This window comes from Serratia sp. ME47, assembly GCF_903970925.1.
Taxonomy (GTDB): domain Bacteria; phylum Pseudomonadota; class Gammaproteobacteria; order Enterobacterales; family Enterobacteriaceae; genus Serratia; species Serratia ureilytica.
This window is the reverse complement of the sequence record NZ_CAJCKE010000003.1, coordinates 54,893-170,235: the sequence shown is the minus strand read 5'-3', so window position 1 is coordinate 170,235 and position 115,343 is coordinate 54,893. Positions and strand designations below refer to the sequence as shown.

General features: G+C 57.4%; 102 protein-coding genes (2 of these 102 running past the window's edge). 41 read left to right on the top strand and 61 right to left on the bottom strand.

Annotated features, from left to right (window positions below; genetic code table 11):
- The 22 genes from H7A77_RS04745 to galU (H7A77_RS04640) form a co-directional block, all read right to left on the bottom strand.
- On the bottom strand, positions 1 to 705 hold the 5' portion of the coding sequence (locus H7A77_RS04745) for an ABC transporter ATP-binding protein (protein WP_072628001.1). Its footprint begins 36 nt before the window's first position; the window shows 705 of its 741 coding nt (coding positions 1-705); the start codon lies at positions 703 to 705; the stop codon falls past the left edge of the window.
- Positions 705 to 1,472 carry an ABC transporter permease gene (locus H7A77_RS04740; protein ID WP_072628003.1) on the bottom strand — a complete coding sequence of 256 codons (768 nt, stop codon included), beginning with the start codon at positions 1,470 to 1,472 and terminating at the stop codon, positions 705 to 707. Before H7A77_RS04740 ends, H7A77_RS04745 begins: the two co-directional genes overlap by 1 nt.
- Before the next feature lie 313 nt (positions 1,473 to 1,785).
- Positions 1,786 to 2,673 carry a UTP--glucose-1-phosphate uridylyltransferase GalU gene (galU, locus tag H7A77_RS04735; RefSeq protein ID WP_033650619.1) on the bottom strand — a complete coding sequence of 296 codons (888 nt, stop codon included), beginning with the start codon at positions 2,671 to 2,673 and terminating at the stop codon, positions 1,786 to 1,788.
- Positions 2,674 to 3,160: 487 nt separating this feature from the next.
- Positions 3,161 to 4,174 carry a UDP-glucose 4-epimerase GalE gene (galE, locus tag H7A77_RS04730; protein ID WP_182073878.1) on the bottom strand — a complete coding sequence of 338 codons (1,014 nt, stop codon included), beginning with the start codon at positions 4,172 to 4,174 and terminating at the stop codon, positions 3,161 to 3,163.
- Positions 4,175 to 4,629: 455 nt separating this feature from the next.
- A complete protein-coding gene (locus tag H7A77_RS04725; protein ID WP_033650617.1) occupies positions 4,630 to 6,006 on the bottom strand; it encodes a TolC family outer membrane protein in 1,377 nt (458 codons plus the stop codon).
- A 2-nt stretch (positions 6,007 to 6,008) separates the two neighbouring features.
- On the bottom strand, positions 6,009 to 7,340 hold the full coding sequence (locus tag H7A77_RS04720) for an HlyD family type I secretion periplasmic adaptor subunit (RefSeq protein WP_042784051.1): 1,332 nt from the start codon (positions 7,338 to 7,340) through the stop codon (positions 6,009 to 6,011).
- 54 nt (positions 7,341 to 7,394) lie between these two features.
- Complete coding sequence (locus tag H7A77_RS04715; protein WP_033650615.1) at positions 7,395 to 9,161, bottom strand: type I secretion system permease/ATPase; 1,767 nt, start codon at positions 9,159 to 9,161, stop codon at positions 7,395 to 7,397.
- Between the two features lie 380 nt (positions 9,162 to 9,541).
- Complete coding sequence (locus H7A77_RS04710; RefSeq protein WP_182073877.1) at positions 9,542 to 12,535, bottom strand: DUF4214 domain-containing protein; 2,994 nt, start codon at positions 12,533 to 12,535, stop codon at positions 9,542 to 9,544.
- Positions 12,536 to 13,180: 645 nt separating this feature from the next.
- Positions 13,181 to 14,251, bottom strand: a complete 1,071-nt coding sequence (locus tag H7A77_RS04705) for an acyltransferase (protein ID WP_182073876.1) — start codon at positions 14,249 to 14,251, stop codon at positions 13,181 to 13,183.
- Positions 14,252 to 14,331: 80 nt separating this feature from the next.
- Positions 14,332 to 15,678: a cellulase family glycosylhydrolase gene (locus tag H7A77_RS04700; RefSeq protein ID WP_223524052.1), complete on the bottom strand. Its 1,347-nt coding sequence runs from the start codon at positions 15,676 to 15,678 to the stop codon at positions 14,332 to 14,334.
- A gap of 72 nt (positions 15,679 to 15,750) precedes the next feature.
- Positions 15,751 to 17,145 (bottom strand): undecaprenyl-phosphate glucose phosphotransferase, encoded by a 1,395-nt coding sequence (gene wcaJ, locus H7A77_RS04695; protein WP_072628010.1) that lies wholly within the window; start codon positions 17,143 to 17,145, stop codon positions 15,751 to 15,753.
- A gap of 119 nt (positions 17,146 to 17,264) precedes the next feature.
- Positions 17,265 to 18,638: a phosphomannomutase CpsG gene (cpsG, locus tag H7A77_RS04690; protein ID WP_042784047.1), complete on the bottom strand. Its 1,374-nt coding sequence runs from the start codon at positions 18,636 to 18,638 to the stop codon at positions 17,265 to 17,267.
- A 58-nt stretch (positions 18,639 to 18,696) separates the two neighbouring features.
- A complete protein-coding gene (locus H7A77_RS04685; RefSeq protein ID WP_042785671.1) occupies positions 18,697 to 20,112 on the bottom strand; it encodes a mannose-1-phosphate guanylyltransferase/mannose-6-phosphate isomerase in 1,416 nt (471 codons plus the stop codon).
- Positions 20,113 to 20,127: 15 nt separating this feature from the next.
- Entirely contained in the window at positions 20,128 to 21,288 is a 1,161-nt protein-coding gene (locus H7A77_RS04680) for a glycosyltransferase family 4 protein (protein WP_033650610.1), read from the bottom strand.
- Positions 21,289 to 21,461: 173 nt separating this feature from the next.
- Positions 21,462 to 22,526, bottom strand: a complete 1,065-nt coding sequence (locus H7A77_RS04675; RefSeq protein WP_033650762.1) for a glycosyltransferase family 1 protein — start codon at positions 22,524 to 22,526, stop codon at positions 21,462 to 21,464.
- A gap of 37 nt (positions 22,527 to 22,563) precedes the next feature.
- A complete protein-coding gene (locus H7A77_RS04670) occupies positions 22,564 to 23,886 on the bottom strand; it encodes a hypothetical protein (protein WP_033650609.1) in 1,323 nt (440 codons plus the stop codon).
- A gap of 1 nt (position 23,887) precedes the next feature.
- A complete protein-coding gene (locus H7A77_RS04665; protein WP_182073875.1) occupies positions 23,888 to 25,024 on the bottom strand; it encodes a glycosyltransferase family 4 protein in 1,137 nt (378 codons plus the stop codon).
- 104 nt (positions 25,025 to 25,128) lie between these two features.
- Complete coding sequence (wzc, locus tag H7A77_RS04660) at positions 25,129 to 27,306, bottom strand: tyrosine-protein kinase Wzc (RefSeq protein ID WP_033650607.1); 2,178 nt, start codon at positions 27,304 to 27,306, stop codon at positions 25,129 to 25,131.
- Between the two features lie 12 nt (positions 27,307 to 27,318).
- Positions 27,319 to 27,753, bottom strand: coding sequence for a protein tyrosine phosphatase (locus H7A77_RS04655; protein ID WP_182073874.1), 435 nt, complete (start codon positions 27,751 to 27,753; stop codon positions 27,319 to 27,321).
- Between the two features lie 10 nt (positions 27,754 to 27,763).
- Positions 27,764 to 28,900: a polysaccharide export protein gene (locus H7A77_RS04650; protein WP_033650761.1), complete on the bottom strand. Its 1,137-nt coding sequence runs from the start codon at positions 28,898 to 28,900 to the stop codon at positions 27,764 to 27,766.
- A 436-nt stretch (positions 28,901 to 29,336) separates the two neighbouring features.
- Complete coding sequence (gene galU, locus H7A77_RS04645) at positions 29,337 to 30,230, bottom strand: UTP--glucose-1-phosphate uridylyltransferase GalU (RefSeq protein WP_072628009.1); 894 nt, start codon at positions 30,228 to 30,230, stop codon at positions 29,337 to 29,339.
- A 53-nt stretch (positions 30,231 to 30,283) separates the two neighbouring features.
- A complete protein-coding gene (galU, locus tag H7A77_RS04640) occupies positions 30,284 to 31,180 on the bottom strand; it encodes a UTP--glucose-1-phosphate uridylyltransferase GalU (protein WP_033650760.1) in 897 nt (298 codons plus the stop codon).
- A 618-nt stretch (positions 31,181 to 31,798) separates the two neighbouring features.
- Between galU (H7A77_RS04640) and H7A77_RS04635 the strand changes: the two genes are divergently transcribed.
- A complete protein-coding gene (locus tag H7A77_RS04635) occupies positions 31,799 to 33,382 on the top strand; it encodes a TerC family protein (RefSeq protein ID WP_033642457.1) in 1,584 nt (527 codons plus the stop codon).
- A gap of 31 nt (positions 33,383 to 33,413) precedes the next feature.
- Here H7A77_RS04635 and dcuC read toward each other — a convergent pair whose 3' ends face one another.
- From dcuC to udk, 4 genes are all read right to left on the bottom strand, one after another.
- Positions 33,414 to 34,766 (bottom strand): anaerobic C4-dicarboxylate transporter DcuC, encoded by a 1,353-nt coding sequence (dcuC, locus tag H7A77_RS04630; RefSeq protein ID WP_108680368.1) that lies wholly within the window; start codon positions 34,764 to 34,766, stop codon positions 33,414 to 33,416.
- A 173-nt stretch (positions 34,767 to 34,939) separates the two neighbouring features.
- Positions 34,940 to 36,772: an outer membrane assembly protein AsmA gene (gene asmA, locus H7A77_RS04625; protein WP_182073873.1), complete on the bottom strand. Its 1,833-nt coding sequence runs from the start codon at positions 36,770 to 36,772 to the stop codon at positions 34,940 to 34,942.
- Between the two features lie 44 nt (positions 36,773 to 36,816).
- Positions 36,817 to 37,398, bottom strand: a complete 582-nt coding sequence (gene dcd / locus H7A77_RS04620; RefSeq protein WP_019454407.1) for a dCTP deaminase — start codon at positions 37,396 to 37,398, stop codon at positions 36,817 to 36,819.
- A 125-nt stretch (positions 37,399 to 37,523) separates the two neighbouring features.
- Positions 37,524 to 38,165: a uridine kinase gene (udk, locus tag H7A77_RS04615; protein WP_033642454.1), complete on the bottom strand. Its 642-nt coding sequence runs from the start codon at positions 38,163 to 38,165 to the stop codon at positions 37,524 to 37,526.
- A 232-nt stretch (positions 38,166 to 38,397) separates the two neighbouring features.
- Here udk and H7A77_RS04610 point away from each other — a divergent pair, with 232 nt between their 5' ends.
- A complete protein-coding gene (locus H7A77_RS04610; protein WP_033650603.1) occupies positions 38,398 to 39,027 on the top strand; it encodes a phosphatase PAP2 family protein in 630 nt (209 codons plus the stop codon).
- A gap of 46 nt (positions 39,028 to 39,073) precedes the next feature.
- Here H7A77_RS04610 and apbC read toward each other — a convergent pair whose 3' ends face one another.
- On the bottom strand, positions 39,074 to 40,186 hold the full coding sequence (gene apbC / locus H7A77_RS04605; protein ID WP_033650602.1) for an iron-sulfur cluster carrier protein ApbC: 1,113 nt from the start codon (positions 40,184 to 40,186) through the stop codon (positions 39,074 to 39,076).
- 159 nt (positions 40,187 to 40,345) lie between these two features.
- Between apbC and metG the strand changes: the two genes are divergently transcribed.
- From metG to sanA, 8 genes are all read left to right on the top strand, one after another.
- Positions 40,346 to 42,373: a methionine--tRNA ligase gene (metG, locus tag H7A77_RS04600; RefSeq protein WP_182073872.1), complete on the top strand. Its 2,028-nt coding sequence runs from the start codon at positions 40,346 to 40,348 to the stop codon at positions 42,371 to 42,373.
- A gap of 224 nt (positions 42,374 to 42,597) precedes the next feature.
- Entirely contained in the window at positions 42,598 to 43,665 is a 1,068-nt protein-coding gene (locus tag H7A77_RS04595) for a sugar ABC transporter substrate-binding protein (RefSeq protein WP_072628015.1), read from the top strand.
- A gap of 131 nt (positions 43,666 to 43,796) precedes the next feature.
- Entirely contained in the window at positions 43,797 to 45,011 is a 1,215-nt protein-coding gene (locus H7A77_RS04590; RefSeq protein ID WP_072628016.1) for an MFS transporter, read from the top strand.
- Positions 45,012 to 45,149: 138 nt separating this feature from the next.
- Positions 45,150 to 45,557, top strand: a complete 408-nt coding sequence (locus H7A77_RS04585) for a CidA/LrgA family protein (RefSeq protein WP_033642448.1) — start codon at positions 45,150 to 45,152, stop codon at positions 45,555 to 45,557.
- Positions 45,554 to 46,249 (top strand): CidB/LrgB family autolysis modulator, encoded by a 696-nt coding sequence (locus H7A77_RS04580; RefSeq protein ID WP_072628018.1) that lies wholly within the window; start codon positions 45,554 to 45,556, stop codon positions 46,247 to 46,249. Before H7A77_RS04585 ends, H7A77_RS04580 begins: the two co-directional genes overlap by 4 nt.
- Before the next feature lie 137 nt (positions 46,250 to 46,386).
- A complete protein-coding gene (cdd, locus tag H7A77_RS04575) occupies positions 46,387 to 47,271 on the top strand; it encodes a cytidine deaminase (RefSeq protein WP_042784041.1) in 885 nt (294 codons plus the stop codon).
- A gap of 221 nt (positions 47,272 to 47,492) precedes the next feature.
- Positions 47,493 to 49,190 carry an NAD-dependent malic enzyme gene (locus H7A77_RS04570; protein ID WP_004938945.1) on the top strand — a complete coding sequence of 566 codons (1,698 nt, stop codon included), beginning with the start codon at positions 47,493 to 47,495 and terminating at the stop codon, positions 49,188 to 49,190.
- A gap of 169 nt (positions 49,191 to 49,359) precedes the next feature.
- Positions 49,360 to 50,103, top strand: a complete 744-nt coding sequence (gene sanA, locus H7A77_RS04565; protein WP_004938948.1) for an outer membrane permeability protein SanA — start codon at positions 49,360 to 49,362, stop codon at positions 50,101 to 50,103.
- A 919-nt stretch (positions 50,104 to 51,022) separates the two neighbouring features.
- Here the strand turns inward: sanA and mglC are convergent.
- The 7 genes from mglC to H7A77_RS04530 form a co-directional block, all read right to left on the bottom strand.
- On the bottom strand, positions 51,023 to 52,033 hold the full coding sequence (gene mglC, locus H7A77_RS04560) for a galactose/methyl galactoside ABC transporter permease MglC (RefSeq protein WP_033642445.1): 1,011 nt from the start codon (positions 52,031 to 52,033) through the stop codon (positions 51,023 to 51,025).
- Between the two features lie 11 nt (positions 52,034 to 52,044).
- Positions 52,045 to 53,553 (bottom strand): galactose/methyl galactoside ABC transporter ATP-binding protein MglA, encoded by a 1,509-nt coding sequence (gene mglA, locus H7A77_RS04555; RefSeq protein ID WP_004938959.1) that lies wholly within the window; start codon positions 53,551 to 53,553, stop codon positions 52,045 to 52,047.
- A gap of 99 nt (positions 53,554 to 53,652) precedes the next feature.
- The gene (gene mglB / locus H7A77_RS04550) at positions 53,653 to 54,645 is read right to left on the bottom strand and encodes a galactose/glucose ABC transporter substrate-binding protein MglB (RefSeq protein WP_033650594.1); all 993 of its coding nucleotides are present in this window, start codon (positions 54,643 to 54,645) and stop codon (positions 53,653 to 53,655) included.
- A gap of 265 nt (positions 54,646 to 54,910) precedes the next feature.
- Complete coding sequence (galS, locus tag H7A77_RS04545; RefSeq protein WP_042784038.1) at positions 54,911 to 55,948, bottom strand: HTH-type transcriptional regulator GalS; 1,038 nt, start codon at positions 55,946 to 55,948, stop codon at positions 54,911 to 54,913.
- Between the two features lie 127 nt (positions 55,949 to 56,075).
- Positions 56,076 to 57,248 (bottom strand): DUF418 domain-containing protein YeiB, encoded by a 1,173-nt coding sequence (gene yeiB / locus H7A77_RS04540; RefSeq protein ID WP_042784037.1) that lies wholly within the window; start codon positions 57,246 to 57,248, stop codon positions 56,076 to 56,078.
- A 79-nt stretch (positions 57,249 to 57,327) separates the two neighbouring features.
- Positions 57,328 to 57,993, bottom strand: a complete 666-nt coding sequence (gene folE / locus H7A77_RS04535) for a GTP cyclohydrolase I FolE (protein ID WP_004938969.1) — start codon at positions 57,991 to 57,993, stop codon at positions 57,328 to 57,330.
- Positions 57,994 to 58,237: 244 nt separating this feature from the next.
- Positions 58,238 to 59,395: a YbfB/YjiJ family MFS transporter gene (locus H7A77_RS04530; protein WP_147837794.1), complete on the bottom strand. Its 1,158-nt coding sequence runs from the start codon at positions 59,393 to 59,395 to the stop codon at positions 58,238 to 58,240.
- Positions 59,396 to 59,500: 105 nt separating this feature from the next.
- On the opposite strand from H7A77_RS04530, the gene H7A77_RS04525 reads away from it, so the two are divergent.
- The 3 genes from H7A77_RS04525 to fghA are packed head-to-tail and all read left to right on the top strand — an operon-like array spanning position 59,501 to position 62,433.
- Complete coding sequence (locus H7A77_RS04525; RefSeq protein WP_047572137.1) at positions 59,501 to 60,421, top strand: LysR family transcriptional regulator; 921 nt, start codon at positions 59,501 to 59,503, stop codon at positions 60,419 to 60,421.
- A 30-nt stretch (positions 60,422 to 60,451) separates the two neighbouring features.
- Entirely contained in the window at positions 60,452 to 61,576 is a 1,125-nt protein-coding gene (locus H7A77_RS04520) for an S-(hydroxymethyl)glutathione dehydrogenase/class III alcohol dehydrogenase (protein ID WP_038880962.1), read from the top strand.
- 14 nt (positions 61,577 to 61,590) lie between these two features.
- Positions 61,591 to 62,433 carry an S-formylglutathione hydrolase gene (fghA, locus tag H7A77_RS04515; RefSeq protein ID WP_015377214.1) on the top strand — a complete coding sequence of 281 codons (843 nt, stop codon included), beginning with the start codon at positions 61,591 to 61,593 and terminating at the stop codon, positions 62,431 to 62,433.
- Between the two features lie 36 nt (positions 62,434 to 62,469).
- Here fghA and H7A77_RS04510 read toward each other — a convergent pair whose 3' ends face one another.
- The 8 genes from H7A77_RS04510 to H7A77_RS04475 form a co-directional block, all read right to left on the bottom strand.
- Complete coding sequence (locus H7A77_RS04510; protein WP_089191399.1) at positions 62,470 to 62,778, bottom strand: CcdB family protein; 309 nt, start codon at positions 62,776 to 62,778, stop codon at positions 62,470 to 62,472.
- Positions 62,779 to 62,780: 2 nt separating this feature from the next.
- On the bottom strand, positions 62,781 to 63,023 hold the full coding sequence (locus tag H7A77_RS04505; protein WP_078061989.1) for a type II toxin-antitoxin system CcdA family antitoxin: 243 nt from the start codon (positions 63,021 to 63,023) through the stop codon (positions 62,781 to 62,783).
- 81 nt (positions 63,024 to 63,104) lie between these two features.
- Complete coding sequence (gsiD, locus tag H7A77_RS04500) at positions 63,105 to 64,013, bottom strand: glutathione ABC transporter permease GsiD (RefSeq protein ID WP_015377211.1); 909 nt, start codon at positions 64,011 to 64,013, stop codon at positions 63,105 to 63,107.
- A gap of 9 nt (positions 64,014 to 64,022) precedes the next feature.
- The gene (gene gsiC / locus H7A77_RS04495) at positions 64,023 to 64,943 is read right to left on the bottom strand and encodes a glutathione ABC transporter permease GsiC (RefSeq protein ID WP_025302141.1); all 921 of its coding nucleotides are present in this window, start codon (positions 64,941 to 64,943) and stop codon (positions 64,023 to 64,025) included.
- A 52-nt stretch (positions 64,944 to 64,995) separates the two neighbouring features.
- Positions 64,996 to 66,531: a glutathione ABC transporter substrate-binding protein GsiB gene (gene gsiB, locus H7A77_RS04490; protein ID WP_182073871.1), complete on the bottom strand. Its 1,536-nt coding sequence runs from the start codon at positions 66,529 to 66,531 to the stop codon at positions 64,996 to 64,998.
- 23 nt (positions 66,532 to 66,554) lie between these two features.
- Complete coding sequence (locus H7A77_RS04485; protein WP_182073870.1) at positions 66,555 to 68,429, bottom strand: dipeptide ABC transporter ATP-binding protein; 1,875 nt, start codon at positions 68,427 to 68,429, stop codon at positions 66,555 to 66,557.
- A gap of 19 nt (positions 68,430 to 68,448) precedes the next feature.
- The gene (locus H7A77_RS04480; RefSeq protein WP_072628027.1) at positions 68,449 to 69,405 is read right to left on the bottom strand and encodes an isoaspartyl peptidase/L-asparaginase family protein; all 957 of its coding nucleotides are present in this window, start codon (positions 69,403 to 69,405) and stop codon (positions 68,449 to 68,451) included.
- 358 nt (positions 69,406 to 69,763) lie between these two features.
- Positions 69,764 to 70,300 (bottom strand): DUF924 family protein, encoded by a 537-nt coding sequence (locus H7A77_RS04475; protein WP_033650589.1) that lies wholly within the window; start codon positions 70,298 to 70,300, stop codon positions 69,764 to 69,766.
- Between the two features lie 157 nt (positions 70,301 to 70,457).
- Here H7A77_RS04475 and moeA point away from each other — a divergent pair, with 157 nt between their 5' ends.
- Together moeA and moeB are read left to right on the top strand one after the other, a co-directional pair.
- On the top strand, positions 70,458 to 71,696 hold the full coding sequence (gene moeA / locus H7A77_RS04470; RefSeq protein WP_089191395.1) for a molybdopterin molybdotransferase MoeA: 1,239 nt from the start codon (positions 70,458 to 70,460) through the stop codon (positions 71,694 to 71,696).
- 2 nt (positions 71,697 to 71,698) lie between these two features.
- A complete protein-coding gene (gene moeB / locus H7A77_RS04465) occupies positions 71,699 to 72,454 on the top strand; it encodes a molybdopterin-synthase adenylyltransferase MoeB (RefSeq protein WP_089191394.1) in 756 nt (251 codons plus the stop codon).
- A gap of 51 nt (positions 72,455 to 72,505) precedes the next feature.
- Here the strand turns inward: moeB and H7A77_RS04460 are convergent, their stop codons facing one another.
- Together H7A77_RS04460 and H7A77_RS04455 are read right to left on the bottom strand one after the other, a co-directional pair.
- Positions 72,506 to 74,098 carry an ABC-F family ATPase gene (locus H7A77_RS04460; RefSeq protein ID WP_033642430.1) on the bottom strand — a complete coding sequence of 531 codons (1,593 nt, stop codon included), beginning with the start codon at positions 74,096 to 74,098 and terminating at the stop codon, positions 72,506 to 72,508.
- A gap of 139 nt (positions 74,099 to 74,237) precedes the next feature.
- Positions 74,238 to 74,465, bottom strand: a complete 228-nt coding sequence (locus H7A77_RS04455; RefSeq protein WP_033650586.1) for a tautomerase family protein — start codon at positions 74,463 to 74,465, stop codon at positions 74,238 to 74,240.
- Positions 74,466 to 74,528: 63 nt separating this feature from the next.
- Between H7A77_RS04455 and H7A77_RS04450 the strand changes: the two genes are divergently transcribed.
- The gene (locus H7A77_RS04450) at positions 74,529 to 74,996 is read left to right on the top strand and encodes a helix-turn-helix domain-containing protein (RefSeq protein WP_182073869.1); all 468 of its coding nucleotides are present in this window, start codon (positions 74,529 to 74,531) and stop codon (positions 74,994 to 74,996) included.
- 58 nt (positions 74,997 to 75,054) lie between these two features.
- Positions 75,055 to 75,486, top strand: a complete 432-nt coding sequence (locus tag H7A77_RS04445; protein WP_019454439.1) for a hypothetical protein — start codon at positions 75,055 to 75,057, stop codon at positions 75,484 to 75,486.
- Here H7A77_RS04445 and cynR read toward each other — a convergent pair.
- Complete coding sequence (cynR, locus tag H7A77_RS04440) at positions 75,410 to 76,360, bottom strand: transcriptional regulator CynR (RefSeq protein WP_182073868.1); 951 nt, start codon at positions 76,358 to 76,360, stop codon at positions 75,410 to 75,412. The two genes, H7A77_RS04445 and cynR, sit on opposite strands and share 77 nt — an antisense overlap.
- Before the next feature lie 111 nt (positions 76,361 to 76,471).
- Here cynR and H7A77_RS04435 point away from each other — a divergent pair, with 111 nt between their 5' ends.
- From H7A77_RS04435 to H7A77_RS04420, 4 genes are all read left to right on the top strand, one after another.
- Positions 76,472 to 77,125, top strand: a complete 654-nt coding sequence (locus H7A77_RS04435; protein ID WP_033642426.1) for a carbonic anhydrase — start codon at positions 76,472 to 76,474, stop codon at positions 77,123 to 77,125.
- 19 nt (positions 77,126 to 77,144) lie between these two features.
- On the top strand, positions 77,145 to 77,615 hold the full coding sequence (cynS, locus tag H7A77_RS04430) for a cyanase (protein WP_072628039.1): 471 nt from the start codon (positions 77,145 to 77,147) through the stop codon (positions 77,613 to 77,615).
- Between the two features lie 233 nt (positions 77,616 to 77,848).
- Positions 77,849 to 78,106 (top strand): YjhX family toxin, encoded by a 258-nt coding sequence (locus tag H7A77_RS04425; RefSeq protein ID WP_004939031.1) that lies wholly within the window; start codon positions 77,849 to 77,851, stop codon positions 78,104 to 78,106.
- A 62-nt stretch (positions 78,107 to 78,168) separates the two neighbouring features.
- Positions 78,169 to 78,675, top strand: a complete 507-nt coding sequence (locus H7A77_RS04420) for a GNAT family N-acetyltransferase (protein WP_182073867.1) — start codon at positions 78,169 to 78,171, stop codon at positions 78,673 to 78,675.
- Between the two features lie 32 nt (positions 78,676 to 78,707).
- Here H7A77_RS04420 and H7A77_RS04415 read toward each other — a convergent pair whose 3' ends face one another.
- Together H7A77_RS04415 and H7A77_RS04410 are read right to left on the bottom strand one after the other, a co-directional pair.
- Positions 78,708 to 79,205, bottom strand: a complete 498-nt coding sequence (locus H7A77_RS04415) for an ATP-binding protein (RefSeq protein ID WP_033650581.1) — start codon at positions 79,203 to 79,205, stop codon at positions 78,708 to 78,710.
- A 168-nt stretch (positions 79,206 to 79,373) separates the two neighbouring features.
- A complete protein-coding gene (locus H7A77_RS04410; protein WP_149542603.1) occupies positions 79,374 to 79,745 on the bottom strand; it encodes an antibiotic biosynthesis monooxygenase in 372 nt (123 codons plus the stop codon).
- A gap of 175 nt (positions 79,746 to 79,920) precedes the next feature.
- On the opposite strand from H7A77_RS04410, the gene H7A77_RS04405 reads away from it, so the two are divergent.
- The 5 genes from H7A77_RS04405 to H7A77_RS04385 all read left to right on the top strand — a co-directional run bounded on the left by H7A77_RS04405 (position 79,921) and on the right by H7A77_RS04385 (position 85,650).
- Positions 79,921 to 80,604 (top strand): helix-turn-helix transcriptional regulator, encoded by a 684-nt coding sequence (locus tag H7A77_RS04405; protein WP_117187710.1) that lies wholly within the window; start codon positions 79,921 to 79,923, stop codon positions 80,602 to 80,604.
- 74 nt (positions 80,605 to 80,678) lie between these two features.
- Positions 80,679 to 81,386: a glutathione S-transferase N-terminal domain-containing protein gene (locus H7A77_RS04400; RefSeq protein WP_033642416.1), complete on the top strand. Its 708-nt coding sequence runs from the start codon at positions 80,679 to 80,681 to the stop codon at positions 81,384 to 81,386.
- A 131-nt stretch (positions 81,387 to 81,517) separates the two neighbouring features.
- The gene (phoA, locus tag H7A77_RS04395; protein ID WP_047025020.1) at positions 81,518 to 82,945 is read left to right on the top strand and encodes an alkaline phosphatase; all 1,428 of its coding nucleotides are present in this window, start codon (positions 81,518 to 81,520) and stop codon (positions 82,943 to 82,945) included.
- 460 nt (positions 82,946 to 83,405) lie between these two features.
- Complete coding sequence (locus tag H7A77_RS04390) at positions 83,406 to 84,986, top strand: malate:quinone oxidoreductase (RefSeq protein ID WP_072628043.1); 1,581 nt, start codon at positions 83,406 to 83,408, stop codon at positions 84,984 to 84,986.
- Between the two features lie 205 nt (positions 84,987 to 85,191).
- Positions 85,192 to 85,650, top strand: a complete 459-nt coding sequence (locus H7A77_RS04385) for a helix-turn-helix domain-containing protein (RefSeq protein ID WP_033642413.1) — start codon at positions 85,192 to 85,194, stop codon at positions 85,648 to 85,650.
- Positions 85,651 to 85,727: 77 nt separating this feature from the next.
- Here H7A77_RS04385 and H7A77_RS04380 read toward each other — a convergent pair whose 3' ends face one another.
- The 4 genes from H7A77_RS04380 to H7A77_RS04365 are packed head-to-tail and all read right to left on the bottom strand — an operon-like array spanning position 85,728 to position 90,694.
- Complete coding sequence (locus H7A77_RS04380) at positions 85,728 to 86,795, bottom strand: fimbrial protein (RefSeq protein WP_042785668.1); 1,068 nt, start codon at positions 86,793 to 86,795, stop codon at positions 85,728 to 85,730.
- A 14-nt stretch (positions 86,796 to 86,809) separates the two neighbouring features.
- Positions 86,810 to 89,404, bottom strand: coding sequence for a fimbria/pilus outer membrane usher protein (locus tag H7A77_RS04375; RefSeq protein WP_182073866.1), 2,595 nt, complete (start codon positions 89,402 to 89,404; stop codon positions 86,810 to 86,812).
- 12 nt (positions 89,405 to 89,416) lie between these two features.
- Positions 89,417 to 90,103, bottom strand: a complete 687-nt coding sequence (locus H7A77_RS04370; RefSeq protein WP_033650575.1) for a molecular chaperone — start codon at positions 90,101 to 90,103, stop codon at positions 89,417 to 89,419.
- A 48-nt stretch (positions 90,104 to 90,151) separates the two neighbouring features.
- A complete protein-coding gene (locus H7A77_RS04365) occupies positions 90,152 to 90,694 on the bottom strand; it encodes a fimbrial protein (RefSeq protein ID WP_033647475.1) in 543 nt (180 codons plus the stop codon).
- A gap of 514 nt (positions 90,695 to 91,208) precedes the next feature.
- On the opposite strand from H7A77_RS04365, the gene H7A77_RS04360 reads away from it, so the two are divergent.
- From H7A77_RS04360 to H7A77_RS04350, 3 genes are all read left to right on the top strand, one after another.
- Positions 91,209 to 91,925, top strand: a complete 717-nt coding sequence (locus H7A77_RS04360) for an EAL domain-containing protein (RefSeq protein ID WP_016928483.1) — start codon at positions 91,209 to 91,211, stop codon at positions 91,923 to 91,925.
- 21 nt (positions 91,926 to 91,946) lie between these two features.
- The gene (locus H7A77_RS04355) at positions 91,947 to 92,537 is read left to right on the top strand and encodes a LuxR family transcriptional regulator (protein WP_004939094.1); all 591 of its coding nucleotides are present in this window, start codon (positions 91,947 to 91,949) and stop codon (positions 92,535 to 92,537) included.
- A 184-nt stretch (positions 92,538 to 92,721) separates the two neighbouring features.
- Positions 92,722 to 94,347, top strand: coding sequence for an FMN-binding glutamate synthase family protein (locus tag H7A77_RS04350; RefSeq protein WP_182073865.1), 1,626 nt, complete (start codon positions 92,722 to 92,724; stop codon positions 94,345 to 94,347).
- 109 nt (positions 94,348 to 94,456) lie between these two features.
- Here the strand turns inward: H7A77_RS04350 and betA are convergent, their stop codons facing one another.
- The 3 genes from betA to betI all read right to left on the bottom strand — a co-directional run bounded on the left by betA (position 94,457) and on the right by betI (position 98,438).
- Entirely contained in the window at positions 94,457 to 96,124 is a 1,668-nt protein-coding gene (gene betA, locus H7A77_RS04345) for a choline dehydrogenase (RefSeq protein WP_033633737.1), read from the bottom strand.
- A 224-nt stretch (positions 96,125 to 96,348) separates the two neighbouring features.
- Entirely contained in the window at positions 96,349 to 97,821 is a 1,473-nt protein-coding gene (gene betB, locus H7A77_RS04340; RefSeq protein ID WP_046896960.1) for a betaine-aldehyde dehydrogenase, read from the bottom strand.
- Positions 97,822 to 97,835: 14 nt separating this feature from the next.
- Entirely contained in the window at positions 97,836 to 98,438 is a 603-nt protein-coding gene (betI, locus tag H7A77_RS04335) for a transcriptional regulator BetI (RefSeq protein WP_033642409.1), read from the bottom strand.
- Between the two features lie 400 nt (positions 98,439 to 98,838).
- Between betI and H7A77_RS04330 the strand changes: the two genes are divergently transcribed.
- Positions 98,839 to 100,878: a choline transporter gene (locus H7A77_RS04330; RefSeq protein ID WP_004939112.1), complete on the top strand. Its 2,040-nt coding sequence runs from the start codon at positions 98,839 to 98,841 to the stop codon at positions 100,876 to 100,878.
- Positions 100,879 to 100,922: 44 nt separating this feature from the next.
- On the opposite strand, the gene H7A77_RS04325 is transcribed toward H7A77_RS04330, so the two are convergent.
- The 4 genes from H7A77_RS04325 to H7A77_RS04310 all read right to left on the bottom strand — a co-directional run bounded on the left by H7A77_RS04325 (position 100,923) and on the right by H7A77_RS04310 (position 103,206).
- Positions 100,923 to 101,393 carry a YkgB family protein gene (locus H7A77_RS04325; RefSeq protein ID WP_004939115.1) on the bottom strand — a complete coding sequence of 157 codons (471 nt, stop codon included), beginning with the start codon at positions 101,391 to 101,393 and terminating at the stop codon, positions 100,923 to 100,925.
- A 64-nt stretch (positions 101,394 to 101,457) separates the two neighbouring features.
- Positions 101,458 to 101,748, bottom strand: coding sequence for a pentapeptide MXKDX repeat protein (locus H7A77_RS04320; protein ID WP_089191386.1), 291 nt, complete (start codon positions 101,746 to 101,748; stop codon positions 101,458 to 101,460).
- 59 nt (positions 101,749 to 101,807) lie between these two features.
- Complete coding sequence (locus tag H7A77_RS04315) at positions 101,808 to 102,584, bottom strand: molybdopterin-dependent oxidoreductase (protein WP_089191385.1); 777 nt, start codon at positions 102,582 to 102,584, stop codon at positions 101,808 to 101,810.
- Between the two features lie 10 nt (positions 102,585 to 102,594).
- Complete coding sequence (locus H7A77_RS04310; RefSeq protein WP_033650571.1) at positions 102,595 to 103,206, bottom strand: cytochrome b/b6 domain-containing protein; 612 nt, start codon at positions 103,204 to 103,206, stop codon at positions 102,595 to 102,597.
- Positions 103,207 to 103,357: 151 nt separating this feature from the next.
- Between H7A77_RS04310 and H7A77_RS04305 the strand changes: the two genes are divergently transcribed.
- Together H7A77_RS04305 and H7A77_RS04300 are read left to right on the top strand one after the other, a co-directional pair.
- Positions 103,358 to 104,071, top strand: a complete 714-nt coding sequence (locus tag H7A77_RS04305) for a response regulator transcription factor (RefSeq protein ID WP_016928494.1) — start codon at positions 103,358 to 103,360, stop codon at positions 104,069 to 104,071.
- Positions 104,072 to 104,074: 3 nt separating this feature from the next.
- The gene (locus H7A77_RS04300; RefSeq protein ID WP_033650570.1) at positions 104,075 to 105,541 is read left to right on the top strand and encodes an ATP-binding protein; all 1,467 of its coding nucleotides are present in this window, start codon (positions 104,075 to 104,077) and stop codon (positions 105,539 to 105,541) included.
- Between the two features lie 13 nt (positions 105,542 to 105,554).
- Here the strand turns inward: H7A77_RS04300 and H7A77_RS04295 are convergent, their stop codons facing one another.
- Together H7A77_RS04295 and H7A77_RS04290 are read right to left on the bottom strand one after the other, a co-directional pair.
- Positions 105,555 to 106,973: a heavy metal sensor histidine kinase gene (locus H7A77_RS04295; RefSeq protein ID WP_182073864.1), complete on the bottom strand. Its 1,419-nt coding sequence runs from the start codon at positions 106,971 to 106,973 to the stop codon at positions 105,555 to 105,557.
- Positions 106,970 to 107,641 carry a heavy metal response regulator transcription factor gene (locus H7A77_RS04290; RefSeq protein ID WP_033650568.1) on the bottom strand — a complete coding sequence of 224 codons (672 nt, stop codon included), beginning with the start codon at positions 107,639 to 107,641 and terminating at the stop codon, positions 106,970 to 106,972. The genes H7A77_RS04295 and H7A77_RS04290 overlap by 4 nt, the downstream gene beginning before the upstream one ends.
- A 140-nt stretch (positions 107,642 to 107,781) precedes the next feature.
- On the opposite strand from H7A77_RS04290, the gene H7A77_RS04285 reads away from it, so the two are divergent.
- The 4 genes from H7A77_RS04285 (at position 107,782) to H7A77_RS04270 (ending at position 110,437) form a co-directional block, all read left to right on the top strand.
- Positions 107,782 to 108,408, top strand: coding sequence for a hypothetical protein (locus H7A77_RS04285; RefSeq protein WP_116286517.1), 627 nt, complete (start codon positions 107,782 to 107,784; stop codon positions 108,406 to 108,408).
- Between the two features lie 13 nt (positions 108,409 to 108,421).
- On the top strand, positions 108,422 to 109,027 hold the full coding sequence (locus tag H7A77_RS04280) for a cytochrome b/b6 domain-containing protein (protein WP_042783999.1): 606 nt from the start codon (positions 108,422 to 108,424) through the stop codon (positions 109,025 to 109,027).
- On the top strand, positions 109,020 to 109,787 hold the full coding sequence (locus H7A77_RS04275; protein WP_033650565.1) for a molybdopterin-dependent oxidoreductase: 768 nt from the start codon (positions 109,020 to 109,022) through the stop codon (positions 109,785 to 109,787). Before H7A77_RS04280 ends, H7A77_RS04275 begins: the two co-directional genes overlap by 8 nt.
- Positions 109,788 to 109,909: 122 nt before the next feature.
- Positions 109,910 to 110,437: a hypothetical protein gene (locus H7A77_RS04270; RefSeq protein WP_046896946.1), complete on the top strand. Its 528-nt coding sequence runs from the start codon at positions 109,910 to 109,912 to the stop codon at positions 110,435 to 110,437.
- A 149-nt stretch (positions 110,438 to 110,586) separates the two neighbouring features.
- Here H7A77_RS04270 and ygbI read toward each other — a convergent pair whose 3' ends face one another.
- A complete protein-coding gene (gene ygbI / locus H7A77_RS04265; RefSeq protein WP_042783995.1) occupies positions 110,587 to 111,357 on the bottom strand; it encodes a DNA-binding transcriptional repressor YgbI in 771 nt (256 codons plus the stop codon).
- A gap of 283 nt (positions 111,358 to 111,640) precedes the next feature.
- Between ygbI and ltnD the strand changes: the two genes are divergently transcribed.
- From ltnD to H7A77_RS04240, 5 genes are all read left to right on the top strand, one after another.
- Positions 111,641 to 112,555, top strand: coding sequence for an L-threonate dehydrogenase (gene ltnD / locus H7A77_RS04260; RefSeq protein WP_182073863.1), 915 nt, complete (start codon positions 111,641 to 111,643; stop codon positions 112,553 to 112,555).
- Positions 112,555 to 113,814: a 3-oxo-tetronate kinase gene (gene otnK / locus H7A77_RS04255; protein ID WP_304621528.1), complete on the top strand. Its 1,260-nt coding sequence runs from the start codon at positions 112,555 to 112,557 to the stop codon at positions 113,812 to 113,814. The genes ltnD and otnK overlap by 1 nt, the downstream gene beginning before the upstream one ends.
- Positions 113,811 to 114,443 carry an aldolase gene (locus tag H7A77_RS04250; protein WP_089191378.1) on the top strand — a complete coding sequence of 211 codons (633 nt, stop codon included), beginning with the start codon at positions 113,811 to 113,813 and terminating at the stop codon, positions 114,441 to 114,443. The genes otnK and H7A77_RS04250 overlap by 4 nt, the downstream gene beginning before the upstream one ends.
- Before the next feature lie 3 nt (positions 114,444 to 114,446).
- Positions 114,447 to 115,223, top strand: a complete 777-nt coding sequence (gene otnI, locus H7A77_RS04245) for a 2-oxo-tetronate isomerase (protein WP_046686680.1) — start codon at positions 114,447 to 114,449, stop codon at positions 115,221 to 115,223.
- Between the two features lie 106 nt (positions 115,224 to 115,329).
- Positions 115,330 to 115,343 carry the start of a GntP family transporter gene (locus tag H7A77_RS04240; RefSeq protein ID WP_033642396.1) on the top strand. The gene runs 1,357 nt beyond the window's last position, so the window shows 14 of its 1,371 coding nt (coding positions 1-14); its start codon is at positions 115,330 to 115,332; its stop codon lies off the right edge, out of view.

Sequence of the window (115,343 nt, the reverse complement as noted above, 5' to 3'; positions counted from 1 at the left end):
GTGTGCGTCACCGATACTTTTCATTTTGTGGTTCTCGATCCAAATAACCTTGTCACAGATTTTTTCCACATCCTCTAAATTATGACTAACAAAAAGAATTGTCACGCCTTTTCTTTTAAACTCATTGATCGTATTAATGCATTTACGTTGGAAGGCAATATCACCCACTGCCAACACCTCGTCAATGATGAGAATGTCCGGATCAACCTGCGTAATAACAGAGAAACCCAGCTTCGCTAACATACCGCTGGAGTAAACTCGGATGGGCTCGTCAATAAATTCACCCAGCTCGGAAAACTCGATGATTTTATCCAAACGCTGCTTTAACTCCTTACGACGAAGGCCTAACAGCGTCGCATTCAGTCGAATATTCTCACGGCCAGTCAGCTCGGGGTGAAATCCTCCGCCTAACTCCAGCATCGAAGCCACCCGGCCAACTACATGAACCGAACCGGATGATGGTTTCATCACACCGGCGACCAAACCAAGCGACGTACTCTTCCCCGCACCGTTGCGGCCAATAAGTGCAACCGACTCGCCTTTTTGCACCTGGAAGCTGATATCCTCTATCGCCAGATAACTACGACCGCTCAGTAAGCTTAGTGCCCGACGCGGGTTAAAAATCAGCTCTTTAATGCCAGATCCAATATGATGGTATAATGGATAGCGCTTAGTGACGTTTTTAAATTCTATTGCTACGCTCATTATAATATCTCTGCAAATCTGTACTTCAACTTATTGAAAATGCTGACACCAATGATAATGAACAGCAACGCATATCCGTAGAGCATGCCTATTTGATGATAATCAATTACGCCATTCATAAAAAGATCACGCCAACTCAGTATCATGTTAGCCAGTGGGTTAAAATCAATCAGGAAGCGATATTGCTCAGGAATCATATCGCCGGAGTACAAAATCGGCGTGCAGTAGAACATCAGCATGATGCCCAGCGTGATGAAACGTTCCAGATCGCGGAAGAAAAGGTTCAGCGTCGATAACATCATCGCGATCCCGAAGGTCATCATCATCTGCGCAATGCCGATAAGCGGAACCCCCCAAAGCCAGTCAATCGATGGACGCATGTCATAGACATAGAGAAAAACAATAATAACCGGAATGGTGCAAAGGAAATGCAGGCATTCCATCAGGACATTACTAAAAGGAATGACCGAACGCGGAAATACGGTTTTTTTTATAATTTGCGCATTAGCAATAAAGGAATGCAAAGAGTTCGACGTAGAACTTGCAAACCACTGCCAAGGAAACAGGCCTGTGATAATGAAAATAGTATAGTTTGGTATTTGAACCCGCATGACCAATTTAAAAATGAAATAGTAGATCATAGCAAAGAGTAATGGATTAGCAATTGACCATAAATAGCCAAAGAAGCTGCTTTTATATCTTACTTTTAATTCTTTCTCTGTGATGACCGAAGCCAAATCCCACAGATAACCTAAGCTATACTTCATATAAAAACTCGATTTAAGATTGAAATTCCCTGACAGATGAAACATGGCCGTACGTCTTCAGGTCCAGCATAGCCAGATGGCATGACGGGTAGAATGTGTTGCTGTACTAATCGCAACCACGCTACCGCCCCTGGCATTGTGGCAACCAGAGCACACTTAAAACAACCTGTTGATTTTACTTCATAACTGGGAAAACTTCCTGCGCCCAGTTCGCTACACATCGCGATGAGCGCGTGTAACCTGCCCTCAAGCTACATCCAGCCAATTCATTTTACTTTAGGAATCGGCTGGATTCGTCAGGTATAGCAGACGCTTAAGCCTGCAACATCCCCTTTAACCACTCAGAAAATGCTTCACCCTGCGTCGGATGACGAAGACCATACTCAACAAAGGCCTTCATATAACCTAATTTATCACCGCAGTCATGCGAACGCCCAACCATGGCGAAAGCCTCAACCGGTTTTTGCTCCATCAGCATGGCGATAGCATCGGTAAGCTGGATCTCACCGCCAGCGCCATAAGGCGTTTTTTCCAGCAGCGGCCAGATATCAGCAGCCAAAACATAGCGGCCAACGACAGCCAAATTTGAAGGCGCCTCTTCTTGGGAAGGTTTTTCGACGATCGCATGCATCGGCACGCTTTGGCCTGGTGCCACGGCCACGCCGCGACAATCAACCACACCGTATTTGGACACGTCTTTTTCTGGCACAGGTTCTACCATGATCTGGCTGCGACCGTGTGCTTCAAATTCAGCGATCATGCTGGCGAGGTTATCTTTCGTCAGATCAGAGGCGATGTCGTCCATCAGCACATCCGGCAGCAACACGGCAAACGGCGCATCACCGATCAGGGGTCTGGCACAGAGTACCGCATGGCCCAACCCTTTGGATTGCCCCTGCCGCACATGCATCAGGGTCACGCCTTTCGGACAAATAGACTGAACTTCTTCCAGCAGTTGGCGCTTAACGCGTGACTCCAGCATGCTTTCCAATTCAAACGAGGTGTCAAAATGGTTTTCAATAGCATTTTTTGACGAGTGTGTAACCAGAATAATCTCTTTAATACCGGCGGCGACGCACTCATTTACGATGTATTGGATAAGAGGTTTGTCGACAACCGGTAGCATTTCCTTAGGAATCGCCTTAGTGGCCGGTAACATGCGGGTACCAAGACCGGCAACGGGAATGACAGCTTTCAGCATATCTGTGGGGGCTCCCAACGACTTCAGTTTCATTAATGCAACATGTCAAAATTATCGCGATAACATTTCGACGTTATCGCCGTCCTCGGTTATGCAACCAAGAGACCGCTATTTTCTTCGGGCTGAATTATACACCCATGTGGGAAGTTAATACATTAACGCTACATAGACAAAACGTCATTTGTCTATGCAGTAACCGCCAGCCACCAAGAAAAAACCTAATACACTGAATAATAATAAAAAATAAACCATTCATGCTTTCAAACTTGTCCTAAAAGCCTCCTGACACCTGGCGCTGTTTTTGCTACCGCAGGGTAAGAGTGGCCAAAAAAGGCAAAATTTAATAAGCACGCTAATAAAAACACCAGATAATTGAGAATGATTGCTAATTGCGAGAGAGGTACTCCCCGGCATCTTCATGACCAACAACGAAAAAGCCCACATCAAGATGTGGGCTTTTTCGTCGCTTAAGTTTATATCAGTTTTCTTACTTATACCCTTGCGGATTTTTCTTCTGCCAGTTCCAAGTGTCGCGCATCATATCATCAATATTCCGACGGACTTTCCACCCTAGCTCTTGATATGCCAGATCCGCGTTCGCCCAGAAGGCAGGTAGATCGCCGTCGCGGCGAGGCAAGATTTGGTAAGGGATCGTTACGCCGGAAGCCTTTTCAAATGCCTGAACCATTGCCAACACCGAGTGCCCTACACCAGCCCCCAGGTTATAAGCCTTAAATCCGCTGATCTTCGCCAGACGATCCATCGCTTTGAGATGACCGTCGGCCAAGTCCATAACGTGAATGTAGTCGCGCTCGCCCGTGCCGTCTTTTGTTGGATAGTCACCACCGAAAATACCCAACTTCTCCAGTTTGCCGATAGCCACCTGCGAAATATAAGGCAGCAGGTTATTGGGAATACCGTTAGGATCTTCGCCGATCAAACCCGACTCATGAGCACCGACCGGGTTGAAGTAACGCAAGGCAATAATCGAAAACTGCGGTTCTGCCTTAGCGAAATCCTGCAGGATCTGCTCCACCATCAGCTTAGACGTGCCATAAGGGCTGGTCGTGCCGCCGATCGGTGTCGTTTCAACATAAGGCACCGGCGAATTGGCACCATAGACAGTGGCGGAGGAACTGAAGATGAAATCATGTACGCCGGCACGGCGCATAGCATCCAACAGAACCAGCGTGCCGGTGACGTTATTCTGATAATACTCAAGCGGTTTGCGCGTTGACTCCCCAACAGCCTTGAGGCCGGCGAAGTGGATCACGGCAGTGATATCATGCGCGCCAAAGATACGATGCAGGCATTCAGCATCCTGAACATCGCCTTGATAGAACACCGCGGCTTTCCCCGTCAGTTTCTCCACGCGCTGCAATGACTCCGCAGATGAGTTGGACAAATTATCCAGCACCACAACGTCCTCGCCACGCTCCAGAAGCGATAGCACGGTGTGCGATCCGATGTAACCAGCACCACCGGTAACTAAAATTGCCATATCAACCCCTTACGCTTCGATAGCATCGAAGCATAGTTACTCGTTCTATAAGAAGACCGTTTGTTTCATGAGACGTTCACGCAAACCATCCATTGATGGCAAAACGCATAATACAGCTCAATGGTTCACGCATGAAGCGAAAACGATATGTGCGTCCCTTGAGCGATGAAGGGTTAATGCAGCAGCATCTTTTCCTGGGGGTGAGCGTGGCATCGCACGTGGGTGGCTTCTCGTTATCTTTCAGCAGAATTCGATGCCCTCTCAGGAGCATGACCGCATACCAAGCCCAAGCCCAAGCCCAAGCCCAAGCCCAAGCCCAAGCCCAAGCCCAAGCAGACATTCTTTATGAATCAAATAAAAAACAAGTAAACACAACCTGAGAAATACACGCATGAAATTGAAAAAGAGCAGCTTAACGCTGCTCTTTCAGAGTCATGCTTATAGTGGAATAACCTCTAGCGATTGCGGGCAAAATACTGCGCCACGCGCAGCACATCCTTCTCGTCCAAGGTGCCGGAATCGCTCAACAGGGTAATCCAAGACTTGATATAGGTGTATTTGGCGGAGGCCAAGTCACGCTGGGCGCTGTAGAGCTGCTGTTCGGCGTTGAGCACATCAACGTTGACGCGCTGCCCCGCCAACACGCTCTGCCGGGTCGCCGTCACCTGCGTAGTCGCCGACTTCACCGCCAATTCGTAGGCCGCCAGTTTGGCACGACTGCTGATGCACAGATTGAACTGCTTGCGCAGATCGTTCAGCGTCGTGCCGACTTGCGTGTCCATTTCGGCCATCGCCTGGCCGTAGCGCGCCGCGGCCTGCCGGGTGGAGGCCGCCACACCGCCGCCGGAGTAAATCGGCAGGCTCACCTGCACGCCGATGCTGTCGGTACGATATTTCTGGTTAACCGTGTTATCGCTACTGGAGTCGTTTTCCGAATGCGAAGCGTAAAGTTGCACGTTCGGCATAAAGCCGGCGCGGTTTCTCTCCACTTCGTATTTCGCCGCATCGACGCCATGGCGCGAGGCGGCCAGCACTGGGTTGTTTTCCAGGGCGATCTTTTGCCACTCTTCAAACTTCGACGGGATCAGCGGCGCCACCTTGAATTGCCCTGGCCGTAAGCTCTGCAGCTCATCCAATTGATTCAACGGCACGCCGATGATCACCTCCAGCTCACGCTGCGCAGCGTCCAGCGCGTCGCGCGCTTCTATCACCTGCGCCTCTGCCAGGCTGTAGCGCGCCTGCGTTTCGGAGACGTCGGTCAGGGTCCCCTCACCCGCGCTCATCAGACGATCGTTCAACGCCAACTGTTCTTTATAGGCTGCTTTCTGCGCCTCGGCCAAGGCGATTTGATCTTTGGCATAGGCCACTTCGACATACGCGCTGATCACCCTCACCGCCAGATCGAGCAGTTTGCCGCGATAGCGCTCATCCGACATCATCGTCTGCGCCACGCCGCCTTTATAACGCGCATAGGCCTCATAATCGAACAGCGGCTGCGTCAGCGTCACCGAGCTGGAGTAGCTGCGGTACTGCTGGCGCCGCGTCGCTTCCGTAATGTTGCCAAAGAAGTCGCTTTGTGGATATTTCTGGGTTTGCCAGTTACGCGGCGAATTCTGGTAATTCAGCGATACCTTCGGCAGCAGCCCCGCCCTGCCGATATTTTCGTTTTCATCTCCCGCTTCTTTCTCTTTTATAGCCGCCCGGAAGGTCGGGTCCTTTTCTAATGCCAGCGAATATGCGTCTAAAATCCCTATCGAATAAACCGGCGCAGACATCGCAAACAAAAGGGTGCCGATAACCAGACCGGCAGCCTGTCGTTTTGAATGAATCAAAATTATTCCTCGGTTAATGAAGTATGAGCGCGATCCAAAATAGGTTTAAACAGATAGCTCAGCAGCGAGCGCGACCCCGTTTTCACGAACACCTCCACCGGCATCCCCGGCTTGATGTCCTCGCCACTGAGCATTTTCATGCCTTCCGGCGAGACCGTGACCTGCATCTGGTAGTAGGGTTCGCCATTGGTTTTGTCGACCAGACGGTCGGCGGAAACCAACGTGACCGTTCCCGGAATTTTCGGGGTTTTGTTTTGGTTGAAGGCGGTAAACATCAGATCCACCGGCAACCCGTTGTACACCTTATCGATCAGGTCGACTTTGAGGCGAGAATCCACCACCAAAGTCGCCTGGCTGGGCACAACGTCCATCAGGTGGTCACCCGCTCCCACGACGCCCCCCTGAGTGAAGATATTCAATCCGACCACGGTGCCGTCCACCGGTGAGGTGATGGCGGTGTTGCCCAGATCGAAATCGGCCATTTGCAGCTTGTTGCGGAACTCGCTGGCGTCCATTTGGGTTTGCGCCAGCTGCGTTCTGACCTCACGCTGATAATCAGCAAAGCGCTGATCGATGCGTTGCTGAGATTCCTGCAGTTGCTTTTGCAATTGGCCAATCCGCCCGACGGTTTCGTCGATACTGCTGTTCACCTCGGCGAACTGGCGTTGAATTTCCAGGTAGCGGTTGCGCGGCAGGTATCCATCCGCGGCCAACTGCTTCATGCTGTTCATCTGTTCACGCAAACTGGAAAGCTGGATCTGTTTATTGGCACGCGAATCCTGCAGGCCTTTCAACTGGAAGCGGATCCCGTCCATCGACTGCTTATAGCCGTCGATTTCACTTTGCAGCCCCTGGCGGCGGGAAGCGAACAGCTGCGTTTGCAGCGCAATAATCTCCGCGACGCGCGGCTGATCCTTGATCTTGGCGAAGATCGGGGAAAACGTGACATTGCCCAGCCCGTCCCGTTCAGCAAGCAGGCGCCCTTCGGTAGCCAAGGTGGTGTAGTACTGATCGCGCAGCGAATCGACCTGCGCTTGCGCCTGCACCTGGCTCAGTTGCACCAGCACCTCGCCGGCTTTCACCTTATCGCCGTCTTTCACCGCGATATTTTTGATGATGCCACTGGCCGGAGCCTGCACCGTTTTACGATTGCCGGAAACGGTTACCGAGCCCGGCGACGCCACCCCTTTATCCAGAGGCGCAAACGCCGCCCAGGCCAAGAAGCCGAACACGCCCACTCCCAGCGCCAACCACCCCAGGCGGGTATAACGACGCTCATCCAACGGGATCTGTTCTGAGTACGAGTCATGCGGCTCGCCAATATGCGTAGACATACCAACTCCTTTGACTGCCGGCGACGCAACGGCGCCGCCAGGCGAGTTCACGGCTTAATTAGTTTGAGTTTTAGGGATATCGCCTTCATCCGGCTCGGAGTTCACCGCACGCACCGCCTGCGGAGGCACCTGCGCTTTTTGCGCATTCGCCAGGGCCTGCAATACCTGCTGCGTTGGGCCAAATGCATTGACGTTCCCGTTAACCAGCAGCAACAGCTTGTTGGTCATCGCCAGCAGATTGGTACGGTGAGTAATCAGGATCACCGTTTTATTGCGCTGTTTAAGGAACGTAATGGCCTGGTTCAACGCCCGCTCACCGGCATCGTCCAGATTGGAGTTGGGTTCATCCAGCACGATAAGAGACGGATCGCCATACAGCGCACGCGCCAAACCGATACGCTGTTTCTGGCCGCCGGAAAGCCCGGCGCCACCGCTGCCGATCACCGAATCATAGCCATTGGGGAAGCGCAGAATCAGCTCATGCACGCCGGCCAACTTGGCGGCCTCAATCACTTTCTCCGAGTCCAGCTCGTTGAAGCGGGCGATGTTCTCCGCGATGCTGCCGGCGAACAGTTCAATATCCTGCGGCAGATAACCGATATAGGGCCCCAACTCGTCCTTGTTCCACTGGTAGATGTCGGCATTGTCCAGTCGCACGATGCCTTCACTGACCGGCCAGATGCCGACCAATAGACGCGCCAGTGTCGATTTGCCGGAGGCGCTTGGCCCAATAATCCCCAGCACGTCTCCCGGCTGAACGGCGAAACTGACGTTATGCAATACCGCGCTCCCCTTCGAGCCCGGCGGCGTAGCGGTCACCCCTTCAACGGAAACCACCCCTTCCGGACGCGGCAACGACATGCCGGTACCGCGAGGCGGATGCTGTTCCAGCAGGCGCACCAGACGCTGATAAGCCAGCTTGGCGGAGCTCCAGCTTTTCCATACGTTAATCACTTGCTCGATCGGCGCCAGCGTGCGCCCCATCAAGATGGAACCGGCGATCATCATGCCCGGCGTGATGTGCCCATCGATCGCCAGCCAACCCCCCAGCCCCAAAACCAGCGACTGAAGCGACAAACGCACAAACTTGGTGATCGATGTCACCCGCGATGCCCGTTCGCTGGCGATACGCTGACTATTCAGGAAGCGCTGGTGTAAACCGAACCAGCGTCCCTTCAGGTTAGGCAGCATCCCCAGTGCTTCGATCACTTCGGCATTGCGCAAATTCGTGCTGGCCAGATTGCCTGACATGATTGAAAGCCGGCTGGCATCCGCCAGCGGCTTCTTCGACACCACTTCGTTGATCACCGCCAGGGCGATCAACAGCAAGGAGCCCACCAGGGCGAACAACCCCAACCAAGGGTTAAACAGGAAAATCACCAACAGATAGATCGGGAACCAGGGCGCATCGAAGAAGGCAAACAGCGCACTACCGGTCAGGAATTGGCGCACGTTGGTCAAATCGCTCAGCATCTGGCCGGCATCGGACGAGCCGTTCTTTAAATTCGCCTCGTAAGCCGCCGTATAAATGCGCGTATTGAGGCGCATGTCCAGCTGGCTGCCGATGCGGATCACCACCATGCTGCGCACGTATTCCAGCAAGGACATCATGCCGAACATCCCCAGCATGATCAGCGTCAGCATTAACAGCGTGATTTCATTGCGCGAAGGCAGCACCCGGTCGTAAACCTGGAGCATGTAAATGGAAGGAACCAGCATTAACAGGTTAATAAACGCAGTAAATATACCAACGGTCCAGAAGACTTTGCTGCGTGTACGTATAACATCCGCAATTTCGTTGCGCGGGATAAATTGATTCACGTTCTGCCCTTACATCATGTGCACTGTCAGTCCAATCCGCATTGACCCCCTACCTAAAGAAATTCCTAAAAAAAGAATTATCCCGAGAAGGCTCACCCCAAAGAAATGCCCGAGACTGCAGATACTTTCGTTAACTATAGGTAGAGAAAGTGAAAACCGGCAAGGTGGGTCATAAAAAAAAAGCCGGTCAACGCGCCTGACAAAAGCCCAACAAAACAATGCGATATGAGAAAATAAAAGCAGGGAGGGAAGAGAACGAAATGGAATAACTTAGAGAGGATGACGCCGCTCACAAAATTAAACATGCGGGGGATTACGCCCCCGCATTATTTAACCCCAAATAGTTCCACATGGAATTATTTGTTATTGCAACTTTACCCTTAGGCGTAGTGCAGAGTATCCACCAATTGCTGGTGGTTCTGGCCAGTCAGGTAAATGACCGTATCGTTGGCATCCAGCGTGTGGTTATTGTTATTGTCAATAATCACATAGGAGTCAGCATTGTTACCTGTCCCGCTGAACACCACAGAGGCCACACCCACTTTCCCGGTCAGCGAGTTTGGATTGCTCAGCCCCAGGATGCCGCCCAACAGGCCGACGACGCCGGTAGTCAGACCGCCAACCAACGATCCCAACAGCGCATCCAGCGTATCTGCAGCGCGGGTACCGTAGTCTGATACCGCAGTGCCGGTATTGGACAAGGTCAGGCCGGAAGCGGCATCGACGATCTTGTCTTTCGCGGTGCTGAAGTCGGTGATGGTGACCCCCGCCTGCGAGTTACTGGATTTCAGATCGTAAGTATTCGCTCCGTTACCGCCAGTCAGCGTAGTATTACCCAGCACGTTGAAGCTGTCGGTCGTCGACGTCCCTTCCACCGTCAATTGGTAACCGTTCAGACCCAGCGTGTTCAGCAGCGGAGTCAGCAGCGCCGTGGTAGCCGCACTCAACGGCAAGGCTTTCAGCAGTTGCACGATAATACCGTCACCGGTACCCGCATGGCTTGAATCCAGGTTCAAACCACCGGTATTAGCAGAGGCATTGATGTCGCGCACGTTGCTGTAACCCGCGCCCACGGTCAGGTTCAACGCATGGTCGCCGGTCACGTTGATATTCTGAACCTGCGCGTTGGTGCCTGCCAGAGACAGAATATTGCTGAACGCACCGGTCCCGCCGGAAGCCACGTTCACCGCCGTCAATGCCGTCCCCAACAGAACGCTGCTGCTGCTGTTCAGGCTGATGGCGCCAGCATTCACGTTGGCAGAGCTCACCGCATCAAAGTTGATGTTGAAGTGATCGGTAGCATTCTGCACGAAGGTGAAGTTCAGCGTACTGGCGGAGGTCGCGTCCCCTTTCACTTCCAGCTGCGCGGCGTTGCCGCCGGCGGCGTTGATGACGTTGACGTTAGCCAGGCCGGAGATCACAAACCCTTGCGCACCCAGGTTGGTCGCCGCCGCGTTCTGGGTGACAGTGCCCCCCGTGGTGCCTTCCACCGTGGACGTGCCGTTGGTCAGGCCAAAGTCGAAGGTGTTGGTCGGTGTTGTGACGGTAGTGGTAGTCGGTGAACCAACCAGCGGTGTCGTAATCAGCGTACCGACAGACTTGCCGATATAGCCGGTCAGATCAATCTGCTCGAAGTTCGAGAAGTTGTTGGCGTTACTGGTTACGGTGCTGGTACGAACGCCCAGGGCGTTCTGGTTGGTCACCACGGTTTTGGTGATGAAGTTGGCGGAGATGGAGTCCGTCCCTGCGCCGCCGTCAGCCTTGACGGTATTGGCGACGGTGTTCGCCGCGCCGGCGACGGCGTTACCCGCCCAGTGCAGGCTGTCGTTGCCGGCGCCAAGGTTAAACTGCGCGGTACCTGTCGCGATGTTTGCCGTCGAAGTGACGACCACGTTATCTGCGCCGGAGCTGGCATTCAGGATCACGTTGCCGTTGTTGACGGTGACAGCAACCCCAGAACTGGCGCCGTTGTCAGACAGATTCACCGTTGCCGCGCTGGTGCCGTTGATGGTCAGGTTGGCTAAGTGATCGGCGAACTTCAGGTTGACCAGGCTGGCGGCGTTGGCGTTCAACACCACGTTGGTCAACACCGCGGTCTCCGCATTGCTCAACGCATGGCTGGCGCCGGTATTGACGGTGCCGGTGCCGTTGCCGCCCCCCGCCGTAACAGACAGATTGGCATTAGTTTTATACAACAAGCTGGTGCCGATATCGAATTCGAAAGCATGCTGTTGAGTTACGGTTGCCGCATCCGTTGCGGTCGAAGAGCGCAGATCATTAATAATCGCTTGGGTAATGATCCCTTTGTCTGAGCCCAATGCGCTGTAAATAGCCAATTGGGCCGTCGTGGCGGCAACGCCGTGCACCGCGGTGAAAACATGCTGGATAAAATCAGTGCCGGTTAACTGCCCGCCCTTACGTTGGAACTCGGAAGAACTAACCAGGTTACCGATCAATGAGTTATATGACATGCCGGCGGCTAACGCTTTGCTCCAGGTGTCTAAACCGGATGCATCAACGCCGCGTTCCGGAACGCCCAGGTAGACAGCCGCGATTTGTTCCTGGAACGCCAATCCTGGGAGATGGCCTGGTTGGTACACGGTCGTAGCGCTATTGAAATGTTGCTGCGCCGTCAGATCGCCGGCCGCGACGGTGCCACGCAATGCCTGGATAATATCAACCACCAGATCGGCACGAGTCGCGCCCCCCTGCAGCAATGACAGGAAGCTGGCAGATTCGGCAGAGGATGGCGCACGCTCGTAACCAAATTGGAATAGACGGGCGATAAATGCGTCATCACTCAGCGAAGTCAGGTAAGAACGCCCCGCAATGTTGGCGGCCGCGGCCTGAGTGATCGTCATCCCGGCATTGATTTTAGCGCCAAAATAGTTGACGGCATCGGCAGTCACGGTCGAACCGATAACATGCAAAATAGCTTGAATATCCGATGCACCCTGCCCTAAGGCAGCGGAGGCCGTCGAAGGATATAGCAACGTGTTAACCGTGTTTTGGAATGCGGTCTGTTGAGCCAATATCGTGGCGTCGCTACCGCTGTAGTTCAGCAACCCGCTGACGACATTGGAAACCGCCGAACTCAGGGTGTTGCCATTCAGGAAATCAGTCAGTTGTTGAGATGTGGCGGCAGAGCCGTACTCACGGGTATAGATAATCTGCAGAATTTCCGAGTCGGTTTTCCCAGAATAGAGCGCATTCCCGCCGGAAGAGCTGATGAAGAACTGTGCCAGTTGCGCTGCGGTTTGTGTGCCACCCTCGAGCTGCTGCCCATAGGTGTTGATCTCGGTCAGAGACGGAGTACGTCCCAAAACCGAATAGTAGATCGCCGCCGCCTGCTGCTGAGATGCTAGAGAAGCCATAAAAAACTCCTAATCTAAGTGAGATAAGGTAAAAAGAACGTTCCACACAACTTTCGATGTTCAGCAACATAAGCTTAGCTGCTGAATTTAAAGAAGTTTGGTCTTGCCTGTAAACTCAACATCAAATTAATAGCAATAAAATCAATTCCAGCTAAATAACTCTCCTAAACGCGCCCATAGTTATTTACTGAGTAAAGTATCTGATGACCGGATCTGTCAAGGAACGCAATGAGATTATTGTTATGTCAATTAAAGGCAGCACATCTAACGGTAAGGCGATGGTTAATAAGATGATTTGTTTAAACTTCGAATAAAATGGCAATGATATTGTCATTTTCATATAAAGATCGCTTCAGTGGTGGCTCAAACCTAAGTTAGACAGAGAAAAACCATACTAAATAGAGAGGATTTTTTCAGACGTGCAATGCCGGTTAGTCGCCGCGAAGGGATGGGGGATAGGGCATAAGTGATATAAAGATAAAAACTATCTCATTGAAGAATAAGTACATTACATGAACATTGAAAAGTTGGAGCACGGTGATGAAGGCGGGAAACAGGCATAAAAAAGGCATCTTCATCGATGGTGATGAAGATGCCCATAGATAATACCTGTAGAAATGAATCAGGTAATCGCAGCAAACATGCTCAGAGAGGCATCGCTTTGACCAAGCTGGACTTAACTCGTCTGCCAAAGTGGATCGATGGCAACTCGATATATTTGTATACCAAATATGAAACCGGCAAAGTTAAAGTCGCCCCGACGCTCCCCCAAAGATAGCGAGTGCCATTGTCGAGATTAGCTGTCAGATGTTCGAATACAATCAATAGGCTAGGATGAATCAGATAAATAGAGTAGCTAATAACACCCATAAGCACCATGAATTTGTTATGAATTTTGAGCCGCGTTGTCAACAGGATGAACAGCAGCATGCTGAAATAATACGTCAAAGTATATCTCATCGTATGCCCAGGCTCCGAACCATAGGAATAGAAACTGACTAGCGGAATGACACAAGCAAAAATCGCGATATAGTAAATCGCCTGTTTTTTAGCGAATAGATCGCCTTCCAACAAATATGAACGCCATAAACCGCCAAACATCATGAGTGACAATGCAAGCGGCAGAGCGACAGGAAACGCAGCATCCAGTTTATGCCTGGCAACTCCCATCGCCAGAGCAACACCTAACATGACAAGCGCAGAAATAAAATTGAATCTTACCTTGTTGAGTAACCCCAGAATGAAGGCAAATACACACATGATGTAAAAGACCAGTTCAATAAACAGCGTCCAATATACGCCGACAATATCTTTCACGTGCAAAGCCGTTTGAAACATGGTGATGTTGGCCAAAATTTGCCGCAAGGGGAACTGCTCACCAAAGCAAAAAGAAACAAAAAGATACAAAAACAACGAGAACCAATACCCAGGGTAAAGCCTGAAAAAGCGCGAGATAAAGAAGGCTTGAACACCGCCGTTTTCACGACGAAAACTAAAGGGAATGATAAACCCGCTGATAATAAAAAATAATACGACACCTATTTTACCGATATCAAAAACATGGGAAAAAATATACTTATCGTAACCGTAAATCGGCACCAGGAAATGGGCAATAACTACACTTATCGCCGCAATTCCTCGTATCGAGTCTACATAATCCAAACGAACAGGAGTTTTATTGTCAGCGGTGGTTTTCGCCTGTTTATCTATTTGCATAGAAACCACCTGATGTTGAGAAAAATATTTATCAGTCATAATCCAGGAAAAATAAAAGCCCAAAATAGTAAAAAAGAATATTAACGCGTCGGCGATGAGATAGGCTTATCGGATAACATCAACACGGGAGTATCTCCTTGCAACACAGTTTTCTGGCTGTTTAACTCAATCAACGGTTGGGCGGCAGACTCTTTCGTCTTCTGTACTGGCGCGCTGCTGATTAATGATCTCAAACCATTTGCCTGAGCTGAAGGTTGCACCACTTGCGGTTTTTGCCAATAGAGCATCGCATACTGATTACCGCTGCCCTTCAACGCAATACTTATCACGCCGTCAGACGATGCTTTGTAGTCACTTACGGTGAAATCGCGCGCTACCTTGGCAATTTTTTCGTAAGCCAATGCGGCAGCTTTTGGCTGTTCCTGTCGATTTAGCAAGCCAAACCGATGTTCATTGATTGCCGGGTTGTCACCATCATCAATGAGATCATACCACCAAATACCTTTGATATACGGTCGCGATTTAGCCAACATCGTATACTTAACAACGTATTGCGCCGCAGCAGCATCACTTAATCCACCGGGGCCATTGTAAGTCGGCACCCCCATCTCTGTAATGTAAACAGGGACGCTTTTCTTGGCGAAGGCTTTCACCCTTTGCTCAAATTTATCGATAGCGTTGAGGTTATCCTCTGGCGTTCTTAACGCTAAGTCCGGCAAACGGTAGGAATAAGGATGCAACGAGATACCGTCAATATCATTAAGTATGCCTAGCTTCATCAATTGGTCGAACCAACTGAGCCCCGCCGGCCCCAGAGGATTAAGCGAACCGGCGAGAACGATGGCATCAGGGTCTGCGCGTTTTACGGCGGCGGATGTCTTCCTAACCAGCTCTGCAAACACTTCAGGCGGAGGAATGGCCGTTTTTTTACTCATACCGGTTCCCACCGTCCACTCATTCCAAACTTCGTAATATTTTACCTTTCCTTTAAAGCGCTTTGCGGTCCAGTATGCATAATTGGCAAATCCATCGATAGCCGCAGGCGTTGTGGGGTAATCAGGTGCGTTATAGGCGGTATTCCCGTAGGCGAGAATGAGTAAAGAATTCAACCCATACTGAGAGAGACCGTGTTGATAAGCATCATCTTCCTTAGTCAACGGATCTGCGACGTTCATCGTACCAGGTGTTCGCTCTACCAATCCCCACAAATAGCCGGCTCGGAAAGAAGTAAAGCCATACTCCTTGATTAACGACAGATAGTTGTCTGTCGGTTTAGGGTAGTGACGTAAATGTACGTTCACACCCACCTCAAACGCATTCGCGTATCCGTATGAACCGAACAATAACGCGCCCGCAACCGCGCATGCTTTTACTATTTTCGCATAGCCGTTTACGGGGCTACGTGTGGTACCAGGCTGGATTTTCAACGCGACCTCCTGTACGCCCCCGGGCAACCTGTTGAACAGGAAGCCCGATGAGGCAATTTACCATCAGAGTAATTAATAGGCTGTTTTACTGACGAACCCTTTAAATATCGTCAAGAAAACAATCTTTACATCCAACCAAACGCTCCAGTTCCGAATGTAGTCAAGGTCAAATTCAACACGCTTTTCCATTTTATCCAGCGTGTCGGTTTCACCCCGCCAGCCATTTATCTGGGCCCAACCTGTGATGCCAGGCTTCATTTTATGCCGCAGCATATAACCCTTGATCAACTTACGATACTGCTCATTATGCGCAACGGCGTGAGGGCGTGGCCCTACAATCGACATGTCGCCTTTCAGCACATTGATAAATTGAGGCAGCTCATCGAGTGAAGTACGGCGAAGAAATGCCCCCACCGGTGTCACCCGCGAATCGCCCTTTGTCGCCTGAACGACTTTATCGCCATTCTCCATTACCTTCATGGAGCGGAACTTCCACACTTCAATCGCCTTGCCATCCATGCCGTATCGGCGCTGTTTGAAAATCACCGGGCCAGGAGAAGTAAACTTCACTGCGGCTGAAATCAACACCAGTACCGGTGAAATAAAGAGCAGGATAAAAATGGAGAGAACAATATCTTCCACCCGCTTTATCACCTGGTTAATACCACTCATTGGTGTATCAAACAACGAGACAACGGATACGCCGTTAATTTCTTCCGAGCGCGACTGCAACATATTAAAGGTGAATATGTCTGGAATCAGCATCACGGAACACGTGGTATCGGAAAGTTCAGTCACCGTATCCTTGATCAGTTTTTCTTGCTCCATAGGCATCGCGATATAAATCCGATCAATTCGACCACACTTAGCGTCCTCAATTAGTTGCGCTAAATCGCCACGGCGTTCGATCACACTATCCAATGGCTCTGCACTGTCATCATAGATACCCAGTACCCGGAATCCCATCCAATGCGCATCACTCAACGTTTCCGCGAGCCGAAGACCAACCGGCATCGATCCCATGATGGCGATATTACGGGTGTTAAATCCTAAATTCCGCATATATCCCAGCATCAAACGGATAGTGCTGCGTGTAATGACTAAACCGCAGCAAACAAATAAGTACCATTGAATATATACTATATATTCATTATTAAAATCATTGACAAATGCAACAGCACCCGAAGTCATCACCAAGCTTATCGTCCAGTTTTGGATAATAAGCCGAATCTCTAACCCTGCTCGCACACCGCGCCAGGAACGATAAAAATCCGTAATGCCGCCGATCATTTGAAATATCACAATCGACGTTAATACCATAACCCAGTGTTGTATGGCGAAGCGCGTTCCTGAAATCAGACAGGATAAGTAGAGCCCGCAAAAAACGATAAAAATATCGGAAAATCGTTGCAACATTGATGTCAGGGACGCATTGGTATGCAAACTCCCACGACGGAAACCATTCATAGATAACGGCCTATTCGCTAGCATAGTATAGATGCCTTTTGTTAGTTTTCTCTGGTACCTATATTCCTAAAGCCGGGGCAATACAGCCCCGAACTTCCAATATAGCGTAAGTGCAGAGTTTAACTGCGGAGCAAGGCAAGAATTTCCTCTGTTTTCTGCTGCATCAATGACGGATTCGCCCGCGACTCAACGTTTAAGCGAACCACCGGCTCCGTGTTCGAGCTGCGTAAGTTGAATCGCCAGTCAGAAAACTCCAAACTGATACCATCGGTGTGATCGAACAGCAGCGCATCAGACCGATAGCATTCCAGGACTTTATCAATCGATGCCTGAGGATCTTGCAGATGGCTGTTAATCTCCCCGGAAGCCGGGTAGGCAGCCATGCGATCGGCCACCAATTGTCCGAGGGACATATTCTTCAGACAAAGCAATTCGGCAACCAAGAGCCATGGGATCATGCCGCTATCGCAATAAGAAAACTCGCGGAAATAGTGGTGAGCACTCATCTCACCGCCATAGACAGCATCTTCCTTACGCATGCGTTCCTTGATAAAGGCATGGCCGGTTTTCGACATGACAGGCACGCCACCGCTGGCGTTGACCACATCAATCGTGTTCCAGCTTAAGCGCGGATCGTGAATGATTTTGGCACCGGTTTCTTTCTCCAGAAACGCCGCAGCCAGAAGGCCAACAATATAGTAACCTTCAATAAAGCCGCCCTTCTCGTCAAACAGGAAGCAACGATCGAAGTCGCCATCAAACGCAATGCCCATATCGGCACCATGCGCGCGAACCGCTTGCGCCGTATCTTCACGACACTCAGGCAACAGAGGATTAGGAATACCGTTAGGGAAATTACCATCCGGCTGATGGTGAACCTTGATAAATTCGACCGGAACTTGCAGTTGCTTGAAACGTGCTTCAATGGCATCGATCACATGCCCTGCTGCACCATTGCCGGAATTGACCACCAGTTTAAGCGGCTTCAGATTTTTGACATCGATATAGCCTAGCAGGTGCTCAATATAGGCATCCTCTACGGAAATCTTACGGTAGCTGCCACGCGCAGAGGGATCCACTTCGGCAAACGCGTTCCCTTCGGCCAATCGCTGAATATCGCGTAAGCCGGTATCACCGCTGATCGGTTTGGCCTGGCTTCTCACCAGCTTCATGCCATTGTAATCCATAGGATTGTGGCTGGCGGTCACTTCAATGCCACCATCAATACCCAAATGGAAAGTCGCGAAATAAATCTCCTCGGTACCGCTGAGCCCGATATCCAGTACGTCAACGCCGGCATCACGCAAACCTTCAGCCAGCGCCAATTTTAGCTCTTCACTGGTCAAACGAACATCGCCACCAACCACAACTTCGCGTGGTTGCAAAAACTCACCGTAAGCCCGACCGATACGATAGGCAATATCCGTATTTAACTCCTCACCTAACCGGCCACGAATGTCGTATGCTTTGAAACAAGTTAAAGTTTGAGTCATCTAAAAATCCTTACCAAAAAAATTTACGAAAACATGTCACGCTTAAGACACATCACCGTTATTTGTATTTTCCATTATCATCAATGCGAATAATATCGTCTTCACCCAAATAAGAGCCGGATTGAATTTCAATCAAATCCAATGCAATTTTTCCTGGGTTCTCTAATGAGTGTTCAGTACCTAATGGAATATAAATAGATTCGTTTTCAGTTACAAACTTCGTCTCACCGCCTTTTATAACTTTGGCGGTACCCGAAACGACCACCCAATGCTCTGAACGATGATGGTGCATCTGCAATGAGAGTTTCTCGCCAGGTTTAACCGTTATCTTACGTACCTGAAAACGCTCGCCTTGCGCAATGGCGTCATGCTTGCCCCATGGGCGGTAGACCTCACGATGCTGCTTGCATTCCGAACGCTGTCCACGTTTCAGATGATTGACGATCTCTTTAACATCTTGCACTTTATCTTTATTCGAGATCAACACAGCATCTTTGGTTTCAACGATAACCAAGTTATCTACACCTACCGTTGCGACCAATTTATGTTCGGCACGAATATAGTTATTTGAACAATCATGCTGCAACACATCACCAAAGGTGCTGTTGCCGTTTGCATCTTTCGCACTGATGTCCCAAAGCGCCGACCAGGAACCGACATCGCTCCACCCCGCATCCAACGGCACCACGATGGCATCCGCTGTCTGCTCCATCACCGCATAGTCTATGGACTCATCCGGGCAGACAATAAAGGCTTCGCGATCGACACGGACAAAATCCAGATCCGGCGCCGTATGCAGCAAGGCCTGACGACACGCAGCCAAAATATCCGGCCGAAATTTATTCAACTCCTCGAGATAACGGCTGGCTTTAAACAGGAACATCCCGCTGTTCCATAAGTATTCTCCGCTGGCAAGATACTCTTTAGCCGTCGACAGATTCGGTTTTTCAACAAAGCGAGACACCCGAGAGGCAAGCGCCCCATCAATACTTTCACCTTTATGGATATAACCATACCCTGTTTCCGGACCGGTCGGCACAATCCCGAAGGTCGCCAGTTTTCCTGCTTCAGCATAAGGCACCGCTTGCAATACAGCCGTACGGAATGCTTCCTCATTCTGGATAACATGATCTGCTGCCAAAACCAGCAATAAGGGATCTTCGCCGCCTGCGGTCGCCTGCAACGCGGCCAGTGCAATGGCCGGTGCCGTATTGCGCCCAACCGGCTCCAAAATAATGTTGTGGGATAAACGAGTAATCTGTCGCAGCTGTTCTGCAACAATAAAACGGTGCTCTTCATTGCAGATCACCAGCGGGTTTGATATCTCCAACCCATCAAGTCTGTTGACCGTGGTTTGCAACATGGAAAATTCACTGCACAACGCTAAAAACTGTTTCGGAAATAATTCTCTTGAGAGAGGCCATAAACGGCTTCCGGTACCGCCAGCCATAATTACAGGATAAATATTACTCATAATAAATCTCACCGATCAGTATTTTATGGTTTTCGCGGTATTGAACTCATGCCATTTGGCATTAATGTATTCGGTCAGCTCACTGCGAAAACGTTCCGCAGAGAATTTGCAGGCTTGAGTACGACAGTCAACAGGGCTGATTTGGTCCTGTATTTTCTCAAATTGCTCTACGGCAGCGACCAACGAAGGGACCGTTTGTTCCGAGAAGAAAAGCCCGGTAGGATTGCTGACGCCAAACGGACGCACGGTTTCCAACGCGCCACCTTTACCGAAGGTGATAACGGGTGTTCCGCATGCCTGCGCCTCTACCGGCGTAATGCCGAAGTCTTCTTCAGCAGCGAAAACAAACGCTTTGGCTCTGGACATGTGATCCTGCAATACCTCATTGCTCTGGTATCCCAAGATCTCAACGTTTTTGCCCGCTTTGGCTTTGATCTTCGCCATCTCCGAGCCGTCGCCGATCACGATCAGCTTCTTGTCAGGCATCGCACTGAAAGCTTCAACGATCAAGTCCATACGCTTATAAGGGACCATTCGCGACGCCGTAAAATAGAAATCATCCTTGTTTTCATTAAGTAAGAATCGATCCACATCAACAGGTGGATAAATAACGTCGGCTTCACGGCCATACACTTTCTTAATACGACGCGCAATAAACTGTGAATTAGCGATAAAATGGTCAACGCCATTAGCGGTACGATAGTCCCACATGCGAATTTTGTGCAGCAACCATTTAGCCAACCGCCCTTTCATGCCCTTCATCAAGTTAGCTTCGCGCAGGTATTGATGCTGCAGATCCCAGGCATAACGGATGGGCGAATGCACATAGCTGATATGCAGCTGATCGGGTCCAGTCAGAACGCCTTTGGCCACAGCATGACTGCTGGATAGCACGACATCATGAGAGGAGACATCAAGCTGCTCAATAGCCAACGGCATCAGAGGCAAATACTTTTGATAGCTGGTCTTGGCTTTCGGTAGATTTTGTATGAATGTGGTTGTGGCATGCTTGTTGTGAATCTGTTGTCGAGCGGCATCCGACAAAAAATCGACCACGGAATAGAGAGTAGAATCGGGATATATGTCAATAAACTCTTTTATTACGCGCTCAGCCCCTGCGTAGGTCACCAACCAATCGGCTACGACCCCGACATTTAACGACTTCTGTTCAGACATACCTCTCCCCAACTCACCTTAAATTTGAAATCCCAATACAAGAATACTCTTCACTAATGATTCGGCTTTTCTGAATCGCTGAATGATATCTTCTCAACGTCTCTTCAGATATGCCAGGCATCCGTAATTTCATAATAACGTTCTACAATTACCGAATGCCTAATACCCTAGCGCTATCTCAACTGAGTGATAATATTTTCCAACTTCTTGGCCGATTCAAGCCAGGAATAATGACCGATGTTGTTGTACCCTTTCTCTTTGAGCTGTTCGCGCAACGATTCATCGTTGATAATTCTATTCAGTGCATCAACCATTTCCTGATGCTTATACGGGTTAAAATACAGGGCGCTATCCGCCAATACTTCGGGTAAGGAGGCCTGGTTCGACGAAACGACGGGACATCCGCAAGCCTGGGCTTCCAATGGAGGAATACCAAAGCCTTCATAGAACGAAGGAAAAACAAACGCTAAAGCGCGTTGGTAAATCGCCACCAACTCTTCATCGGTGACTCGCCCTAAGAATTCAACATTCTTCATGGCGTTCTCATCATTGCCAGAGAAATCCATGCCTGAAAAATTCTTATTCTTTCCACCGATAATCTTAAGTTTAACATCCGTATTTTGACATGCGGCAGAAAAAGCGGCCAGTAAACCATGAAAGTTCTTATGATAGTTAGGCGAAGAAACCGCCAACAGAAAACGCTCATCAGTATTGCTGGCACTCTCGACACTTCTGCGAGAAAAAAGATCGGATACAGCATTGGCGATCACAAAGGTATTTTTCGGATTGTAACCATAAGCCGTCGTAATTTCTTTTTTAGAAAATTCACTAACGGTCAATAGTGCACGGCTGTTTTTTAGCATGATGGGAATCAGCAGGTTATACATCAACCGAAACTTTCTAGAATAGCTCTGCGGGAATTTCTTATAAGTCACGTCATGATGAGTCACGACCTTATTCTTATACCACAGCGGCGCAGTATTCCCTAAATTGATCAACAATGGATTGCCATTGGCTTTCAGATATTTTGGCAGGTCTCGTTGTTCCCATTGATGCCCGGTTCGATGTCCAACCACCTTTACATTGAGCGACTCAGCAGCCTTCGTATTCTTTATGTCACCAGGTGAAACAAAAACGATATCGTCGCGTAGTTCCCGTAGCGCCAGGCTAATCTGTTCGGCAAAGCGCTGCACCCCTGTTAACTCTTGTGTGAGAAATCGTGCATTAACAACAATCATATATACCTCTATGACGACGCCACTATACAATTCAAGCTTATCGTGTCTGCGCTTGGAGCCTTTGGGCATCAGCCATCTTAGAAAACTCATCTTGTCTAAATGACAAAAGCAAAGCAGAAATAATAATCGAGAAAACATACCCTGGATAATTAGTAATCGGGTTGTTATAAACTAAGTTGATAGATAGCGAAATCATCCAATACAGGAACACGCCCGTGTAGAACTGTCCATAACGGACTTTATTATACAGTTTCAGCAAAATAATTGACGCAGCAAGTAAGAAGATGAAAATTCCCACTCCGCCATAGTTGGAAAGCAAGAAAATATAGATACTGTCCAACGGCAGCGCAGCATCATCACCGACCGCGGCATTACCGTTAACGCCGTAACCTGCTCCGGTAAAAATTGAATAGGTGTCACTATTTCTCACTTCTTCAATCAGTAAGATCCTTTCCAGAATACTTTGCTCTGCATAATTATTATCGCTTGAATAGATAGATTTATAGATCCCCATGTCCGTCATGGTTGCGTAGAAGAATGATGACAATGCCACGCATACAAGCACCACACTGGCTAAACTGGCTTTCAACGATAGGAATCGACGAACAAACAGATAGCCAAAATAAATACCGGCCATAATTATAGCTGTTTTCGATGTGGAACAGACAATACCGGCCGAGACAATCAATATATATCTCAAGCGATTTTTCTTACTAACAAATGGACTTAATATGAGACCGAAGAATAAAAACTCAGATAGTGTAAAAGGACTACTAAAAAGACCTATCGCCCTAAAGAATCCGCTTGCGGTACGTAAAATCAGCCCATTATCTTTTCCCACTTGCGTAAATTGCAATCCAGGACTTACCCCGGTCAGCGCATAAAGCAAACCTGAAAACACGCTTTCCAGTATGGCGAAAATAGCATTGACAACGGTGACTATGACGTAAACTTTAATCAGCCTCATCAGCAATTTCATGCGATGTTCAGGCTCTAGACACACCAAGAGTGCGGCAACCAGCAACGACGAATAGGTAAACAATTCGAAGCGGAATTGCGTAACGACGTTACCAATTTTAAAATTGCTGTTAAGAATAGAAATAAGAACATATGACAGGGAAAGCATAACCATGCCAATAAACAGCAGTAGGTAGCTTCTAAAACCCGGGCCGGTTCTACTCTTATTGGCCGCCAGATAAAGCAGCAAAAACGCCGGTAATGCCAATGAATAGACATCTTTATAAAGCAGTATCAGGCGCGTCGTATTGTGAGCGACGATATTGATAACCCCACTGATTGAAATTACTACCAGATAGGTGATAACAAAATAGTCTGCGAATTTTTTCGATGAGAATCCCATATCAGCTCTTATAAACCTCTTGATAACCCGCAGCCAACCGCCCGGCGTCAAAGGGATTCACATCAACAAACTCGACGCGCTCATTTTTTAAGATTCGCAGTTTTTCCAACGTAAATTCACTTAGCTGATATACATTGGGGTAATGTTCAGCGATTTCAGCAACGCCACCGGCGAAAGAAGTGAAGACGTGCTTGCCGGCAGCAGCCGTTTCCGCTACTGCTCGGCCAAACGGTTCATTCCAGAGTGTAGGCAAATAAACCATATCAATCTGAGCCAGGAAGGATTCTACCGGCACAAACCCCAACAGATGGACGCCAGCCTCCTCCGCCCTGAGTTGCAAGGCGCGGCCTTCATCGGAGGAGGAAAAACGCCCGGCAGCGTAAAACTCCACCTCACCCGGTATCGTCATTTCCAACGCTTTGGCGCAGAACGCCTTGAACCCTTTATCTGCGGTCAAACGGCCAATAAAGCCAATCCGGATAACCGACGACGATTGGTCGGCAACATGACTTTTTTTTATCGGATTGTAGATGTGACTATGTCGGGCATTAATGGCAAAGCCATTATCTTGATGCAATGCAGAGATGTACTTGCTGATGCCGACAAACCTATCGACATTCTTGCTTTTTCGTTTTTTCACCATAGATGTCAACTGGACCGCTGCAGAAGCTACATCCATATTTTCCCCATGTTGAAACAGCGTACAGTTATGGTGAAAGAGATAATAGTCACGAGCCGTATGGACGAGTTTTATATTCCTTTTTTTGACACAGCCCCAAATCGCAACAGAAAAGCCACTGATGTTATTGGTATGTACCACATCGGGATTAAAATCATCCAACTCTCTGGAGAAAGCCTTTCCCATCATTGGATTGAAATTGTCAACCAAATGCCAGACGACTTTTGACAACTTCCCTTTTTGCTCATTACTGAAAGGCCAGTACAGATTTTTCAGCGGTAAATAAACCACCTCAACGCCATTTATTTTCGTCTGTTTTCTGAACTTTTCATCGTGTAAACAAACTACGCGAACTCTATCGCCTTTTGAAACCAGCTCTTCCGCCAAAAGTTGCACAGACACTTCCGCGCCGCCAACCTTGAATGGTGCATATAATTTATTAACAATTAATATATTCATAATAGCCGGTTTTTATCAGGTATTTCGGCGCCGTAAGACTAGGCGCTTTAGATAAAGCGAGGTTATAAAGACACTTATAACCTCTTGAAGGGAGATTTGCTTTATTACGCGTCTTTACCGCCAGATTTGTATTCGTACTGGTAGTAACCGTAATTGCCATAATAGCTGCTTGCGCGACGTTCAACGGCGTTCAGAATAATGCCTTTGATCTCGATACCGTTTTGATCGAATCTACGCACGCTGATCTCGAGTTCTTTAACCGTGTTCATACCGAAGCGCGCGATCATCAGCGCCGTACCGACATGGTGGCCAATAATTGCCGCATCGGTGACAGCCAGGATAGGCGGGGTATCGATCAGAACCAGATCATAATGCTTGTCCGCCCATTCGACCAAATCGGCAAAACGGCTGTGCATCAGCAACTCAGAAGGATTCGGTGGAATCTGGCCGCGAGGAATGAAGTCCATACCGTTGATTTGCGTAGGACGAACCGCGCTGGCCGCATCGATTTTGCCTGACAAAATATCAGACAGACCATTTTGCCAATCGGCATCCAGCAGTGTGTGTGAATACCCTTTTCGCATGTCGGCGTCGATAACCAACACACGCTGCCCCGCCTGAGCGATAACCGCCGCCAGGTTGATACTGACAAACGTCTTACCGATGTTTGGACTGGCGCCGGAAATCATCAGCACATTATTCTTCGCTTCCATCATCGCAAAATGCAGGCTGGTGCGCAGACTGCGAACGGCTTCGATGGCAAGGTCAGCCGGGTTGCCGACGGCAAGCAACGAGTTGGCGCGCGTATTGGACTTGCGATGAGTGCGCAGCAACATTTCGCGGTCTTTTTTCTGCTGCCATTCAGACAATGGAATGCTGGCATAGACGTTGATACCGCGTTGCTCCAACTCGTCAGGACTCTCGATTCCGTGGTGCAGCATGGTTTTAAGCACCACGATGCCGATGGAGAACATCCCGCCCAACACCACACACAGCAGAACAATCAAGGTTTTACGTGGCTGAACCGGTTTTGGCTGAGTCACCGCCGGATCGACAATACGCACATTACCCACGGTACTGGCTTTGGTGATCCCAAGCTCTTGTTGCTTATTCAGCAGCTGCATGTAGATTTCTTTACCCGCATCAACATCTCGGGTTAGCCGCAAGATTTCCTGCTGCGTCTTAGGCATTACGCTAATACGTTTATTCAGCTTCGCGCGTTCCCCTTCCAGGGTCCCACGCTTCTCCATCAAAGCACGATATGCCGGGTGCTCTTTAGTATACAGCTTCGATATCTCAGCTTCTTTGAAGGTCAACTCATTCAGTTGTGCCTCGACAGAAACCACGCTGTCCAACATAGACTTGGCTTCAAGCGACAGATCGACGGAATCATTGTCCTGACGGAACTTATTCAGCTTATCTTCGGCGATGTCCAGAGAGGTTCTCACCTGCGGCAACTGCTCTTTCAGAAATTCGAGGCTCTTGGCCGCTTCTTCCGACTTACGTTCAACGTTCTGCAGCAAATAATTTTTCGAAATGCTGTCGAGCGTTTTACCCACCAGCTCAGGATCTTCCCCTTGCAGGGTCAACGCCAACACGCCGGTGTCCTTGGCTTTATCTTCAACCGTCAACGCCGCGAGCAACGCGTTAATAGCCATCAGATCGCTGCGCTTGGTCACTTTGAAGACCGTACCAGGCGCCGCGTCAATTTCGCTGACCAGCATGGTCACGCCTTTTTGATTGACCAGCTCACCCGTTTTGCCTTTGAGGAATTCATCACCATCAACGCTGAGAGCGAAACTGTTTTTATCAATCACTTCCAGCTCAAGGTCTTTCTCATTCCATGAATAAGGAATAGACAAACGCGACAAGGCTATCTTGCCGGGTTCGTTCCCCATCAAACGATTCCAACCCTGCCCAAAGATCGGGAAGTATTTTTGTTCAACGACCGTATTCAGGTTCAAATCTGCGACGGTTTTGCCAAGCACCATGCGGGATTTGATCAGCTCAATCTCCGCCGCAGAACCAGGCTGTGCCGTAGGCAACATTTCGGAAAGGTTGTTGAGGATCGAGTTACCCGAACTTTGTTCAACTTGAATCAATGCATCCGACTGGTATACAGGCGTTGCGAACAGAGAATAGACGATGCCGATCACAGCAAAGAATGTCGTAATCCCTATAATCAGCCACCGATGATCCAGCAGCGTTCCCAGCAACCGACCTAAATCAATCTCATCATTACTTGCGCCCGCAGCCGGACCCAGTTTGCTATTATCAATCATTGTCATCTCTGGTTAACGATTTAATGCTTTTGCCCATTTCTGCGCAGCTTCAGCCAGAAGGTTATATACAAACTCAAACGCTTCTTGACTCTTCTTATACGGATCAGGAACTTCAGCCTGCCCCATCCAGTGAGCGAACAGCATGGTTTTCCCCCTGACTTCGGGGGCTAAACGGCAAACGGCCTCAATGTGACTTTTTTCCATCACCAGTATCAGCGAATATTCACGACACATTTCCTTGGTCAACTGCTGTGCAACATGGTTATCCAAAGAAAGACCATGCTCTTCCGCCACCGCCACCGCAGCCTCATCCGCCGGCTTACCGACGAGTGCGCCGATACCGGCCGACGCGATTTTTTTTTGTGGCAGATGTTTTTTCAACAGCCGCTCCCCCGTCGGAGAACGGCAGATATTTCCAACACAGACAACCAAAACAGAATCAAACATAGCGTATCCTCTACGGCCAGTTACGAATACGCAGCGTACCTTCCGTCAGGTTGTTGAAGCCGTCGATGGTTGGCACCAACTGCGTGACCAGACGATTCCAACGAGCGACCGGCGCCGCAGTGACATAGACAATGTCATAAGGCTGAAGGTGGAATTCCGTCCCCATCACCATGGCTGTCGCATCCGACATATTCAACTGATAGATGTTTGCCAGTTTATTGCCCTGAGTGCCATGCAGAGGTCGAATAACGAAAATGCCTGTCGCGTCAGCACTCGATTGTACAAGCCCTTGACTGCTACCCAACGCCTCCGTCAACGTCATACCGCTGCGATCCATTTTGAGCGTGGATGGAGTTTTTACTTCCCCCATCACGAACACCTTGAGATCGTCATTACGAGGAATGTACAGAATGTCCCCAGGATAGAGCAGGCGGTTCTGGGTCAAATCCCCATTTTGCATCAGTTGCTGCAATGAAAGGCGCTGCTCTTTGCCGTTGTGAGTCAAAATGATATTGCGCCAATCGGCATCTTCCGTCAGCCCGCCGGCGGCGTTGATGGCATCCATCACCGTCAATGGCACGTTGGTGATCGGTTGTTGACCCGACTTGGCGACTTCCCCCGTCACATACGCTTTCTGTGAACGGAAAGCGGCGATATTGACGTCAACCTGTGGACTTTCAATGTATTGCGCCAGTCTCCTGGCGATTTGATCGCGGATCTCGGTGACCGTTTTACCTACCACGCTCACCTTACCGATATAAGGATAGAAAATAGTACCGTCGGCATGCACCCAGTTACCGGTGTCGCTGGCGCTGCGGTATTGGCCCGCAGGCGTAGTCAGTTCAGGATGGTCCCAAACCGTTACGTTAAGGACATCACCCACACCAATCCGGTATTCATACGTGCGCAGCGATGCGTCCAATTGCGCATTCGACTGAGCAACCACCTTTGCGGGACGCATCGAATCCAGCAGCTTAGGCGTCATAGGGTAAATATTGACCAGCTTATCAATATCGAAGTCAGCATCTTCTTGTTTTACGACATCTTTTCCACTGGTCGATAAATGGGTTCCAGGAAACACCGTGCATCCACTGATTACGCTAATTGATATCAATAGCGATATCACTTTCAATTGTCGTTTTGCCATCAAATTATCATCACTTTCAAGTAAATGTATCTGCAAAGCTACAATGCTAGCCAACCGTGGCTGCCTCGCTGTAACCTTATCAAAATGCCTGACACTTGCTGCGCCGTCTCTCAATAAGCGCCCTGTTGCAATTTTCAATAACGTTTATCTGCCGTTGATAAGAGCAAAGCTATTATTGGCAAGATAAATAAGCTGAGAAGCCTCGCATTGGCGAAAATCGATACCGGGGCCGATTCGGGCTTTAATTTGTATTAATAACAGTATATTGCAGAGCAGCCTGGCAAGTTCGTGCAAAAATCACTCGCCAAGGCAACTCAGCAACCCGCTATTGAATGTATACTAATATAAAAATTGAGACAGTGAAATTCCCCAAAATTCAACCACTCTCCTGATTTCCTTACAGTGATCGGGCCGATGGGAAACCATCCAGTCTAGTTCAAAACGTCAGCTGTTCGGCCCATTCCCGGAAAGCCTTGCCCTGAGTAGGATGACGCAAACCGTAGGTGACAAACGCCCGCAGGTACCCCAGTTTTTCACCACAGTTGAACGACTCCCCAACCAACTCTGTTGCCTCTACCGGTTTGTGTTTCAACAATTCGGCAATCGCATCGGTCAGTTGAATACGGCCCCAGGCCCCCGGTTTGGTCGTCTCCAGAAGAGGCCAAATATCCGCTGACAACACATAACGTCCCACCGCCGAATAGTTGGATTCCAACTTGGTTTCCGGCGCCGGTTTTTCGATAATCGACGTGATACGAGCGCTTTCGCCAGGAGCCAGGCTGCTGGCTTCACACTGCACCACAGAATAGTCATGCAGGACGTGTTCATCCGCCGTCTGAACCAACACCTGGCTCAGACCGGTTTGTTCAAAGCGCGCAATCATGTGTGACAGATTGTCTTTCTTCAAATCGGCTTTTGCGTCATCCAGCAAGATATCCGGCAACAGAACGACAAACGGCGAATCACCGACCAAAGGTTTGGCACAGAGCACCGCGTGGCCCAACCCCTTTGGCTGCCCCTGCCGGATATGCATCAGCGTGACGCCTTTTGGCGTTATCGACTGCACCTCATCCAACAGCTGCCGTTTCACACGAGCCTCCAGCATCGCCTCCAATTCGAATGAGGTATCAAAGTGGTTTTCGATGGCGTTCTTAGAAGAATGCGTCACCAAGATGATCTCTTTGATCCCGGCAGCAACACATTCATTGACAATGTATTGAATCAGCGGTTTATCTACGATCGGCAACATTTCTTTCGGAATCGCCTTGGTCGCCGGAAGCATACGCATACCCAGCCCTGCCACAGGAATAACCGCTTTCAACTTCGTCATAGTAGCCCTCATTCAATCTGGTGATCGCTTTCAGCCGCAGTGGCGACAGCCTGTTACTTATTCAACGTCTGCTTCAACCAGCGACTGAAGTTTTCGCCTTCGGAGCCGTGACGCAATCCATACTGCACAAATGCCTTCATGTAGCCAAGCTTGTCACCACAATCATGGGATTTACCGCTCATGTGGAACGCTTCCACCGTTTGTTCATCCATCAACATCGCGATCGCATCGGTCAGTTGGATCTCATCGCCCGCGCCGGGTGGCGTCTTTTCAAGCAACGGCCAAATATCGGCGGCAAGCACATAACGGCCAACAACCGCCAGATTGGAAGGCGCATCCTCGCGAGCCGGCTTCTCTACCACGGCCGTCATCGGCGCGCTTTCACCCACAGCGATCGTCGCGCCGGCGCAGTCAACGACGCCATATTTGGACACATCCTGTTCCGGCACCGGTTCAACCATAATCTGGCTGAATCCCGTCTCGTCGAAACGCTGGAGCATTCTGGCCAGATTCTCTGTGCGCAGATCCGCGGTTGCATCATCCAGCAAAACATCCGGAAGCAGCACCACGAAAGGAGAATCGCCTATCATCGGCTTGGCGCACAATACGGCATGTCCCAGCCCTTTCGCCTGGCCCTGGCGCACTTGCATCACGGTCACATCCGGTGGACAAATGCTTTTTACTTCGGCCAACAACTGACGCTTCACGCGCGCTTCGAGCATCGCCTCAAGCTCAAAGGAGGTATCGAAATGGTTTTCAATCGCATTTTTTGATGAATGGGTAACCAAAACGATATCTTTGATGCCCGCCGCTACGCACTCACTGACGATGTACTGAATTAAGGGCTTATCGACCACCGGCAACATTTCTTTAGGGATGGCTTTGGTTGCCGGCAACATTCGGGTTCCCAAGCCCGCTACAGGGATCACTGCCTTGAGTCTTTTCTGCATTTTCATTCCAATTCATCGTGGCGCTGCATCCCCGCGGCAAGTAAAAAGGGAACATTCATCAAGCATGCTACCGCCCTTGGCTTGCAGCTACCAAAGTACTGTTATTGACGTTTTCACTCACGTCACCCCGTGAGCCAAATCACTTTTTGTAAAGCGGCATTTGCTCTTAATCTGGATTGCCGCACCGCTCACAAAACAATAAAAAAACTGGAGCCTTTATAACCAAACAATGTTAGTTACTGACGTTTATATGGCTAGGATTCTTATACTAATGTCCAAGTGATACAAGCCTTAGATCCCCCCAGCCAGCCGTTTTCAGAATAAGACTACTCATGCCACATACCGTAACGAGTCCCTGACGTGGAGAGAGATTTTAATATTTTGATTTAAATAGATTTATAGAGACGTTCTTTTTATGAGCGAGGCGTATTCCGGCAAAAACAGCCTGATACCGCACGCCGCTTTCATGCCCAGCATCGGCGAACAATATTTGTTGCGCAAAGTCTTGCAACGCCCGTTTTTGTCGACATGTCCCGGATTAGAGTTGAATTTTGCCGCCTCAGCGCCCATCATTCCCGTGCGGCATAAGCCGTAGAACTTACAGGTGAAATTGGGCGTATGGAATGGATCGCTGATCCAACAATTTGGGCCGGCCTGGCCACATTGGTCGTGCTGGAAATCGTTCTGGGTATAGACAACCTTGTCTTCATCGCCATTCTGGCGGATAAACTACCAAAACAACAAAGAGATAAGGCTCGTGTCGTCGGTCTGTTGCTGGCGCTGGTGATGCGTCTGGCGTTGCTCGCCTCCATCTCGTGGCTGGCGACGCTGACCAAACCGATGTTCATCGTCGCAGAACACCCCTTCAGCGGCCGCGATCTGATCATGCTGGTCGGCGGCATATTCCTGCTGTTCAAAGCCACCATGGAGCTGAACGAGCGGCTGGAGGGCAAGGATGAAGAGCAGCATGGCACACGCAAAGGCGCGCGCTTCTGGCCGGTGGTGGCGCAGATCGTGGTGCTGGATGCCGTCTTCTCGCTCGACTCGGTGATCACCGCGGTCGGCATGGTCGACCACCTGGCGGTGATGATGATCGCGGTCTGTATCGCCATCGGCCTGATGCTGCTGGCCAGCAAACCACTGACGCGCTTCGTCAACGCTCACCCGACTATCGTCATTCTGTGCCTGAGCTTCCTGCTGATGATCGGTTTCAGCCTGGTGGCGGAGGGCTTCGGCTACCACATTCCGAAAGGCTATCTCTACGCGGCGATCGGCTTCTCGGTGATGATCGAAGCATTGAACCAACTGGCGCAATTCAACCGCCGTCGTTTCCTGTCGAAGGTGCGGCCGCTGCGCGAGCGTACCGCCGAGGCGGTGCTGCGCATGCTGAGCGGCAAACATGAAGAAGCCGAGGTCGACAGTCATTCCGCCAATCTGCTGGCCGACAGCGACAGCGAAAACGGCGAGATCTTCAATCAGCAAGAGCGGCGCATGATCGAACGCGTGCTGGGTATGGCGCAGCGCACGGTCAGCAGCATCATGACCTCACGTCACGACGTCGAATACCTTGAGCTGAACGATCCGCAGGAGAAGCTGACGCAATTGCTGGAGCGCAATCAACACACGCGCATCGTGGTGGTAGAAAGCAGCGCCAGCGATGAGCCGTTGGGCGTTATCCACACTATCGACGTCCTCAAACAGCAGCTGGCGCAGGCGCCGCTGGATCTGCGCGCGCTGATACGCCAACCGTTGATCTTCCCGGAACAGCTCACGCTGTTGAGCGCCCTTGAGCAATTCCGCCAGGCACAGACGCACTTTGCCTTTGTGGTCGATGAGTTCGGTTCCGTCGAAGGCATCGTCACCCTGACGGACGTGATGGAAACCATCGCCGGCAACCTGCCGGAGGCCGGCGAAGAGGTGGATGCACGCCACGACATTCAGCAAAACGAGGACGGCAGTTGGACCGCCAACGGCTATATGCCGCTGGAAGATCTGGTGTTGTACCTGCCGATGCCGCTGGAAGAAAAGCGCGAATACCACACGCTGGCGGGGCTGCTGATGGAACACAGCCAGCGCGTGCCGCAAGAAGGCGAACAAATCACGATCGGTGACTACCTGTTCGAGCCGTTGGAGGTCAACAGCCACCGTATCCTGAAAGTGAAGATCACCCCGCCTCCCCCACCGGAGGACTACGAGGTTTAACATTGAGGCCGGGCATTGCCCGGCCTTGGTTTTACTGGGGAACCAGCAACTCCGTCGCCACGATCACCACCACCAGCCCGACAATCACCGGCACCGAAGTGCGCTTCACCACGTCGAACGGTGAGATTTTCGCCATGCCGGAGACCGCCACCACCACGCCGGAGACCGGCGACAGCGTGCGGCCGAGGTTAGACGCCTGCAGCATCGGGATCACCAGATAAGCCGGGTTAACGCCCATTTGCGCCGCCAGTTTCGGGATCAGTTCGACAAACGCATAGAACGGCGCATTGCCGGAGCCGGTGGTCATGGCCGCCAGCATGGTGATCACCACCAGCACCAACATCATGATCAAACCGCCGGTGCCGAACGACTGCGCCAGCCCGATCAACCCGCTGATAAAGCCGACGGTGCTCAACCCTTGCGCGAAGACCCCGGCGGCCACCAACAGCATGACCACGCTGGCGAATGCGTCCGCCATGCCGCGATAGGCTACCTCCAGGCCGCTGAACACCTGTTTCGCGCTGAAACTGCGCACGAACTCAATCAATGCCGCCAACAGTATGCAACCCACCAACACGGTAATGATGTGCAGCTCCGGTCCCCATTTGCCGTCGAAAATCAGCACGCCGAGGATCGGTGTAAACGGCAATATCGCGTAAAATCCCGGCGCATGGGTTTTGATTTCGCTGACGTCCATGATGTGATGCTGTTCATCGCTCTTTCTGTCGAGATAACGCTGCCAGAAAAAATGCGCCACAGCCATGCAGACAATGGCGGCAATCGAGATAGGCAGCGTGGTTTTGAACGCGAAGTCCACCAGCGGCATCTCCGCCGCTTTGGCCGCCAGCACCACATCGCCGGACGTCGGCGCCAGAATAATCGCCGCCGGCGAAGCGCAAATGGCAGCCGCCGCGCCGCGGCTGATGCCCACGTTCACCATCAACGGGAACAGCGTCGCCATCAGCAGCACGCCGAGACCAGTGGCGGAAGAGACCGCCAGCGACATCAGGCAAGCGACAAAATACGCCGCCACCATCAGCAGATAAGGCGAATTGATCATCTGCAGCGGACGCGAAGCCAGCTTGACGACCACGTCGTTGGCGCCGATATGCGTCATGTAGGCGGCAAAGCCGCACAGCATCATGATCATCATGCCGAGATCGCCGCCGCGGCTCATCAGCAAAATCTTGACGTACTCGATCATGTCGGTCGCGCGCCAGCCGGTTGAGGCGGCGCCGGACGGCAACAGCGTTTTCCCCATCAGCGCGCTGATGCCGAGCAGCAGCAGCCCCCCCACCAACAAGACGCCGGTAGCGGAATATCCCTTGATAATGTAACGGCCCACGCCCGCCGCGACTGCGGCGCCAATAAGGAGCTCTATCATGTTTCCTCAACTCGTCATTTTTTCGCGCTCAAGCGCACAGTAATAGCAAAACTGGCCCCTACTCTGCACAAACTGAGCAGAGGTCTTCATGACCTTCATCAAGGTAACGGAGAGAAATTATCGCGGGAACCTCGATATTGACGCGGGCCACACTGTGGCCCGCATCGGAGGGATTACAGCTTGTCGAGCAGCTTTTTCAGATCCTGACCTTCGCGCGAATCCTTGTTCTTTTCAGCCCATTTGTTCAGCGCATCTTTAGCCCGATCCTGCAGCGTTTTACGCAACACCTGATCGACCTGCAGTTGATAGTTGAGCTGTTGCCACGGCCCATAGACCCGCAGCGGGATCGGCGTTTTTTGCAGTTGCTCGATCAGCTCGCCGCGCCCTTGCCATCCGCCGGTGACGCGCACGTTAAGCGCCATATCGCACTGTTTGCCCGGCATATCGATGCTGCCGGCACCGGTCAGCGCCAGCAAAGGAGAATCCGCCGTCAGACCGCTGAGCTTGATCGTGCCTTGATTCAGACTGGCCTGCGCCGAGACGTTTTTGACCTCGGTATAACGCTGATAGCTGTCTTGCCCACGCACGCTGTTATCGTTGCGCGCCACAGCCTGCTGGATCAGCTGCTGAATGTTCAGGCCATGCAGCTGCGCATCCTGCATCGCCAGCTGCGCCGTACCGCGCCAGCGGCGCTCAAATGACTGTGAAGAGAGGCGATCGCCGGTCAAATCCCCTTTCATGCTGAATTTGCCGGTCAACATCTGCGGCATGTCGAAGGCTTTGAGCACCGTGCCCAGTTCAACCTGGTTCAGCGCCGGCTGCACGCTGATCACCGGTTTATTGCCGCGCGCGTCCAGCGAGCCCGGCAAGGAGAAATCACCGCCGGCCAATTGTCCGGCGAGTTTATGCAGCGTCAGCAGTCCGCGTTGGTTGTCCGCCACGACGGCCAACTGAGAGACGTTCATACCGCGATAGGTCAACTGCGCGGCCTGCAGATTCAACTGCGCATTGAAATCGCGCAGCGCCTCTAAATTCTGCTGCCGATCGTCAACCTGGCTGGCGATCACCGGCGCGGAAGTCACGGCAGGTTGTTCGGCGGCATTGGTGCTGGATTGCCAGCCGGAGAGCGCATCGAGATCGAGGTTAGCCGAATTGAGGTTCACCACATAGCCGGGCACCGCCCCCAGCGTGGCGCTGATATCGCCGGTCAATTGGCTGTTATTGGCACTGACGCTCAGCTGACTGACGGCAATCTGCGCCGGCGTCTGCTGATAGACCACCTGCGCATTGCCCTCTCCCTGAATACCGCCGTTCGGAATATCCGCACCCGCCAGTTGATAATTGAACTGGGTGACTTTGGCGCCAATCTGGCGAGGGAACTGCTGCAAGTCGACATCGGCCGCCATGCTGAAGGTCAGGTCGCGCTGATCGCGATTGACCCGGCTGGAAAGTTCCAGCTGCGCCTGTCGCGTCTGCGTTTGTTGCAGGGTGAGATTGATATCCCGGACATTAATTTGCTCATTGTCGGCGCGCTGCCAAATCAGCAGACTGTCCACGACCCGCAGATTATCGATATCGAACTTCCAGGCCGCATCTGCCGCGTCTGTGCCAGTGCCGGCCGGCGCGATCGGGGCATCCATCTGCGAATGCTCTTCGCTATCGGGCGTGAGGCGAATGACGGCGTTTTTCAGCATCACCTGTTTCACAAACAGCTGATGCGACAGCAGAGGCAACAGTTTGACATCGAGGCGCATATTTTCCGCGCTCACTACCGGCGCTTTCGCGCCCGGCGCGGTCAGCGTCATGCGCCCGGCCAAAATGCTGAGCTGCGGCCAGATATGCCAGCGCAGGTCGCCTTCGAGCGTCAGCTGATAGCCGCTCTTCTGCTCGACCTTTTTGACCATGTAACCGCGAAAATCATTCGGATTGACCAGCAGTACCAGCGCGGACATCCCCGCCACCACCACCACCAGTAAAATCGCCAATGTCGTCAGTAATCTTCTCATGCCACCCTCTTGTCAGCGCCACACCGACGGTGCATCCCGCGCCGTTAGTCCTTGTCGATTCGACTGGCTACTGCGCCCTGCTGATCGCGATATTTCGCGTCCTGCCGGCTGTTGTATGGCCGGGCCGCCGGGCCGGACAACGGTTCAAAGCTCAAGGCCCCGATCAGCATGCCCGGCCGCAGCGCCAGCGGCAGCTTGCCGGAGTTGTAAAATTCCAGCACGATGCGTCCGTGCCAGCCCGGATCGATACGGTGCGCAGTGACGTGCACCATCAATCCCAGGCGCGCCAGAGAAGAACGGCCGTCGAGCCAGCCCACCAGATCGTCCGGTAGCGTCACGGATTCGAACGTCACCGCCAGGGCCAGCTCGCCGGGATGAAGGAAAAACGCCTCGCCTTCCGGCAGGACAATCTCGTCGCTCATCACGCGATCCAACGCGGCGCTGACTTCGTCTTTCGGCCCGCTCAGATCGATAAAAGGCGCGGTATGGCCGCTGAACACGCGGAACTGGTTGCCCAAACGGACATCTACTGTGGCCCCGTTGATGCGTTCGAGCGGCGGACGCGGGGAAATCACCAGTTTCTCGCTATCCAGCCAGGCTTCTATATCGCGGTCGCACAGTCTCATGTCTCTCTTCTCCATCAAAACGCGTAACTAAACAAAAATTGCCACACAACGGGCGAAAGGTCTACGCCGGGGTGCAAATAGTTGGCCGCCGGCCGGAAATACACATTTCCGGCCATTAAGCGGCATTATTCAAAGAATTGGCTGATTTTGGCTTTCAGAATATCGATCGCGATGCGGTTTTTGCCACCGCGTGGGACAATGATATCGGCGTATTGTTTGGAGGGTTCGATAAACTGCAGGAACATCGGGCGCACGGTCTTCTGGTATTGCGCCATCACCGAATCCATCGAGCGACCGCGCTCGTTGACATCGCGCTTCATGCGGCGCATCAGGCAGATATCCAGCGGCGTGTCGACGAAGATCGAGAAATTCATCTCCTGGCGCAAGCGGATATCCGTCAGCAGCAAGATCCCTTCCAGAATAATGACTTTTTTAGGTTTCAGGTGGACGGTTTCTTTCTTGCGCGTGTGCTCGGTGTAGCTGTACAGCGGCAGTTCGATCGCTTTGCCCGCCTTCAGCATCTGCAAATGCTGGAACAGCAGGTTGTGATCCATGGCGCTCGGGTGGTCATAGTTGGTTTTGACCCGTTCTTCCATGGTCAGGTGACTCTGGTCTTTATAGTAACTGTCTTCTGGAATAACGCCGATATGCTCATCGCCGACCTGCTCGCGGAGTTCGCGGTACAACGTGCTGGCAATAAGGCTTTTTCCGGAGGCAGATGCGCCAGCTATACCAATAATGACGCACTGATGCGGATTGTCAGTCATAAAATTAAAGACCTGATTTCGTAATGTGAAGGGAGGGAACTAAAACGCGACAATTATAGGGAGTCGTCGGGGTTTGCGCCACTGTATATTGCGCGACGGCGGGCGAATTCAGGCTATCGCGCCGTACCGGCGATATGACATTTTAAGAATCTCACGGCTAGGGCAATGCCCCGCAACAGGTTACACTCCTGCGCTGACTTAGGGACCCCGTAGTCTTTCATCGGAGAATGATGTGCTGGATTGGTATTTTTTGACTTTTTTCGGCGACAGCATGCTGCTGCTGCCCTGCGCGCTGATTCTTTTTTTATTGCTGCTCGCATCGCCCGCCACCCGCGTTGCAGGCTGGCAATGGGCGCTGATTTTCGGTTTCACCGGCGGGCTGGTCTGCCTGTCCAAGTTGGCCTTTATGGGCTGGGGCATTGGTAGCGCAAGTTATGACTTCACCGGATTCAGCGGCCATTCGGCCCTCGCCGCGAGCATCTGGCCGCCGCTGCTTTGGGCTTTAACCGGTCGATTTTCCCATCCGGTGCGCAGCATCGCGTTGTTGACCGGGTGGATATTGCCTTTCACCATCGGCGTGTCGCGCCTGGAAATCCGCGTGCATTCGGTATCCGAGGTCATCAGCGGGCTGATTTTAGGCTACCTGGCCAGCGCACTGTTTTTATGGCTGCAGCGAGGGAAAGCGCGACCACAGCTGGCCTGGCCGCATTTGGCCATCGCGCTGGCCTTGCCGTTGGCGCTGATGGGGCAGCGGCAGCCGGCCCCCACTCAGGGATTGCTGGAACATATCGCCAAAACGCTGGCGCAGATCGAACGCCCTTATACCCGTGCCGACCTGCACAGGCCGACCCCTACCCCATAAAAAAAACCCGGCGTTTAAGCCGGGTTCTTGCATTGCGAAAGGCTGATTACAGCGCGCGGAACGCAATCTCCGTCGGGATCGCCTCGCCCTGCCAATACATCTGCGCAGCCACACGGCCGGCCAATTGACGATACATGTCGGCGAATTCGCTGTCCGGGCGGCTGATCACCGTCGGCGTACCGCGATCCAGATCTTCACGCAGCGAGATATGCAGCGGCATCTGCCCCAGCAGACGGCTGTTATATTTCTGCACCAGCTTCTCGGCGCCGCCGGTACCGAAGATCGGCTCATGGTGGCCGCAGTTGCTGCAGATATGCACGCTCATGTTCTCGACAATGCCCAGTACCGGCACATGCACTTTCTCGAACATTACGATGCCTTTGGCGGCATCCAGCAAGGCGATATCCTGCGGCGTGGTGACCACCAGCGCGCCGGTCACCGGAATGTTCTGCGACAGCGTCAGTTGGATGTCACCGGTGCCCGGCGGCATGTCCAGCACCAGGTAATCCAGATCCGGCCACAGCGTATCCTGCAGCAGCTGCATCAACGCCTTGCTGGCCATCGGGCCGCGCCACACCATGGCGTTGTCGTCGGTCACCAGATAACCGATGGAGTTGGTCGCCAGCCCGTGCGCCATGATCGGCGCCATGTGCTGCCCGTCCGGCGAGGTCGGCCGCTCGTGTTCAGTGCCCAGCATGTTGGGGATCGACGGGCCGTAAATGTCGGCGTCCAGAATGCCGACCTTGGCCCCTTCGGCGGCCAGCGCCAGCGCCAGGTTGACGGCGGTGCTGGATTTCCCCACTCCGCCTTTGCCGGAGCTGACGGCGATGATGTTGCGCACGCCTTTGATCCCGGCCTGCGCGTTGGCGCGCTTCAGCGTCGTGATATCGTGTTTCAGCTTCCAATCGATGGCGCCGGCGCCGGTCACGCGCAGCAGTTCGGGGCCGACGCTCGCCTGCAGCGCTTCAAAACCGCTCTGCCAGGCAAAGGGCATCGTCAGTTCGATATGCAGTACATCGTCCAGCAACGCGCAGTGATGGATAGCCTTCAATGCGGTCAGGTTGTTTTTCAACGTCGGGTGTTCAAAGGCGGCCAGTACACCGGTCACCAGGGCGCGCAGAACTTCGGGGTTGGTCTGCTCAGGGGATTTTGCGTTCATCCCGGCTCCTTGATTTTGAATGGGTAGCTTCCGGCTAAGCATACCAGAACTGCGCGGCGGCTGGCGCGTATAACCTGTAAGAAACCGCCCTAGCAGCGAAGGGCGCGATCGGTTAACATCGAAGGCCCTTTTATTCATTACAGAAAGCAAGTTCTCACTATGGCTCAAGTCGCGAAAAAATTATTGGTGACGTGCGCGCTACCGTACGCAAATGGTTCCATCCATCTCGGCCACATGCTCGAGCACATCCAGGCGGATATCTGGGTGCGTTACCAACGAATGCGCGGCCACGAAGTGCATTTCATCTGCGCGGACGACGCGCACGGCACGCCGATCATGCTGAAAGCGCAGCAACTGGGCGTTAAACCGGAAGAAATGATCGCGGAGATGAGCCAGGAGCACCAACAGGATTTCGCCGGCTTTGGCATCAGCTATGACAACTATCATTCGACCCATAGCGATGAAAACCGTGAGCTGTCCACCCTGATTTACAGCCGCTTGAAAGAAAACGGTTTTATCAAGAACCGCACCATTTCTCAGCTGTACGATCCGGAGAAAGGCATGTTCCTGCCGGATCGTTTCGTGAAAGGCACCTGCCCGAAATGCAAATCGCCAGACCAGTACGGCGACAACTGCGAAGTGTGCGGCGCCACCTACAGCCCGACGGAACTGATCGATCCGAAGTCCGTGGTTTCCGGCGCGACGCCGGTGATGCGCGACTCCGAGCACTTCTTCTTCGACCTGCCGGCCTTCAGCGAAATGCTGCAGGCGTGGACGCGCTCCGGCGCGCTGCAAGAGCAGGTGGCGAACAAGATGCAGGAGTGGTTCGAATCCGGCCTGCAGCAGTGGGACATCTCCCGCGATGCGCCTTACTTCGGCTTCGAAATTCCGGATGCGCCGGGCAAATACTTCTACGTCTGGCTGGACGCGCCGATCGGCTACATGGGCTCCTTCAAGAACCTGTGCGACAAGCGCGGCGATCTGGACTTCGACGAGTTCTGGCGCAAAGACTCCACCACCGAGCTGTACCACTTTATCGGCAAGGACATCGTCTACTTCCACAGCCTGTTCTGGCCGGCGATGCTGGAAGGCAGCAACTTCCGCAAACCGAGCAACCTGTTCGTGCACGGTTACGTGACGGTGAACGGCGCCAAGATGTCCAAGTCGCGCGGCACCTTCATCAAGGCCGGCACCTACCTGCAGCACCTGGACGCCGATTGCCTGCGCTATTACTACGCCGCCAAGCTCTCTTCCCGCATTGACGACATCGATCTCAATCTGGAAGACTTCGTGCAGCGCGTGAACGCCGACATCGTCAACAAGGTGGTGAACCTGGCTTCGCGCAACGCCGGCTTTATCAACAAGCGCTTCGGCGGCAAGCTGGCCGACACCCTGGCCGATCCGGCGCTGTACCAGACCTTCGTCGACGCGGCCCAGAGCATCGCCGAAGCCTACGCCGCCCGCGAGTTCAGCCGCGCAATCCGCGAAATCATGGCGCTGGCCGATCTGGCCAACCGCTATGTGGATGAGCAGGCGCCGTGGGTGGTGGCGAAGGAAGAAGGCCGCGACGCCGATCTGCAGGCCATCTGCTCGATGGGCATCAACCTGTTCCGCGTGCTGATGACTTACCTTAAGCCGGTGCTGCCTTCGCTGACCGAACGCGCCGAAGCGTTCCTCAACGCCGAGCTGAGCTGGGACGCGATCCCGCAGCCGCTGCTGGGCCATCAGGTGAACGCGTTCAAAGCGCTGTTCAACCGCATCGATCTGGACAAGGTCAACGAGATGGTCAGCGCCTCGAAAGAAGACATGGCCGCCGCCAAGCCGGTGACCAGCCCGCTGGCTGACGATCCGATCCAGGAAACCATCACCTTCGACGACTTCGCCAAGGTTGACATGCGTATCGCCCTGATCAAGAGCGCCGACTTTGTCGAGGGCTCCGACAAGCTGCTGAAGCTGCAGCTGGATCTGGGCGGCGAATCGCGCCAAATCTTCTCCGGTATTCGCTCCGCTTACCCGGATCCGAAAGCGCTGGAAGGCCGTCTGACCATCATGGTCGCCAACCTGGCGCCGCGTAAAATGCGCTTCGGCGTGTCAGAAGGCATGGTGATGGCGGCGGGCCCAGGCGGGAAAGAGATCTTCCTGCTGAGCCCGGACAGCGGCGCACAGCCTGGCATGCAGGTCAAGTAATCGCGCAGATGCGCGGCGTAGGGAGGGTCGAGCTTGCTCGGCCCTTTTTTATTGCCCCAACCCCCACGTTATAAGCATGAAGAAAAAGTCATAACCGTCCTGATTCCCCTGCCCGCCGCATCCGGCTATGATGCTCCGAAACCCAAAATAGACGTCCAGACAGAAAGACTGCTATAACAAACCTTCACCGGGATCGTTTCCCTGCTTTTTTGGAGCCTATAATAATGAAAAACCTCAAGACTTCGCTGCTCGCCCTCAGTCTGTTGTCCGCCCTGCCGCTGCAGGCGGCGGAAAACGCCGCCGTACCCGCCGCCATCGCTCAGCATCAGGGGCCGGTGCGCATCGCGGTGATCCGCAACCTCGGATCCGACGACAACACCACGCAATTTTTGGCGGGCGCCATTCAGGAAGGGCGCAAGCTGGGCTTCAAGGTGGATACCTTCCTCAGCAACGGCGACGACGCGCGCTTCCAGGACTTCGTCAATCAGGCTATCAGCCAGAAATATGACGGCATCATTCTCTCGCAGGGGCGAGCCCCCTATTCCACTGAACTGGTCAAGCGCGTCGCGGCGGCCGGCATCGCCGTCGCGGCTTTCGATACCGACGTCAGCGGCAGCGTTCCCGGCGTCACCGTCTCGCAGCAGGACGACGCTTCACTGGCCAATGCCTCCTTCGGCCAACTGGTGAAGGATTTCAACGGCCAGGCCAATATTGTCAAACTGTGGGTGGCCGGCTTCCCGCCGATGGAGCGCCGTCAGGCCGCTTATCAGCAGTTGCTGAAACAGCATCCGGGCATTCATGAGCTGGAATCGATCGGCGCGGTCTCATCCGACGTACAGGGCGATACCGCCAACAAGGTGGGCGCGGTGCTGGCGAAATACCCGAAAGGCAAGATCGACGCCATCTGGGGCACGTGGGACGCCTTTACCCAAGGGGCTTACAAGGCGTTGAAAGAGAACGGTCGCACCGAAATCAAGCTGTACAGCATCGATATCTCCAATCAGGATTTACAGCTGATGCGCGAGGCCGGCAGCCCGTGGCAGGTCAGCGTGGCGGTGGATCCGAAGCTGATCGGCGCGGTCAACCTGCGCCTGGTGGCCAACAAGATCGCCGGGGAAAGCACGCCGGACAACTATCAGTTCAAAGCGGCGGTCATTCCGCAGGCGCTGCTGCTGGCGCAACCGGGGCCGGTCAACGTCGCCTGCCTGGCGAAGATCATCCCCGGCTGGGGCAGCAGCAGCGATTTCGTTCAGCCGTGGTTCGCCACGCTGCAGGCCGAACACGGTAAATAATGCTGTTTTTCACGAGGCTGCCGACGCAGCCTCTGTTTTTCAGATAAATATCGGCAGCCCCCTTCCGTCCCCGCCAAAATGCGCTATGTTATCTGCATCGCCCAATAACTGTATGCATAAACAGGTTTCAAATGAAGGGATTCCCCTCGCTGATCAACGTACTGCTGGCCAGTTCGCTGGTGTTGACCATCGGCCGCGGCGTCACGCTGCCGTTCATCACCATCTACCTCACCGAGCACTTCCAGCTGTTGCCGAAAAGCGTGGGCGTGATCCTGGGCGTCAGCCTCACCCTCGGCATCATCGCCAGCCTGTACGGCGGTTATCTGGTGGACAAATTCAGCAAAAACCGCCTGATCCTGCTGTCGATTTTATTGTTCGCGCTGAGTTTCTTCGCCATTCCCTGGATCCCGCGTCCCGGCGGCGTGATCGTGGTGCTGGCGATCCTGCATACCTGTTATTCGGTGCTGAGCATCACCATTAAGGCCTGTTTCGCCGATTGGCTGCCGGTCGAGCAGCGCATCAAGGCTTTCTCAATCAACTACACGCTGGTCAACGTCGGCTGGGCGATCGGCTCTGCGCTCGGCGTTCTGGTGGCCGGGCTAAGTCCGCTGCTGCCGTTCTACCTGTCAGGCGGCCTGGCGCTGGCGACGGTGACGGCGCTGAGCCTGCGCTTGCGCGGTGGTGAACAGCGCCCGGCACCCAGCGCCGCCGCACCGGCCGCGCTGGCCAACTTCCGTCAAACGCTGGCCATCTTGCGATGCGATCGACGGCTGATCTACTTCACCCTCGGCAGCACGCTGGGCGCGGTGGTGTTCGGTCAGTTCACGGGCTATCTGTCGCAGTACCTGATCACCGTCTCCAGCGCCGAGTTCGCCTACAAAATCATCGGGTTGGTGATGATCGTCAACGCCGGTATCGTCATCGCCCTGCAATACCTGCTCAGCCGCGGCATGCGCCAGGAGAATATGCTGCGCTGGCTGGCGCTGGGCACGCTGTTTTTCATCGTCGGGCTGCTCGGTTTTATGGTGGCCGGCCAGGCGGTCTGGCTATGGCTGGCGGCGATGGCGGTGTTTACCTTAGGCGAGATCATCGTTATCCCGGTGGAATACATGTTCATCGACTTTATCGCGCCGCCGCACCTGAAAGGCAGCTACTATGGCGTACAGAACCTCAGCGCATTGGGCGGCGCCATCAACCCGGTGCTGTGCGGGGTCATGCTCAGCTACGCCGCGCCGCCGCTGATGTTCGTGATGCTGATCGTCGCCGCGCTGCTCAGCCTGCTGTTTTTCTTCCTCGGCCATCGTTTGGCGGAACGTTCTGCGGCAACGGCCGAAGACGCGCGCTGACCCTGCCTGCAACTCTCAAAGCAGGATGTCAACCCGCCGATCGCGCATGGCAGGCATAGCGAGAATTCATAGTGCGATCTGTGGCGTGGCTCACAGTTTAATTGTATGATGAATGCGTCAGTTAAACGGGAAAAGACAATGGCCAACGTGCTCACACTGTGCTGGAAATACCTCAGGGCCCTGCTCCTCATCTACCTGTGTCTGTTCGTCGGCAACGCAGTGGCGGCGCTGCTGCCGTTCGCCATTCCCGGCAGCATCATCGGCATGCTCTTGCTGTTCGCGCTGCTCTCCACCCAGATCCTGCCGGCCAAATGGGTTAAACCCGGCTGTCATTTGCTGATCCGCTACATGGTGCTGCTGTTCGTGCCGATCGGCGTCGGCGTGATGAAATATTACGACCAGATCGTCGCGCATCTGGGCCCGCTGGTCATTTCTTGCCTGATCAGCACGCTGATGGTGCTGGTGGTGGTCGGCTATACCTCACACTATTTTCACCGCGAGCGGCGCATTGCCGGCAAGCCCGACGACACGGAGGGCAACTCATGATCCATGAAATCTGGTGGTCGCTGCCGCTGACGCTGGCGGTCTATTTCGCCGCGCGCTGGCTGGCGCGCCGGTTGAACATGCCGCTGCTCAATCCGCTGCTGGTGTCCATGGCGGTGATCATCCCGCTGCTGCTGCTCAGCGGCATTTCCTATGAGCGCTACTTCCAGGGCAGCAGGATCCTCAACGATCTGCTGCAGCCGGCGGTCGTCGCGCTGGCCTTCCCGCTGTATGAGCAGTTGCACCAAATCCGCGCGCGCTGGAAGTCGATTATCACGGTGTGCTTCATCGGCAGCCTGAGCGCCATGATCAGCGGCGGCGCCATCGCCCTGTGGTTGGGCGCCACGCCGGAAATCGCCGCCTCTATCTTGCCGAAATCGGTCACTACGCCGATCGCGATGGCCGTCGCGGACTCGCTCGGCGGCATTCCGGCGATCAGTGCGGTTTGCGTTATTTTCGTCGGCATCCTCGGCGCCGTGTTCGGCCACACGCTGTTCAACCTGTTGAAAATCACGACCCCCTCGGCGCGTGGCCTGGCGATGGGCACGGCTTCCCACGCGCTGGGCACCGCGCGCTGCGCGGAGATGGACTATCAGGAGGGCGCCTTCGGCTCGCTGGCGCTGGTGATCTGCGGCATCATCACCTCGCTGCTGGCGCCGTTTGTGTTTCCGGTGCTGTTGCATCTGTTCGGTTGATCAGGATGAAACTTGCGATAAATCTCGCATTTACGCCTTTTATTGCATTGATTTCATCATTTAAGAGATATTGATCACACTTTAATGTCTCTGGCCTGCCTAGAATGTGATCCCGTTAACCTGTAGAGAGACCTTCCATGCATCCGCGTTTTCACACCGCTTTCAGCGCACTGCCCGCGACACTGCAATCCGCCCTGCAGCCCTATCTGGACGCGCCCGACTTTCCGGCGATGTTCACGGCCGAGCAAGCGGCGGCGATCCGCTCAGGTTGCGGGTTGGACGATGACGCGCTGGCATTCGCGCTGCTGCCGCTGGCGGCGGCCTGCTCGTTAACCCCGATATCGCATTTCCACGTCGGCGCCATCGCGCGCGGGCAAAGCGGCAATCTCTATTTCGGCGCCAATATGGAATTCAGCGGCGCGCCGCTGCAGCAATCCGTACATGCGGAACAAAGCGCAGTGACTCACGCCTGGCTGCGCGGCGAAAAAGCGCTGGCCTCGATCACCGTCAACTATACGCCGTGCGGCCACTGCCGCCAGTTTATGAATGAGCTGAACAGCGGCGGCGCGCTGCAAATCCGTTTGCCTGGCCGCGCGCCGGCCACGCTGGCGGACTATCTGCCGGACGCCTTCGGCCCGAAAGATCTGGATGTCGCTTCACTGCTGATGGACGAGGTCAATCACGGGCATCAACTGCCGCTGAACGATGCGCTGACGCTAGCGGCGCTGGCGGCGGCCAACCGGAGCCACGCGCCGTACAGCAACGCCCACAGCGGCGTGGCGCTGGAAACGGCAGACGGCAGCCTCTACGCCGGCCGCTATGCGGAAAACGCCGCTTTTAACCCGAGTCTGCCGCCGCTGCAGGCCGCGCTGATCCTGCTGAACCTCTCCGGCGGCGACTGCCGGGCTATCCGTCGCGCCGTCCTGGCCGAACCGCAGGACGCGAGCATCAGCCAATGGGACGCCACCCGCGTCACCCTGGCGGCGCTGGGTTGCCAAAACGTCAGCCGCGCCGCCTTCTAAGCGCACGACGGCGGGGCCATCCGGTTCCGCCGTTAACAGCACCGCCCGCCAAATACAATGCCCCGACGCCGCCAGAGACACTTTCTTTAGTTAAAAAATCATTTGATTGTCGATAATTACGCCAACCTGGTTCATCATCGGGCAACAAATGCTGTACATCTTCTCTTTATCTTTTAGGATCGTCGGCAATACAGTTATCTGATACGTGAAGAGTAAAACTGATGGAACTAGAATACGAAAGCAAACGCCCGCTCTACATCCCTTACGCCGGCCCGATTCTGCTGGAATTTCCGCTGCTGAACAAAGGCAGCGCTTTCACCGAGGAAGAACGTAGCCACTTCAACCTGCACGGCCTGCTGCCGGAAGCGGTGGAGACCATCGAAGAACAGGTGGAACGCGCCTACCGTCAGTATCAGGATTTCAAGAACGATAACGATAAGCACATCTACCTGCGCAACATCCAGGACACCAACGAAACCCTGTTCTATCGCCTGCTGGACTCGCACCTGAGCGAGATGATGCCAATCATCTACACCCCGACCGTCGGCGAGGCCTGTGAGCACTTCTCCGATATCTACCGCCGCGCGCGCGGGCTGTTCATCTCCTACCCGAACCGCGATCGCATCGATGACATGCTGCAAAACGCCACCAAGCAGAACGTCAAGGTGATCGTGGTGACCGACGGCGAACGCATTCTCGGCCTGGGCGACCAGGGCATCGGCGGCATGGGCATTCCCATCGGCAAGCTGTCGCTGTATACCGCCTGCGGCGGCATCAGCCCGGCCTATACCCTGCCGGTGGTGCTGGACGTCGGCACCAACAACCCGCAGCGCCTCAACGATCCGCTGTACATGGGCTGGCGCCATCCGCGCATCTCCGGCGAGGAATACCACGCCTTCGTCGAAGAGTTTATTCAGGCGGTCAAACGCCGCTGGCCGAACGTGCTGCTGCAGTTCGAAGACTTCGCGCAGAACAACGCCACCCCGCTGCTGAACCGCTACCGCGACGAGATCTGCTGCTTTAACGACGACATCCAGGGCACCGCCGCGGTCACCCTCGGCAGCCTGATCGCCGCCAGCCGCGCCGCCGGCAGCCAGCTGCGCGATCAGACCGTCACCTTCCTCGGCGCCGGTTCCGCCGGCTGCGGCATCGCCGAGCAGATCATCGCGCAGATGAAGTCCGAGGGGTTGAGCGAAGACGAAGCGCGCGCCCGCGTATTCATGGTTGACCGTTTCGGCCTGCTGACCGACAAACTGCCGAACCTGCTCGACTTCCAGAGCAAGCTGGTGCAGAAGAGCGACAACCTGGCCGGTTGGGAAACCGCCAGCGACGCCATCTCGCTGCTGGACGTGGTGCGCAACGCCAAGCCGACCATTCTGATCGGCGTTTCCGGCCAGCCAGGGCTGTTTACCGAAGAGCTGATCCGCGAGATGCACAAGCACTGCGAACGCCCTATCGTGATGCCACTGTCCAACCCAACCTCGCGCGTGGAAGCCCGTCCGGAAGACATCATCAACTGGACCGACGGCGCCGCCCTGGTCGCGACCGGCAGCCCGTTTGCGCCGGTAAGCTACAAAGAGCAGCTGTACCCGATCGCCCAGTGCAACAACTCCTACATCTTCCCGGGCATCGGTTTGGGCGTGCTGGCCTCCGGCGCCACCCGCGTCACCGACGCCATGCTGATGGCCGCCAGCCGCGCGCTGGCGGATTGTTCGCCGCTGGCGACCGACGGCCACGGCGCGCTGCTGCCGAATATCGACGATATTCAGGGCGTATCCAAGTGCATCGCCATGGAAGTGGGCAAAGCGGCGCAGCTGCAGGGTGTGGCGATCGTCACCTCCGAAGACGCACTGTCGAAAGCCATCGAGCACAACTTCTGGCGGCCGCAGTACCGCAGCTATAAGCGCACCTCGTTCTGATTGACGCGCTGAAATGACCCAGCCCGGTTCCGCCGGGCTTTTTTGTGCGGCAAAACCGCCGAAAAATGCGGCGACGCGCGTGCTTCAGGCGGTTCGCGTCTTGCGTCGGTCGGTCAGGTAAAGTAGCCTTGATCCATCTTTTTCAGCCCGGCGCGCGTAAGGCAACAACATGTGGAAACGCCTGATAATCAGCCTGTTCATCATCATTGCGGTGTTGATGGGCTCGGCTATTGCGCTCGATCGCTGGATCAGCTGGAAAACCGCGCCTTACGTCTACGACGAACTGCAGGAATTGCCACATCGCCAGGTCGGCGTAGTGCTCGGCACCGCCAAGTATTATCGCACCGGCGTGATCAACCAGTACTACCGTTACCGCATTCAGGGAGCGATCAACGCCTATAACAGCGGCAAGGTGAAATACCTGCTGCTGAGCGGCGACAATGCCCAGCAAAGCTATAACGAACCGATGACCATGCGCCGCGATCTGATCGCCGCCGGCGTGGCGCCGAGCGATATCGTGCTGGATTACGCCGGCTTCCGCACCCTGGATTCCATCGTGCGCACCCGCAAGGTGTTCGACACCAACGATTTCATCATCATCACCCAGCGCTTCCACTGCGAGCGCGCGCTGTTTATCGCCCTGCACATGGGCATTCAGGCACAGTGTTACGCGGTGCCGTCGCCAAAGGACATGATGACGGTGCGCGCCCGCGAGATCTTCGCCCGTCTGGGCGCGCTGACCGATCTGTACATCCTCAAGCGCGAGCCGCGCTTCCTCGGCCCGCTGATCCCGATCTCCGCCATGCACACCGTGCCGGAAGACGCCCAGGGTTATCCCGCCGTCTCGCCTGAACAGTTGGTGGAGCTGGAGCACAAGCTGAAAGAAGAGAAACAGAAAGCCAAACAGCCCTGACGCGGCAAACGCCCAAAAAAGCCGGAAGAATAGGCCTAATGCCGGTCACTTAAGCCTGACTGGTATTTTTTATCCAGTCTCTTTACGTGACGTGCAGGATGAATTGCCGTAAATCCCCCGAATTTCTCTGTTACTACAATGAACGGCAATTGGAGGGGCCGAAGGCGCGGCCCCTCCACCCGCGCCCTTGCTTAACACCGTCTGTCCGCTGTGCGGAAATTACTCGGCCCACCCTGGGCCTCGCCCCTTCGGGGCCGCTGCAAGCAGCGTTCAAATCTGCTCCCGGCAGATTTGTCCTCGCCGCGTCTGCATTGTCGGGCGGGTCGGCTGCGACAAACGTCCCTGTTAGTCTCGCCTCAACCGGCCTTCCCTGGCCGGTTGCCCCTGACAACGCCGTCTTGCTCGGCAGCCGGTGATGCGCGCCTAAGGTCAACATCCGAGCTGGCAGCTACCGGGCAACCTGTCCCTTATGAGGTTATGACAGAGAAGCGTAATCGGAGATGAGCACGGTATTGGACGCCCTTGAAGACGCCGAACGCAGGCATAGTGCATTAGGAGAAACCGCCATGGACGGCGGTTTCAGGTGAGACAGGCAGGGACGCCTGTCGCAACCGGCCTCAATGCGCTATGGCGGAGAGAGGACAAATCTGCCTGGAGCAGATTTGAACGCTGCTTGCAGCGGCCCCGAAGGGGCGAAGCCCAGGGATGGGCTGAGTAACGTTGGCAAAGCCAACCGTCTGATAGGGCAAAGGCGCGGGTTGCCAGGGGCCGCGCCTTCGGCCCCTGGCTCGGTCGAGGTGCTGGAGCCTCATGATGCACCTCTCATTTATCGACCGAAAACGACTCGAGTACTTCAAAAAAACGCTAACTGACCAGCATTAGGCAATAGGCCGGCCTTGTCGTCTCTGCTGCGGTAGATCTACTTCTTCTTGGCGTATTTCAACGAGTCCAGCGCCACGGCGAAGATGATGATGCTGCCCTTGATGATGTACTGCCAGTACGGGTTGATGCCGATATAGGTCAGGCCGTAGTTGATGACGGTAAAGATGATCACCCCGGTCACCACGCCCCACACCGTACCCACCCCGCCGGCAAACGAGACCCCCCCCACCACGCAGGCGGCGATGGCGTCCAGCTCATACATAAAGCCGAGGTTGTTGGTGGCGCTGCCGATGCGCCCCGCTTCCAGCAAGCCGCCGAAGGCATAGAACACGCCGGACAGCGCATAGATCATGATCAGGTTCAGCGGCACATTGACGCCGGACACTTTGGCCGCTTCCGGGTTGCCGCCGATGGCGAAGATGTTCTTGCCGAAGCGGGTCTTGGTCCACAAGATCCAGACGAAAATGATGGCAATCAGCGCATAGAAGGTGATGTACGACAGCTTGAAGTCGCCGAAGCGCAAGAAGCCTTGGGCAAAGGTGGAGAATTTCGGATCGAAGCCGGCGACCGGCGACGCGCCGACCGAATCGTAATACAGCGAGTTGATGCCGTAGACGATGATCATGGTGCCCAACGTGGTGATGAACGGCGTCACGTTGAGGTAGGCGATAATCAGGCCGTTAACCAGGCCGATCACCGCGCCGACCGCACACACCAGCAGGATAACCACGGGAATCGACCAGGTTTCCATGTGCGGGAACACTTTGTTGACGTTATCCATCGACTGCAGCAGCGTGGCCGCCACCACCGCCGCCAGCCCCACCTGCCGCCCGGCGGACAGGTCGGTGCCCTGGGTCACGATCAGCCCCGCCACGCCCAGCGCGATGATGATGCGCACCGAAGACTGCGTCAGGATATTGCTCAGGTTCATCAGGCTGAGGAAAGTGGGGTCCTGAATGATGATGATGGCCAACAGCACCAGCAACACCACGTAAATGCCGCCTTCCTTGAAATAGGTAAATAAGGTTTTTTTATTTAGCGCGTTCATAATTCGAATCCTTAAAGGTGCAGGGAGGCGAGACGTAAGATTTCATTTTGCGAGGTCTGTTTGGTGTTAACGATGCCCGCAACCTGACCATTGCTCATCACCAAAATACGGTCGGTGATCCCCAAAAGCTCCGGCATTTCGGACGAGACGATAATGATCCCCTTGCCCTTCTTCGCCAGCTCGGTCATCAGCTGATAGATCTCGAACTTGGCGCCCACGTCGATGCCGCGCGTCGGTTCATCCAGCATCAGGATCTCCGGCTGCGTCAGCAGCCAACGGCCGATGATCACCTTTTGCTGATTGCCGCCGGACAGCGAGCCGATATGGGTGTGATGCCCCGGCGTTTTCACCCGCATGGCGTCGATCACCCACTGGGTGTCACTCTTCATCCGCGCGTTGTCCAGCAGGCCGAGCTTGTTTTTATAATTGCGGATGTTGGAGATCAGCGAGTTGAAACCCACGTCGAGGTAGGCGTAAATCCCGGTGGATCGCCGCTCTTCGGTCACCAGCGCGAAACCGTGGTTAATCGCTTCGTTGGCGCTGTGGTTGTCGATCGCCTTGCCGTGCAGCTTGATAGTGCCCGCCACCTTCTCGCGAATGCCGAACAGCGTCTCGACGATGTCGGTGCGCTTGGCGCCCACCAGCCCGGCGATGCCGAGGATCTCGCCCTGGTGCAGATCGAAGGACACATCGCGGATCGAAGGCTGGCGCAGCGACGTCAGGTTCTTCACCTCGAGGATCACCTCACCCGGCGTGTTCTGCCTGTCGGGGAAACGCTGGCTCAGCGAGCGGCCGACCATCATGGCGATGATCTTGTCCATATCCAGCCCTTCCAGCGGCTGGGTGGCGATCCACTGGCCGTCGCGCAGCACCGTTATCTCGTCACACAGCTGGAAGATCTCTTCCATCTTGTGCGAGATATAGACGATGCCGCAGCCGCGCTCTTTCAGCTTGCGGATGATGGTGAACAGGTGATTGACCTCTTTCTCCGTCAACGAAGAGGTCGGTTCGTCCATGATGACGATCTTGGCGTCATAGGAAAACGCTTTGGCGATCTCGATCATCTGCATCTGCGACACCGACAGGTTGCCCACCTTTTCGCGCGGGTTGATGTCGATATCCAGCTCGTCGAAGATCGCCTGAGTGTCTTTGAACATCTTGTCCTGATCGACGAACAGGCCTTTGGTCGGGTAGCGTCCCAGCCACATGTTGTCCATCACGGTGCGCTGCAGCACCAGGTTCAGCTCCTGATGCACCATGGAAACGCCGTGCTCCAGCGCTTCCTTCGAGCTCTTGAAGTCGATTTCCCGGCCCTGAAATACAATGCTGCCGCTGTCTTTTTTGTAAATGCCGAACAGGCATTTCAACAACGTCGATTTCCCCGCGCCGTTCTCCCCCATCAGGGCGTGAATGGAGTGCGGACGGACGCGTAAATTGACATTGTCCAAGGCTTTGACGCCGGGAAATGACTTACAAATATCCGTCATTTCCAGCAAAAATTCGCGTGAGCTATCGGCCATAAATACACCTGGCTTAACGATCTTGCAGTCGTAAACATCCCCGCCGGCGGTATCCCTGGTGTTGGCGCCGCAGGCGGGGTCTTAGCGGGATCTCAATTCTTATTTAATGAACTGAGACAGGTTGTCTTTATCTACGCCGACGTAAGGGATACGCACGACTTTATTTTCGATTTTATATTGGGTGCCTTCGGTGGCCGGTTTGCCCGCCGCCAGGTTTTTCGCCAGCTCGAAGGTGGCCTTCGCCTGATTGTCGGCGTCGTTCAGCACCGTGCCCGCCATCGCGCCGGATTTCACCAGCGCCAGCGCTTCAGGCAGCGCATCCACGCCGAACACCGGAATACTGGTCTTGTTGTGCGCTTTCAGCGCTTCCACCGCGCCCATCGCCATGGCGTCGTTGTTGGCGATCACCACTTCGATCTTGTTGGCGTTCGGGCCGGAGAGCCAGGCGTCCATCTTGTCTTTCGCCTGCGCGGTATCCCACATCGCGGTATCCAACTGCAGCTGTTGGGTCTTGATGCCTTTCTCGTTCAGCGTTTTCACCACGTAGGTGGTGCGCGCTTCGGCATCCGGGTGGCCCGGCTCGCCCTTCAGCAGCACGAATTGGATCTGGCCGTCTTTGTTCAGATCCCAGGCCGGATTGGCTTTCCAGTGTTTGGCGATCAGTTCGCCCTGGATCACGCCGGACTCTTTGGAATCGGTGCCGACGTAATACGCCTTGTCATAGCTGTCCAGCGCTTTGCGGGAAGGTTCTTTGTTGTAGAACACCACCGGGATATCGTTTGCGCGCGCCTTATCGATAACCACCGGCGCCGCGGCCGGGTCGACCAGGTTGATCGCCAGCGCTTTCACGCCCTTGGCCAGCAGCACGTCGATCTGATCGTTCTGTTTGGACTGGTCGTTCTGCGAGTCATTCATCAACAGGGTAACGTCCGGTGACGCCTTGGCGTCTTTCTCGATCGCTTTGCGCACCACCGACATGAAGTTGTCGTCGTATTTGTAAATCGTGACGCCAATACGGGTATCAGCATGGGCTGCGGCGCCAAACATCATGGCAGCGGCCATGGCGGCCAGGGTGAAAACCTTCTTATTCATTGTCAATCTCCGGTTCTGTGTAGGGTATTACTCGTCTTTGAGCCAATGGTCACCGGCAGTGCGCGCACCCCAGGCCAGGCGATTTCCACTCAACACCTGTCGTCCGTGGATCTTGTTATTTCCGAGAAATGCTGTGTCAGCGCGAGATAAACGGTTACAGCGGCAAGGGCCTTTGCGCCTGAAAACGCCTAGAGCATAGACGGCGTGATGTTAATATTCTGTGAATTTTCTCACAGATTGAAAACGGTTACACAAGATTAAATCGTCAGAGAGTGACCGTCGCCTCACTTTGCCAGGGGGCGACAGAATGGCGCCGCACCAGCGTCGGCATGAACAGATGGCTCGCCTGCGGCTCCGCCAGGCCTGCTGCGCCCTGTAATGCCAGCTCGGTCGCCAACGTGGCCATCGAAACGATCGGGTAACGCACCGTGGTGAGTTTGGGGCTGGTGTAGCGCGCGATGGGAATGTCGTCGAAGCCGATCAGCGAGAAATGCTGCGGCACCGTGATACCGTTTTCTTTCAGCACCGCCATGGCGCCGGCGGCCATGGCGTCGTTGTAGGCAAACACCGCGCTCAGCTGTAAGTTGCGCCCCAGCAGCTCGACCATCGCCGCCTCGCCGCCCTGCAGATCCGGCGAACCGTACGCGCGCCAGCTGTCGGGCGTCGCCAGCCCGGCGGCGGCCATCGCCTGCGCATAGCCTTGCTGACGCAGCGGCCCGTCTTCGATCGGGTGATTGGAGCCCAGATAACCGATGCGCCGATGGCCCTGCGAGAGCAGAAGACGCATCGCCATGTCAGCGCCACTGACGTTGTCCAGCCCAACGCAGCGCGGCTCATAGCCGGGGATAATCCGATTGATCAGCACCATGCCCGGCACCTGCTCCAGAAAGCCGATCAGTTCGGCGTCGCTCAAGGCTTTGGCGTGAACAATCAGGGCGTTACAGCGCTGACGGATCAGCACTTCGATCGCATGGCGCTCTTTGTCCGCCTGATGATAGCTGTTGCCGATCAGCAGATACTTGTGGTGTTTCTGCGCCACCGTGTCTACCGCTTTCACCAGCGCGCCGAAGAACGGATCGGACACGTCCATCACCACCACGCCCAGCGTATCGCTGCTTTGGGTCGCCAGCGCCTGTGCATTGGCGTTGGGGCGGTAGCCCAGTTCCGCCACCGCCTGCAGCACCTGTTCGCGCGTCTCTTTGCTGGTCAGCGCGCTGTGATTGAGCACGCGAGACACGGTCGCCACGGAGACGCCGGCGCGTTTCGCCACGTCGCGAATAGTGATCGGATGAACTGGAGGCATGCGGGATCCTGAAATCGGGGTAGTGGCCGGTGGCGCTATCCTACCCCGATTGACCCGCAGCTCTGCGTGAATTACGTCACAGGAAAGAAAACGTTTACATACATTTTTTTAACCTGCCGATGGGCGCTCACTTCAGCGCTTTGGATTCCGTTTCACCGGCGGCCATCTGCGTCAATTTGCGCCACAGCCATTCCATCGGCCCCTGTTCGAAGTAACGCAGCCACAGCGCGGAAAAGACCAGGTTGACCAACCAGACCAGAGGCACAAACGCCAACAGCTGAAGCCGGTCGAACTGCTCATAGAGGCCAAAGCGATAAAACAGCGTAGTGCAGATCAGCGTTTGCAACAGGTAGTTGCTCAGCGCCATGCGCCCCACCTGGCTCAGCCAGTGGGCGATGCGCAGGCGCGACAGCGCGGGCCAGAAACCGTAACACAGCGCCAGATAGCCCAGCGCCTGCAGCGGCGCGCCCAGCTCGCGCGGCACCTGCAGCAGGAAACCGCTCCAGCGATAGTCCCAGTGCACCTGCCATTGCAGCGCCACCGCCGGCAGTTGGATCAGCACGGACAGCGGCAACAGCCACGCCGCCTGCCGCAGGTAATAGCCGGAGGAATAGCTGCCGCGCAGCCAGCCGCTGCGCATTAGCCCGGCGCCGAACAGCATCAGCCCCGCCAGCTCCCAACCATACTGCGCGCCGATGGCCAGCAGACTGGACGAGAGCAGATCGGCGCGGCTGCGCCAGGCTTCGAAACCGCCCTGCAGCTTCCAGAACTTCTCGTACTGCAATTCCGCCACGCCCGGCTGCCAGAAGCTGCCCGGTTCACCGTGCGAGACAAAACCGAGCAGCAGCAGCACCGCCACGCCGATCAGGTAGAGCACCACGCCAGTTTTCAGCAGCTGGAATGTGTCTTTGGCTTCGCGGATCATGCGCCAGCACACCAGGCCGATCAGCCCGTAGGCCAGCAGAATGTCGCCGTCCCACAGGAAGATGGCGTGCGCGAGGCCGAACAGCACCAGCCATGACAGCCGCGCGCGGATCCAGCTTTTGCCGCGCCGCAGCAGCATTTGCAGCCCGGCGCCGAACAGCAGCGCGAACATCGCCAGGAACTTGGCCTGGGCGAAAAGATCCAGCAGCGCCCAGGTCCAGGCGTCGCGCGATGACGGCATCCCCAGATAGGCCGGATTGAGGTAGGCGGCCTTCGGCAAGCCGAAGGCGCTGATGTTCAGCAATAAGATGCCGAGGATGGCGATGCCGCGCACGCAGTCCAGCGTGGCGATGCGCGGCAGAGGATGACTGTTCATTTTTTATCGCTGTCTTCCGCTCATGAAAAAGGCGCCCGCAGGCGCCTGTTGTCGTTTTGCGAGTCGCCCCGCAACGCCATCACCCCTGGTGATGGCGCACCGCGCGCAGGAACTCCTGGCGGGTATTTTGGCTGGACTTGAACAGCCCCCCCAACGAGGTGGTGGTGGTGGCGCTGGTCGCGTCGCGAATGCCGCGCGCTTTGACACAATAATGGACCGCATCGATCGATACCGCCACGTTATTGGTGCCGAGCAGGGTCTGCAGCGCGACCAGGATCTGCTGGGTCAGGCGCTCTTGCACCTGCGGGCGCTGGGAGAAGAACTGCACAATGCGGTTGATCTTCGACAGACCGATCACCGAGTCTTTCGGGATATAGGCCACGGTGGCCTTGCCGTCAATGGTGACGAAGTGGTGTTCACAGGTGCTGGTCAGCGTGATATCGCGCACCGTCACCATCTCATCCACCTTCATTTTGTTCTCGATGACGGTGATTTTCGGGAAGTTGGCGTAGTCCAGACCGGAGAAGATCTCGTCGACATACATTTTGGCGATGCGATGCGGCGTTTCCGCCAGGCTGTCGTCAGACAGATCGAGATTCAGCAGCTGCATGATTTCGGTCATGTGCTCTTTGATGCGACGCTTGCGCGTTTCGCGATCCAGCACTTCCCCGCGCAGCGGTGTCTCCAGACCACGCTCTTCCAGTGCCGCATGCACCAGCGCGGCTTCTTTACTTAATGATGTCATGTATTTGTTCTCCTGCGGACGGAACCCGCCGGCGGCCTGATAGGGCGTGCGGCCGGCGAATTGCTTGCTCTCGTGACGGCAGAGTTTTCGTGGTGGATAACGTGAACCCGGTCAAGATTTTGCCCCCACTGTAGATGAGAGCGCGGCGATTATCCAGTGATAGTGCTTCATCCAGAGGTGAAATCTTCGCATTTAGCACAATCAGGCCGGCTGCGGGTCTCCACGCTTTTTGTATGGATTTTAATCACCGAGTCGCCGTTTTTTGCGCCAACCGCCGCGCCGGGGTATTCACCGCCAGCCCTCCGGCCACCAACAGCGCTATCACCGCCACATACAGCGCCGGTTCCAGCCGATGGGTCAAGGCGGTCGACAGCGCCGACAGCATCGGCCCAACCAGCTGGCCGATCGCATAACCGGTGGTCAGCAATCCGGCCATGTAACGCGCATGGCGCGGCGCCAGTTCACGGCCGTGCTGAAGGGCGAGCTGCACCACACAGAGGAAACCGCCGCCGGTCAGCAACGCCCCGAGCGCCAGGCCGGCCACGCCCGGCACCACTTCGGCGCTCAGTACGCCCAACGCCTGTATCCACAGCGTGATCGCCAACCGGGTTTGAGTGGTCAGCCGATGGCGGGTCACAATGCCGATAACGATCCCCAACACCGCCGCGCCGCCGAACACCGGCCAGACGAACTGCGCGAACAGGCTGTCGGGAAAACGCGCCGCCGCCATCTGCGACAAGAAGGTCGCCGGCAGGATATAGCCGAAGCCGGCCAGGCTGTAGCTCCACACCAGACGCTTGAGCGCCGGCGTCAGCAGCAGCGGCTCCGGGGCCACGTCCGGGCGATGCAGCTCGCCGCTGCGCGGCAGAAAGGCGCTAATCCCCCCGACCAGCACCAGCGCCAGCCCGCCATACACCAGCCAGGCCTGCGCCGCCGTCAGCCCCAGCGCGTTGATGCCCACCGCCAGCATGCCGCTGAGGAAGATGCCGGCGCCCGGCCCGGCGAACACCGCCGCGCTCAGCGCCGGCCGGCCGTAGTGCGCCAACCGCTCGTTGGTCCAGGCCGCCACCAGCACCATCGCCCAGCCGCTGGCCCAGCCGATGACGAAGCGCAGCGCGCCGTGGGTCCATTCATCCTGCGCCAACGCCGACAGCAGCGTCAGCGCCATCGCGCCCCATACGCCCAGCCACAGGCGCCGCTCGACGTGGCGCGTGGCGCGCATCGCGTCGTAGGCGCCGCACAGGTATCCCAAATAGTTGATCGCCGCCACCAGCCCGGCGCCGGTCAGGCTGAACTGGTGGTCAGCGATCATCAGCGGCACCTGAGGGGTGAAAGCGAAGCGGCCAATGCCCATCGCCACGATCAGCGCGGCAAACCCGCTCAAGGCAATACGTAAAGCCATACCGGTATCCAAAAGGTTAAAAGAAAGTTGCCAGTATCATGCCGCAGTATTAAACTCACAAAAACTGAATAATAGTCATCAAGTTCATCACGAAACGAGAACATTATGGATCTGACCCAGCTTCGCATGTTCTGCTGCGTAGCGGAAACCGGCTCGGTCGCCCGCGCCGCCGAGCAGCTGCACCGCGTGCCGTCGAATCTGACCACCCGGCTGCGCCAGCTCGAGCAGGAGCTGGGCGCCGATCTGTTTATCCGCGAAAAACAGCGCCTGCGCCTGTCGCCGATGGGCCATAACTTTCTGTGCTACGCCAATCGCATCCTGGCGCTGAGCGACGAGGCGATGAGCATCACCCATGCCGGCGAACCGGCGGGCAACTTTGCTCTCGGCTCGATGGAGAGCACCGCCGCCACCCGCCTGCCCTCGCTGCTGGCAGCTTACCACCAGCGTTTCTCGCAGGTGTCTCTGTCGCTGACTACCGGCACCTCCGGCGAAATCGCCGATCGGGTGCGCGCCGGCACGCTGGCGGCAGCGCTGGTCGACGGTCCGGTGCCCTATGACGAGCTGAACGGCTGCATCGCCTATCCTGAACATATGGTGGTGATCTCCTGTCTCGATCACGCGCCGATCCACAGCGCCAAAGACGCCAACGGCGAAACGCTGTTCGCCTTTCGCGCCAGCTGTTCCTACCGCCTGCGGCTGGAGGCCTGGTTCAAGCGCGAAGGCGCACGGCCGGGGCAGATCATGGAGATCCAGTCCTATCACGCCATGCTGGCCTGCGTCGCCAGCGGCGCCGGGCTGGCGATGATCCCGCATTCGGTGCTCAGCCTGCTGCCGGGCCATGAGCGGGTTCGGGTTCACACCCTGCCGCCGGACGTGGCCGACACCGCCACCTGGCTGCTGTGGCGCCGCGACGCGTTCGGGCCGAACGTGCGCGCGCTGAAAGAATTGATTATTGAACAGACGGAAACCGCCGCTGTTGATGAAAACACCCCCAACGATTTATCAGACGTTGTCGATATCGCCTGATTTAAAAAGAAAACCACTGAGGAGACTATGATGGAGATGATCAAAACCCGCGCCGCCGTTGCCTGGGGCCCGAACCAGCCGCTGAAGATCGAAGAAGTCGAGCTGATGCCACCGCAAAAAGGCGAAGTGCTGGTGCGGATCGTCGCCACCGGCGTTTGTCACACCGACGCCTACACCTTGTCCGGCAAAGATCCGGAAGGCGTGTTCCCGGCGATCCTCGGCCACGAGGGCGGCGGCGTGGTGGAAGCGGTCGGTGAAGGCGTCACCAGCGTGGCGGTCGGCGATCACGTGATCCCGCTCTACACCCCGGAGTGCGGCGAGTGCAAATTCTGTAAATCCGGTAAGACCAACCTGTGCCAGGCGATCCGCGCCACCCAGGGCAAAGGCCTGATGCCGGACGGCACCACCCGCTTCTTCAAGGACGGCAAACCGATCTTCCACTACATGGGCACCTCCACCTTCTCCGAATACACCGTGGTGCCGGAGATTTCACTGGCGAAAATCAACAAGGAAGCGCCGCTGGAAGAAGTGTGCCTGCTGGGCTGTGGCGTCACCACCGGCATGGGCGCGGTGATGAACACCGCCAAAGTGCAGCCGGGCGACACCGTGGCGATCTTCGGCCTGGGCGGCATCGGCCTGTCGGCGATCATCGGCGCGCAAATGGCCGGCGCGGGCCGCATCATCGGCATCGACATCAACACCAGCAAGTTCGATCTGGCGCGCAAGCTGGGCGCTACCGATCTGATCAACCCGAAAGACTATGACAAACCGATTCAGGAGGTGATCGTCGAGCTGACCGACGGCGGCGTCGACTTCTCCTTCGAGTGCATCGGCAACGTCAACGTGATGCGTTCCGCGCTGGAATGCTGCCACAAGGGCTGGGGGGAATCGGTGATCATCGGCGTCGCGGGCGCCGGCGAAGAGATCTCGACCCGGCCGTTCCAGCTGGTCACCGGCCGCGTCTGGCGCGGCTCGGCATTCGGCGGCGTCAAGGGCCGTTCGCAGCTGCCGGGCATCGTCGAGCGCTATCTGGACGGCGAATTCGCGCTGAACGACTTTATCACCCACACCATGGGGCTGGAGCAGATCAACGAAGCGTTCGATTTGATGCACGAAGGCAAATCGATCCGTTCCGTCATCCACTTCGACCAATAAGCCAGGAGGCAGAGATGACGTTGTCATTGGAACTTCTCGAAGAGCACCGCATGTTCGGCGGCTGGCAACAGCGTTATCGCCACGCGGCGCAGAGCCTGAATTGCAACATGACATTCAGCATCTACCTGCCGCCGCCGCGCGATGACAACCCGCCGCCGGTGCTGTACTGGCTGTCGGGGCTGACCTGCAACGACGAGAACTTCACGTTGAAAGCCGGCGCGCAGCGCATCGCCGCCGAGCTGGGCCTGGTGCTGGTGATGCCGGACACCAGCCCGCGTGGCGACGAGGTGCCGAACGACGAAGGCTACGACCTGGGCCAGGGCGCCGGGTTCTACCTGAACGCCACCCAGGCGCCGTGGGATCGTCACTTCCGCATGTACGACTACATCAGCGCCGAACTGCCGGCGCTGATCGAACAGCACTTCAGCGTCAGCGATCGTCAGTCGATCTTCGGCCACTCGATGGGCGGCCACGGCGCGCTGATGATGGCGTTTCGCAATCCGCAGCGCTTCCGCTCGGTATCGGCCTTCGCGCCGATCGTCAACCCGTGCCAGGTGCCGTGGGGCCGCAAGGCATTCACCGCCTATCTGGGCAGCGACGAGAGCCAGTGGCTGCAGTACGACAGCTGCCATCTGCTGGCCAGCGGCGCGGAAAAAATGCCGGTCCTTATCGATCAGGGCGATGACGACCAGTTCCTGGCCGATCAGCTGCAGCCGGCGCGGCTGGCCGAACTGGCGCGCCAGCGCGACTGGCCGCTGACGCTGCGCATTCAGCCGGGGTACGATCACAGCTACTTCACCATCGCCACCTTCGTGGAAGATCACCTGCGTTTCCACGCCGAGCACCTGTTCCGCTGATAAAAAAATCCGGGCGGTTTAACCGCCCGGATTTCTTCAAAAGCCATCAATCAGAAAATCGATGGCGGCTTTAATTTGATTCCTGTGCTCATTGACATTACCAACGGCCTTCCCAATCTGCGAAATACGTACGGCAGCCATCTCATGCGTCATAACAAGAAACTTTTCGCCGTTGATCTCAATTTCCGGGCATAAACGTGCAGAAATTTTAACCCTGACGTTATCCAAAGCATAAAGAGGGATCACTAACCGGGTAGAGAGGACATCAATAAGATCGCTTTGAACGTCCAGTAAGTAGGGATAGGCTGATGCCGGATACGTATTGTCATATACGGTAAATTGCATATTTAAAATGTCCGATATTCATCAGACAACAAACCATTTTCTTCAGTGATACGATTAAGTTCTTCTAACGCCGCGCGATTTTGCTCGCGCCACTGTTGAATCTCAATATCCCTGACGCGGACGCTCAATGCGTCCGTCAATACGGATGACACATTGACGCCCAGGGATTTTGCGCGCTGGAAAAGATCGCGATCGATGGTTACGTTGACTGTCTTTTTCGTCACATTGTTATTTGCCATATCCATTCCCCATCCCTGTAATATACACGGGTTAAATTTTCATCAATTATACTCATAAAACAGGGGTATGCCAATTCAGCGATGCCCTCACCCCTTCAGTTTCGGATCGAGCGCGTCGCGCAATCCGTCGCCCAACAGGTTGAACGCCAGCACGGTGATGAATATCGCCAGGCTGGGGAAGATCGCCACGTGCGGCGCGATCACCATATCGGCGCGCGCTTCGTTGAGCATCGCCCCCCACTCCGGCGTCGGCGGCTGGGCGCCCAGCCCCAAAAACGACAGGCTGGCGGCGGTGATGATCGAGGTGCCGATGCGCAGGGTGAAATAGACCACGATCGAAGACAGGGTGCCCGGCAGGATGTGCCGCAGGATGATGGTCCAGTCCGAGGCGCCGATGCTGCGCGCCGACTCGATATAGGTCAGGTGCTTCAGCACCAGCGTATTGCCGCGCACCAGGCGGGCGAAGGCCGGAATGCTGAAGATCGCCACCGCGACGATCACGTTGGCCATGCCGCTGCCCATGATCGCCACCACGCCGATCGCCAGCAAAATGCCGGGAAACGCGAACAGCACGTCGCAGACGCGCATGGTGAGGCGATCCCACCAGCCCTCATAGTAGCCGGCCAGCAGCCCCAGCAGGGTGCCGATCGCCCCACCCGCCAGCACCGAGAACACCCCGGCCGCCAGCGAAATACGCGTGCCCATCAGGATGCGGCTGAAGATATCGCGCCCGAGGGAATCTACGCCCAGCCAGTGCATCAGCGAAGGCCCCTCATTCAGCCGGTCGTAATCGAAGTAATTTTCCGCATCGAACGGCGCCAGATAAGGCGCCAGCAGCGCCGCCGCAATCAGCAGCAGCACCAACAGGCCGGCGACCAGCGCCGCCCGCTGGCGGCGAAAACGCCGCCAAAATTCGCCCCACGGCGTGCGTACCGCGTTAGGGTCGATAAGCGGCATCGCCTTCAATGCGGCGCTGCGCCGCCAATGCTTAATCATGCCGCGTCCTCATTGGTAACGAATCGCCGGGTTGATTGCCGCGTACAGCATATCCACCAGCAGGTTGATCAGGATGAACTCCAGCGAGAACAGCAGCACCTCGGCCTGGATCACCGGGTAATCGCGCATTTCCACCGAATCCACCAGCAAGCGCCCCAACCCCGGCCAGTTGAACACCTTCTCCACCACGATCGAACCGCCGAGCAGGAAGCCGAACTGCAGCCCCATCATGGTCACTACCGGGATCATCGCGTTGCGCAGGCCGTGTTTCATCACCACCACGCTTTCCCGTACGCCCTTGGCGCGCGCGGTGCGCATGTAGTCCTCCTGCAACACCTCGACGAACGAAGCGCGGGTGAAACGCGCCATCACCGCCGCCACCGCCGCCCCCAAGGTGATAGAAGGCAGAATGTAGTGCCGCCAGCTGTCGGCGCCCACCGTCGGCAGCCACCCCAGCTCGACCGAGAACACCTGCATCAGCAGCATGCCGAGCGCAAAGGCCGGGAACGAGATCCCCGATACCGCCAGCGTCATGCCGAGACGATCCGGCCAACGGTTACGCCACACCGCCGACACCACGCCGATCGCCAGGCCGAACGCCACCGCCCACAGCATGCTGGCGACGGTCAGCCAGAAGGTCGGCATAAAGCGCGAGGCGATCTCTTCGCTCACCGGGCGCTTGGACACCATCGAGATGCCGAAGTCGCCCCGCAGCGCGTTGACGAAAAAGTGCGCGAACTGCTGCGGCAGCGGCTTATCCAGCCCCAAATCCTTGCGCACCAGCTGCACCACCGCCTCGTCGGCCTCCGGCCCCGCCGCCAGCCGCGCCGGATCGCCTGGCAGCAGGTGGACGAACAGGAACACCAGCACCGCCACGATCAGCAGCGTCGGGATCAGGCCCAGCAGTCGTTTCAGAAAATAATTGAGCATCTCATTCCTTCCCCCGCCCGCCGCCGTCGGGCCGCAGGCGGGGATGGGCGCCTTATTTCAGATCGGCGTTATCAAAGTTGAACGAGGTATCCGGCATCACGTAGAAACCGCTCAGCTGTTTGCTGTTGGCCGACAACAAGCGTTCGGTCGCCAGGAAGATCCAGGGCGCGTCGGCCCAGATGCGATCCTGCGCGTCCTGATACAATTTCTGCTTCTCGGCGCGATCGGTGGTCGCCAGCGCGTCGGTCAGATCCTTGTCCACCTGCGGGTTGCTGTAGAACGCGGTGTTGAACTGCTTCGGCGGCGCCGCCTGGGTGGAGAACAGCGGCGACAGCGCCCAGTCCGCTTCCCCGGTCGAGGCCGACCAGCCGGTGTAGAACAGCCGCACGCCGGTGTCTTTCACCCCGATGCTCTCCACCTGCGCCGCGCGCTGCCCGGCGTCCATCGCCGTCACCGTCACTTTCACCCCCACCTGCGCCAGCTGCTGCTGGGTGAACTGCAGCACTTTCTGCGCGGTACTGTGGTTGTGGGACGACCACAGCGTGGTGGTGAAGCCGTTCGGGTAACCGGCCTCTTTCAGCAGCTCACGCGCCTTGGCCGGATCGTACGGCCACGGCTTGTAGCGGGCGGCGAAGTCGATGGCCGGCGGCACCGGCCCTTCCGCCGGCACCGCATAACCAGCGAACGCCACCTTGATCAGCGCGTCCTTGTTAATCGCGTAGTTCAGCGCCTGGCGCACCTTCGGGTTGTCGAACGGCTTTTGAGTGACGTTCATGCTGATGTAACGCTGCAGGATCGACGGGGCAGCCACCACGTCCAGCTTGGCGTTGCCCTCCAGCACCTTGGCCTGCTCGTAAGGGATCGGGAAGGCGAAGGTCGCCTCGCCGGTCTGCAGCATCGCCGCGCGGGTGTTGTTATCCACCACCGGGCGCCAGGTGATGCTGTCGAGCTTCGGCAGCCCCGGCTGCCAGTAGCCGTCGAACTTCTTCACCTTGACGAAATCGGTCTGGTTCCAGGTCACGAACTGATACGGCCCGGTGCCGACCGGATGGAAACCGATCTCCTTGCCGTATTGCTTCAGCGCCGCCGGGGAGATGATCGCCGCCGCCGGGTGCGCCAGATTGTTGACGAACGCCGAGAACGGCGCCTTCAGCACGATCTTCACCGTATTGGCGTCCACCGCCTCGGTTTTGTCGATCATCTTGAACAGGTTATAGCGCTTGAGGTGGCTGTCCGGGTTGCTGGCGCGATCGAGGTTGATCTTCACCGCTTCGGCGTTGAACGCGGTGCCGTCGTGGAATTTGATGCCCTGGCGCAGTTTGACGGTATAGGTCAAGCCGTCTTTGCTGACCTCATAGCTGTCCGCCAGCACGTTTACCAGCTTCATGTCCTTGTCGAAGCCGAACAGCCCCTGATAGAAAGACTTGGCCACCGCCTGCGACAGCGTGTCGTTGGCGTCGTAAGGATCGAGGGTGGTGAAGTTGGAGGCCACGGCGATCACCGCGTCCTTCGCCGCCCAGACCGGGCCGGTTCCCGCCGCCAGCAGTACGGCGGCCAACAGCGCATTGCGTTTGAATGTGTGCTTCATGTCGCTTGTCTCTCCTGAGGTCTTTAAAAAGCACCGGCGATCGGGTGGCGGGCGACAAAGTGCCCGGCGCCAACCTGCACCAGCGGTGCGGTAACGGGTTCATCGCCCAGCGCGCGCACCGGGCTGGGGATCTCATCGGCCGGCAGCGGCTGCCGTTTGTGGGCGTGAGCGGGATCGGCCACCGGCACCGCCGCCATCAGCTTGCGGGTATAGGGGTGCTGCGGGTTGTCGAACACCGCCTGCCGCGGGCCGATCTCGACAATTTGCCCGAGGTACATCACCGCTACCCGATGGCTGATGCGCTCCACCACCGCCATGTCGTGTGAAATAAACAGAAAAGCGATGCCGAACTCGCGCTGCAGATCGAGCAGCAGATTGACGATCTGCGCCTGAATCGACACGTCCAGCGCCGAGACCGCCTCGTCGGCGATCACCACTTTCGGGTTCAGCGCCAGCGCGCGCGCGATGCAGATGCGCTGGCGCTGACCGCCGGAAAATTCGTGCGGATAGCGGCGCGCGTGTTCCGGCTGCAGACCGACGCGTTCCAGCAGCCAGGCCACCCGCCTTTCCGCCTCACGGCCGCGCATTACGTTGTGCACCAGCAGCGGCTCCATGATGGAGAAACCGACCGTCAGGCGCGGATCGAGCGAGGCGTAAGGATCTTGAAAGATGAACTGAATATCGCGCCGCAGGTGCTGCAGCGCCGGCCCCTTCAACCGATCGATTCGCCGCCCGGCGAAGGTGATGGTGCCGCTCTGGCTGTCCACCAGCTTCAGCAAAGAACGCCCGGTGGTGGACTTGCCGCAGCCGGACTCGCCCACCAGCCCCAGCGTCTCGCCGGGGTAAAGATCGAAGCTGACGTTTTCCACCGCATGTACCCGGCGAGTGATCCGATTGAACAGCCCGCCGCGCAGATCAAAACGCGTGACCAGATGCTCCACCCGCAGGATCGGCGCGGCGTCTGGCGGCACGGTATCCTGCGGCGCGGCATCGCCCTCGCCATCCGGCAGCGGAAACTTTGCCGGCAGCGGCCGATCGGCCATCGCCCCCAGCTTCGGCACCGCCGCCAGCAGCGCCCGGGTATAGGCCTGTTGCGGCGCGGCGAACAGCTCGCGCACCCGATTTTGTTCCACCTGCTCACCGCGGCGCATCACCAACACCCGATCAGCGATCTCCGCCACCACGCCCATGTCATGAGTGATGAAGATCACCCCCATCTGCATCTCCTGTTGCAGCACGCGGATCAGCTGCAGGATCTGCGCCTGAATGGTGACGTCGAGGGCGGTGGTGGGCTCATCGGCAATCAACAGCGCCGGCTTGCAGGAGAGCGCCATGGCGATCATCACCCGCTGGCGCATACCGCCGGAGAGCTGGTGCGGGTAGCGCCCCAACACCTCTTTAGCCTCCGGAATACGCACCAGATCGAGCATGCGCAGCGCCTCCTGGCGCGCGCTGCGGTGGTCCATGCCCTGATGCAAACGCAGCGATTCGGCGATCTGCTCGCCGACCGGAAATACCGGGTTGAGCGAGGTCATCGGCTCCTGGAAGATCATCGCCATGTCGGCGCCGCGCACCGTACGCAGCGTGCGCTGCGAGGCGTGCGCCAGATCGAGCAACGCGCCGTCGCGCCGGCGCAACGTCATGGCGCCGCCGACGATGCGCCCGCCGCCCTGCTCCACCAGACGCATCAGCCCCAGCGAAGTGACCGATTTGCCGGAGCCGGACTCGCCGACGATCGCCAGCGTCTCGCCGCGATCGAGATCGAACGACAGGTTGCGCACCGCGTCTACGGCGCCGTCCGCTTGAGGAAAGCTGATGCTCAGATCGCGCACCGTCAGCACCCGCTGCGGCGGCAATGACAGCCCGTCGCCGGCGGGCCGGAATGAAACGTCGGTCATACACCCTCCCGGTGAACGCTTAGCGATAAATCCCGACGGACGGCGCATCGCCGACATAGCCAAAACCGCGGTACATCCCCTCGCTGTTGAACGGCAGCGCGATATTGCCGTGGCGATCGACGGCGATCATGCCGCCGCTGCCGCCCAGCGCCGGCAGCTTCTCCATCACCACCCGATCGCTGGCCTCTTGCAGGCTGAGCCCGCCGTATTCGATCAGGGCGGAGACGTCATAGGCCGCCACGCCGCGCATGAAGATTTCGCCGGTGCCGGTGCTGGAGACCGCCACGGTGGCATTGTTGGCATAGCAACCGGCGCCGATGATCGGCGTGTCGCCCACCCGCCCGGCCTGCTTGTTGGTCATGCCGCCGGTGGAAGTGGCGGCGGCGAGGTTGCCCAGCGCATCCAGCGCCACCGCACCGACGGTGCCGAATTTGCGATCGGGATCGAGCGGATCGCCGGCCTGCGCCGCGCCGTCGTGATCGAGCAATACCCGCCCCTGCTCCGCCTGGGCGCGGTGCAACTGATCAAAACGTTCTTGGGTAAAGAAGAAGTCGGGAGTAACCATTTCCAGGCCGTGGGCGGCGGCAAACTTCTCGGCGCCTTCGGCGGCAAACAGCACGTGTTCGCTGTTTTCCAGCACCGCGCGCGCCGCCAGCACCGGGTTGCGGACACGGCTGACGCCGGCGACAGCGCCGGCGTCGCAGGTGCGGCCGTCCATCACACAGGCGTCCAGTTCGTGGGTGCCCTGATGGGTAAACACCGAGCCTTTGCCGGCGTTGAACAACGGGCACTCTTCGAGCAGCCGCACCGCTTCGGTCACCGCGTCCAGCGCGCTGCCACCCTGTGCCAATATCGCCTGACCGGCGGCCACGATCTCGGACAGCGCCTGAATGTACTGCCGTTCCTTTTCCGCACTCAGCGCCGCCCGGGTAATTGCGCCCGCGCCGCCATGAATGGCAATCACTGGTTTGCTCATTTGCCTGACACCCTGTGTTAATCCCGCCGTAGCACAGCGAATAAGCTGAGCGCGGTATCATTATTATTCAGTCTTTTTTCGATGCTATTTAGCCCGACTGTGGAAGTACAGCATAACGTCCACGCCCCACTTTTAGCGTAGTCCGCTTAGACCGTTTCGCACCTTGAAATAGCTTATTGGAATAAAAACAGCAGGTTATAAAAAGCAGCAAACCGCTGAGAGTGCGGCTGGGATTATTGGTAATTTCGCGAGAGGAAATAGCGGCATGGGGTCATGAAATAAACGTTCACGCTGAATAATCATTATTTCGACGCCCGGCCTGCCGTTTTTTTCCCGGCCGGGCGAAGATACTCCGCGATTAAAAACCGGAACCGGGTTGCTGTAAAAAGGCCTCTTCTTCCGGCGTGCTGATGCGCCCCAATATCGCATTGCGATGCGGGTAACGGCCGAAACGATCGATGATCGCCTTATGACGCAGCTCGAACTCCAGCTGGTCGCCGTTATTGAGCTCGGTATACAACACCAGCGCCTGTTGGTGAATCAGCGGCGATTCCGAATGCATGAACGGCAGATAAAGGAAGCCGCGCTGCTCGCGGCTCAGCCGTTCGCACTCGCCGCTGCGGATCGCCTCCTGCGCCAGAATCAACGCCATGCCGTCGCAGGCGAACGACTGCGGCGTGCCGCGGAACAGGTTGCGGCTGAACTGATCGAGCACGATCACCTCCGCCAACCGCCCTTCGATGGTGTCGCGCCAGTGCGCCAGCTCCCCCGCCGCCGCCGCCCGCCAGATTTCGCCGAAACGGCTGTGCAGCAGACGATCGAAATCATCGTCCTTTTTGAACCACATCACCGGTTCGATCTCGTCGAACCAGAACTCGATAACCTGTTTATGCATCATGATTCTCCTCTGTTTTACGCAGTTTATACCCGATCGCCCCAGCGCCGCAGTGCGAAAGATGGCGGGCATAACCCGTTCTCCCCCCCGGCGTTCTCTGCCATAATACCCGCACTTTGTCGCTATCAATGCGCACCCTGATTACGGAGTTCCCCTTATGGATCATTGCCATACTTCCGATCTCATCTCCCTGGAGCAAGCGCTGGAAAAAATGCTCGGGCAGATCGCCCCGCTGCAACAGACCGAATCCGTCGCCCTGACCGCCGCCGCCGGCCGCATCACCGCCGCGCCGGTGGTCTCACCGCTCGACGTGCCGCCGTTCGCCAACTCGGCGATGGACGGCTATGCGGTGCGCCTCACCGATCTGGCGGCCAATGCGCCGTTGCCGGTCGCCGGGAAAGCCTTCGCCGGCGCGCCGTTCGACGGCCAATGGCCGGCCAACAGCTGCGTGCGCATCATGACCGGCGCGCCGATCCCGGCCGGGGCGGACGCCGTGGTCATGCAGGAACAGGCCGAAGTGAGCGACCAGGGCGTGCGTTTTACCGCGCCGGTAGAAGCCGGCCAGAATATCCGTTTGGCGGGTGAAGACATTCGCCAAGGCGCCAGCGTGTTGCCGGCCGGCGTGAAGCTGGGCGCCGCGCAGCTGCCGCTGCTGGCCTCGCTCGGGGTCGCCGAAGTGCAGGTGATGCGTAAGCTGAAGGTGGCGGTGTTCTCCACCGGCGACGAACTGCAGCCGGTCGGCCAGCCGCTGCAGGCGGGCCAGATCTATGATACCAACCGCTTCGCGGTACGCCTGATGCTGGAGCAGCTGGGCTGCGACGTACTCGATCTCGGCATTATCCGCGACGATCGCGATGCACTGCGCGCCGCCTTCGAACAAGCGGACAGCCAGGCCGATGTGGTGATCAGCAGCGGCGGCGTCTCGGTCGGCGAAGCCGACTACACCAAACAGATGCTCGACGAGCTGGGCCAGGTCAGCTTCTGGAAGCTGGCTATCAAACCCGGCAAACCGTTCGCCTTCGGCAAACTGGGCCACGCCTGGTTCTGCGGCCTGCCGGGCAACCCGGTTTCCGCCGCCCTGACCTTCTACCAACTGGTGCAACCGCTGCTGGCGAAGCTGGCCGGCCACAGCGACTGGCGCCTGCCGCCGCGCCTGCGCGCGCGGGCGCTGACGCCGCTGAAGAAATCGCCGGGCCGCCTCGATTTTCAGCGCGGCGTGTTCAGCAGCAACGCCGCGGGCGAACTGGAGGTGAGCACTACCGGCCACCAGGGCTCGCACGTCTTCAGCTCCTACAGCCAGGGCAACTGTTTCATCGTGCTGGAGCGCGAACGCGGTTCGGTGGCGGCGGGTGAAACGGTGGAGATCGAGCCGTTCAACGCCCTGCTGAGGAGCTGAACATGTTGCCGGAATTGACCGACGCCGAAGCGCTGCGCTACAACCGCCAGATCGTGCTGCGCGGCTTTGACTTCGACGGCCAGGAGAAGCTGAAGGCCGCCCGCGTGCTGATCGCCGGGCTGGGCGGGCTGGGCTGCGCCGCCGCGCCTTATCTGGCGGCGGCCGGCGTCGGCCATCTGGTGCTGGTGGATTTCGACACCGTCTCGCTCTCCAATCTGCAGCGCCAGATCCTGCACCGCGACGATCGCATCGGCCAGAGCAAAGTCGCCTCCGCCAGGCAGGAACTGAGCGCCATCAATCCACATATCCGCATCGACGCCATCGACGGCCGTCTGGAAGACGATGCGGTTGCGGCAGAGATCGCCGCCTGCGATCTGGTGCTGGACTGCACCGACAACGTGGCGGCGCGCGACGCGCTGAACCGCCTGTGCCACGCGCAGCGCAAACCGCTGGTTTCCGGCGCGGCGATCCGCATGGAGGGCCAGCTCAGCGTGTTCACCTATCAGCCGGGCGAGCCCTGCTACCGCTGCCTGAGCCGGTTGTTCGGCGACAGCGCCCTCACCTGCGTCGAAGCGGGCGTGATGGCGCCGCTGGTCGGCACTATCGGCACCCTGCAGGCGATGGAAGCCATCAAGCTGTTGGCTGACTATGGTCAACCGCTGCGCGGCAAGCTGTTGATGTTCGATGCGATGAGCATGCAGTTCCGCGAGATGAAACTGCCGAAGGATCCGCACTGCGAGGTGTGCGGCGGGGCGTGACGGATAAAAAAAGGGCGGGATAATTCCCGCCCTGATGCGTTGCCGCGAGGGTTACACGATGCCCTGGCTGCGCAGATAGTCTTCGTAGTTGCCGGTAAAGTCGATCACCTTGTTCGGGGTGATTTCCAGAATGCGTGTCGCCAGCGAGCTGACGAACTCACGGTCGTGGGAGACGAAGATCAGCGTGCCTTCGTACATCTCCAGCGCCATGTTCAGCGATTCGATGGATTCCATATCCAGGTGGTTGGTCGGTTCGTCCATCACCAGAATATTCGGGCGCTGCATCATCAGCTTGCCGAACAGCATGCGACCCTTCTCGCCACCGGACAGCACCTTCACTTTCTTCTTGATGTCGTCCTGGCTGAACAGCAGACGGCCCAGCACGCTGCGCACCGCCTGCTCGTCGTCTTTTTCCTGCTTCCACTGGCTCATCCAGTCGAACACGGTCAGGGTGTCGTCGAACTCGTATTCGTGATCCTGCGCGTAGTAACCGATACGGGCGTTTTCCGACCATTTCACGGTGCCGCTGTCCGGCTGCGCGTCGCCCACCAGCGTTTTCAGCAGGGTGGTTTTACCGATGCCGTTGGCGCCCAGCACCGCGACCTTCTCGCCCACTTCCACCATCAGGTTCAGCTTGCTGAACAGCGGGCCTTCATCGAAGCCCTTGGTGAGCGCTTCCACTTCCAGCGCGTTACGGAACAGCTTCTTGTCCTGCTCGAAGCGGATGAACGGGTTCTGGCGGCTGGAGGCTTTCACCTCTTCCAGTTGGATCTTGTCGATCTGACGAGCGCGCGAGGTGGCCTGCTTGGATTTGGAGGCGTTGGCGCTGAAGCGGCTGACGAACGATTGCAGCTCATTGATCTGCGCCTTCTTCTTGGCGTTGTCCGCCAGCAGACGCTCGCGCGCCTGGGTGGCGGCGGTCATGTATTCGTCGTAGTTGCCCGGGTAAACGCGCAGTTCGCCGTAGTCCAGATCCGCCATGTGGGTGCAGACCATGTTCAGGAAGTGACGGTCGTGCGAGATGATGATCATGGTGCTGTTGCGCTCGTTGAGCACGTTTTCCAGCCAGCGAATGGTGTCGATGTCCAGGTTGTTGGTCGGTTCGTCGAGCAGCAGGATTTCCGGATCGGAGAACAGCGCCTGCGCCAGCAACACGCGCAGCTTCCAGCCCGGCGCGATTTCGCTCATCGGGCCATAGTGCTGCTCAACCGGAATACCCACGCCAAGCAGGAGTTCGCCGGCGCGCGCTTCGGCGCTGTAGCCGTCCATTTCGCCGTAGGCCACTTCCAGATCGGCCACTTTATAGCCGTCTTCTTCGCTCATCTCCGCCAATGCGTAGATGCGGTCGCGCTCTTCCTTCACCGCCCACAGTTCGGTGTGGCCCATGATCACGGTATCCAGCACGCTGTACTGCTCAAAGGCGAACTGATCCTGACGCAGTTTACCGAGGCGCTCGTTCGGATCGAGGAACACGTTGCCGCCGCTCGGCGCCAGATCGCCGCCGAGGATTTTCATAAAGGTGGACTTGCCGCAGCCGTTGGCGCCGATCAGGCCGTAACGGTTGCCGCCGCCGAATTTGACAGAGATGTTTTCAAACAGCGGCTTACTGCCGAACTGCATGGTGATGTTGTTAGTGCTTAACACAGCGCTCGCTCTTTATACATAGGGAATGTGATTTGGCGCGCATTATGCCACAACGGGGTGCAGAGATCGCGGGAAGTTTCGGTGACATTTTGAGCGGCGCCTGCGGCATCCGATCCTTTTCGCAGGCGGCATAGCTGAATTAACGCGGCGGGAACTTCGCGGCAATCATCGCCGCCGTCGGCTGCACGCCGCCCAGGCTCCATTGTTCGGGCGCATGTTCATCGATTCGGACCCAAACCGACTGCCTGAACGCCGGATCGCCTCGCCCTTCTATCTCCACCAACAGTTCGGTAATGCGGGACAGCAATTCGCTTTTTTGCCGTTCATCCAGCATGCCTTTCACCGTTTGCACATTAACAAATGGCATTATACTCTCCTTGAATATAGTTAAGTCTAAAAACAAGACTTAGATTAGCGAAGGAAAATGCCCATGTCAAAATCTCCCGATCTCCCTACCGTTTCTCTTGCCCTGTGCGGGCTGGCGCAGGCCGCGGATCTGCTTGGCGATCGCTGGACGTTACTGATCCTGCGCGAGTCATTCTACGGCGTCCGCCGTTTTGAAGAGCTGCGCGAGAATATCGGCGCTTCACGCCAGGCGTTGAGCAACCGTCTGAATGCCATGGTAGAACAAGAACTGTTGGCCAAACGCGCTTACCGGGAGCCGGGCGAGCGCGAACGACATGAATATGTCTTGACGGACAAGGGGCGCAGCCTGGGGCCTATCCTGGTTGCGCTGATGGCATGGGGCCACCGGCATATTCTGCATAACAGCCCCCACGTTCAACTGGTGGATAAACGCAGCGGGCTGCCGGTGCAGCTGGCATTTATCGATGCGCAGGCGCACGTAGTGCCTGAAGACGCGCTGCAAATGTCGGCCGTTGAGCTCCCCCCGGCCTGACTTACCCATTCTGGTCTACGCTTGATACCAGACTGATTTAGGACAAGGATGCTGAACCATGCCACACCTCTATAACACCGCGCTGCTGATCGGCGCCGCGCTGAGCGCCATCGCCGCCCTGCTGCATATTTGGGTGATCGCCGCCGGGCCGCGCGGCTATCGGCTGTGCGGCGCCGGCGATCGCTTCATTAAGGCGGCGGAAGCGGGTAAAAAGTTCCCGGCCGTCGTCACCGCCGGCATCGCGCTGGTGCTGTTTATTTGGGCGCTGTACGCGCTGTCCGGCGCGGGCCTGATCGCACCGCTGCCGCTGCTGCGGCCCGCGCTGTTTATTATCACCTTTATCTACCTGCTGCGCGGCGTCGCCGGCCCTTTCGCCCTGCGCGATACCGGCCGCAGCCAACGCTTCATCGTCGTCAGCTCGCTGATTTGCCTCGGCTTCGGGCTGGTGCATCTGCTGGGGATGACGCAGCGCTGGAGTGCGTTGGCGTAACGCCCTGTTCCTGCAAGACGGCGATAAACGCCTGCGCGGCGGCGCTGCGGTAAGCGCCTTGGCGCTGCAGCAACACCGCCTGACGGGCCGGCATGGCGTTGGCCAGCGCCACCTTTTTCAACTGCCGGTTCTCGCGCGCAATCGCGGCCGGCAACAGCGTGGCGAGCTGCCCGTGCCGCACGATCTCGACGATGGCGCCCAGCGCATTGGCCTCCACCGCCACCTGCGGCCGAAACCCCAACTGCGTGCAGTAGCGATCGATAAACTGACGCGTGGCGAAGTCGCCGCTCAGCAAGGCCAGCGGCAGATGTCGCCACTCCGCCAGCGTCAGCGGCCGACGCCGCGCCGCCAGGGGATGTTCGGCGCCGACCATCAGCTCCAGCGTCTCGCTGAACAACGGCATCGCTTCCACGTCCGCCGACTGCGCCATCTCAAAGGCGATCCCCAGATCCAGCCGATCCTGCGCCAGCAGCGCCTCGATCCGCTCTTGCGCCATCTCCTCAATGCTCAGCGTAATCCCCGGGTAGCGGCGATAGAACGCATCGATCGTCGGCCCCACCAGATAGGCGGTGAACGTCGGGGTCATCGCCAGCCGCAAATGGCCGCGCGCCAGCGTCGCCACGTCATGGATCGCCCGCGCGCCGGCGTCCAGATCCTGCAGCGCCAGGCGCGCATAGCGCATCCAGGCCTCACCGGCGTCGGTCAGCTGCACCCTTCTGCCGCTGCGATCGAACAGCGGCGCTCCCAGCGCATCCTCCAGCTGTTTGATCTGTTGGGAGAGCGTCGGTTGCGAGACGTGCAGCGCTTCGGCGGCGCGGGTGAAATTGCCCTGTTCGGCAACGGCCAGAAAATATCGGATATGTCGCAGCAGCATAGCGCCCCAACTATTAGTAAAACCTATAGCCAGCATTATAAATGGGTCTTAGACCCTATAACCAGAAGCGTTCATCATGCCGTCATCGCTTACCTCCCAGGGAGAAAAACAATGAAAGAGGTGATTGAAGGCTTCCTGAAGTTTCAGCGCGAAGCCTTTGTTGAACGCACGGCGCTGTTTCAGCGGCTGGCGACCCGCCAAAACCCGCGCACGCTGTTTATCTCATGTTCCGACAGCCGCCTGGTGCCGGAGCTGGTCACCCAGCGCGAGCCGGGCGATCTGTTCGTTATCCGCAACGCCGGTAACATCGTGCCGTCTTTCGGCCCCGAACCCGGTGGGGTGACCGCCTCGGTCGAGTACGCCGTCGCCGCGCTGGGCGTGGAAGATATCGTGATCTGCGGCCATTCCGACTGCGGCGCGATGACCGCCATCGCCACCTGCCAGTGTCTGGATCACCTGCCGACGGTCGCCGGCTGGCTGCGTTACGCCGATTCCGCCAAGGCGGTCAATCAGGCTTATCCGCACGCCTGCGACGAAGCGCGGGTCGCTTCAATGGTGCGCGAGAACGTCATCGCCCAGCTCAACAACATCAAAACGCACCCTTCCGTCGCCCTGGCGCTGGATCAGGGCCGCCTGGCGTTGCACGGCTGGGTCTATGACATCGCCAGCGGCGCTATCGAGGCGCTGGACGGCGAAACCCGCCGCTTCGTGCCGCTCGCCACCCATCCCGAGGTGACCGCCACGCCGGCGATCGCCCGTTTTTAAGCCCACAAAAGGAGCCAACATGACACACTCTCTGCACAACACCGCCCCGCGCGAAGCGCTCACCGACACCATCATGGCCGCCAAGATCCGCCATAACCTGACGTTCGAAGCGCTGGCCGAAGGCACCGGTCTCAGTCTGGCGTTCGTCACCGCCGCCCTGCTGGGGCAGCATGCGCTACCGGAACCGGCGGCGCGCACGGTGGCGGCCAAGCTGGGGCTGGATGAAGAAGCGGTGCAGCTGCTGCAAACCATCCCGCTGCGCGGCAGCATTCCCGGCGGCGTGCCGACCGACCCGACCATTTATCGTTTCTATGAAATGCTGCAGGTCTACGGCTCCACGCTGAAAGCGCTGGTGCACGAGCAGTTTGGCGACGGCATTATCAGCGCCATCAACTTCAAGCTGGATATCAAGAAGGTGCCCGATCCGGACGGCGGCGAACGCGCGGTGATCACCCTGGACGGCAAATACCTGCCGACCAAGCCTTTCTGATTGGCCTTGCGCCGGCGGCCCGCGTCGCCGGCAAATTGACAGCCAACCGGCCATTGGCTACATTAACTGCGCTGAAACGCCGCCCTGGCGTTTTTCACTGCCCGAGGCCTGTATGTTGGAGATTGTAACCACCCGATAGTCGCTTCCTTGCCGCATGGCGAGGGACTCTGACGTATCCGACGCGCGTTTGCGCGGGGATGCGCGTATCTGGGGTTATTACAGGATCTCCCAACATGAACATTTCCAAAGCGGAACAACGCGTGCTGCACGTGTTGGCCAAAGGCGGCTATATCGCCTTCACCCGCAACGACGCCGGTCGCGTCACCCACGTTGAATGCTACACCCGCGAAGGGCTCGGCCTGGCCGACTGCTCGCTGGCCGTTTTCACCAAGCTCAAAACCAAACGCCTGATCCTCTCTCGCCAGGGGCGCCCTTATCGCGTCACCTTCGCCGGGCTCAAGGCCGTGCGGGCGCAGCTGGATAACCGTTAATCATCGATACCGGCCGGGCAGGCAGCCCGGTCGGCACAGCCTTATTTAATCAGGATACAACCATGAACATCACGTTACGCCACGAAACGCCGGCCGACGTCGGCGCCATCGCCGCCCTGACCGCCGCCGCATTCTTGCATGCCGAGCACAGCAGCCACACCGAGCAGTTTATCGTCAATGCGCTGCGCGCGGCGGGAGCCCTCACCCTGTCGCTGGTCGCCGAACGCAATGGCATACCGATCGGGCACGCGTCCGTCTCGCCGGTCGCACTCAGCAACGGCGCCGCCGGGTGGTACGGGCTGGCGCCGGTGTCGGTGCTGCCGGCCTGTCAGAACCTGGGGATCGGCAGCCGGCTGATCCGCCAGTTGCTGGCCGAGCTGCAGGAACGCGGCGCCGCAGGCTGCGTAGTGCTGGGCGATCCGAACTATTACGGCCGCTTCGGCTTCCAGGCGCAGTGCGCGCTGACCCTGCCGGGCGTGCCGCAAGACTACTTCCGCGCCGTCGCCTTCCAGGGCGCGCTGCCGTGCGCGGAGGTCACCTTCCACAACGCGTTTAACGCCGAAGCCTAACCCTGTTGCCGGCGCCGTCATGGCGCCGGTTTTCAGTCCCGTTCGCCATAACGCAAGACGGTCATCCCTTCCTCTTCCGCCGGGGGAACAAAATACTGCGCCAGATGCTCAAACTCCGCCTCACTCAGTGTAAACGGGTGCTCGCCGCGCGCATTTCTCAGCGTTATCCGGTTCAGGCACTGCGCATGGCTGACGTCGAGAAAGTGCAGGCAGTGCACGACGCCGGCCTCCTCCGCCAAGGCTTTGGCCCAGCGCCGCCTGTCCGGCGTATTCATCGGGAAATCGAGCGCCACGGACCAACCGCCGCGCAACAGCTGAACGAGGTGCCCGCCCAGCGCTCGTCGCAACCGGTCGGAACAGCGCGCGTAGTCTTGCAGGCTGGCCATCTCCTGTTCATACAGCGTCGCCAGCCACGCATCTTCGCTCAGCAACAGCGTTTGCGGTTGCTGGGCCAAACGCTGCGCCAGCGTCGATTTGCCTGCGCCGGCCTTGCCGCACATCAGGTGTAAAACTGCAGGGTAGGTTTTCATGACGTTCTCCGGTCGTTGCCGGAAGGGGATAAAAAAACCCGCCTGCCGGCGGGTTTTTATTGGCGACACACGCGCTATCCCACCCTCTGGAGAAGGGTGATAATAATTTTCACGAATGGGCGGTAGGATTTTTTCATAGCTAATGAATATGACAACCGTGCAGCGTTGTCAATTCGCTTCCGACACAGGCTTGCCATTGGCGTGATAACAACGGCTATCCTGTGGCGCCTGCTCGCGGCTCTCCAGCCCGTAGTCCCGCACCACTTCCGCCACCCGCAGCCGATACTGCGCCAACACCTCGCCACGGCCGCGCGCCTGCGCCGCCCGGTGCTGTTCGAGATTGCGCCACTGTTGCACCGCCGCTTCGTCGCGCCAAAAAGAGAGCGACAGCAGGCGCGCAGGATCGGCCAGGCTTTGAAAGCGCTCGATGGAAATGAATCCGTCGATCTGCGCCAGCAGCGGCTTCAGCTCCGCCGCCAGCGCCAGATAGGTATCGCGCTGCCCATCGGCGGCCTGCAGTTCAAAAATCACGGCGATCATTATCTTCTCCTCTCAACGGTAAAATTCCGGTACGCGCGCAGAGTAAGAATGGCGCCACTGCACCGGTTTCAACGCCCGCTCATCAATATCCAGCGAATACGGCCGCACAGCAGCAAAGTGCGATGACCACAGGCTAGCAATGGACGCACAGCCATACTTCGTCTAACCTCGAAGTATGCATAACATCGAGATAGAAGATCGTTTAGCGGCGCTGAGCGCCGCCATCGCCGACCGCACCCGGGCGCGCATGCTGTGCCTGTTGATGGACGGGCGCGCCTACACCGCCACCGAGCTCAGTGCGGCGGTCGAGGTCGCCCCGTCCACCGCCAGCGCGCATCTGGCGAAACTGCTGGAACAGCAGTTGATTGCCTGCGTCAAACAGGGGCGCTATCGCTATTTCCGGCTGGCCGGGCAACCGGTGGCCGCAGCGCTGGAAGGCCTGATGGCGCTGGCGGGCGTGCCGCGCCCGTCGGTGAAAAGCCGCACGCCCACCTCGCTGCAATATGCTCGCACCTGTTACGACCATATGGCGGGCGAGGTGGCGGTGAAGCTGCACGATCGGCTGCATGCGCTGAACTGGCTGACCGGCGAAGCAGACTACCGGTTAAGCGACGCCGGGCAGGCCGCGCTGGCGCGGCTGGGCGTCGATTGCTCCCCCGCCCCCACCCGCCGCCGCTTCGCCTGCGGCTGCCTGGACTGGAGCGAACGCCGCTCTCACCTCGGCGGCGCGCTGGGCGCCGCGCTGTTAGCCGCCTTTATCCAACGCGGCTGGATCCTTCGCCGGCTCGACAGCCGCGAGCTGCAGCTGACCCCCGCCGGTAAAAAAGCGCTGGCCGCACATTTTGACCTCACGGTGTAACCCGGCGACAGGGTAGTTTTACTGCAATACTCTAGGGGTACGCTTAAGCGACCCCGCCAACCCGAGGAGTTTCCATGCTCGATTCCACCCAATTCCCGATCGTCAAACGCTGGCCGGCTCAGCATCCAGAACGGCTGCAGCTCTACTCTCTGCCGACGCCGAACGGCGTCAAAGTCTCCATCATGCTGGAGGAGATCGGCCTGCCTTATGAAGCGCACCTGATCGACATCGGCAACAACGAAACCTGGACGCCGGAATTCCTGGCGCTGAACCCGAACGGCAAGATCCCGGCGATCATCGATCCCGACGGCCCCGGCGGCCGGCCGCTGCCGCTGTTCGAATCCGGCGCCATTCTGCTCTACCTGGCGGAAAAGAGCGGCCGTTTCCTGCCGCAGGACCCGGCGCAGCGTTACGAAACCATTCAATGGGTGTTCTTCCAGATGGCCGCCGTCGGCCCGATGTTCGGCCAGCTCGGTTTCTTCCATAAATTCGCCGGGCGCGAATATGAAGACAAGCGGCCGCTGGAGCGCTACAAAAACGAATCGAAACGCCTGCTCGGCGTGCTGGAAACACGCCTTGAAGGCCGCGACTGGATCATGGGCGCGGAGTACACCATCGCCGATATCTCGCTGCTGGGTTGGGTGCGCAACCTGATCGGCTTCTATGAGGCGCGCGAACTGGTGGAGTTCGACAGTTTCCCTCGCGTCGCGCAGTGGCTGGAGCGCGGTCTGGCGCGCCCGGCGGTGCAGCGTGGGCTCGCTATCCCGGCGCGTGCGGCCTGATCGTCAAACGGGATGGCCGCCGGGCCGTCCCGCCTTCCGCTGTCATAAAATTGTCATCCCTCTGCTCTACTCTCCTTTCGTAACAATTTGATGTTATTTACATTGTTGTATTACGACAAGGAGCTTACCCCATGCAACCTGCTGTATCCCTGATCGCCGGCGCCGTACTGTCCGCCCTGCTCTGTTCCTCCGCCATCGCGGCGGAAACCTCGGCCAATGCCGATGGCCTGACCGATCGCGCCGCACGCGGCAACCTCGTCGAACCGGGCGGCGCCCGCCGTCTGGCCGGCGATCAGACCACCGCGCTAAAGGCGTCGCTGTCGGACAAAACGGCGAAAAACGTGATCCTGCTGATCGGCGACGGCATGGGGGATTCCGAGATCACCGCCGCGCGCAACTACGCCGAAGGCGCAGGCGGTTACTTCAAGGGCATCGACGCCCTGCCGCTGACCGGACAATACACCCATTACTCGCTGGACAGGAAAACCCACAAGCCGGACTACGTGACCGACTCCGCCGCCTCCGCCACCGCCTGGGCCACCGGGGTGAAAACCTATAACGGCGCGCTCGGCGTGGACGTGAACGGCAAGGATCAACCGACGCTGCTGGAGATCGCCAAGGCGGCCGGCAAGGCCACCGGCAACGTCTCCACCGCCGAGTTGCAAGACGCCACGCCGGCAGCGCTGGTCTCCCACGTCATCTCACGCAAGTGCTATGGCCCGGAGGAAACCAGCGAGAAATGCGCCGCTAACGCGCTGGAAAACGGCGGTCGCGGCTCCATCACCGAACAACTGCTGAAAACCCGCGCCGACGTCACGCTGGGCGGCGGCGCGAAATCGTTCAACCAGCTGGCGAAAAGCGGCGAATGGCAAGGAAAATCGCTGAAGGACCAGGCGGCGGCGCAGGGTTATCAGTGGGTGAGCAACACCGACGAACTGCAGGCCGTTACCCTCGCCAACCAGCAAAAACCGCTGCTGGGGCTGTTTGCCGACGGCAATATGCCGGTGCGTTGGCTGGGGCCGAAAGCCAGCTACCACGGCAACCTCGACAAACCGGCAGTGACCTGCGAAAACAACCCGGCGCGCACCGCCGCCACGCCAACGCTGGCGGCGATGACCGAAAAAGCGATCGCGCTGCTGAAAGACAACCCGAACGGCTTCTTCCTGCAGGTCGAGGGCGCGTCGATCGATAAGCAGGATCACGCCGCCAACCCGTGCGGGCAGATTGGCGAAACCGTCGATCTGGACGAAGCGGTACAAAAAGCGCTGGCCTTCGCCCGCGCCGACGGCAACACGCTGGTGATCGTCACCGCCGACCACGCGCACGCCAGCCAGATCGTCTCCGCCGACGCCAAAGCACCGGGCCTGACCCAAAAGCTGACCACCAAGGACGGCGCGCCGATGACCCTCAGCTACGGCAACTCGGAAGAGGAATCTCAGGGACACACCGGCACCCAGCTGCGCGTCGCGGCCTACGGCCCGCACGCCGCCAACGTAGTGGGCCTGACCGATCAGACCGATCTGTTCTTCACCATGCGCGATGCGATGGGTATCAAGTGACCGCCCCCTGAACGATGGCCGCCCGCAACGGCGGCCATTTATTATTGGTTACCGCTAGGTATTTGCAATTTAACCGCAATTATTGTGTGATAACGAAATAACGTCTAATTACGCGGCAATTAAACCATGGAAATAACGCGGTTATATTGTCTTTCGCCCCTCTCTGTTTATTCCTGCGACAGCAACCGGCCGTTTTTTGCTTATATTCATTTTTTTTAGTTACAAAAGTAGTTTTTAACATTCTCGCAAACAATAATACCCCGCCAGTAACGTGAACCGATCAATTTGCATCCGGACGGCCTGCAATAGTTCACTTTTCGTTAAATACCCTATTAACAAAAAGGCATTATTGCTGCCTATCGGCTTTCGCCGGGCGGTCGGCTTCATTATTTCCAGGGTAACTCCCGCTAAATTCTTTCACCTGCAATGAGTAGAATTTACACACAAGAGATTTAATTCAATGAGAAAATTACTCGTCCTGATTTTCAGTCTCAGCCTGTTTGGCGTTATGCAACAGGCGGCGGCTGAAGAGAAGAATAAAACCGTCGACGTGGTTCTGATCGGCGGCGGCATCATGAGCGCCACCTTGGGTACCTATCTGCATGAGCTGGAGCCGACCTGGACCATCGACATGTACGAGCGCATGAACGGCGTAGCGGAAGAGAGTTCCAACGGCTGGAACAACGCCGGTACCGGGCACTCCGCCTTCAGCGAAATGAACTACACGCCGGAAAAAGCCGATGGCACCATCGACATCAGCAAGGCGGTGAAGGTCAACGAGTCTTTCGAAATCTCTCGCCAGTTCTGGTCTTATCAGGTGAAAAACAATGTCCTGAAAGATCCGAAATCTTTCATTAACAGCGTGCCGCACATGAGCTTCGTATGGGGCGACGACAACGTCAACTTCCTGCGTAAACGCTATGCAGCGCTGCAGCACAGCACCCTGTTCCGCGGCATGGAATACTCCGAAGATCCTGCGCAGATCAAGCAGTGGGCGCCACTGGTGATGAACGGCCGCGATCCGGCGCAGAAAATCGCCGCGACCCGCATGCCGCTGGGTACCGACGTTAACTTCGGCGTGATCACCCACCAGCTGGTTGACGCGCTGAGCGCCAGCGACAAGTTCAAGCTGAACCTGAGCCACGAAGTGCGCGACATCAAGCGCAACGCCGACCAGACCTGGAGCGTGACCGTTGCCGATCTGAACCGCGACGGCAAAGAAACCACCGTTAACGCCAAGTTCGTGTTCATCGGCGCAGGCGGCGCGTCTCTGACCCTGCTGCAGAAATCCGGCATCCCAGAAGCCGACGGCTACGGCGGCTTCCCGGTCGGCGGCCAGTTCCTGGTCACCACCAACCCGGAGATCGCCAACCAGCACCTGGCCAAAGTGTATGGCCTGGCCAGCGTAGGTTCACCGCCGATGTCCGTGCCGCACCTGGATACCCGCATGCTGGACGGCAAGCGCGTGCTGCTGTTCGGGCCGTTCGCCACCTTCTCCAGCAAGTTCCTGAAGAACGGTTCGCTGTTCGATCTGATGCACTCGCTGAGCACCTCGAACCTGATGCCGATGACCCACGTCGGTCTGGATAACTTCGATCTGGTGAAATACCTGGTCGGCCAGCTGATGATGAACGACGACGATCGCTTCGCCGCGCTGAAAGAGTACTTCCCGGACGCCAAGCAGGAAGACTGGAAGCTGTGGACCGCAGGCCAACGCGTGCAGATCATCAAGAAAGACGCGGATAAAGGCGGCGTGCTGCAGTTCGGCACCGAAGTCGTCAGTTCTGAAGACGGCAGCATCGCCGCTCTGCTGGGCGCTTCGCCGGGCGCTTCTACCGCTGCGCCAATCATGCTGCATCTGATGGAAACCGTGTTCAAAGACAAAGTGGCGACGCCGGAATGGCAGAGCAAGCTGAAAGAGATCATCCCGTCTTACGGCCACAAGCTGAACGGCGATATCGAGATGACCAACAAGATCCGCGGTTACACCAGCAGCGTGCTGGGTCTGAACTACATTGAAGTGAAACCGGAAACTAACTGATTCCCCGTGGTTTCCTGCTGACAAGGCCGCTTTATGCGGCCTTTTTTCTATACCCCTGCCGCTCAAAGAGCATTTTTGGCCACCTATTTACCCCCGGTTTACCCTTGCGTAACGGCGTAGTCACGCCTATTATCAAAGTATATTCTTGGATAATTAAGCTAAGTCACTGTGACCTGAATGTCGTTTTTGCGGGAGAACTAAAACCATGGATCGCGTCAATATCATTCACGATTTACTAGACTGGATTGAAACTCATCTGGACCAACCGCTGCTGCTGGATAACGTCGCCGCCAAGTCAGGCTACTCCAAATGGCACCTGCAGCGCATGTTCCGCAGCACCACCGGCCACGCACTCGGCAGCTATATCCGCGAGCGGCGCCTGTCGCAGGCGGCGCAGGCGCTGCGCTCCACCCCACGCCCGATCCTGGATATCGCCCTGCAATACCACTTCGATTCTCAGCCGTCGTTCTCGCGCGCCTTCAAGAAACAGTTCGGCAAGACCCCGGCGGTGTATCGCCGCACCACCCGCTGGGACGTCGCGGAGTGGCCGGCGCAGCCGGCGCAGACGCAGACTGAGCAACACCGCGACGCCCCCGCCTTACCGCACTGGTTTGCCGGCAAACTGCCGGAAGGCGTATGCACCAGCTGGATGGGGCTGCGTTAATCCTCATGGTAAAGGCACAAAAAAGGGTTCAGTTCGCGAGAACTGAACCCTTTCTTTATTATTGACGAGACACCGAATTATTTGAAGGTGACGTCGACGTTGGCAGTGGCGTTGAACACCCCGGTCTTCGGCGTATTGGTCAACCACTTCAGGTTCGCGATAAAGGTCTCTTTCACTTCGTTCTGCTTATCCTGCAGCACACCGCCGAAATCCACGTTGGTTTGCAGTGGGATCGGTTTTTTACTGGTGTCGCGCTGCTGCGTCAGGAAGATCGCCACGCCCGGTTGGGTGGTTGGCAGGATCTGCGTATTATCATTCGGATCCGCGTTGGTACTGCTGAAACTGGCCTGCAGAGATTGACCGGCACATTCGCCGCCGCTCAAGGTAGCCTTGATATCGAACGGCACCTGCTTGGCGATGGTGCCGGTTTTGGCGCTGGAGCTGGTTAGCACGCCGAAATCGACGCTGGCGCCGTTGTTGGCCAATACGGTGATCTGCGGGTTGCACTGGATCACGCGGATCTTGTCCAGCCCCTTGATGTAGGCGTTAAAGTTACTGTCTTTGGTGGCGTTCAGCCCCAACTCACCATCGATCTGGAATAGCGAAGCACGCGCCAGCGGCGGGAAGTTACCCGCAGGCGGTTTTACCCCGGTGGCTTTGATATACACCGAATAGGTGGCAGTCACCGCCTGAGGATCGGCTTTTCTTCTGTTACTACCCGGTTTGGTACCCGGCCCCAAATCAGGGCCCGTCGGCCGGTTGGAACTTTGCTTCAGGTTGATCGCATCATAATCACGCCCGTTGATCGAAACCCCGATTTCCAACGACTTATCCAGGGCGCCAAAGGAGTTCTGCGGGTTCCAATAGATATAAGCGTTCTCACCGCGCGGGTAGTTATCGGTATCCCAACAGGTAAAGGTCGAGGTAAAGTTCTGCGAACGCCAAATCAGGTTGCCTTTGACGAAGTCGCTGGCGGCAAGCACGATCGGGCGGCCGACGTCAATATCCTGCGTCACGCTGCCGGTTGGTCTGCTACTGCCGGTCGAGTTGCCGAAGCGGCATTGCATCGCCGCCGCCTGTTGCGCCATCGCCAACCCCGCCAGCCCCACCACCGACAGAAGTGTATTACGTGCTAATTTGCTCAAGTTCATGGTGTACCTTACAGTTTTTGGCATTGCAGGGTCAGTTCCTGATATCCCATGGCCGCTTGTTTGTCGCCCACGTCCGCCGGAATCGGCAGCACGCATTGCTGATCGGCTTTCGGGCCCCATTTGATCGTCAGTTTCTCACCCGCTTTCACGCCGGAAACATAGGTTGCGCCTTCCAGGCCCAAGGTGCCGCTGTTGCGGCCGGACTCGTTGAACACGCCGGCGCCGATGGCCGGATAACCGTTGTCACCCAGACGAGCGTGAATCAGCAGGCTGACGCCCTTGAAGGTATCGAAGCTCACCTTCACCACCGATTTCTCGGTCGGCACCACTTGCTTACTGGCCACCGGCACATCCAGCCCCGGGCCGAAATCTTCGGTGCGCAGCGCCACATAGTTGTAGCGGTACGGGTTGGCCGACGGCACCACCGCGTAACCGAAGCGGTCGATGGTCACGCCCGGCTGGTTTTCCAGACGCACGCCTTTGGCGTCTTTCGCCTCCACCAGCAAAATAGTGTTCTGCAACGGCTGAGTCAGGGTCGCGCCGCCGGAGTGCACCAGCAGACCACCGGAAAGGCCCAGCCCTTCCTGGCGGTATTTCGAACTGTAGGCATAGCTACCGTCGATGTTACCGATGCTGCTGCTGTAGCCCAGGTTCAGGTTGCTGCTCTGACCGGAGGACTGCGTATGCCCGGTGGAAACCGAGTAATTCATGCGACGGTCATCCAGCATGGTGCCGCTGATGCCGGTCGAGTAGCTGTCGCCGCTCTGTTTGCTGTGCGCCGCGCTGAAGTTGGCGGTGGTCGAGTTGTTGCTCTGGCCCCAATCCAACGGGATCGACATCGTGAAGTTCACGCTGCGATCGGAATAGCCGTACTGGCCGCGCGTATCCTGCAGATACACGCCGTAGGAAATACGTTTGAAGCCGTCGTTGTAACCCAGTTGAATCGTGCGATCGTTACCGGACACGCCCCAGTAGTTCTGGTGGCTGACGTTGGCGTACAGGCTCGCGCCCGCCCACAGCTGCTGGCTGAGCGACAGCTCGACGCGTTCGCGCTTGTTGCCGTAGCGCGCGGTGTATCGGGTGCGTTTCTGGTTGTTGCTCCAGGAAGGCTGGCCCGGCTGCAGATCGTTCGGATCCCAGTAATCATTGGCATAAATGCCGTTGCGCCAGCTGTTGCGTTCCTGGACCGCATCGCTGAGATCATAGTAACCGGACGTCGCATAGCGATAGCCCGCCAACTGGAAGTTGGTGCCCATCTGGTTGAGCGACTTGGAGTACAGGAAACGGAAGCTCTGTCCCTGTTTGCGATCGCCGTTTGCCAGCTCGGTATCGGAGATCGAACCGTCTACGGAGATGGCGCCCCATGAGCCCAGACTCTTACCGATACCCACGGCAGCGGAACGGTAGTGCTCGGCGATGATGGCGCCACCGAACGGCGTCAGGCCATAGTTCATGCCATATGCCGCCGTGCCCTGAATCAGTTTCGGCTGATAGCCGCCGTTACCGTTGTGGTATTTACCGGCGGTCAGCTGGAAGTTCCAAATACCTTCGCGCAGCATGTTGGCCACGGAGGAGTAGGCGACGCTGAACGTTTTATGCGAACCGTCGGCCTCGTTCACGGTCACCTGCAGGTCACCGTTATTGGTATGCGGATAGACGTCGTGGATCTCGAACGGACCCGGCGCGACGTTGGTGCTATAGATGACGTAACCGTTCTGGCGGATCTCGACGCGGGCGTTGGTCGCCGCCACGCCGCGCACTACCGGCGCATAACCGCGCAGGCTGTCCGGCAGCATGTCGTCAACGCTAGAGAGTTGTACCCCGCGGAACTGGAAGCTGTTGAACACGCTGTTGTTGGTGCTCGCCTGCCCCATCACCAAACGGCTGCGCCATGGCACGATGTCGGTCTCGGCCCAGGAAGAGACGTTGGTCCAGTTGCTGCTGCTGCCACTCTGTTTGTCCCAGGTGGAGTTGTTGCGCAGGCGCCATCTGCCCAGGTTGAGGCCACTGTTCAACGCGAGGAACATGTACTCGCTGTCGTCGGCGTCATCTTTGCGATAGCTGTTCTTGTTGTAGTTGAAGTTATAGTTGGCGAACAGCGCGTTGATGCCTTCATCGTACATGCTTGGCGGGATCGCGCCAATGGCGCTCAGATCCATCATGGTCTGCGGTACGGAGATGTTGATCTGCTGCACCGCCGCGTCATAGCTGACGGTGGCGTCTTTAACCAACGCAGGCAGATCAACGCAGCTGCCGGCCTGCAGCGTTTCCGGCAGTTTGATGCCGTAGTTGCGCAGGTCTTCAACTTTCAGGCAAGGTTGAGACGCGGTCTGGCCTTTAACCTGACGAAAAGTAACATCTTTGTGATCGACCTGAGTCAGGTTGACGTAGATGTCGAATGGGTAAACGCCCGGTTGCAAAGCATCGCCCTGAGCGACCGCTTCCGCGTTACTCAGGTTTTCATCGCCGTGAATAAACGACATGTTAAACTCTGCCAGCGCCGTTTCACTCCATAACATCGGCGCGCTGGCGGCAATGATTGCAATACGGATCAGCTGCGTCAGCCGCGTCGTTCCGCCTGCTACTTTTCGTTGATTTGCCATTCCCTGTCTCTCTTATTGTACTGGAACGTCCTTGACTTCCGTTCTACCGCCAAAATCGTTGATATAACTGAAAGCAATCTTGTTGCCGACGCTGACGCCCGCCGGGATGTTGATCGATAAGCGATCTTTCGGGCTCACCATGTTGGCGTCCACATCCACGGTCTTGCCCGCGCTGTTTTTCAAATGCAGCGCCCCAAAGGTAATATGCAGCGGGCCATCGTTAATCACTTGCAGGCGTGAACCTTCACGCTGCCAACGCAAGTTTTGTACTTGCTCGTCCAGCGTCGTTTTCAACGCCACCGGCCGGTAAAAAAGTTTGATTCGGGTACGCACCGCAACCTGCAGCACGTTTTCTTGCTTCGGCGCCGGTGGAATTTCCTGCACGTTAATCCACAGCAGGGTTTCTTTATCCTGAGGTAAGCCATTACCGGAATAGATAAAGCGCAAAACCGCGGTTTTGGCAGCGTCCAATTTCAGAATCGGTGGAACGACAACGACAGGCAGATTTTTCGGCACTTGGTTTCTATCGCCGGTGTCCAGCCAGGTCTGCACCATATAAGCTTCTGAAGCATCGTTATGAATGGGCAGAGAGGCGGATTTGTCATCGCCTTTATAGATCACGCGAGTGGCATCTACCTGGATACCGGCGTAGCTGTTAAAGGTGCCCAGCATCAGCAGAGCAGCAAAGAACTTTTTCATCGGTTTCCTCTATGGGCCATCCTTGGCCGTATGTGTCCTGAAAGACGATTATTTGTATTCGATAGTGAACGGGCTGGTGGCGTTAGCCAGACCTGCAGTTACGTTGCTATCGAATGAACGGTAACGAGCCTGCAGGTTGAAGGTCGCTTTACCGTCAGCAGCGATGGTGACTTTCGCTACGTCGTCGTTGATGTTGGAACCGTCGCCGATAGCGAATGGCTTGCCGTTGTTATCGGTGATTTCGATACCCACGCCGGTAGCTGCAGCGCCGGTGCCGCCAACGTTGCTTACGGACAGCAGGTCTGGGTTGCCGGCAACGGTGTTACCGTCGAAGCGCAGGCTGTAATCGCCGGCATCACATTTTTCCAGAGAGATCTGGAAAGCTTTAGAAGCGGATTTAGAACCCACAGTTGGGAAAGCAGAAGTTGGGTAAGTACCCAGGTAAACTTCTTTATTTTGAGTATCGCTAGTTACCTGGCAGGTAGACTGTTTGATTTCACCGGTGAATTTAACAGTGCCGTTTGCTGCCATTGCGTTGGAAGCAGTTGCAGACAATACCAGGGCAGCCAAAGGCAATAATACTTTTTTCATTTCCAGCTCCATAGAACAATAAAATAATCGATTCAGTGGCGGGCTTATATATATATTGCCGCCACTGAGCATACACTCAGCGATAGCACTCCCTTGCTGAAAAGGAGCGTTGCCTCGATGAACTCATTGCCGGACGAAATATAGACTAAGCATATTCTTAATGTTAAATCGTTTAAAACATTCATAAGCCCCCTCTTGATAGGAATAAACTATCGGCGGATACCTATCGATCGATGTTGACGATTCATATGAATAGGAATAATCTGTGTTTGGGAAAGCTGCAGAGTTCAACATTTTGCGTTAAGGCCTGAAAATCAGAATATTATCCCGAATATTTACATTTAGTAACAGATTGCGACGTTTGGACTTTGGCACAAATTCCGCGTTAAATGGTCTGTCGACACGTTTCGGCCATCCTGACGCTTTAAATAAGAAATTTACCAAAAAACACGGAGTAACTTTCTTTTTAATCATTTAAAATCAACAAGTTAAATATCAATCCAAGGATTGGGAAATGAGCGGTTCTTTCAGAGAGAAAAATAACGGCATTAATTATGTTTTCCAGCCAATGTTCGCGAAATCGGGACAATTGCTGGCCGTTGAATGCCTGTCTCGCTTTACGTTTAATAGCGAATATGCCCATTTTTCTCCTGAACAGTTCTTTCGCCATGCCGACAGCGCTACCCGGATTGAGATTTTGATGGATCAGATCAATCTGATCGATAAATACAAACACTGGTTTCATGAAAACCAAGTGATAGCCACTTTGAATGTTGACGATTATTCCCTGCAATCGCTGGCGAATACTCACTTTGCCGAAAGAATTAATGCCCTGCGCTGTATTCATTTTGAGATCAGCGAGAATTCAACCCGGCTGGTGAAAGATCGCGTGCACGGCGATCCGTCATTGAATAGTTATTCATTTTGGCTCGATGATTTTGGTTCTGGCTATGCGGGTTTTTCCGCGTTGTACAACAGCCAGTTCCGCTTCGTTAAGCTCGATCGTTTTCTGCTTTGGGACTTTATGAAAAAGTCCGGCGGCGAGGGCTTGATGCGCGCGTTACTGCGCTTCTTTTACCTTAATCATTACAAGGTAATTATCGAAGGAGTTGAAACTCCCGAACACAAGAAATGGCTGGATGAAATGCCATATTACGCACTGCAGGGAAAGCTGTGGAAGGAATCCAGCATCAAGGATTTGAACTCGCTTCTTACAGCTGAATACTTTTAACTCGGTATTGGTGTTTGCCCTATGTCTAAAAACAACGTTCTTGTGATTAGTGAGTGTAAGTACAGCTATGTTGGCCTGTCGGTGCTGCTGAAGAAACACTACGGCGCGTACGATATCCGCCTGTTTTCCGATTTCATGCACGGCGGCGCCAAAGCGGAAAAGATCACCAAGCACGATATCGCACTGATTTTCACCTCGCAAAACCTGGAGCAGAGCGTCAACGTGATCGAAAGCCTGGTGTCCCTGCACCAGCAGTACAACAGCAAAACGCGCCTGTTGGTGTTCTATGACGACGAGCGCGTGGTGAAACTGCTGTCGATCCTAGGGATTTCCGTCGAGTTGGTCTCCACCCGCATTCCGCTTTATTCGCTGCAGGAAAAAATCCAGCGGCTGCTGGAAAGCAAAGAGCCGGGCGGTATCCGGGTGCAGAAAACCCGCGAGCTCAGCCCGGCGGAAAGCGACGTGATCTTCAATCTGCTGCGCGGCGACAGCCTGCTGCATATCGCGGAAAAACGCGGCACGCACCCGAAAACCATCTTCTCGCAGAAATACAGCGCGATGAAAAAGCTGCGGCTGCGTAGCATGAGCACCATCTTCGTCGCCGGCAAATAACACGCCCTGGTTTGTTGCGCGGTACGCCGCGCGGCAACCCGCCCCCTCGCCGAGTTAAATTAATGTAACAACCGGCGACAAAGCAGCAACAGACACACAACATCCTCTCCTGTTGGCTACGATTTGCACACGGATTATCCGTGAGTCATGTCGTGTGGATTAAAAATAAACATCAGGAGATGTTATGAAGTCGTCCTTATTCAGCCGCTATACCTGCTTTGTGCTGAGCATCTTGCTCACCCTGGTTTTCTTGATCATGATGCACAACCATCCGTGGTTCTGGCTGCCGGCCCTGGCCTGCGGTTGCCTGATGGTGCTGGGGATCTACGATCTCACTCAGCAGCGCCACGCCATTTGCCGCAACTACCCGATCATCGGCCGCCTGCGCTTCTTCTTCGAGTTCATCCGCCCGGAACTGCGCCAGTATTTCCTCGAGCAGGATAATGAAGAGATCCCGTTCTCCCGCACCCAGCGCACGCTGGTGTATCGCCGGGCGAAAAACGAGATGGGCGACAAGCCGTTCGGCACCCTGCTGGACGTGTACCAAACCGGTTATGAATGCATCGGCCACTCCATGCGGCCGGTGGAAGCCGCCGATCCCACCAGTTTTCGCATCACCATCGGCGGCGCCGACTGCCGCCAGCCCTACTCCGCGTCAATCTTCAACATTTCGGCGATGAGCTTCGGCGCGCTCTCCGCCAACGCCATCCGCGCGCTCAACCTCGGCGCGGCCAAAGGCAATTTCTACCACGACACCGGTGAGGGCAGCATCAGCCGCTATCACCGCGAAAACAACGGCGATCTGGTGTGGGAGCTGGGCAGCGGCTATTTCGGCTGCCGCACCGCCGACGGCCATTTCGATCCGCGCCGCTTTGCCGAACAGGCGCAAAGCCCGCAGGTGAAAATGATTGAAATCAAGCTCAGCCAGGGCGCCAAACCGGGCCACGGCGGCATTCTGCCGGCGAAAAAAGTGGATGCGGAAATCGCCGCCACCCGCGGCGTGCCGGAAGGCGTGGATTGCATCTCGCCGGCCTCGCACAGCGCCTTCACCACCCCGCTGGAAATGATGCAGTTCATCCAGCAGCTGCGCGAGCTGTCAGGCGGCAAACCGGTCGGTTTCAAGCTGTGCATCGGCCACCCGTGGGAGTTCGTCGCCATCGTCAAGGCAATGCTGCACACCCGCATTCTGCCGGACTTCATCGTGGTGGACGGCAAGGAAGGCGGCACCGGCGCCGCCCCGCTCGAACTCTCCAACTATATGGGCATGCCGCTGCGCGAAGGGCTGCTGTTCGTGCATAACACGCTGGTGGGCTGCGGCCTGCGCGACCAAATCAAGATTGGCGCCAGCGGCAAGATCATCAGCGCCTTTGACATCGCCAGCGTGCTGGTGCTCGGCGCCGACTGGGTGAATTCGGCGCGCGGCTTTATGTTCGCCGTCGGCTGCATCCAGTCGCAAAGCTGCCACACCAACCACTGCCCGACCGGCGTCGCGACGCAAGATCCGCTGCGTCAGAAGGCGTTGGTGGTGCCGAACAAGGCGGAGCGCGTCTATCACTTCCATCAAAATACGGTGAAAGCGCTGGCGGATATGCTGGCGGCGGCCGGCGTCAGCCGCCCGGAGCAGCTGACCTCGCACCATATGCTGCGCCGCATCACGCCGACCGAGATCAAGGTGTACGCCGATATCTATTACTACCTGGAGCCGGGCGCGCTGCTGCAGCCGGAGATCAAAAGCGAGTTCTACGCCCGCATGTGGCGCATGGCGACGCCCAACAGTTTCGATCAGGCGATCTCGCTGCCGGTGGCATGATGGGATAAGGAATAAAAAGAGAGTTGCCCCCTCGCCTTGGGGAAGAGCATATGGAGAGGGGTTGCTTGCTACGGCGGCCCTCCCCCTCAACGGCGAGAGGGCGTGTCGGTTACTGCTTGCGCACCGGCGCATCGCCGGCGACGTAGTAGTCGGCGGTGCTGCGCGGCAACGGCGCGCGCTGGCGAATGCGGTCGGCTAACTTCTCGGCGATCATGATGGTGGTGGCGTTCAGGTTGCCGGTAATGATCAGCGGCATAATCGACGCATCCACCACCCGCAATCCTTCCATGCCGTGCACCCGGCCCTGGCCGTCGACCACCGCCATCTCGTCTTCGCCCATCTTGCACGAGCAGGACGGGTGGAAGGCGGTTTCGGCGTGCTCGCGCACGAAGGCGTCCAACTGCTCGTCGGTCTGCACCTCCGGCCCTGGGCTGATCTCGCGGCCGCGGTATTCGTCCAGAGCAGGCTGCGCCATGATTTCGCGCGTGATGCGGATAGCGTCGCGGAACTCCTGCCAATCCTGTTCGGTCGACATGTAGTTGAACAAAATGCTCGGGTGCTGGCGCGGATCCTTCGACTTCACCTGCACCCGGCCGCGGCTCGGCGAACGCATCGAACCGACGTGGGCCTGGAAGCCATGCTCTTTCACCGCGTTGCTGCCGTTATAGTTAATCGCCACCGGCAGGAAGTGATACTGAATGTTCGGCCAGGCGAACTCTGCGCGGCTGCGGATGAAACCGCCGGCCTCGAACTGGTTGCTGGCGCCGACGCCGGTGCCGTTGAATAGCCATTCCGCGCCGATCTTCGGCTGATTGAACCATTGCAACGCCGGGTATAGCGACACTGGTTTCTTACAGGCGTACTGCAGATACATCTCCAGGTGGTCCTGCAGGTTCTCTCCGACGCCCGGCAGATCGTGCACCACGTTGATGTCCAGACTTTTCAGCAGCGCCGCCGGGCCGACGCCCGAACGCTGCAGAATTTGCGGCGAGGCGATGGCGCCGGCGCACAGCAGCACTTCGCGGCGCGCTTTGGCATGGGTCAGCTGATTGCTGTCGCCCTGCAGATAGTTAACGCCCACTGCACGCTTGCCGTCGAACACGATGTGGTCGGTCAGCGCATGGGTAACGATCTTCAGGTTCGGCCGCGAACGGGCCTGATCCAGATAACCACGGGCGGTGCTGGCGCGGCGCCCTTTCGGCGTCACGGTGCGGTCCATCGGGCCGAACCCTTCCTGCTGATAGCCGTTCAGATCGTCGGTGCGCGGATAGCCCGCCTGCACGCCGGCTTCCACCATGGCGTGGAAAAGTTCGTTGTTACCGGCCTTCGGCGTGGTGACGCTCACCGGGCCATCGCCGCCGTGGTAATCGTTCGGGCCGATATCGCGCGTTTCCGCCTTGCGGAAATACGGCAGGCAGTCCAGATAGGTCCAGTCTTCCAGACCCGGCGCCTTGGCCCAGTTGTCGAAGTCCATCGCGTTGCCGCGAATGTAACACATGCCGTTGATCAGGGACGAACCGCCCAGCCCTTTGCCGCGGCCGCATTCCATCCGGCGGTTATTCATGTGCGGCTCAGGATCGGTTTCATACGCCCAGTTATAGCGGCGGCCCTGCAGCGGAAACGCCAGCGCGGCCGGCATCTGGGTACGGAAATCCATCCGGTAATCCGGGCCGCCGGCTTCCAGCAGCAGGACGCTGACGTCGGCGTCCTCGGTCAATCGGGTGGCTAACACGTTGCCGGCTGAACCGGCACCGATAATGATGTAGTCAAATTCCATTCATTATCTCCTAAATATTCGTATGCCTGAATGATGCGAATGGCTTGAATTCCGCATGCTGAATATAACAAGGCAGTTTTGGATGCAAAAAAGATATATCCCCTATGGATTTCGAGTTACAGCTAGGCGGCAAGGGCGCAGAGCCCCAGGAGCTTACTCAAGTAAGTGACTGGGGTCTGCGCTCGCAGCCAACAACGCTGTAGCTTGAAAGACGACGGGGATAGTTAAAATACCGAGGCGTATTCGCCCAGCTCAACCTGCACCGATTTGATCTGGGTGTAGTGTTCCAGCGTCGTCAGGCCGTTCTCGCGGCCAACGCCGGACTGCTTGTAGCCGCCGACCGGCATTTCCGCCGCCGACTCGCCCCAGGTGTTGATCCAGCAAATGCCGGCTTCCAGCTGGTGGATCACGCGGTGCGCGCGGGCCAGATCGTTGGTCACCACGCCCGCGGCCAGGCCGAAGGTGGTGTCGTTGGCGCGGCGCACCACTTCCTCTTCGTTCTGGTAGCTAAGGATGCTCATCACCGGCCCGAAGATCTCCTCGCGCACGATTTCCATATCGTCACGGCAGTCGCTGAACACCGTCGGCGCCACATAAGCGCCCTTGCCGAATTCGCCATGGGTGACGCGTTCGCCGCCGCACAGCAGGCGCGCGCCGCTGTTTTTGCCGCTCTCGATAAAGCGCAGCACCGACTCCATGTGCGCGAAGCTGACCAGCGGCCCGAAGTTGGTTTGCGGATCGGTCGGGTCACCGAGGCGAATGCGCTTCACGCGTTCGAGGATTTTCGCCTCAAACTGCGCCTGCAGCGCCGCCGGCACGAAGACGCGGGTGCCGTTGGTGCACACCTGGCCGGAACTGTAGAAATTGGCCATCATGGCGATATCGGCGGCGCGATCCAGATCGGCGTCGTCGAAGATAATCAGCGGCGACTTGCCGCCCAACTCCATGGTGACTTCCTTCAGCGTCGAACCCGACGCGTTGGCCATCACCTTCTTGCCGGTTTTCACCCCGCCGGTGAAAGAGACTTTGGCGATGCCCGGATGGTCGGTCAGGTACTGCCCCACCTCCGCGCCGCTGCCGGTCACCACGTTGAACACGCCGTCCGGCAGGCCGGCTTCGGTGTAGATTTCCGCCAGCTTCAGCGCCGTCAATGACGTGACTTCGCTTGGCTTGAAGATCATCGCATTGCCCGCCGCCAGCGCCGGCGCGGACTTCCACAGCGCGATTTGAATCGGGTAGTTCCAGGCGCCGATGCCGGCCACCACGCCCAGCGGCTCGCGGCGAGTGTAGACGAACGAGGTATCGCGCAGCGGGATCTGCTCGCCTTCAATGGCCGGGATCAGGCCGGCGTAGTACTCCAGCACGTCAGCGCCGGTGACGATATCCACCGCGGTGGTTTCCGACATCGCTTTGCCGGTATCCAGCGTTTCCAGCGCCGCCAGTTCATCGTTGCGCTCGCGCAGAATATCCACCGCGCGACGCAGGATGCGCGAACGCGCCATCGCCGTCATCGCCGCCCACACCTTCTGCCCGCTGGCCGCGCTGGCCACCGCACGATCGACGTCTTCAGCGCCGGCGGACTGGACTTCAGCCAGAACTTCGCCGTTCGCCGGGTTAATGGCGTTGAAGGTTTTTCCAGCGGTGCTGTCTACATAGGCGCCATGAATATAGAGCTTCTGCAAGCCAAAACGGGACATAGGATCTCCTTGAGTTATCCTCCGGGCGGCGTTTGCCCCCGGAGTTGGAACGTGATGTATTCGGTCGTGAGCGCCAGCGCCTGCGCCTGATTGAACGCGGAGCCGCGCAGCGCGCTGCGCAGCCACAGCCCATCGATCAGCGCCGCCAGCCCCTTGGCCGCCAACCGCGCCTGCGGCTGCGGCATAACGCGGCGAAACTCGGCGCACAGGTTGGAATAGAGCCGACGGCCGTTCACCTGTTGCAAGCGGTTGAGCTGCGGCTGGTACAGACTGCTGGCCCAAAAGGCCAGCCAGGTCTTCATCGCCGCGCTGTTGATCTGGCTGTCGTCGAAGTTGCCGGCGACGATCGCCTGCAGCCGCGCCGCCGGGCTGTTGTCGGTCAGCGCCTGCAGCCGCAGCTTCACCGCCTCGCCCAGATGGCTGATCAGATAGCGCATCGTGGCTTCCAGCAGGCCGTTCTTATCCTTGAAATAATGGCTGATGATGCCGTTGGAAACGCCGGCCCGCCGCGCGATCTGCGCGATGGTGGCGTCATGCATTCCCACTTCGTTTACCGCGGCGAGCGTGGCATCAATCAACTGCTGCCTTCTGATTGGCTGCATTCCTACCTTTGGCATATTTCGACTCTCACAAAACCGACTTCGGCCTTATCTCAGCGGGCAAATTTCACTGCCGTTTCGCCCGTGATTCAGGTCATCATGAGGACTATTAAACTTTTTTTTGATTGAACGTTCAATAAAAATTGCATATATTTTATTGCCGCCTGGTTAAAAAAATGTATTTTCTGGTTGTGGAACTGGCTGATTTTTGTGAGGTAATTAACGAATCTGACCAAAATCAGTGGCTGTAAGCGGTTCCCGCCGCGAAGCGCTCCGGTGCTTCATAAGCAGGCGAAAGCGGCATCGTTCAGGCCATTCCCGTGGGGATGGCCGCCGCCTTCATTCGCCCGTTTTCCGGATGCGCCAACGCGCCCCAGAATGCGGAGCGGCACGATTTTACTCAGTTCAGAGGATGACGATGACAACACGCGAAACCTCCTCCAAACCGCAGCAGGACCGCCTCAACCCTGTGGTTTTCTTCACCTCGGCGGGGCTGATCCTGGCCTTCTCGCTGATGACCATCTTTTTCACCGACTTCTCCGGGCAGTGGATCACCCGCACGCTGAATTGGGTGTCGACCACCTTCGGTTGGTACTACCTGCTGGCGGCGACGCTGTACATCGTGTTCGTGGTGTTTATCGCCGCCTCGCGCTTCGGTTCCATCAAGCTCGGGCCGGAACAGTCCAAACCGGAGTTCAGCCTGATGAGTTGGGCGGCGATGCTGTTCGCCGCCGGCATCGGCATCGATTTGATGTTCTTCTCGGTCGCCGAGCCGGTGACCCAGTACATGATGCCGCCGGAAGGCGACGCGCAAACGCTGGAGGCCGCCCGCCAGGCGATGGTCTGGACGCTGTTCCACTACGGCCTGACCGGCTGGTCGATGTATGCGCTGATGGGCATCGCCCTCGGCTACTTCAGCTATCGCTACAATCTGCCGCTGACCATTCGCTCGGCGCTGTACCCGATCTTTGGTAAACGCATCAACGGCCCGATCGGCCATAGCGTGGACATCGCCGCGGTGCTCGGCACCATCTTCGGCATCGCCACCACGCTGGGCATTGGCGTGGTGCAGCTCAACTACGGCCTCAAGGTGCTGTTCGAGATCCCGGAAAACCTGACGGTGCAGGGCTCGCTGATCCTGCTGTCGGTGATCATGGCCACCATCTCGGTCACCTCGGGGGTCAACAAGGGCATCCGCATCCTGTCCGAGCTGAACGTGCTGCTGGCGCTGGGCCTGATCCTGTTCGTTCTGTTCTTCGGCGACACCGAGTTCCTGCTCAACGCGCTGGTGCTTAACGTCGGCGATTACGTCAACCGCTTTATGGGCATGACGCTCAACAGCTTCGCGTTCGATCGGCCGGTGGAGTGGATGAACAACTGGACGCTGTTCTTCTGGGCCTGGTGGGTGGCGTGGTCGCCGTTCGTCGGCCTGTTCCTGGCGCGCATCTCGCGCGGGCGCACCATTCGTCAGTTCGTGGTCGGCACGCTGATCATACCGTTCGTGTTTACCCTGCTGTGGCTGTCTATCTTCGGCAACAGCGCGCTGTACCAGATCATCCACGGCAACGCCGAGTTCGCGCAGGAAGTGATGCAGTTCCCGGAGCGCGGCTTCTACAGCCTGCTGGCGCAATACCCCGGCTTCACCTTCAGCGCCTCGGTGGCCACCATCACCGGCCTGCTGTTCTACGTCACCTCGGCGGACTCCGGCTCGCTGGTGTTGGGTAACTTCACCTCGCGCCTGGCCGACATCAATAATGATGCGCCGAACTGGCTGCGGATTTTCTGGTCGGTGGCCATCGGCCTGCTGACCATCGGCATGCTGATGACCGACGGCGTGCCGGCGCTGCAGAAAACCACGGTGATCATGGGCCTGCCGTTCAGCTTCGTGATCTTCTTCGTGATGGCCGGGCTGTACAAGTCGCTGCGGGTGGAGGACTACCGCAAGGCCAGCGCGCTCAGCACCCTGGCGCCGGTGCCGGTCTCCAGCCACGACGTGCTCAACTGGAAACAGCGTCTGTCGCGGGTGATGAACTACCCGGGCACGCAGTACACGCAGAAAATGTTGGATAAGGTTTGCCGCCCGGCGATGCAGGACGTGGCGCGCGAGCTGGAGTTGCGCGGCGCGAAGGTGGAGTTCAGCGAAGTGCCGCCGACCGAGGACGAACGCCTGAACCACCTGGAGCTGCTGGTGCACCTGGGCGAGGAACAGAACTTTATCTATCAGATCTGGCCGATGCGCTACTCGGTGCCGGGCTTCACCTACCGCGCCCGCTCCGGCAAGTCGCACTACTACCGGCTGGAAACCTTCCTGATGGAAGGCACCCAGGGCAACGACCTGATGGACTACAGCAAGGAACAGGTGATTGGCGATATTCTCGACCAGTACGAGAAGCACCTGAACTTCCTGCACATTCATCGCGAAGCGCCGGGGGGCACCCTGACCTTCCCGGATATGTGACGGCCGAGAAATAACCAGAGGGCGTAGCCAGGCTACGCCCTTTTTTATGCCTGCTCGGCCGGCAAATCGGCCTTCAGCAGCACCAGGGAGCCGGCCAGCAACACCAGATCCTTGATTAAAAAGCTGGTGGCCCCGGCCATGGCGGGAAAACCGCCGGCGGAGGGCTCCCAGGCGCCCGGCGTGGAAAAGATCAGCGTCAGCGTGGTCAGGTAGGTCACCGTCGATCCGATCGCCCCCAGCAAACCCAGACGCCGCGACCAGAACCCCGCCAGCAGCAGCAAACCGAAGCTCCATTCAGCGACGCCCAATGCATAACTGGCGCCGCGAATGCCGAACGCCTGATGCATCCAGCTCAGCAGCGGGCTGTTGCCGATCAGCGGCACCAGCCCCTGCGCCTCGTAATCAAACCATTTGGCGTAGCCGAAGGCGGCGAAGATCACCACCAGCGCCGCGCGCATAAAAATAACGTCCCCGTTCGAGCGCCGAAAGCGCCGCAGCCATGTCGCCAACATCATCCTCTCTCCTTATGTTGCCCGCAGCCGCCGCGGTTTGCCGCTTGCGGCCGCGGGGTGAGGCGGCTTAGTGCCCCATCGCATCCTTTTTCATCTCGTCTTTCTTCATGCCGTCTTTGGCCATACCGTCTTGCGCCATGCCCTCTTTTTTCATGGCGTCTTTGCCCATTTTGTCTTTCTTCATGCAGTCCTTGCCCATGCACTCTTTCTTCATCCCATCTTTCGCCATGCCGTCGTGCGACATCTGGCTCATGCCGTCCTTTTTCATCGCGTCTTTACTCATGCCGTCCGCGGCGTTGGCGCCGGCCACGCCCAGCATCAGCGCGCTGCACATCATCATTGCGAATAACTTTTTCATGGTATTTCCTTCCGTCATGTCAAAGGCACCGGAGTGCCGGAGAATGGCCGGCGGCCGCCTCAGCTGCCGCCAAACCAGTTGTAACCCTGGTCTTCCCAGTAACCGCCCGGGAAGCGGTTGGTGACCTCGATCACCTGAATGTGCTTCGGATTCTTGTAGCCCAGCTTGGTCGGCATGCGCAGCTTCATCGGATAGCCGTACTTGCGCGGCAAGATCTGGCCGTCGTAGGTCAGCGCGATAATCGTCTGCGGATGCAGCGCGGTGGCCATGTCGATACTGGTGTAGTAGTCGTCGGCGCATTTAAAGCTGACGTAGCGCGCGCTCAGATCCGCGCCGATTACCTTAAGAAAGTTGGCGAACGGCACGCCGCCCCACTTGCCGATGGCGCTCCAACCCTCGACGCAAATATGACGCGTCACCTGGCTAACCTGCGCCATCCGATGCAGCTGCGGCAGGCTCCAGGCGCGCTTGTCCTGCACTAATCCCGCCACTTCCAGCCGATAGTCGTCGCCGTTGATGTCGGGCGCCTCCTCCTCGGCGTAAAAGGCGTTGAACGGGAATGGCCGGGTGATCATCGACTCCGGGTAGACCGGCGCCAAACGATCGCCGTTGAACAGCCAGCCCTGCACCCGATCGTTGAGGCGCGAAATGCGGCTCAGCGCCTGCTCGACGTTGGCGTTGCCGCTGAGATCGCAGCCGGTAAGCATAGCGATACCGCCCAGCGTCAGGCCGTTGCGCAGAAAGCGGCGGCGGGACGACGCGGTCAACAAGCGCTGCGCTTCTTTGACGATCGCCTGCCCTTCAACGATCGTCATGATCTGTTTATCCTTTTTCATCGTGAACTCCTTAACGTCCGCGCAGCATGGCCAGCAGCGTGCGGGGCACCAGCGCCACCATCACCAAATGGATCGCGACGAAGGCCACCAGCGCCGACATGGCGAAAAAGTGGATATAGCGCGCCGCCTCATAGCCGCCGAGCAGCGTGCGCAGCAGCGGAAACTGCACCGATTTCCACAGCACCAGCCCGGACAGCGCGCTCAGCACGCCAAGGAGCATCACCGACAGATAGGCCACGCGCTGCACCATGTTGTAGTGGCGCAGATCGGCGTGCTGCAGCCTGCCGCGCAGCGCCGCGCCAACATCGGCGAGAAACTGCTTCGGGCTGAGCGGCCAATATTTGCGTTTGAAACGCCCGCTGGCGAGGTTCAGCAGCAGGTAACACAGCCCGTTGACGCCAAACAGCCACATGCCGGCGAAGTGCCACTGCAGCGCGCCGCCCAGCCAGCCGCCGAGCGTCAGCTCGTTGAAAAAGCTGAAGTTGAACAGCGGCGAGGCGTTGTAGATGCGCCAGCCGCTGGTCACCATGATCAGCATCGCCAGCGCATTCAGCCAATGCGTTAACCGCAGCCACAGCGGATGTACGGTCTGTCGTTGTTCCGGGGTGAGAGTGAGGCTCATAACGATTCCTGCCAGCTAACGATGCGATGAACCGAGTATTCCCCGGATTTGTTCCCCAAGACCTCACGCAGAGTTAAATAAAATGTGATAACTCCGCCGATGGCGGTTGTGTAGACTTCAGAGAGAATCGGGCTAATCAGCGGTAATGAGAATGGACAAGCCAAAACGAATTTTGATCGTCGAGGACGACGGCGACATCGCCGAGCTGCTGCAGCTGCATCTGCGTGACGAGGGTTACGCCATCAGCCACGCCGCCGACGGCAATCAGGGCATGGCGATGCTGGAACAGGGCGGCTGGGACGCCTTGATCCTCGATCTGATGCTGCCGGGCGTGGACGGATTGGAGATTTGCCGCCGGGCGCGCACCATGACGCGCTACACGCCGATCATCATCACCAGCGCACGCTCCAGCGAGGTGCACCGTGTGCTGGGGCTGGAGCTGGGCGCCGACGACTATCTGGCCAAACCCTTTTCCATGCTGGAGCTGGTGGCGCGGGTCAAGGCGTTGTTTCGCCGCCAGGAGGCGATGAGCCGCAACCTGCGCATGGACGCCGGCGCGCTCAGCTTCAACGATCTGACCATCGATCCCATCGCCCGCGAGGTGCGCCTGCACCAACAGCCGATCGAGCTGACGCCGCGCGAATTCGACCTGCTGTACTTTTTCGCCCGCCACCCGGGCCAGGTGTTCTCGCGCCTCAGCCTGTTGAATCAGGTCTGGGGCTATCAGCACGAGGGGTATGAGCACACCGTCAACACCCATATCAACCGGCTGCGCATCAAGATAGAGCGCAACCCGGCGGAACCCGAGCGCATCCTCACGGTGTGGGGCATGGGCTATAAATTCGCGGCCGCGCCGCAAGAGTGAGCCATGAAAAACCTTACGTTAGCGCAACGCCTCACGATTATCTTCGCGCTGCTGATCGTCATCGGCTGCGCCTTTTCCGGCTGGATGCAGGTGCGCAGCAATACCCAGTACAGCCAGGCGGTGATACAGCGCCTGTCCGGCAACCTGGCGCAGCATATCGCCGACAGCAATCCGCTGCTGGGGGTGAACGGGCCGGATCCACAGGCGGTGCATACCCTGTTCGATCAGCTGATGGCGGTGAACCCCAGCGTTGAGGTTTATCTGCTCGACAAACAGGGCGCAATCATCGGCAACGCCGCGCCGGCCGGGCATCTGAAGCGGCAGCGGGTCGCGCTGGCGCCGCTGCAGGCGCTGCTCGATGGCGCGCAGATGCCGGTGTACGGCGACGATCCGCGCAGCGCGGACGGGCGCAAGGTGTTCAGCGTTGCGCCGCTGAAGGTCGACGGCCGGGTCGAGGGCTATCTGTATGTGGTCTTGCTCGGTGAAGAGTACACGGCGTTGGCCAGCAACGCCCAGTTCAACTCGGCGGCCAGAATGGCGCTGTGGACCTCCGGGGTGATGGTGCTGTTCAGCCTGCTGGCCGGCGGTTTCGCGTTCTACTGGGTCACTCGCCCCATCCGGCGCCTGACCCGTCAGGTCAATGCGCTGGACAGCGGCGGCATTGAGGCAGTGCAGGCCTACGCGGCGCTGCCGGCGGTGCCGGCCGGGCGCGACGAGGTGAGCCAGCTGCAACAGGCCTTCCACCGCATGGCGCAGCGCCTCGCCGAACAGTGGCAAACGCTGGCGCAGCAGGATCGGCTGCGGCGCGAATTCATCGCCAACGTCTCGCACGATCTGCGCACCCCGCTCACCTCGCTGCACGGCTATCTGGAAACGCTGTCGGTCAAGGCCGCCACCCTGAGCGACGCCGATCGGCGGCGCTATCTGGAGATCGCGCTGGCGCAGAGCCGCAAGGTGGGCAAGCTGGCGCAGGAGCTGTTCGAGCTGGCGCGGCTGGAATATGGCGTGGTGAAACCGCAGAAAGAACCCTTCTCCCTCAGCGAGCTGCTGCAGGACGTGTTCCAGAAGTTCGAGCTGGCGGCGGAGGCGCGCAACCAGCGGCTGCACGCCGACATCGCCCCCGGCGTGCCGCCGGTGTTCGCCGATCTCAGCATGATTGAGCGGGTGCTGACCAACCTGTTGGACAACGCCATTCGCCATACGCCGCCCGGCGGCGACATCGGCGTGCGGCTGTGGCGGCAGGAAGACCAGGTGATGGTGCAGGTCAGCGACAGCGGCCCCGGCATTCCGCAGACGCTGCGCGCCGATCTGTTCGTACGGCCGTCTGTCCTGAGCGGCGCCCGACGCCCCGCCGGCGGGCTGGGGTTAATGATCGTGCGGCGCATTCTGCAGCTGCACGACAGCGACATTCAGCTGATCGAACAACCGCAAAGCGGCGCCTGCTTCCGCTTTGCCATTCCGCCGCGTTAATCCGGCATATCGGTTATTGCGCTAGCGGGAACCGCAGGCTGAAAATGAGGCTGGCGACAGGCGCGCGCTCGATACATTCGGCGCGCACCTCACCGCCGTGCAGCGTCATGATGGCGCGCACGATGGACAGCCCGAGGCCGCTGGCGTGGCTGCCGGCGCTGCGCGCGGGATCGGCGCGGTAGAAACGATCGAACAGCTTTTCCAGATGCGTCGGCGCGATCGGCGGCCCCTGATTGATGACCTGCACCCACCAGGCATCGGCACGCCGTTCAGCCCGCAACACGATCAGGCTGTTTTCATCGGCATAGCGCACCGCGTTGGCCACCAGGTTGCTCAGCGCCCGCTGGAACAACATCGCGTCCGCCTTCAGCTCTCCTTCCCCTTCGCAGCTCAGCGCGATGCCGCGTTCTTCCGCCAGCCCTTCAAAGTAATCCGCCACCCGCCGCAGCTCGGCCGCTACCTCCAGACGACTGTAGTTCAGCGCGGATTGCGCCTCACCGGCGCGCGCCAGAAACAGGATGTTTTCCACCATGCGCGAAATACGCTCCAGCTCGTCCATATTGTTCGACAATAGGGTTTCGTACTCCTCCACGCTGCGGGGTTGATACAGCGCCACCTGACACTGGCCCATCAACGCGCCCACCGGCGTGCGGATCTCATGGGCCAGATCGGCGGAAAACTGCGTCAGCCGCTGATAGCCTTCATTCAACCGATCGAGCATCGCATTGAACGACCGGGTCAATTGCTGCAACTCCTTCGGCGCCCCCTGTTCGCTGAGGCGAGTGGACAATGTATTGGGCGCGATCTGCGACGCCTGCGCCGCCATGCGCCATAGCGGCTTCAATCCCCGGCGCATGACCCCATAGCCCAGCAGCGCAATCAGCAGGAAAGCCACAATGACCGCCGCGACAATGCGCCACAGGTAACGCGCCAGCATCTTCTGCTCGTTGACCATGACGTGCGCGGCGGAGATCTGCAGCAAACTGCCGTCTTCCAGACGCACCATCGCCGATGCCGCGCGCAGCGGCACCCCCTGCGCCGTCTCCCCGCCGCGCACGGCGGCCAGCGTCTGAGCCTGTTCGGGCGGCGTCGGCGCGATCGGCGGCAGGGCCACCCTGGCCGGATTCACATTGATGAGCGGTTTTTGCCCCGGAATTTGGAAAATCAACACATCCTGTTCATTGCCCAGCATATTTTCGAACAGGCCGTTATTGGCGGTCAGGCGCGCCAAAGGAAAGCGCTGCCCCAGTAAATGGCGGAAATACTCTACGCGCCCGGTCACCTGCAGATCGCTGCGGAGCGTCATTTCCTGGCGCATCGCGCCGAACAGATACCAGCCCGCCCCGCTCACCACGCAGGCGGCCACCAGAGCGAACAGCATGGCTGTACGCAGCGTCAGCGACACCGGCCGACGTGAAGCTCGGGCGTTCACGAGCGCGGCTCGCAAACATAGCCGATGCCGCGCACGCTGTGGATCAGCTTGACGTCGAACGGCCGGTCGATTTTGGCGCGCAGGCGTTTGATCGCCACGTCAACCACATTGGTGTCGCTATCGAAATTCATGTCCCATACCTGAGAGGCTATCTGCGTGCGCGACAGCACTTCGCCTTCGCGCCGCACCAGCAGATGCAGCAGCATGAATTCTTTATTGGTCAACGGGATCACCTGATCCTGGCGCACCGCCCGGCGGCGCAATACGTCCAACTGCAGATCGGCGATGGCGTAATGATCGGCTTCGCGCGCCGGCCCGCGGCGCAGCAAGGTGCGCAAACGCAGCACCAGCTCGGTAAAGGAAAACGGTTTGATAAGATAGTCGTCCGCGCCCAGCTCCAGACCGTGGATGCGATCCTGCACGCCATCGCGGGCGGTGAGAAACAGGATCGGCACGTCGCTTTTCTTGCGCAATACCTCGATGATCTGCCAGCCATCCAGCCCCGGCAGCATGACATCGAGCACGATCGCATCGTAGTCCTGCTCCAACGCGCGAAACAGCCCGTCGGTGCCGTTGCGCGCCAAATCGACGCCATAGCCGGCTTCCCCCAACCCTTTCTTCAGGTAATCCCCTGTGCCGATATCGTCTTCAACTACCAGTATTCGCATGCTCGCCACCTCGTTACGTCTGCAAAAATACTAGCAGCTTCGGCGGACAAACTTGATGACATTAATGTCATCAAACGGCCATGGCGCTGACCCAGTAGGTCAACCATGCTTAACCGGCAAACTCATTTCAGGAGAACGTTATGATTACCCGTCATCGTATAGCCGGTTTACTGTTGTCCACGTTACTGCTTTCCAGCGGATTGGCCGCCGCCGCCCAAACGCCGGGCAAGGTGATTGCGCCGCTGCGCGGCACCATCACGCAAGTTGCCGACGGCAATCTGCAGCTGACCGACCGCAAGGGCGAGACACTCAGCGTCAAGCTGAACGATCAAACTAAAGTGCTCAGCGTTTCCAAAGCCACGCTGGACGATATCAAGCCGGACAGCTTTATCGGCACCGCCGCCGTGCCGCAGCCGGACGGCACGCTCAAGGCACTGGAAGTGCACGTGTTCGCCGCCAGCCTGCGCGGCACCGGCGAAGGGCATTCGGCCTGGGAATCCGCCGACGGCAAAGTGGACACCATGACCAACGGCACCGTCGGCAAGCTGGTGAAATCCAACGGCCGCACCCTGACCGTCACCTATGGCAACCAGCAGAAAACCGTCGTCGTGCCGGAAGACGTGCCGATCGTGACGCTGGATCCGGGCGATCTGAGCCTGCTGAAACCGGGCGTGCACATCGTGCTGTTCTCCGCCGCCGACGATAAGGGCCAGCGCGTCGCCACGCGCATTTCCGCCGGCAAAGACGGCACCGTGCCGCCGATGTAACCGGAGGAATGCCATGAAGACCAACGCGTCGCCGCCGGTGCATCGCTGGCCGGTTCGAATCACTCATTGGATCAACCTGTTCGCCATGGTGTGCATGTTCATGAGCGGTTGGGAAATCTACAACGCCTCGCCGCTGTTCGATTTCCGCTTTCCGCCGCAGATGACGCTCGGCGGTTGGCTGGGCGGCGCGATTGGTTGGCATTTGGCGGTGATGTGGCTATTGGCGCTCAACGCCGTCTGCTATCTGCTGTGGAGCCTGTTCAGCGGCCATTTTCGCCGCGATCTGTTGCCGCTTCGCGCCGACGCGCTGCGGCAGGATATCTGGCTGGCGATGACGCTGCGCCTGCGCCACCGGCATGGCCGCTACAACGCCATTCAGAAACTGATGTACCTCGGCGTACTGGCGCTGGGGCTATTACTGGTGCTGTCTGGCCTGGCGATTTGGAAACCGGTTCAGCTGCAGGGATTGGTCGCGCTGTTTGGCGGCTTCGACTTCGCGCGCTACGTGCATTTCTTCGCCATGGCCGGCATCGGCCTGTTTGTGGCGATCCACGTCTTTATGGTGGTTGTCGTGCCCAAAACCCTGTGGGCGATGATAACGGGTGGCAAACATGAATGAGAAAAAACAGCGGGCAACCGCGCCGACGCTGGAACCGGACCAAAAAAAGCAGCTGGTCAATCTGCAACGCCGGCTGATGTTGCGCTCCGGGCTGACGCTGGGCGGCATCGCCATGCTGACCGGGTGTAATCTGCAAGACGGCGATCGGGTGGATAAGGTGCTGTGGGCTATGTCGCGCTGGAACGACCGGGTGCAGGCCTGGCTGTTCAGCGGCCAGCGGTTGGCGCAAACTTACCGGCCGGACCAGATCACTCACCCCTTCCCCTTTAACGCATTTTACCCGGAATACAACGTCCCCGAGATCGATCTCGCCGGCTACCGGCTTGAGGTCGCGGGGAAAGTGGAGAAAAAAGCGCCCTGGACGCTGGAACAGCTGCAGCGGCTGCCGCAGCAAAGCCAGATCACGCGCCTGATCTGCATTGAGGGCTGGAGCGCCATTGGCCAATGGGGCGGCGTGCCGCTGCGCACCTTTCTGCAGCACGTCGGCGCGGATCTGAATGCCGGTTACGTCGGCTTCAAATGCGCCGATCGTTACTACGCCAGCCTCGACATGGCCACCGCGCTGCACCCGCAGACCATCCTGGCGCTGGATTTCGGCGGCAAGGCGCTGCCGGCGGACTACGGCTACCCGCTGCGGCTGCGCGTGCCGACCAAGCTGGGGTTCAAAAACGCCAAACATATCGCCGCGATCTTCGTCAGCGACGTCAATCCGGGCGGCTATTGGGAGGATCAGGGCTACAACTGGTTCAGCGGCATTTAGTTTTGCGCGGCGCTGCGCACAACCTTCATCGGCGGCTGGAGGATCGTCTCCGCCGCGGTTAATAATCTGTTCGTCACAAAAGGGATAACTATAGGAAAAATAATAGTAAAAAGGATTTTATCATGGATATTGATGTGAGGGAGTCACACACTGGAATAGCAGACACATACAGATATCAGATTGCCGTCAGAAAAGGTGATGGTAAATCGGCCATCTATCATTTGGATTTCAAGAGAATTGGGCAAAACATGCACCATTGGTTTGCCCCAGTGTATGTGGACACTGCTCTCCTCAATAATGCTTTCTCTCTGGAGTTTTATGATGTTAAGGCGTTGAGCGACGTAAACAGGCATCGGCGCTCAGCTTTCGATACCTATACTGCAATGCATTATACCCTTCTCCAACGCGAACGCTTATTCGTTGTTGGCATCGGGGAAACTCTTCTCAAGTTTGCCTATCAGTATCATGCCAGGATCATCTTAAGTGCACCGTTAAGGCCAGCATTAGCTAAAATTTATGATTTTTTGTTGAAAAAATACGCGCACAAAGGGCATTATTTATACAAAATAGAGTTTATAAAGGACGGCCTCTATGTCATCGAAATCCCACGTAGCCCCCATAGCATCCCATACTTGCCAACAGCACGTTAAGGAACAGCGCCTGAAAGAGATGCAAGCCTTCCACGAAGAGTGGTGGGAACAAAGGCGCCGCGAATGGCGTGAACGCGGCGGCGTTGAAGCCAGTGAACCGCCCGCACGTAGCATCGATACCGAACTTTCATCCTGATTCCGGTTCGTTCTTATTCTTCTTCTCCCGCCGTCAGCAATGCAATCCCCGCTTGCTCAATGGCCTCCCGCGCGGCGGCGGGCAACCCTTCGTCGGTAATGACGGCGTCAAAGGCAGCGATCGGCAGCGCCAGATAGGTGGCGACTTTGCCGTATTTGGACGTATCGCTGAGCAGAATGCGGCGGCGGCTGGCCTCGACGATGGCCTTCTTCACCATCACCTTATCTTCGTTCGGCGTCGACAGGCCGCGCATGCTCCACGAAGAGGCGGAGATGAACGCCAGATCGATAAACAGACCGCGCAGCGCCTGCGCCGCCGCCTCGCCGACGCAGGAACGGTTTTCCCGGCACACGGTGCCGCCGGTGTGGATGATTCGGCACTGGCTATGCTCTATCAGGAACCCGGCGATGACAAAGTCGTTGGTCACCACCGTCAAATCGTCACGTTCTCCGATCTGTTTCGCCAGCGCCAGCGTGGTGGTGCCGGCATCCAGATAGATACAGCCATTGGCGGGAATTTGCCGCGCCGCCAGCCGACCGATGGCGATTTTCTGCCGGCCGAACATCCCCTCTTTGGTCTGGTGAGAAGGTTCGCTCGCCACCCGTTCCGGCGCCTGCACGCCGCCCGAGACCGACTGCACCGCCCCCTGCTCTTCCAGCTTTTGCACGTCACGGCGGATCGTCATATGTGACACCCCCAGCCGTTCGGTCAGCTCGGCGATGCTGACGACGCCGCGTTCGGATACCAGCGCAAGAATTTGTTGATGGCGTTCTACAGGTATCACGGTTCCCTCTCGTTGCTGCGGTGATAATAATTGTGATTTTACGTCAATTTTCGTTCGCCGATAGCCCTAATTTCTCGCAGCGTGACGGCGAGCGCAGTTAGGCCAGCCAAAAATAAACTTATTTAAAAACATAATAGTAATGTTGCTTCAGGCCAGAAATCGCACGAAAAACCCGTTTCACGCATTGTTAATTATTGTGATAGCGATCGCGGATAATCAGCCGACAAGCGCTTACATTTAACACAACAAAACAAATTATCACTAAAATTAACAGGAGTGCAGTATGACACACCCAGGGAATTATGCCGTTTGCGTCATCGGTCTGGGGGCGATGGGCATGGGCGCCGCGCGTTCATGCCTCCGCGCCGGATTGACCACCTACGGCGCCGATCTCAATCCGCACGCGCTGGCGGCGCTGCAACAGGCTGGCGCGAAACAAGCGTCTACCAGCGCCTGCGACTTCGCCGCCGAGCTGGACGCCGTGTTGCTGCTGGTGGTGAACACCGCGCAGGTGAAGCAAATCCTGTTCGGCGAGCAAGGCCTGGCGCCGCAGCTCAAGCCGGGCACGGCGGTGATGGTGTCTTCGACCATTTCCGCCGATGACGCCAAACAGATCGAGCAACGGCTGCTGGACTATGGCCTGGCGATGCTGGACGCGCCGGTTTCCGGCGGGGCGGCCAAGGCGGAAGAAGGCCAGATGACGGTGATGGCCGCCGGCGCCGACGCCACCTTCGCGCGCCTGCAACCCGTGCTGGACGCCATCGCCGGCAAGGTTTACCGCATCGGCGAAACCATCGGCCTGGGCGCGACGGTAAAAATCATCCACCAGCTGTTGGCCGGCGTGCACATCGCCGCCGGAGCGGAAGCCATGGCGCTGGCCGCCCGCGCCAACATCCCGCTGGACGTCATGTATGACGTCGTCACCCACGCCGCCGGCAACTCCTGGATGTTCGAAAATCGCATGCGCCACGTGGTCGACGGCGACTATACGCCCAAATCGGCGGTGGATATCTTCGTCAAGGATCTGGGGCTGGTGGCGGATACCGCCAAGGCGCTGCATTTCCCGCTGCCGCTGGCCTCCACCGCCTTCACCATGTTTACCGCCGCCAGCAACGCCGGCTACGGTAAAGAAGATGACAGCGCGGTAATCAAAATCTTTGCCGGCATCGATCTGCCGCAGAAAAAGGAGACGCTCTGATGCAACTCGGCGTAATCGCGGATGATTTTACCGGCGCGACCGACATCGCCAGCTTTCTGGTGCAAAACGGCCTGCCGACGGTGCAGTTGAACGGCGTGCCGCAGGACGAAACGCCGGTCGACGCTCAGGCGGTCGTCATCAGCCTGAAATCGCGCTCCTGCCCGGCAGAGCAGGCGATCGAACAGGCATTGCAAGCGCTGGCCTGGTTGCAAAAACAGGGCTGCCGCCAGTTCTACTTCAAGTACTGCTCCACCTTCGACAGCACCGCACGGGGCAATATCGGCCCGGTGACCGACGCCCTGCTCGCCGCGCTGGGGGAAAATTTCACGGTTGTTTCCCCGGCGCTGCCGGTAAACGGCCGCACGGTCTATCAGGGCTACCTGTTCGTCGGGGAACAGATGCTGTCTGAGTCCGGCATGCGTCATCACCCGGTCACGCCGATGACCGACAGCAACCTGCTTCGCCTGATGGAATCCCAGGCCGCCGGACGCTGTGGGCTGGTGACGGCGGCGGAAATGGATCGCGGCGCCGAGGCAGTCAGCGAGAAGCTGCAGCAACTGGCGCAGGAAGGCGTGCGCTACGCGGTGCTGGACACGCTCAACGAACGGCATCTGCTTACCCAGGGCGAAGCGTTGAAAACGATGAAGCTGGTGACCGGCGGTTCGGGCCTGGCGATCGGTTTGGCGCGGCAATGGGCGCAGAACGGCGATCGCGCGGCAGAAGCGGCCGGCGCGCCGCTGGGGGAAAAGGCGGCGGTACTGTCTGGCTCCTGCTCCGTCATGACTAACCGGCAGGTGGCGCACTATCGCGAACGCGCGGCGGCGCAGGCCATCGATATCGACCGTTGCTTCGATCCCCAGACGCGCGCCGCCTACGCCGTCGAGTTGGCGCACTGGGCGCAGCGCCATGCCGGAGAAGCGCTTGCCCCGCTGATCTACGCCACTGCATCGCCGGAGTCGCTGCAGCAAACGCAACAACGGCATGGCGCCGCCGCCAGCGAGGCGGTGGAAGCTTTGTTCGCCGAGCTGGTGGTGCAACTGCGCCAGTTGGGATTCAGCCGCTTTATCGTCGCCGGCGGCGAAACCTCCGGCGTGGTCACGCAGGCGCTGGGTATTCGCGGCTTCCATATCGGCCCCAGCATTTCCCCCGGCGTTCCCTGGGTGCGTGCCAGCGATCGGGCGATTTCCCTGGCGCTGAAATCGGGTAATTTTGGCGATGAAGCCTTCTTCGCGCGCGCGCAAACGGAGTTCCCGGTATGAGCATGACGATTGAACAGCAGGCGCGTGAAGAGATGGTGCGCCTGGGCGCCTCGTTTTTCCAACGCGGCTACGCCACCGGCTCCGCCGGCAACCTCTCGCTGTTGCTGCCGGACGGCGCGCTGCTGGCGACGCCGACCGGCTCCTGTCTCGGCGAGCTGCAGGCCGATCGCCTGTCTAAAGTGAGCCTGAACGGCGACTGGCTCTCCGGCGACAAACCGTCGAAAGAGATCAGCTTTCATCGGGCGCTCTATCTGAACAACCCCGAATGCAAAGCGGTAGTGCACTTGCATTGCACCTACCTCACGGCGCTCTCTTGCCTGCAGGGGCTGGACGCCGACAACGCCATCAAACCGTTCACCCCCTATGTGGTGATGCGCGTCGGCAAGGTGCCGGTGGTGCCTTACTACCGGCCCGGCGACGAAAGGCTGGCGCAGGATCTGGCCCGCCTGGCGCCGACCCACCGCGCCTTTTTGCTGGCCAACCACGGGCCAGTGGTGACGGGTAAAGACCTGCGAGCGGCGGCGGACAATACCGAAGAGATGGAAGATGCAGCGCGGCTGATCTTCACCCTCGGCGATCGTCCGATCCGCTATTTGACCGCTGATGAAATTGCCGAATTACGGAGCTGAACCATGCCTAAATTTGCCGCCAATTTGTCGATGATGTTTACCGAGGTGCCGTTCCTCGATCGCTTTGCCGCCGCTGCCGCACAGGGCTTCAGCGCGGTGGAATTCCTGTTCCCTTACGAGCATCCCGCCGATCTGTTGGCCGAGAAACTGCGCGAACACGGCCTGCAACAGGTGCTGTTCAACACCGCGCCCGGCGATGCCGCCGCCGGCGAATGGGGGCTGGCGGCGCTGCCGGGCCGCGAACGGGATGCGCGCGCCGATATCGATCGCGCGCTGGCCTACGCCATCGCCCTTTCCTGCCCCTGCGTGCACCTGATGGCCGGCGTGGTGCCCGCAGGCGCGGATCGACGGCGTTATCTCGACACCTTTATCGCCAATGCGCGTTATGCCGCCGACGCTTTTGCGCCGCATGGCGTCAAGGTGCTGATCGAGGCGCTCAGCCCGCCGGTCAAGCCCGACTACCTGTTCGCCAGTCAGCATCAGGCGGCGGAAGCGGTGGCGGCGATCGAAAGACCGAACGTGTTCATCCAGTTCGATTTTTTCCACGCGCAGTTGGTGGACGGCAATATCAGCGGGCTGCTGGAGACGCTGGCCGGGCGCTACGCGCATATCCAGATAGCCTCGGTGCCGGATCGCCATGAGCCGGACGAGGGCGAACTGAATTACCCGTGGCTGTTCGACAAGCTGGATGCGCTCGGCTATCAGGGCTGGATCGGTTGCGAATACCGCCCGCGCGGCGACACCGCCGCCGGGCTCGGCTGGCTGAAGCCTTACCGCTAAAGCCGCACGCCGACACCAGGAAATCGATTTTATAACAATGAAACGCACCCGTATCGCCACGCGGCGATCGCGGTGCCCAACGCTTACCCAACGAAAGGCTTTTTTCATGTCTACCTCTCT

Bases quoted from the DNA above. Each gene is read 5' to 3' on its own strand.
- H7A77_RS04740 (WP_072628003.1), bottom strand. From the start codon at position 1,472: ATGAAGTATAGCTTAGGTTATCTGTGGGATTTGGCTTCGGTCATCACA.
- galU (WP_033650619.1), bottom strand. From the start codon at position 2,673: ATGCTGAAAGCTGTCATTCCCGTTGCCGGTCTTGGTACCCGCATGTTA.
- galE (WP_182073878.1), bottom strand. From the start codon at position 4,174: ATGGCAATTTTAGTTACCGGTGGTGCTGGTTACATCGGATCGCACACC.
- H7A77_RS04720 (WP_042784051.1), bottom strand. From the start codon at position 7,340: ATGTCTACGCATATTGGCGAGCCGCATGACTCGTACTCAGAACAGATC.
- H7A77_RS04710 (WP_182073877.1), bottom strand. From the start codon at position 12,535: ATGGCTTCTCTAGCATCTCAGCAGCAGGCGGCGGCGATCTACTATTCG.
- H7A77_RS04705 (WP_182073876.1), bottom strand. From the start codon at position 14,251: ATGCAAATAGATAAACAGGCGAAAACCACCGCTGACAATAAAACTCCT.
- wcaJ (WP_072628010.1), bottom strand. From the start codon at position 17,145: ATGAATGGTTTCCGTCGTGGGAGTTTGCATACCAATGCGTCCCTGACA.
- cpsG (WP_042784047.1), bottom strand. From the start codon at position 18,638: ATGACTCAAACTTTAACTTGTTTCAAAGCATACGACATTCGTGGCCGG.
- H7A77_RS04685 (WP_042785671.1), bottom strand. From the start codon at position 20,112: ATGAGTAATATTTATCCTGTAATTATGGCTGGCGGTACCGGAAGCCGT.
- H7A77_RS04680 (WP_033650610.1), bottom strand. From the start codon at position 21,288: ATGTCTGAACAGAAGTCGTTAAATGTCGGGGTCGTAGCCGATTGGTTG.
- H7A77_RS04675 (WP_033650762.1), bottom strand. From the start codon at position 22,526: ATGATTGTTGTTAATGCACGATTTCTCACACAAGAGTTAACAGGGGTG.
- H7A77_RS04670 (WP_033650609.1), bottom strand. From the start codon at position 23,886: ATGGGATTCTCATCGAAAAAATTCGCAGACTATTTTGTTATCACCTAT.
- H7A77_RS04665 (WP_182073875.1), bottom strand. From the start codon at position 25,024: ATGAATATATTAATTGTTAATAAATTATATGCACCATTCAAGGTTGGC.
- wzc (WP_033650607.1), bottom strand. From the start codon at position 27,306: ATGATTGATAATAGCAAACTGGGTCCGGCTGCGGGCGCAAGTAATGAT.
- H7A77_RS04655 (WP_182073874.1), bottom strand. From the start codon at position 27,753: ATGTTTGATTCTGTTTTGGTTGTCTGTGTTGGAAATATCTGCCGTTCT.
- H7A77_RS04650 (WP_033650761.1), bottom strand. From the start codon at position 28,900: ATGGCAAAACGACAATTGAAAGTGATATCGCTATTGATATCAATTAGC.
- galU (WP_072628009.1), bottom strand. From the start codon at position 30,230: ATGACGAAGTTGAAAGCGGTTATTCCTGTGGCAGGGCTGGGTATGCGT.
- galU (WP_033650760.1), bottom strand. From the start codon at position 31,180: ATGCAGAAAAGACTCAAGGCAGTGATCCCTGTAGCGGGCTTGGGAACC.
- H7A77_RS04635 (WP_033642457.1), top strand. From the start codon at position 31,799: ATGGAATGGATCGCTGATCCAACAATTTGGGCCGGCCTGGCCACATTG.
- dcuC (WP_108680368.1), bottom strand. From the start codon at position 34,766: ATGATAGAGCTCCTTATTGGCGCCGCAGTCGCGGCGGGCGTGGGCCGT.
- asmA (WP_182073873.1), bottom strand. From the start codon at position 36,772: ATGAGAAGATTACTGACGACATTGGCGATTTTACTGGTGGTGGTGGTG.
- dcd (WP_019454407.1), bottom strand. From the start codon at position 37,398: ATGAGACTGTGCGACCGCGATATAGAAGCCTGGCTGGATAGCGAGAAA.
- udk (WP_033642454.1), bottom strand. From the start codon at position 38,165: ATGACTGACAATCCGCATCAGTGCGTCATTATTGGTATAGCTGGCGCA.
- apbC (WP_033650602.1), bottom strand. From the start codon at position 40,186: ATGAACGCAAAATCCCCTGAGCAGACCAACCCCGAAGTTCTGCGCGCC.
- metG (WP_182073872.1), top strand. From the start codon at position 40,346: ATGGCTCAAGTCGCGAAAAAATTATTGGTGACGTGCGCGCTACCGTAC.
- H7A77_RS04595 (WP_072628015.1), top strand. From the start codon at position 42,598: ATGAAAAACCTCAAGACTTCGCTGCTCGCCCTCAGTCTGTTGTCCGCC.
- H7A77_RS04590 (WP_072628016.1), top strand. From the start codon at position 43,797: ATGAAGGGATTCCCCTCGCTGATCAACGTACTGCTGGCCAGTTCGCTG.
- H7A77_RS04585 (WP_033642448.1), top strand. From the start codon at position 45,150: ATGGCCAACGTGCTCACACTGTGCTGGAAATACCTCAGGGCCCTGCTC.
- H7A77_RS04580 (WP_072628018.1), top strand. From the start codon at position 45,554: ATGATCCATGAAATCTGGTGGTCGCTGCCGCTGACGCTGGCGGTCTAT.
- cdd (WP_042784041.1), top strand. From the start codon at position 46,387: ATGCATCCGCGTTTTCACACCGCTTTCAGCGCACTGCCCGCGACACTG.
- H7A77_RS04570 (WP_004938945.1), top strand. From the start codon at position 47,493: ATGGAACTAGAATACGAAAGCAAACGCCCGCTCTACATCCCTTACGCC.
- sanA (WP_004938948.1), top strand. From the start codon at position 49,360: ATGTGGAAACGCCTGATAATCAGCCTGTTCATCATCATTGCGGTGTTG.
- mglC (WP_033642445.1), bottom strand. From the start codon at position 52,033: ATGAACGCGCTAAATAAAAAAACCTTATTTACCTATTTCAAGGAAGGC.
- mglA (WP_004938959.1), bottom strand. From the start codon at position 53,553: ATGGCCGATAGCTCACGCGAATTTTTGCTGGAAATGACGGATATTTGT.
- mglB (WP_033650594.1), bottom strand. From the start codon at position 54,645: ATGAATAAGAAGGTTTTCACCCTGGCCGCCATGGCCGCTGCCATGATG.
- galS (WP_042784038.1), bottom strand. From the start codon at position 55,948: ATGCCTCCAGTTCATCCGATCACTATTCGCGACGTGGCGAAACGCGCC.
- yeiB (WP_042784037.1), bottom strand. From the start codon at position 57,248: ATGAACAGTCATCCTCTGCCGCGCATCGCCACGCTGGACTGCGTGCGC.
- folE (WP_004938969.1), bottom strand. From the start codon at position 57,993: ATGACATCATTAAGTAAAGAAGCCGCGCTGGTGCATGCGGCACTGGAA.
- H7A77_RS04530 (WP_147837794.1), bottom strand. From the start codon at position 59,395: ATGGCTTTACGTATTGCCTTGAGCGGGTTTGCCGCGCTGATCGTGGCG.
- H7A77_RS04525 (WP_047572137.1), top strand. From the start codon at position 59,501: ATGGATCTGACCCAGCTTCGCATGTTCTGCTGCGTAGCGGAAACCGGC.
- H7A77_RS04520 (WP_038880962.1), top strand. From the start codon at position 60,452: ATGGAGATGATCAAAACCCGCGCCGCCGTTGCCTGGGGCCCGAACCAG.
- fghA (WP_015377214.1), top strand. From the start codon at position 61,591: ATGACGTTGTCATTGGAACTTCTCGAAGAGCACCGCATGTTCGGCGGC.
- H7A77_RS04510 (WP_089191399.1), bottom strand. From the start codon at position 62,778: ATGCAATTTACCGTATATGACAATACGTATCCGGCATCAGCCTATCCC.
- H7A77_RS04505 (WP_078061989.1), bottom strand. From the start codon at position 63,023: ATGGATATGGCAAATAACAATGTGACGAAAAAGACAGTCAACGTAACC.
- gsiD (WP_015377211.1), bottom strand. From the start codon at position 64,013: ATGATTAAGCATTGGCGGCGCAGCGCCGCATTGAAGGCGATGCCGCTT.
- gsiC (WP_025302141.1), bottom strand. From the start codon at position 64,943: ATGCTCAATTATTTTCTGAAACGACTGCTGGGCCTGATCCCGACGCTG.
- gsiB (WP_182073871.1), bottom strand. From the start codon at position 66,531: ATGAAGCACACATTCAAACGCAATGCGCTGTTGGCCGCCGTACTGCTG.
- H7A77_RS04485 (WP_182073870.1), bottom strand. From the start codon at position 68,429: ATGACCGACGTTTCATTCCGGCCCGCCGGCGACGGGCTGTCATTGCCG.
- H7A77_RS04480 (WP_072628027.1), bottom strand. From the start codon at position 69,405: ATGAGCAAACCAGTGATTGCCATTCATGGCGGCGCGGGCGCAATTACC.
- H7A77_RS04475 (WP_033650589.1), bottom strand. From the start codon at position 70,300: ATGCATAAACAGGTTATCGAGTTCTGGTTCGACGAGATCGAACCGGTG.
- moeA (WP_089191395.1), top strand. From the start codon at position 70,458: ATGGATCATTGCCATACTTCCGATCTCATCTCCCTGGAGCAAGCGCTG.
- moeB (WP_089191394.1), top strand. From the start codon at position 71,699: ATGTTGCCGGAATTGACCGACGCCGAAGCGCTGCGCTACAACCGCCAG.
- H7A77_RS04455 (WP_033650586.1), bottom strand. From the start codon at position 74,465: ATGCCATTTGTTAATGTGCAAACGGTGAAAGGCATGCTGGATGAACGG.
- H7A77_RS04450 (WP_182073869.1), top strand. From the start codon at position 74,529: ATGTCAAAATCTCCCGATCTCCCTACCGTTTCTCTTGCCCTGTGCGGG.
- H7A77_RS04445 (WP_019454439.1), top strand. From the start codon at position 75,055: ATGCCACACCTCTATAACACCGCGCTGCTGATCGGCGCCGCGCTGAGC.
- cynR (WP_182073868.1), bottom strand. From the start codon at position 76,360: ATGCTGCTGCGACATATCCGATATTTTCTGGCCGTTGCCGAACAGGGC.
- H7A77_RS04435 (WP_033642426.1), top strand. From the start codon at position 76,472: ATGAAAGAGGTGATTGAAGGCTTCCTGAAGTTTCAGCGCGAAGCCTTT.
- cynS (WP_072628039.1), top strand. From the start codon at position 77,145: ATGACACACTCTCTGCACAACACCGCCCCGCGCGAAGCGCTCACCGAC.
- H7A77_RS04425 (WP_004939031.1), top strand. From the start codon at position 77,849: ATGAACATTTCCAAAGCGGAACAACGCGTGCTGCACGTGTTGGCCAAA.
- H7A77_RS04420 (WP_182073867.1), top strand. From the start codon at position 78,169: ATGAACATCACGTTACGCCACGAAACGCCGGCCGACGTCGGCGCCATC.
- H7A77_RS04415 (WP_033650581.1), bottom strand. From the start codon at position 79,205: ATGAAAACCTACCCTGCAGTTTTACACCTGATGTGCGGCAAGGCCGGC.
- H7A77_RS04410 (WP_149542603.1), bottom strand. From the start codon at position 79,745: ATGATCGCCGTGATTTTTGAACTGCAGGCCGCCGATGGGCAGCGCGAT.
- H7A77_RS04405 (WP_117187710.1), top strand. From the start codon at position 79,921: ATGCATAACATCGAGATAGAAGATCGTTTAGCGGCGCTGAGCGCCGCC.
- H7A77_RS04400 (WP_033642416.1), top strand. From the start codon at position 80,679: ATGCTCGATTCCACCCAATTCCCGATCGTCAAACGCTGGCCGGCTCAG.
- phoA (WP_047025020.1), top strand. From the start codon at position 81,518: ATGCAACCTGCTGTATCCCTGATCGCCGGCGCCGTACTGTCCGCCCTG.
- H7A77_RS04390 (WP_072628043.1), top strand. From the start codon at position 83,406: ATGAGAAAATTACTCGTCCTGATTTTCAGTCTCAGCCTGTTTGGCGTT.
- H7A77_RS04385 (WP_033642413.1), top strand. From the start codon at position 85,192: ATGGATCGCGTCAATATCATTCACGATTTACTAGACTGGATTGAAACT.
- H7A77_RS04375 (WP_182073866.1), bottom strand. From the start codon at position 89,404: ATGGCAAATCAACGAAAAGTAGCAGGCGGAACGACGCGGCTGACGCAG.
- H7A77_RS04370 (WP_033650575.1), bottom strand. From the start codon at position 90,103: ATGAAAAAGTTCTTTGCTGCTCTGCTGATGCTGGGCACCTTTAACAGC.
- H7A77_RS04365 (WP_033647475.1), bottom strand. From the start codon at position 90,694: ATGAAAAAAGTATTATTGCCTTTGGCTGCCCTGGTATTGTCTGCAACT.
- H7A77_RS04360 (WP_016928483.1), top strand. From the start codon at position 91,209: ATGAGCGGTTCTTTCAGAGAGAAAAATAACGGCATTAATTATGTTTTC.
- H7A77_RS04355 (WP_004939094.1), top strand. From the start codon at position 91,947: ATGTCTAAAAACAACGTTCTTGTGATTAGTGAGTGTAAGTACAGCTAT.
- H7A77_RS04350 (WP_182073865.1), top strand. From the start codon at position 92,722: ATGAAGTCGTCCTTATTCAGCCGCTATACCTGCTTTGTGCTGAGCATC.
- betA (WP_033633737.1), bottom strand. From the start codon at position 96,124: ATGGAATTTGACTACATCATTATCGGTGCCGGTTCAGCCGGCAACGTG.
- betB (WP_046896960.1), bottom strand. From the start codon at position 97,821: ATGTCCCGTTTTGGCTTGCAGAAGCTCTATATTCATGGCGCCTATGTA.
- betI (WP_033642409.1), bottom strand. From the start codon at position 98,438: ATGCCAAAGGTAGGAATGCAGCCAATCAGAAGGCAGCAGTTGATTGAT.
- H7A77_RS04330 (WP_004939112.1), top strand. From the start codon at position 98,839: ATGACAACACGCGAAACCTCCTCCAAACCGCAGCAGGACCGCCTCAAC.
- H7A77_RS04325 (WP_004939115.1), bottom strand. From the start codon at position 101,393: ATGATGTTGGCGACATGGCTGCGGCGCTTTCGGCGCTCGAACGGGGAC.
- H7A77_RS04320 (WP_089191386.1), bottom strand. From the start codon at position 101,748: ATGAAAAAGTTATTCGCAATGATGATGTGCAGCGCGCTGATGCTGGGC.
- H7A77_RS04315 (WP_089191385.1), bottom strand. From the start codon at position 102,584: ATGAAAAAGGATAAACAGATCATGACGATCGTTGAAGGGCAGGCGATC.
- H7A77_RS04310 (WP_033650571.1), bottom strand. From the start codon at position 103,206: ATGAGCCTCACTCTCACCCCGGAACAACGACAGACCGTACATCCGCTG.
- H7A77_RS04305 (WP_016928494.1), top strand. From the start codon at position 103,358: ATGGACAAGCCAAAACGAATTTTGATCGTCGAGGACGACGGCGACATC.
- H7A77_RS04300 (WP_033650570.1), top strand. From the start codon at position 104,075: ATGAAAAACCTTACGTTAGCGCAACGCCTCACGATTATCTTCGCGCTG.
- H7A77_RS04290 (WP_033650568.1), bottom strand. From the start codon at position 107,641: ATGCGAATACTGGTAGTTGAAGACGATATCGGCACAGGGGATTACCTG.
- H7A77_RS04285 (WP_116286517.1), top strand. From the start codon at position 107,782: ATGATTACCCGTCATCGTATAGCCGGTTTACTGTTGTCCACGTTACTG.
- H7A77_RS04280 (WP_042783999.1), top strand. From the start codon at position 108,422: ATGAAGACCAACGCGTCGCCGCCGGTGCATCGCTGGCCGGTTCGAATC.
- H7A77_RS04275 (WP_033650565.1), top strand. From the start codon at position 109,020: ATGAATGAGAAAAAACAGCGGGCAACCGCGCCGACGCTGGAACCGGAC.
- H7A77_RS04270 (WP_046896946.1), top strand. From the start codon at position 109,910: ATGGATATTGATGTGAGGGAGTCACACACTGGAATAGCAGACACATAC.
- ltnD (WP_182073863.1), top strand. From the start codon at position 111,641: ATGACACACCCAGGGAATTATGCCGTTTGCGTCATCGGTCTGGGGGCG.
- otnK (WP_304621528.1), top strand. From the start codon at position 112,555: ATGCAACTCGGCGTAATCGCGGATGATTTTACCGGCGCGACCGACATC.
- H7A77_RS04250 (WP_089191378.1), top strand. From the start codon at position 113,811: ATGAGCATGACGATTGAACAGCAGGCGCGTGAAGAGATGGTGCGCCTG.
- otnI (WP_046686680.1), top strand. From the start codon at position 114,447: ATGCCTAAATTTGCCGCCAATTTGTCGATGATGTTTACCGAGGTGCCG.